Source organism: Vibrio nigripulchritudo ATCC 27043 (assembly GCF_000222685.1).
Classification (GTDB): Bacteria; Pseudomonadota; Gammaproteobacteria; order Enterobacterales; family Vibrionaceae; genus Vibrio; species Vibrio nigripulchritudo.
Genome location: NZ_AFWJ01000300.1, coordinates 1 through 96855 on the forward strand (window position 1 = coordinate 1; position 96855 = coordinate 96855).

A 96855-nucleotide genomic window follows, 5' to 3' on the forward strand; every position below is an offset into this window, starting at 1 on the left:
TAATGTCAAAGGAGATCTAACTATGGCAATATCAGTAAACACTAATGTGTCTGCTATGACGGCCCAGCGTAACCTGAACAACGCTGCGTCCGACATGAACAGATCAATGGAGCGTTTATCATCGGGATACCGTGTTAATAGCGCGAGAGATGATGCCGCTGGGCTTCAAATATCGAATCGTTTGGATTCACAAAGTCGCGGTTTAGACGTGGCGGTGCGAAATGCAAATGACGGTATTTCGATAGCTCAAACGGCGGAAGGTGCGATGAAGGAAAGTACTAACATCCTTCAACGTATGAGAGACCTTGCACTTCAATCGTCTAACGGTTCCAACAGTCGCTCAGAGCGAATTGCGATCCAGGAAGAAGTCGCAGCCCTAAACGATGAATTAAATCGTATTGCTGAAACCACTTCCTTCGGTGGCAACAAGTTGCTGAACGGCACCTATGGTACTCAGTCTTTTCAGATTGGTGCCAGTTCCGGTGAAGCGGTATTGTTGAAAATGGGTAACGTTCGTTCCGACCATGAAGGTATGGCCGGTAAAAACTACACAGCTGCCAATGCGAAAGACGGTAACTGGGTAGTACAGAGCGGGTCCAATGACTTGACCTTTGGGTTTACGGACACAGAGGGTAACGCGCAAAGCATCACTATCAACGCTCTGGCCGGCGATGATATTGAAGAAGTTGCAACTTACATTAATGGTCAGCAGGACTACCTGAAAGCTTACGTAGGCGACAATGGTGAGTTGGGCGTATTTGCTCACAACCAAAAAGTAGATGGCGATGTGACGTTCAGCGGCGGGTTAGCTGGAGAACTGAGCATGGGAACGGCAGAAGATGTTGCGGTCAATGATATTGACGTAACAACGGTTGCAGGTTCTCAACAAGCCGTGGCCGTCATTGACGGTGCACTAACAAGTGTCGACAGTAAGCGCGCAGAGCTTGGTGCATTCCAAAGCCGATTTGACCACGCTATCAGTAACTTAGATAGCATTAACGAAAACGTGAACGCATCGATGAGTCGCATCCGCGACACTGATTTTGCGAAAGAGACCACTCAATTGACGAAGTCTCAAATCCTGGAACAGGCTAGTACGTCTATCCTGGCTCAGGCAAAACAGTCACCATCCGCGGCACTGAGTTTGTTGGGTTAAATCTGGTATACTTCTGTGTAAGAGCAATGCATTGGGGTAACCTGATGTACGCTATCAAGGTGGAGGTGAGATCGTTATGGACATATCATCCTACACATCGATTTCCCAGCCTTCTTATGGTAGTGGCACGAAGATTGCTTCTACAGCTGAAGATGCATCCAGTGCTAATGCGCAAAAACGAGCGGAAATAAAAGAGGTAGATCCAAGAGACGTCATCCAGAACGAATCTGCGCAGTCTTTTTCGGAAGAGCGTACTAAGATTAACGCAGCCGAGCTGGAGAAACGGATTGATGAAGTAAATGATTTCATTTCTTCACTCAATAAAGGATTATCTTTTAAATTCGATGACGAGTCTGGGAGACGTGTTGTCACTGTATTCGATGCGGATACAGGCGATATCATCAAACAGATTCCAAGCGAAGAGATGCTTGAAATTTTAAGGCGCCTAGCCTCCAATTCCTCCGGATTAATCGTGGAAAAGGTGTGATAGGTTTGAAGGTGAGAGAATGAGTGTAAACCCAATGGGTGGCATGTCTGGTATGGACATCAACTCTATGGTGAGCAAAGTGGTCGATGCCGAGCGTGTGCCTAAACAGCAACGTATCGATACTGAGCGATCCAAAGTTGAGACCAATATTAGCGCCTATGGGCGGCTCAGAGAATCACTGGATTCCATGAAGGCACTGATGGCTCAGTTTCGTCAGGATAAGGCTTTCGCCGTTCGTTCGGTAGAGTCCTCCGACGAAGAAGTAGTTTCAGCTACAGCCACAACGGACGCAATCGCAGGCAAATATGCTGTCGATGTGGTGCAGCTTGCTCAGAACCATAAGCTAGGTTCTAACATTGTGGATGAGAAAACCCGCTTTGGAACTGGTGAGCTGCAGATCCGTTTAGGAAACAGGGAATTTACTGTTGAAGTAAAACAAAATGCCAAGCTCATTGATGTCGTAAAAAGCATCAATGCAGCTACCGGCAATCCCGGTGTACGCGCTGCCATCATCAACGATGTTGATGGTCAGCGCCTTATTTTAGCCTCCGAGAAAACGGGCAAAGATAATCAAATCTACGTATCGGCCAATTCGTCCGATCCTATTAATCCTTTAGAATCCCTTGAATACAAAACGCTTGAAGACCGGATGACCGATCTGGAACAAGCGCAGGCGGCACTTCTAAAGCTCCAAAGTACCCCTATTTTAACTGCAGACGGGCAAGATGTTGCCGCTCTGGAGAGAAAATACTCACCACAGGAAATTGAAGAAGCCCTAGAAGGTAAACCAAAGAATCCTGATGGTGCATTACCTGTTTATGTCGTCAACCTGCCGGGCATTGAAGAACCGGTCATTATTGATGGTGTAGAACAAGCGCCGCCCAAGCCGGAAGATACCATTCCCGGCTTCTCAGAAGCGGCTTCAGGTACCCTTCTTAGCTCCTATGACCCAGGAACTGACGGGCTTGACGATAAAGCCCGTGAAAAAGCGCCAGATATCCCAGGCTGGTCACCTACCGCATCTGGTACTCTGACCGATTCTTACGTCACGGTGAAAGAGCGCGATGCCATGTTAATGGAAAACGCCAAAGCCCAGCGTGAACAAGAGCTTAAAGATGCCCAGGCGCGAATAGATGCTGCTCAACGAGCTTTTAATGGCTACAGCGGTATGAATGAGCTGCAAAAAGGGCAGGACTCCATGGTCGTGCTCGACGGCATTGCGCAACTGAGCAGTGATAACAACGTTATTGAAAATGCTATTGATGGTGTAGATCTGACCCTTAAAGGCGTATCAGATTCTAAGAAACAAACCGAAATTGGCATCGATTATGACCGCGAGCGAGTTCGAAACGATATTCTTCAATTCGTTGATTCTTATAATCAATTTTATGGCTTAACTAAAGAATTAGCGGGTGCAGACCCTTCATCTGGTGTCTCTGGACCACTGTCAGGTGACAGTATCGTTCGAAGTGCAGAATCACGCTTAAAATCCGTGTTCACTACCGCCATCAAGGGTGCACCCGAAGATCTAAAAACGTTGACGGAGTTCGGTATTACCACGACTCGTCAGGGTACTTTAGAAGTGAATTACGATATGCTTGATCGCCAACTCAATAAGAACTTCACTAAATTAGGTGAATTTTTTGGTGGCAACGACGGCTTTGCCAAAAAAGTAGAAGATGCCATTCACTCAATGACGGGTGTAACGGGCTCAATACGGTCACGTGAAAAGAGTTTATACGAGCAAAATTATCGACTTAACGATCAGCAAGTTCAGCTGGACCGCCGTATGGACTCTCTTGAAAAACGTACACATGATAAGTTTTCTGCTATGCAGGAAGCCACTAGTAAGATGCAAGCACAACTTTCTGGCATGATGAATGCATTCGGTTAATGTATGTCCAATTACTTGACAGACTTGAGTGAGCTAGATCGACGACTATTATCTTTTTTAGAAAAAGATGAAATTAATGCTGAAGAAATTGCTGAAGCCGTCGATAAAAGAGAACTGTTGTTGCAAAGTGTTTTGCACGAGTTTGAAAAATCGCCTGACCTCGTTGATAAAGAAGAGTGGCAACGAGCAGTGGAGAGGACACAGAAAATTGTGTTACTGATGCAGGCGAATACAAATAAGATTGCTGAACACTTGAAAAAAGTCCGACACGGAAGCAAGTCTGTTCAGCTTTATAAGAAGTTTTTATAAGAGAGGATTACCATGCGAGGTTCTTTACAGGCTTACAAAAAGGTTTCAGTAGACAGTCAGTTGTCTGCGGCCTCTCCGCACAAGATCATCCAGATGTTGATGGCCGGTGCGATAGAGCGACTGATCCAAGGTAAGGCTGCAATGCAGCAGGGAAATATCGCCATTAAAGGCGAACGTTTGGGTAAGGCGCTAGATATCATCATCGCACTTCGTTCTTGTTTATCCATGGACGACGGTGGCGACATCGCAAAGAATCTGGATCAGCTATACGAATTCATGATTTCTCAAATCACGATGGCAAACCAAAGTAACGAACCCAAGCCGATTGATGATGTGATTGATATCATCCGTGAGATTAAATCAGCATGGGATCAGATACCCGCTGAGTTTCATAATCTGACTTCCGCAGAAATCGGTCAGTAAGCATATACTTAGGATGTTTTAGAACAAAACTCACATCCGCAAAGTGCTTGGTTGCCTTATTTTTTTTATCGCATAGAATAGAGTCATTATTAGAGCCTACTCTTTTAATGGCTTTATTTGTTTTTGCTGCTTTCTTAGCCCGATAAAAATTGCACACTTAATTCGCAAATGAAACAAAGTTGCAGGGTCTAGGTATGTACGATAATGATTAAATTCTAAAGGCAAACTCTTATTTCTATGCAAGGCTTGGCACAATTGTTGGTTATTGAAGATGACCAGCAGGTTAAACACAATTTAAGCATTATTCTTGAATTCATCGGTGAGCACTGCAAAGTTGTCAGCTCAGATGAATTAGACAGCGTTGATTGGAACGCAACTTGGGCCGGATGTATATTAGGCTCTGTAAGCCAAAAGTCTCAGGTCGCGCCTCTTACCAAGCTACTTCAACAATCGAATCAAATCCCACTTCTTTCATTGAGCACGAACCAAATCTCCGTAGAGGAATTTCCTCATTATGTTGGTGAGTTGGAACAGCCGCTCAATTACCCTCAACTCAGCGATGCACTTCGACACTGCCAGGAATTTCTTGGTCGCAAAGGCGGACCACTGCCTTCCGCGAGTCGTAAGAACACATTATTCCGCAGTCTGGTGGGGCAGAGCCAAGGAATACGTGATGTTCGCCACCTAATTGAACAGGTATCTGCGACTGAGGCGAATGTCCTTATTCTGGGTGAGTCCGGGACAGGTAAAGAGGTGGTTGCTCGAAACATTCATTACCATTCTCCAAGACGCAACGGTCCGTTTGTACCGATTAACTGTGGTGCAATTCCTCCAGAGTTGCTTGAGAGTGAGCTTTTTGGTCATGAAAAAGGTGCCTTTACAGGCGCCATCACAGCCCGTAAAGGTCGTTTCGAATTGTCAGAAGGTGGAACGCTTTTCCTCGATGAGATTGGTGACATGCCAATGTCGATGCAGGTGAAGCTGTTACGTGTACTTCAGGAGCGCTGCTTTGAGCGAGTGGGTGGCAACAGCACCATCAAGGCAGACGTTCGCGTTGTTGCCGCTACCCACCGAAATCTGGAGCAGATGATCGAGGAAGAGAAGTTTCGCGAAGATCTATTCTATCGACTGAACGTATTCCCAATCGACATGCCAGCTCTTAAAGAGCGTAAAGAAGATATTCCTCTGCTTTTAAAAGAGCTGCTGACACGAATGGAAGCGGAAGGTGGCATGCCAATCTGCTTTACGCCACGTGCCATCAACTCACTGATGGAGCATGACTGGCCGGGTAACGTGCGTGAGCTAGCGAATCTGGTTGAACGTATGGTCATTCTTTTCCCGAACAGTCTGGTTGACGTCAACCACTTACCGACCAAGTATCGTTACAGCGATATTCCTGAATTCCAGCCAGAAAATGTCTCTTCAAGCAAATCGATTGAAGAACAGGAACGCGACGTGCTTTCCGACATTTTCTCTGAAGATTTCAATTTTGGAGATGGATCTCTGGAGATGGAAGAAAATGCTAACAGCCCACAGGAGCTTCCTCCAGAAGGCGTGAACCTGAAAGAGTTGTTAGCAGACGTTGAGGTGAACATGATCAGCCAGGCGCTTGAAGCGCAAGGCGGGGTTGTAGCTCGCGCTGCTGATATGCTTGGTATGCGACGTACTACGCTCGTTGAGAAAATGAGAAAGTACAACCTCAACCGATAAGCGTCTTAGTCAATCAATTGACACAGTCTTATGTGGTTAACTTTTTGATTTTAAATGAATAATAGCCTGGCATGCATAATGCATAACAGGCTATTGTTGTTTTTAGTCGGAATCCTGTCATGACACCATCAGAATTACAAGAAAGTGCCCCAACGCTAGGAAGCCTGGAAGATCAGGTTGCGCGTTATAAGCAGGTATTGGATGTAATGCCCGCTGGCGTTATCTTGCTTGATACGCAAGGTAATGTTTGCGAAGCCAATCCTGAAGCGCAAAAGCTGTTGGAAGTGCCTCTTGTTGGTCAGAAATGGTTCGAAGTGATTCAGGCGGCGTTTGCACCTCGTGAAGATGATGGTCATGAAATCTCTCTTAGAAACGGTCGCAAAGTGCGTCTTGCCATCTCAGCATCACAGACTGGTCAATTAATTCTGATCACCGACTTAACCGAAACCCGATTGCTACAAGCACGTGTCAGTGACTTGCAGCGTCTGTCTTCACTTGGTCGTATGGTTGCCTCTCTTGCCCATCAGGTCAGAACGCCACTATCAAGCGCGATGTTGTACGCTTCAAACTTGGGTGCGCCTAACCTACCTGCCCCAACTCGTGAGCGATTCCAGACGAAACTCGTCGACAGGTTGCACGATCTGGAAAAGCAGGTGAACGACATGCTGCTATTCGCTAAAGGTGGTGATAACAAAGTCGTGAAGCCATTTACGCCTGAAGATTTGCGTAACGAATTCCAGCCGATGGTTGAAACCGCGATCAAAACCAACGCTATCGACTACCATCTGGAAATGGAAAACCCAGACGCGACTTTGATGGGGAATGCCAACGCCGTTGCATCGGCACTGAGTAATCTGGTGATTAACGCCATTCAAATCTCAGGTAAGGGCTCACAAATTGATGTGTATTTCCGCGTCGTTAACAACGAATTGAAAATCTCGGTTCAGGACAGCGGTCCCGGTGTTCCGGCTGAATTACAACAAAAGATTATGGAACCTTTCTTCACGACTCGTTCACAAGGAACGGGTCTTGGTCTTGCGGTAGTACAAATGGTCTGTCGTGCCCATGAAGGAAGGTTAGAACTGATTTCAGAGCCGGGAGACGGTGCTTGTTTCACTGTCTGTCTGCCCCTTGCAACAACAAACTCTGGAGAAGAATAATGGCTCAAAGCAAAGTACTGATTGTAGAAGATGATGAAGGTCTACGCGAAGCCCTAGTGGATACGCTTGCTTTAGCAGGTTACGAGTGGGTAGAAGCCGATTGCGCTGAGCAGGCGTTGATCATACTGAAATCGGAAGAAGTCGATATCGTCATCTCCGATGTACAGATGGCAGGCATGGGCGGATTGGCACTGCTTCGTAATATCAAACAGCATTGGCCAAATCTTCCTGTTCTTCTTATGACGGCTTACGCCAATATTGAAGACGCGGTTGCCGCTATGAAAGAAGGTGCTATTGATTACATGGCTAAGCCTTTCGCACCAGAAGTTCTGTTGAACATGGTAAGCCGCTATGCACCGGTCAAAAGCGATGACGAAGGTGACGCGGTTGTCGCGGATGAAAAAAGCCTCAAGCTGCTGGCACTAGCCGACAAAGTAGCCAAAACCGACGCCAATGTCATGGTGTTGGGTCCAAGTGGTTCTGGTAAAGAAGTGATGTCTCGTTACATCCACAATGCCTCTCAACGTAGCGACGGTCCTTTTGTCGCCATCAACTGTGCAGCCATTCCAGACAACATGCTCGAAGCAACCCTATTCGGTTATGAAAAAGGGGCATTTACCGGCGCAGTACAGGCGTGCCCGGGTAAATTTGAACAGGCACAGGGAGGTACTATCCTGCTAGATGAAATCAGTGAGATGGATCTGAACCTTCAAGCCAAGTTGCTTCGTGTGCTGCAGGAGCGTGAAGTAGAACGTCTCGGTAGCCGTAAAAGCATCAAGTTAGATGTTCGCGTTCTGGCAACCAGTAACCGTGATCTCAAACAATACGTTGCTGAAGGTAACTTCCGTGAAGACCTATACTACCGATTGAATGTGTTCCCAATCGCATGGCCACCTCTGCACCAGCGTCAGGGCGACATTGAGCCTCTTGCCAAACATTTGGCGGAGCGTCATTGCAAGAAGCTGGGTATGCCTGTTCCCGGTGTATCCCCTTCAGCACTGAGCAAGCTTGTTTCTTACCCTTGGCCAGGTAACGTTCGTGAGCTGGATAACGTGATTCAGCGTGCGCTTATCTTAAGTGAACAAGGCGATATTGATGCCGAGCACATTTTGCTGGAAGGCGTGGACTGGGAAGACGCAAATAGTCTTCAGGCGGTAGTTGAAACTGGTGAAGTTGCCACTCCAACTGTTAAGCCAATTGCTGAACCTGATAACATGATCACGAAATCCATGGGAGCGACTGCGGATGGTCTAGGTTCTGAGCTGCGAGAGCAAGAATACGCTATTATTTTGGATACTTTGGCAGAATGTAATGGGCGACGAAAAGAGATGGCTGAAAAGTTAGGCATCAGTCCCCGTACATTGCGATACAAGCTTGCCAAAATGCGCGATGCAGGTATTGAAATCCCTAACTGATAAACGTCATACTTGCGTTTTCGACTAGTGGCATACTAATTGCAGCGTCAAGGATAAGACAGAAGTATTAAGTCAGAATATTGACGACAGAGGTGAACAATGAAAATCAGTGGAATGAATCAGGAAATGCAAGCAATGATGCTTGAAGCAGCAAACTCCACTCAACCTGCCACAGGTTCGCAGGTGTCCGCTGATTTTGGCGCTCTGTTAGATAACGCCATCAATAACGTCAATGCGCTGCAAAAGCAGTCAGGCAATTTAGCCACCCGTTTTGACCAAGGCGATCCAAACGTTTCTCTATCTGATGTAATGATTGCAAGAAACAAATCAAGTGTGGCATTCGACGCGACCATTCAAGTAAGAAATAAACTGGTAGAAGCTTATAAAGAGCTGATGAACATGCCGGTATAAAGCAGGTAGTGACAAGTGGCTGAAGATAAATCGACAGATCTCGCAGTATCCGATGGTGGCGCAGTTGCCGTAGGAAGTGACCTGGATAACGAGAGTCAAAACCTAGACTTAGATGAGCAAAGCTCCTCGAAGTTCGATATGTCAATGGGTGATCTTGACCTGTTGCGTCAGGTGGTTTTGGTTGTCGCGATTTCGATATGTGTAGCATTGATTGTAATGGTGTTCTTTTGGGTACGAGAGCCGGAGCTTCGCCCATTAGGTTCTTATGAAACCGAAGAGCTGATTCCAGTTCTTGATTATCTCGATCAACAGAAAATTGACTATAAGCTAGATGGCAACACCATTCGTGTGCCTGTCAGTGAATACAGCAACATCAAACTGAATATGACCCGCGCTGGACTGAATCAACCCGATCCAGCAGGTGACGACATTCTTCTTCAGGACATGGGCTTCGGCGTTTCTCAGCGTCTGGAGCAGGAGCGCCTGAAATTAAGCCGTGAAAGACAGCTAGGCAAAGCCATTGAGCAAATGCGTCAGGTGCGTAAAGCTCAGGTATTGTTGGCACTACCAAAACAAAGCGTGTTTGTTCGCCATAATCAGGAAGCTTCTGCCACCGTATTTTTGACGCTGGCAACAGGCAACTCGCTCAAACAAGAAGAAGTCGATTCGATTGTCGACATGGTATCGAGCGCCGTACCGGGCATGAAACCTACCCGTGTAACCGTTACTGACCAGCACGGAAGGTTACTCAGCTCTGGCTCACAAGACCCTATGGCGACGGCGCGTCGTAAAGAACATGAGTTAGAGAGAAAACAAGAGCAGGCGTTGCGTGAAAAAATTGACTCAGTTCTTATCCCGATTTTAGGTATCGGCAATTACACCTCTCAGGTCGACATTGAACTGGATTTCAGCGCGGTTGAGCAGACTCGTAAACGTTTTGACCCGAATACTCCAGCCACTCGAAGTGAATACACACTAGAAGACTACAACAACGGTAATGTGGTCGCAGGTGTACCGGGTGCGTTGTCTAACCAGCCTCCTGCCGATGCGTCTATTCCACAAGATGTGAAGCAGATGAAAGATGGTTCCCTGATGGGACAAGGCTCAGTACACAAAGAAGCGACACGTAACTTTGAGCTGGATACCACCATTAGCCATGAACGTCGTCAGACTGGTGTGATTAATCGTCAGACTGTTTCCGTTGCCATTCGCCATAAGCCTATTGTTAACGCTGAAACAGGTGATGTGACCTATCAACCTCTTGCTCAGGCAGAAATTGATGCTATCAGGAGTGTCTTGGTGGGTGCGGTTGGTTTCAATGAAGTGCGTGGTGACTTGCTGAACGTTCTCAGTGTTAAATTTGCAGAGCCTGAAGCCGAAGTTGCCTTGGATGTGCCAATCTGGGAGCACCCGAACTTCAACGACTGGATTCGCTGGCTGGCAAGTGCTCTGGTTATCATCGCAATCATTCTGATTCTGGTTCGTCCGGCGATGAAGAAACTTATCAACCCTCATTCGGAAGAAGACGAGGACTCAGAATTTGGTGCCGATGGACTTCCACTATCGGCGGATGGCGATACCAGTTTGATTGGTAGCGACATTGATGCAGGCGACTCGTTTGAGTTTGGATCCGGTATTGATTTACCTAACCTGCATAAAGACGAAGATGTGTTAAAAGCGGTGCGTGCACTGGTAGCAAACGAACCAGAACTGGCAGCACAAGTAGTGAAGAATTGGGTGGCAGATGGCTAACGACGTTGCAACAACAGAAGACGGTGGCGAGAAAGGTTCAGAGATCGATATTGGCTCGATTCCCGGTGAGGAAAGAGCAGCAATATTGCTACTGAGCTTAAGTGAATCTGATGCTGCTGGCATTATCCGACATCTGGAACCTAAGCAGGTACAGCGTGTTGGTAGTGCAATGGCGCGAGCGGCAGATCTGAACTCAGACAAAGTCAGTGTTGTTCACAGAGCATTTCTCGAAGACATTCAGAAATACACTAACATTGGTATGGGCAGCGAAGACTTTATGCGTAATGCCCTTGTAGCCGCTCTGGGTGAAGACAAAGCCAACAACCTGGTGGATCAGATTCTATTGGGTACCGGTTCGAAAGGTCTGGACTCACTGAAATGGATGGATCCTCGTCAGGTTGCAAGCATCATCATCAACGAGCACCCACAGATTCAAACCATTGTATTGTCTTACTTAGAAGCAGATCAGTCGGCTGAAATTCTGACTCAGTTTGCCGAACGTGACCGATTGGATTTGGTGATGCGTATTGCCAACCTTGAGGAAGTTCAGCCTTCTGCATTGGCAGAGTTGAACGAAATCATGGAGAAACAGTTCGCAGGTCAGGCTGGTGCCCAAGCTGCGAAGATTGGTGGTACTAAGGCTGCCGCTGAAATCATGAACTTCATGGATAACAGCATGGAAGGCATCCTGATGGATCAAATCCGCGAACAGGACGAAGACATGGCAACTCAGATTCAGGATCTGATGTTCGTGTTCGAAAACCTGATGGAAGTGGACGACTCTGGTATCCAGAAATTGCTGCGCGATATCCCTCAAGATGTGCTTCAACGTGCACTAAAAGGCGCCGACGATGGTTTGCGCGAGAAAGTATTCAAGAACATGTCGAAACGTGCCGCAGAGATGATGCGCGACGATATGGAAGCCATGGCTCCAGTCAAAGTTTCCGATGTGGAAGCAGCTCAGAAAGAAATTCTGGCGATTGCCCGCCGACTTGCCGACAACGGCGAGATCATGTTGGGTGGTGGCGCAGACGAATTCCTATAACCTCAAGCGCTCCTATAGTGAGCGCTGCTTGATCATTTCAAATAGGTAGTGTGATGTCATTAGAACGTAAACGCGGATTTTTAAGACCCGAAGAAGATGACATGATCCAGGATGCTGAAACCTGGGGGCTGCCGGACTACACCGAGGATGCCGCCGCCAATGCTAAAGAAACGGCGCTGAATTATGACCCGTCCTGGATGCCTAACTTCGAAACCCCAGAAGCCGAAGAACCCGTTGAACTTACCGAAGAACAGATCGAAGCAATCAAACAATCCGCCTATCAGGAAGGTTTAGCCCAAGGGCAAGAAGCTGGCTATCAAGAAGGGTTCGAAAAAGGAAAAGAAGAAGGGTTTACTGCTGGTCACCAGGAAGGGACGGAACTGGGTAAGCAGGAAGGTGTTGAAGCCGGTCAATCCTATATTCAAGAGCAAGTGAACCACTTTATGACACTTGCCAGTCAATTCGCCCAGCCTCTGGAACTGATGAACGCTCAGGTAGAAAAACAGCTGGTGGACATGGTTCTCACTATGGTGAAAGAGGTCGTTCACGTTGAAGTGCAGACTAACCCACAGGTGATTTTAGATACTGTGCGCCAGAGCGTTGAAGCTCTGCCGATCGCGGGTCACGCCATTACGATTAAACTGAACCCTGAAGATTTGACCATTGTGCAGGCGTCATACGGTGAAGAGGAACTTCAGAATCGTAGCTGGACGCTTTCTAGCGAGCCGTCTCTTAACCGAGGTGATGTTCATATCGAAGCGGGTGAATCCAGCGTAAGCTTCAAAATGGAAGAGCGAATTCGTTCTGTTATCCAGTCATTTTGTGGCGTCAATCGTCATCAGGAGCAACTCTGATGCTGGCGCTTGAAGAAAGACTTTCCAACTACAAAATACAGGGTTTAACAACCAAAGCCATTGCCTCTGGCAAGTTGGTGAGAGTAGTTGGCTTAACGCTTGAAGCGACTGGGTGTAAAGCGCCAATAGGTAGCCTCTGCAAAGTCGAAACACTCAGTGGTGAAATGGAAGCCGAAGTGGTCGGGTTTTCTGGCGACAATCTTTATCTTATGCCCAGTGAGCAGATTACGGGTGTACTGCCGGGCGCAAAAGTAACGCCAATCACCAGTGACAGCGGTCTTCCAGTCGGTATGGAACTGCTCGGCCGAGTCATCGACGGAGTGGGTAATCCGCTTGATGGGCTTGGCGACATCTATACAGAAAAGAAAGCATCATTTACTGGTCAGCCTATTAACCCGTTAGCGAGAAAACCGATTTCTGAGCCTCTGGATGTGGGGCTAAAAGCCGTTAACGGACTGCTAACGGTAGGTAAAGGTCAGCGTATCGGGCTTTTTGCCGGTTCAGGTGTAGGTAAATCGGTCACTCTAGGCATGATGACCCGAGGAACCACGGCGCAGGTTGTCGTGGTTGGACTTATCGGTGAGCGTGGACGAGAAGTTAAAGAATTCATTGAAGAGATATTGGGTAAAGAAGGTCGGCAACGTTCGGTAGTGGTCGCAGCACCTGCGGACTCTTCCCCTTTGATGCGTTTAAAGGGCTGCCAGACTGCCTTGACCATCGCAGAATATTTCCGCGATCAAGGGCTGGATGTACTCCTTCTGATGGATTCGTTGACGCGCTTTGCTCAGGCACAGCGTGAGATTGCATTATCGGTCGGTGAGCCACCAGCAACCAAAGGTTATCCACCTTCGGTATTTGCCAAGTTACCAGCGTTGGTTGAGCGTGCAGGTAACGGCGATGAAAATCAGGGTTCGATTACCGCATTCTTTACCGTATTGACCGAAGGGGACGATCTTCAAGATCCGATCGCAGATGCTTCGCGAGCCATTTTGGATGGTCACATCGTACTTTCCCGTGAGCTTGCGGACGCAGGTCATTATCCCGCAATAGATGTGGAAAAATCGGTCAGTCGTGTCATGCCTCAAATCACTACTGATGAACATATGATGATGGCAAAAGCCGTTCGTCAGGTGCTGTCTGTGTGCCGTAAGAATCAGGATTTGGTGTCCATCGGGGCTTATAAACCGGGAACCGATCCGGCAATCGATACCGCATTTACACTCAAACCTAAACTGGATGAATATTCCCAGCAAGGTATGGGTGAAGCAGTACCATACGATATGTGTGTGAACATGCTGCGTAACATATTGCAACCGTCATAGTCAGAGGAATTTAGGTGGAAAACGCGCTGGAATTTTTGCTCGATCAAGCGAAAGAAAAAGAGTCACAGGCAGTGCTGGCTCTGAACAAAGCGCGTGCAGAGCTCGATGACTATTACAAGCAGGTAGAACAGATTGAAAAGTACCGTCTGGACTACTGCAATCAGTTAGTTGAGAGAGGAAAAGGTGGGCTGACGGCTAGCCAATATGGTCACCTTAACCGCTTTTTAACTCAGCTAGATGAAACCTTAGCGAAACAAAAAGCCGCAGAAGAGCACTTTGTTACTCAAGTAACCAATTGCGAAGAGCATTGGCTGGATCAGCGCAAGAATCGTCGTTCTTACGAATGGATGATTGAGAAAAAAGCCAACGACAAACGTATCCAGCAAGAAAAAATCGAGCAAAGACAAATGGATGAATTTTCTACTTTGCAGTTCGCTCGTAACAAACGTTCGTTTTAGTCCGATATATATTCAAATTGGCTCACTTCTTGCAAACTTTCTGAAATATAGAGACTGAATTGAATCGCGTGAAGTCGTCTGTTAATCGTTATGCGATTGGTCACAAGGGTGTGATCAATGCTTTGAGAGTGTGTTTATGAGCCAAAATCCTCTGTCAGTGAACGAATCAGGAAGCAAGTCCTTCTTATTCGGAAAGTCTACTCAATCTGCTGATTCCAAAGAAGAAAGTGAATCAGGTGGTTTTCTGAGTGCGCTAAAGTCTGTGTTTTCGTCTGAATCGGAATCAACCAAGAGCGTTAAAAAAGCAACGGCGGAAGAGGTTGAAGAAGGCAGTAAGTCAGCCAGTGTAAAAGGTGAAGGCGAAGCTGAGGCTGAAGCAGGCGACACGGCAAAAGTTGTCGCTGGAACGGCAGGAGCAACAGAAGGAGAAGAATCTGTTGACCAACTGCTGTCGGCTGAGGAAGAGGCTGTAAGCGAAAGCACCGGCACAAAAAACGCGAAGAAACAGAACGTTGACCAGGCAATGACAGAGGGAAATCAACTGCTTGGAAGACTGGATGAAGCCAATAAAACACTCCAGACAAAATCCGCTGAGGTTAAACCAAATCAAGGTCCATCACTAGATAACGAAGGCAATCCATTGCCACAGGCTGCAGCAGGCGCCGTCGTTGCGAGCCAATTATCGAAAGGCGAAGTTAGTGAGCAGGCTATTTCTGAAGCCAAAGCTAAGTATTTACAATCATCTACTAATGAAATGACGCCTGCTCAGGGGGTATCTGCTGGGGCGACTTCGGCTCTGATTACAGAATCCGATATTCCTAGCGATGGAGAAGCCGTTGCGTCCGATGATTCTGGTAATCAGGCTGCATTACTTGCCGGAGGTGCAATCGCAGCTTCTCAGTCTGTTAATGCAAGCCAAACCCAAGTACCTTCAGAGATTGATACCAGTAAGATGAATGCCCAAGAATTGGCGGAAGTTGAAGCTGCCTTGGCATCGGCAGGTGTCGTAGGTACGGGCGCTGCGATGATGGCTGCTCAAGACAGCAGCTCTGACATCAAACATGCGACTCATGCACCCAAAGACGCTCAAATTGACTGGTCTCAGGGAAATTTACAGAACACAACCGTTGATCAGGAAACCCAGTTAGCCACAACGTTTAAAGATGGTCAGGCAATGCCTTTGAAAGGCACGGAAGCTGCCGCAGTCGGAGCGGGCGTGTCCGCTACGCAAGCCGTTAATGGGACAGGATTTGAAGGTCAACCGCTGACAGCAGCAGAACAGGCAGATGTGCAGTTCGCTGAGCCTATGTGGGCTACCTCATCCTCCGAAATGGGTAAAGCAGAGCTTCAGGCAGTGAAAGGAACGTCTGAAGCGGCGACTAGCGCTAAAATGGCGTCCAGTGCGGCTCTAACTGCACACCTGACAAACCCTACAACCGCTCCATTACCTGCCGATAAAATGACAGCTGCCGCCGCAACTCAGGTAATGCCTCAGGAATTAACAGCAGCCGCAATGAATCAGCAGGTTGCTGCCCAAGCCATGACTGCCGGAGCGGCAACACAGGCAAGTAACGCTGCCGCTGCGTCTGCTGCCAGCAGTGCAGCGATATTCGGAGCTACAAAACTGGCAAAAGGGAATGAGCAACCGGGTGGTGAGAAATCAGATTTTTCCCAGCAGCTGGCTGGTGTCGCTGCAACACAAGGTCTAACCGGAGCCCAGGCTAAGGCAGATGCTCAGGCTGCAGCATCCGTGCAGCAATCACCACTTCAGTTATCGCGTGATGGCAGTGCTGCCGGTGATCAACTGGCAGAGCGTGTGCAGATGATGATGTCCAAAAACCTGAAAAACGTGGACATTCGATTAGATCCGCCTGAATTAGGTCGAATGCAAATTCGCATGACCATGAACAACGACATTGCTTCTGTGCAATTTACCGTCGCTAACCAACAAACCCGAGATATTGTTGAACAAGCAATGCCCAGATTGAGAGAAATGTTGTCTCAACAAGGTTTACAGCTTGCAGATACGTCCGTTCAGCAGCAAAATGCAGGACAACAGCAACAAAGTCAGTATGTTGCGGGACAAGGTTCCGGTAAGGGGAAAGGCGACGGCAGCTTAAGTGGCGAATCGGGCTCAGAGGGTGACGAATCGCTCGAAGTTAACGTTGATGTGAAACCAAACCGTGATGGAATCAGTTTTTACGCTTAACATTATAACTTAACCACTTAATTAAACTGAGACGTTTATGGCTGAAGAAAATCAAGAAGCAGAAGCACCCAAAGGTAAAAGTAAACTCCTGATCATTATCATCGCGGTTGTGGTGTTATTAGCCGGCGGTGGTGGTGCAGCGTTCTTCCTGATGGGTTCTTCTCCAGAAGAGGAATCAGCGGTTGTTGAAGAAGAGGCGGTTATCACCAATGAGCCTGCTTCATACGTTAACATCCCTCAACCCTTTGTTTTCAACGTAGCGGGAGACAAAAGGGACAGGCTGGTTCAGATAAAAGTTCAAATCATGGTTCGCGGTGGTGACAATGAGGGAATGGCGAAACACCATACTCCTCTGATTGAAAGCACCTTGCTGGCCACGTTTGGTGTTGCCACGTCTGAGCAGCTGCGTACGCCAACTGGACGAGTCCAGTTACGTGAACAGGCCACCGATGACATCAAAGCGGCTTTAACTCAGTTGGTAGGTCAGCCAGTGATTGAAAAAGTGCTGTTTACCGACTTCGTAATGCAATAGGTACCTTGTGACAGACTTATTAAGCCAAGATGAGATAGACGCGTTACTGCATGGCGTAGACGATGTAGATGACGGGGATGATGATGATTTAGACGCTGGTGGGGCGGGAGCCGAAAATACCAGCGACTATGACTTCTCATCTCAGGACAGGATTGTTCGTGGTCGAATGCCGACCCTGGAGCTTATTAACGAGCGCTTTGCCCGGCATTTGCGAATCAGTCTGTTCAATATGCTGCGAAAAACCGCAGAGGTGTCTATCAACGGCGTACAGATGGTGAAATTTGGCGAATACCAAAACACCCTGTACGTACCAACCAGTTTAAACATGGTGCGCTTCAGACCCTTAAAAGGTACGGCGCTGATTACCATGGAAGCTCGGCTGGTTTTCATTTTGGTGGAAAACTTTTTCGGGGGAGACGGTCGATTCCACGCCCGAATTGAGGGTCGTGAATTTACCCCAACCGAACGCCGAATTATCCAGTTGTTGCTTAAAATCGTGTTTGCCGACTATCAAGAAGCGTGGTCGCCTGTGATGGGTGTGGAATTCGAGTATCTGGATTCTGAAGTAAACCCAAGCATGGCAAACATCGTAAGCCCGACGGAAGTGATCGTGGTGAGCAGCTTCCATATTGAAGTTGATGGCGGCGGCGGTGACTTCCACGTGGTGATGCCATATTCCATGGTCGAACCCATTCGTGAACTCCTTGATGCCGGTGTTCAGTCCGACAAGATGGAAACCGACGTTCGTTGGAGTTCGGCACTGAAAGAAGAAATCATGGATGTACCAGTCAACTTCCGGGTGAATTTACTAGAGAAGGACATTTCGCTACGAGATCTGATGGAGCTGAGACCCGGTGACGTCATACCTATCGAAATGCCAGAAAATGCCACCATGTTCGTTGAAGAACTGCCAACCTACCGAGTTAAAATGGGACGCTCTGGCGACAAACTGGCGGTGCAGGTCTCTGAAAAAATCAAACGACCTGATGTGGTTAAATCCGATTTGGTATTCCTTGGTAACGACATGGAATCTGAACTTGATAGCGATGACGAAATTGAATTACTGTCGCAAGAAACAAATGAATAGGTGATTGAGTATGGATCCAAATGAAGACCAGAAACTGGCAGACGAATGGGCAGCCGCGTTAGGTGAAGACCCGTTAGCCGCTGGCGGTGGTGACGATATTGAGGCGGCTCCTCTTGAAGAACTGTCTGATGAACCATCACCTATTTCCGAAGATGAGCGTCGTAAACTCGACACCATCATGGACATCCCCGTTACCATTTCAATGGAGGTCGGGCGTTCCCAAATCAGCATTCGTAACTTGTTGCAACTCAACCAGGGTTCAGTTGTGGAACTGGATCGGGTTGCAGGTGAATCGTTAGATGTACTGGTAAATGGTACTTTGATCGCACACGGCGAAGTGGTCGTGGTGAACGATAAGTTCGGTATTCGATTGACCGACGTAATCAGCCAGACAGAACGAATTAAGAAACTAAGGTAACCATGAAAAAGTCTGTTGGCTGGCTAGTTATGCCTTTTCCTGCGTTTGCTTCCAGTGCCAGTCAGCTGGATATGGCAGCCACATTCGGCTCTCTGCTGTTTGTTATAGCCATCATCTTTATCTTAGCCTGGGCACTCAAACGAATGCGTTTACCCAGTATGATGGGGCAGGACGGGCTTAAGGTGGTTCGTCAGTTACCTGTTGGCACCAAAGAGCGTCTTGTGATTGTTCAGGCAGGGGAAGAGCAATTCCTTGTTGGAATCACTCAGCATTCGATTAACCTGGTGTCCAAGCTCGAAAAACCGATAGAGGATGCCGAGCCAGTACCTGCGCAATTTGCCCAGCAACTGAGTCAGTTATTGAAAAAAGATGAAAAGAAATAATTTTGTCGCTGCCCTATTGGCAGCGTTTCTGTTTTTATGTCAATCAAGCAGTCTTTGGGCGCAGGAAGAATTTGCGACGACTGTCCCTGCTAATTCAGTAGGGGCGGAAAGTATCGCGGTTTCCGAAAGTCAAAGCGGCACGTCGTCATCCAGCGCTTTCATTGCTGGCGGCGCACCGGGAAGTGGTATTCCTGCCATCACAGTTACGACTAATCCTGACGGGTCGGAAGACTATTCCATCAACCTGCAGATTCTGGCGTTAATGACCCTACTGGGCTTTTTGCCCGCGATGGTTATTTTGATGACGTCTTTTACGCGAATCGTCGTGGTTATGTCGATATTACGTCAGGCGTTAGGTCTTCAGCAAACTCCATCGAATCAGGTCATTATTGGTATCGCCATTTTCCTGACCTTTTTCATCATGTCGCCTGTTATCGATAGAGTGAATCAAGAAGCTATTCAGCCATACATTAATGAGCAAGTGACGGCGCGTGATGCCTTCACGCTGGCTCAGGCACCGATGAAAGACTTCATGTTGCAGCAAACTCGGGTGAATGATCTGGAAACCTTTGTAAACATTGCAGGTGCACAGGTAGACAGACCGGAAGATGTTCCGATGAGTATTCTGATTCCAGCATTCATTACTTCAGAGCTGAAAACCGCCTTCCAGATTGGTTTTATGCTCTTTTTGCCGTTTTTGGTCATTGACCTGGTTGTGGCATCGGTTCTGATGGCAATGGGTATGATGATGCTGTCACCTATGATTGTTTCGTTGCCATTTAAACTGATGTTATTCGTGCTGGTGGATGGTTGGAACCTGATATTGTCCACACTCGCGGGCAGTTTCGCGATATAGGGGAGAAGAACCATGACTCCTGAAATGTTCGTTGACCTGTTCAGAGAATCACTTTGGATTGTCTTGGTCATGGTGTGCGCCGCGATTATCCCCAGCCTGATAGTTGGTTTGATTGTAGCGATTTTCCAGGCGGCGACATCGATCAACGAACAAACCCTAAGTTTCCTGCCAAGACTGGTCGTGACATTGCTGGCGCTGATGTTGTTTGGGCATTGGATGACGCGCATGTTGATGGAGTTCTTCTTCGATCTGATTGAGCGTATGCCAATGATCCTACACTGAGGTCGCTATGGAATTTTCCGCCGACATCATTCTCGACTGGATGGGAAACTATTTCTGGCCTTATAGCCGAATTTCAGCCATGCTGATGGTTATGACGGTGACGGGCGCACGGTTTGTTTCTACCCGAATTCGTTTGTACCTTGGGTTAGCCATCACTTTTGCGGTTATGCCTGCTATTCCTGCCGTGCCAGAAGAGCTGGAACTCATGTCTTTTCAAGGTTTCCTGACTACTTTTGAACAATTGGTAATTGGGGTAGCCATGGGTATGGTTACCCAGTTTATGCTTCAGACTTTCGTTGTTCTGGGTCAGATTTTGGGTATGCAGGCCAGCTTGGGTTTTGCATCCATGGTTGACCCAGCCAATGGTCAGAACACGCCCTTGCTGGGTCAGCTATTCATGTTTCTGGCGACCATGTTTTTCTTGTCGACAGACGGACATTTACAGATGATCCAATTGGTTGTGATGAGCTTTACGACATTACCGATTGGTGAAGGAGCGCTCAACACGGTGGATTACCGTGAGTTAGCCTTGTGGTTTGGTGCCATGTTTAAGATGGCATTGAGCATGTCGCTGTCGGGCATTATTGCCTTGTTAACGATTAATTTGTCGTTTGGTGTCATGACCAGAGCGGCGCCTCAGCTGAATATTTTTTCCTTGGGTTTTGCCTTTGCTTTGTTGGTGGGGCTGCTGATTTGCTGGTACATCATCGCTGGCATTTATACCCACTATGACCTTTACTGGATTGAAGGCAGAGACCAGATATGTCGGCTTGTTCGAATCAATTGTTAGGAGGCTGATTTGGCAGAATCAGACGGCCAGGAACGGACAGAAGACGCCACGCCCAGGCGGCTAAAACAGGCAAGAGAGAAGGGACAGGTCGCCCGCTCAAAGGAACTCGCTTCCGTGTCTGTTTTAGTTGTAGGGTCGGTGGCGTTAATGTGGTTTGGTGAATCCCTTGCAAGAGGGTTATTCACGATTATGTCGCGTCTGTTTACCTTAAGCCGAGAGGAAATTTACGACTTCGGAAAACTGCTGGAAATCATTTCCGGCGCTTTCGTGTATCTGCTCCTTCCACTTCTTCTGATTCTGATCACCTTGTTTGTCGCTGCACTTGCAGGAGCTGCCGGTGTTGGAGGAATCAGCTTTTCCGTCGAAGCGGCAATGCCTAAAGCGTCAAAGATGAACCCGCTGAGTGGTCTTAAGCGTATGGTAGGCATGCAGAGCTGGGTCGAGCTGATTAAGTCGATACTCAAAGTGATACTGGTTGCGGGAGTTGCGTTTTACTTAATTCAGGCATCTCGTACCGACCTGTTCCAGCTCAGCTTAGATTTGTACCCAGCCAATATCTTTCACGCACTCGATATTCTTCTTAACTTTATTTTGCTGATCAGTTGCTCGCTGCTGGTGGTTGTTGCTATCGATATCCCTTTTCAGATCTGGCAGCACGCCAATCAGCTGAAGATGACCAAACAAGAAGTGAAAGACGAATTCAAAGAGACCGAAGGTAAACCAGAAGTAAAAGGTCGCATCCGGATGCTTCAAAGAGAAATGGCCCAGCGTCGCATGATGGCAGATGTTCCACAGGCGGATGTGATCATTACCAACCCGGAGCATTTCTCTGTCGCACTGCGTTATAACCAGAAGACCGACAAGGCTCCGGTAGTGGTTGCCAAAGGTACCGATCATATCGCACTTAAGATTCGTGAAATCGCACGAGAGCACGATATTTACGTAGTACCTGCTCCGCCTCTTGCGCGAGCTTTGTATCACTCTACTGAGCTGGAACAGCAAATTCCTGACGGTCTATTTACGGCAGTCGCGCAGGTTCTGGCGTATGTTTTCCAGCTTAAGCAGTTCCGTAAGCGAGGGGGAGAACGACCCACACTTCAAGAGAAGAATATGCCTATTCCGCCTGACCTAAGATATTGATTTTCTGTAGACAAATTTTTGACTATTCAGATGGACTGGAATTTGCATAATAGCCTTCACTTTGCGTTTTTGTATTTAAATCTTCTACTTAACTTCTATGAAATTGAACCTGCCGTTTGCAGAGAAGCTGCCTAAACTGCCAAATCGCGCCATGCCAGCGATAGGGGCTCCAGTACTCGTCCTTGCTACCCTTGCAATGGTCGTGCTACCCATGCCTCCATTTTTGCTCGACTTGATGTTCACCTTTAACATCGCGTTGGCTATGGTTGTGCTTCTGGTTACCGTTTACACACGTCGCCCACTGGATTTCGCGGCTTTTCCAACTGTGCTGCTAATCGCAACTTTGATGAGACTTGCATTGAACGTAGCGTCCACACGTGTGGTTCTTCTCTACGGTCATGAAGGTTCGGGTGCGGCTGGTAACGTTATCGAAGCGTTCGGTAATGTGGTTATCGGAGGCAACTACGCCGTGGGTTTGGTTGTCTTCCTCATCTTGATGATCATTAACTTTATGGTTGTCACCAAAGGTGCAGGGCGTATTTCGGAAGTCAGTGCTCGATTTACTCTTGATGCCTTACCCGGTAAGCAAATGGCGATTGATGCCGACCTGAACGCAGGGCTTATCGATCAGGAACAGGCACGGACAAGACGTTCCGAGGTGACCAAAGAAGCAGATTTCTACGGTTCAATGGACGGTGCTTCTAAATTCGTAAAAGGGGATGCCATCGCAGGTATTTTGATCCTCTTCATCAACATTGTGGGTGGTCTGTCGATTGGTATGATCCAATACGACGTAGCATTTGGCGATGCGGTTCAAATCTACACACTGCTGACCATTGGTGATGGTCTGGTTGCTCAAATCCCGTCACTTTTGCTTTCTATCGGCGCTGCCATCATGGTAACTCGCCAAAATACCGACGAAGACATGGGACAGCAGATGGTGTTCCAGATGTTCGACAATCCCAAAGCTCTGATGATTACCGCGGGTATTCTTGGGGTTATGGGTATAGTGCCGGGAATGCCTCATTTCGCATTTCTACTGCTGGCGGCTATCGCAGGTGGTGGAGCTTACTACATTCGTAAGAAGCAGAAAGAAGAAGCCGAGAAACCGAAAACACCGGCTAAAACAGAATCTGAGCCCGTTTCTCAGAAAGAACTTTCGTGGGATGACGTACAGCCTGTTGATGTGATTGGTCTGGAAGTTGGCTATCGACTCATTCCACTGGTGGACAGAGACCAAGGCGGGGAGTTATTAGAACGCGTGAAAGGTGTGCGTAAGAAGCTTTCCCAAGACTTTGGCTTCCTGATTCCTGCGGTGCACATACGAGATAATCTGGAACTGCCACCCAACAGCTACCGAATCACTTTGATGGGGGTTGCGGTCGGTGAAGCTGAGATTCGCGCAGATCAGGAACTGGCCATTAACCCGGGTCAGGTCTATGGTGTGGTAGAAGGGGAAGCCACGATAGACCCCGCCTTTGGTCTGGAAGCGGTATGGGTGAAAGATGATCAGAAAGAAACGGCCCAAGCGCTGGGTTATACCGTAGTGGATTCTTCCACCGTTCTGGCTACTCATCTAAGTCAGTTGCTGACGAATAACGCGTCTCAGTTGATTGGTCATGAAGAAGTTCAGAACCTGCTGGAAATGCTTGGACGAAATGCACCGAAACTGGTCGAGAATTTTGTGCCGGATCAGCTTCAGCTTGGTGTTGTTGTAAAAGTGCTGCAAAACCTACTAAACGAAGCCATTCCAATCAGAGATATTCGAACAATTGTTCAGACTTTGTCCGAGTATTCATCAAAGAGTCAAGAACCCGACATCCTTACAGCGGCAGTTCGCATTTCACTGAAACGCTTAATTGTACAGGAAATCAATGGTATAGAGCCTGAGTTACCTGTCATTACTTTGATTCCTGAACTGGAACAAATATTGCATCAGACTATGCAGGCGTCAGGTGGAGAGTCTGCTGGAATTGAGCCAGGGTTAGCAGAAAGATTGCAATCCTCACTCAGCCAGGCCACACATGACCAAGAACTCAAGGGTGAGCCTGCTGTACTGCTGACTTCGGGTGTATTAAGAACCACACTAGCGAAATTCGTTAAGAACACTATCCCGAATTTAAGAGTGCTCTCTTATCAGGAAATACCTGATGAAAAGCAAATCCGAATTGTTCAGGCTGTCGGTAATTAACCGCTGACGGGAATCAACCAAAGTTAGACTTGGAAAGCGATTTTGAAAATTAAACGATTTTTTGCCAAAGATATGCGTGGCGCATTGTTACAAGTGAAAGAAGAGCTTGGTTCCGATGCGGTCATCATGTCTAACAAGCGAGTCACAGGCGGTGTCGAGATTGTGGCGGCTGTCGATGGTGACGGCGCGGCAAAAAATGGATCGAGAGATTCAGGCCTAGCTCGCCAAACCGATGAATACTCACAAATGTCGCCTAAGCGTGAACTGAAAGAAGATCGAGTTAGTCTTGGCGGGAACGGTACAGGCGCAAGCGGGTCGATGACACGCCGTTTTGCCAATATGCTCAAGCAGTACAGTCAGGAAGCGGAACCAGAAAAGAATACTGAAGCCGATTCCCTTGAGGCACTTCTAAAGCGTCAGTCTGCCGGAAACGATCAAGACCCATACGATCGTCGACGCCCAGCGTCAGGAAGCAGCCGTTCTCTGGCTGAAGAATCCGGTCTTTCTCGTCTTCTGAAAGACGATCAGTCACAGGACCGCCGAGCACCTAAGCTTGACCCAACCCGATACGATAAGGGCGAGCGCGATAACCGAGACAAAGCTAATACTGAAGAATTAGAAAGTATGCGCGAAGAGATGACGTCAATCCGTCGTCTTCTGGAACATCAGGTATCCGGCTTGATGTGGCAGGAAGTGGAAAGAAGAGAGCCACTTCGTGCAATGCTCATTAAACGTCTTGAAAGAATGGGGGTTTCTCAGGAGCTGGCTGATCAGATGGCTTGTTACATCCCTGAAGACACACCTCCTGTTCATGCGTGGAAAGCACTGCTTGGGCTTATTTCCGACCAAATCACCATTCCAAGAGAAGACATTCTTAAACGTGGCGGTGTCGTTGCTCTACTCGGACCAACCGGGGTGGGTAAAACGACTACGGTCGCAAAACTGGCAGCGCGCGCTGCAATGGAGTACGGCGCCGACAACGTCGCACTCGTCACCACCGACACATATCGTATCGGTGCTCACGAACAATTATCGATTTATGGTCGAATTATGGGTTGTCCGGTAAGAGTTGCTAAAGATTCTGAGCAACTTGCCGAAGTCATATATCAGCTTAGAAATCGAAGACTTATCTTAATTGATACAGCAGGAATGGGGCAGCGTGATGTCCGGCTTTCCGAGCAGTTAGACACGCTCATGCAAGAAAGCGGTGAAGTCATCAACAGCTACCTCGTACTGCCGACCACAGCACAGCGACAGGTGCTTCAGGAAACGATCGATCATTTTAAACGGATTCCTCTATCTGGTTGCATTTTAACCAAGCTAGACGAGTCTCTGAGCTTAGGAGAGGTTATCAGCGTGGTTATTCAAAACGCCATCCCTGTGGCTTATATCGCCAACGGACAAAGGGTGCCAGAGGATATTGTGATAGCCCAACCTAAGTACATGCTTGCAAAAGCAAACGAGTTGCTAGAGAAGTCAGCGGAAGATGAACCTCACTATTGGAATAGTGAATCGGAAGGACTTTAGGCGGCGGAATATTATGAATAAAGATATGATACAAGATCAAGCAAGCGGCCTCCGTCGCTTAACGCAACCAACTCTTACTAAAGTAATTTCTGTTACTGGCGGTAAAGGCGGCGTTGGTAAAACAAATGTCACACTTGGTTTAGCGCTTTCCATGGCACGTCAAGGCAAAAAAGTTGTAGTGTTAGACGCCGATCTCGGCTTGGCTAACGTTGACGTAATGCTGGGTATTAGACCAAAAAGAAACCTGGGACATGTGTTAGCTGGTGAATGTGAGCTAAAAGACGCTATGGTCGAAGGACCACATGGCGTTAAAATTATTCCAGCAACTTCTGGTACTCAGAGCATGACAGAGTTGTCACCAGCCCAACATGCTGGTTTAATTCGTGCTTTCGGGTCTCTTGAAGAAGATATAGACGTACTTCTGATAGATACCGCTGCGGGTATTTCGGATATGGTCGTAAGTTTTTCACGAGCAGCTCAAGATGTTTTAGTTGTTGTGTGTGATGAACCTACGTCAATCACGGATGCATATGCTTTAATTAAATTATTAAGTCGCGAACATCAGGTGCAGCGCTTTAAAATTGTTGCCAATATGGTAAGAAGTTACCGTGAAGGGCGAGAATTGTTTGCAAAGTTGACCTTGGTCACAGAGAGATTTCTGAATGTTAGTCTAGAGCTCGTCGCATGTATCCCGCTTGATGATAAAGTACGTCAATCGGTGAAGAAGCAGAAAATTGTTGTAGACGCTTTTCCGCGATCTCCAGCCGCTCTGGCCATCAGTTCGTTAGCAAACAAAGCATTAACCTGGCCAATTCCTAAAACTCCGAGTGGACATTTAGAGTTTTTTGTTGAACGCTTACTTAATAACAGAGAAGTAGCAGGAGAGCCTTTTGGTGACTAAGCCGCTGACATACGATCAATTTGGCAATCCAGGAAATCAATCCGCTTTTCTGGAGCGCTATTCCGATCTTGTAAAGCGAATTGCCCATCATTTAATCGGTCGGTTGCCTCCAAGTGTCTTGGTGGACGACCTGATTCAAGCCGGAATGATCGGGTTAATTGAAGCTCAACAAAACTACGATGGCAGTAAGGGCGCAAGCTTTGAAACGTACGCTGGTATTCGGATTCGCGGAGCCATGTTGGATGAAATGCGACGCGGAGATTGGGTACCCAGATCGGTACATAAGAATAATCGAACCATCAGTCAGGCGATAAATGAGCTAGAATCACAATTGAACCGTGATCCAACTGATGCAGAAGTAGCCAAACACTTAAATATGTCGTTAGAACAGTACCATAATGCGCTAACTGATATAAACTGTTCTCGGCTGGTGGGTATTGAAGACCTGGGAGTGTCGGAAGATGCAATTTCTCCTCACGAAGTGTCTGAAGATAACCTACCATTCAAAGGGGTAGCAGACGAATCTTTTCGCCATGCCCTTGTTGAAGCTATTAAAACGCTTCCTGAACGGGAAGCCTTAGTTCTCTCGCTTTATTACGATGAAGAGCTAAATTTAAAAGAAATTGGGGAAGTATTGGATGTCAGCGAATCTCGCGTTAGCCAAATACATAGCCAATCTATGCAACGTTTACGAGCTAAACTTAGCGCGTGGACACTTAACGAGTAATAACACTGACTTCGACCTCAGTGGAGGCAATTTTGAATAAAAACATGAAGATCCTCATTGTTGACGACTTTTCAACAATGCGCCGTATTGTTAAAAACCTACTTCGTGACTTGGGTTTCAACAACACTCAGGAAGCTGATGATGGTCTTACCGCTCTACCAATGCTGAAAAAAGGTGAGTTCGACTTTGTCGTAACTGACTGGAACATGCCGGGTATGCAGGGGATTGACCTTCTGAAGAATATCCGTGCAGACGACGAGCTCAAACACCTTCCTGTTTTGATGATTACTGCTGAAGCGAAGCGTGAGCAAATCATCGAAGCGGCACAGGCAGGGGTGAATGGTTACATTGTTAAACCTTTCACAGCAGCAACGCTGAAAGAAAAACTAGATAAGATCTTCGAGCGTTTGTAAGCCACGATTACGCTTATAACAAACATACTTACAGAGGCGTTGAAAGGGCAAAAGTAGAATGATTTCTTTAGAGCAAGCGAAAGAGTTGGTGAGCTTGTTGGAAAACGACAAGCAACAAGAAGCTAATGATCTCGTACAATTCATTTCCAAGTCTATCGACAACCCAGTGATCCATGAAATTGGCACACTCACTCGTGAATTGCATGACTCTTTGACGCAATTCAAAGTCGATCAACGGATGAATGAAATCGCTACGGATGAAATCCCCGACGCGAGGGATCGTCTAGAGTATGTGATAGAAAAAACGGAAACCGCCGCAAACAAAACCATGGACGCGGTAGAACGTTCTCTTCCAATGGCTGACAACTTGCATGAACACTTAATGCAGGTTCGCCCTCAGTGGAACCGTCTAATGAATGGTCGTATTGAGCTGGACGAGTTTAAATCTCTTTGCCATCGAATCGATGAGCTGATGACCCAGGTTGAAGGGGACAGTTCTGAGTTGAGAAGCCAGTTAACGGAAATTCTCATGGCTCAGGACTTTCAGGACCTCACTGGTCAAATCATCAGACGTGTCATTACCTTAGTTCGTGAGGTAGAAGACCGACTTGTCGAGATTTTGACGGCCTTTGGTGTTGAGCAACAAACAGACAAGCAGGAAGAGAACAAAGCGAAGAAAGGTGCCGAAGCAGAAGGCCCTATTATCAACGCTCATGAGCGTGAGGACGCTGTCTCTTCACAAGACGATGTTGATGACTTGCTGTCGAGTCTTGGCTTCTAGGGGTAAGATATGAGTTACGAATTAGACGAAGATATTCTACAGGACTTTTTGGTCGAGGCTGGTGAGATCCTGGAACTGCTTTCGGAGCAGTTAATAGAACTGGAAAACAATCCAGACGATAAAGACCTGTTGAATGCAATTTTCCGAGGTTTCCACACCGTAAAAGGGGGTGCTGGATTCTTAGCCCTGACAGAACTCGTTGATGTTTGTCACGGCGCGGAGAACATCTTCGACATTCTGCGTAATGGTCAGCGTTCAGTAACAGCTGAGCTGATGGATACAATTCTGCAAGCTTTGGATGCCGTAAACGTCATGTTTGAAGCGGTGCAGGAAAGATCACCACTGACACCTGCCGACCCTGCTTTGATTGAAGACCTCCACCGCCTCTGTAAACCCGAGAGCGAAGATGAAGTCGCCGCTGAAGCTGTTGCAGAAGCCCCTGCACCAGTCGTTGAGCCGGAACCTGTCCCAGAACCTGTCGCTCCTGCACCTGCTCCGGAAGCATCTGGCGGTGACAACGGATCGATTGACGAAATCACCCAGGATGAATTCGAAGCCCTGCTCGATGAATTACACGGTAAAGGCACGCCTCCGACAACTGGTGGAACGGCTCCTGCACCAGCATCTGACCCAGCACCAAGTGCAGGCGCTGCGGCTGGTGGCGACGATATAACCGACGACGAATTTGAAAAACTGCTGGATGAACTGCATGGTTCAGGCGGCAGTCCAAGTAATGCTTCTGCTCCGGCAGCAGCCCCTGCGGCACCAGCGCCTACACCAGCAGCTTCTGCTGGCGGTGATGGCGATTTGATGACCGATGATGAGTTTGAAAATCTTCTGGATCAATTGCACGGTTCAGGAAAAGGTCCTTCACCTGAAGAGCTTGAAGCAGCGACTAAGCCTGTAGAGCCAACTCCAGCTCCGGCACCAGCTGCTGCAGCGAAACCTGCACCTAAGCCAGAACCAAAACCGGCACCGAAGCCTGCTGAAAAACCAGCAGCGCCAGCAAAACCTGCTGCGAAAGCGCAAGCTCCAGCTGCTGCAAAAGATGCGAAGAAACCACAAGCTGATGCTACCGTTCGTGTTGATACATCGACGCTGGATGACATCATGAACATGGTGGGTGAGCTCGTACTGGTTCGTAACCGTTTAGTGAGTCTGGGTCTGAATAGCAACGACGAAGAAATGTCGAAAGCGGTTGCCAACCTCGACGTGGTGACTGCCGACCTTCAAGGCGCGGTAATGAAGACTCGAATGCAGCCAATCAAGAAAGTGTTTGGTCGATTCCCTCGAGTTGTACGTGATATCGCACGTAGCCTGAAGAAAGACATTGTGCTTGAAATGCGCGGTGAAGAAACCGATTTGGATAAGAACTTAGTAGAAGCTCTGGCGGATCCATTGATTCACTTGGTTCGTAACTCGGTTGACCACGGTATTGAAATGCCGGATGTCCGTGTTGAGAACGGAAAACCACGTACGGGTAAAGTGATTCTTTCTGCATCTCAGGAAGGTGATCATATCGAACTGAGCATCGTTGATGACGGTGGTGGTATGAATGCCGACAAGCTAAGAAGCATCGCTGTTGAGCGTGGTCTTATGGACGCTGACGCCGCAGGGCGCTTGTCTCCAAAAGAATGCTACAACCTGATCTTCATGCCTGGTTTCTCAACTAAGACTGAAATCTCTGACATCTCTGGTCGTGGTGTAGGTATGGACGTTGTGAAAACGGCGATCAATACCCTGAATGGTTCGATAGATATCGATTCTGAAATGGGTAAAGGTACTAAGATCACCATCAAAGTGCCTCTGACTCTGGCTATCCTTCCTACTCTGATGGTGGGTGTATCTGGTCAGCCATTTGCATTGCCTCTGGCGAGCGTAAATGAGATTTTCCACTTAGATCTGAGCAAAACCAACACAGTAGATGGTCAACTTACGATCATAGTTCGAGAAAAATCCATTCCTTTGTTCTACCTTCAGCATTGGTTAGTACCAGACAGCGCTAACGGTCAGAAGAAGTCTAACCACGGTCATGTAGTGATTGTTCAGCTGGGTAGTCAGCGTGTTGGCTTCGTGGTTGACTCATTGATTGGTCAAGAAGAAGTGGTTATCAAACCACTCGACGAATTACTACAAGGTACTCCAGGTATGGCTGGTGCAACGATTACCAGTGACGGTCATATCGCATTGATTCTAGATGTACCGAACTTATTGAAGAAATATGCCACTCGCTCGCATATTTAATTGAAGGGATAATATGGCGGTAAGAGTATTAGTAGTTGATGATTCAAGTTTTTTTCGCCGACGCGTTAGTGAAATTATCAACTCAGATCCGCGCCTTGAAGTAGTGGATATGGCTGTCAACGGCAAAGAAGCCGTTGATAAAGCCATCAAATTGAAACCTGATGTCATTACTATGGACATCGAGATGCCTGTCATGGATGGCATTACCGCTGTCCGTGAAATAATGAAGGCGCAACCGACGCCTATCTTGATGTTTTCTTCGCTTACACATGACGGTGCTAAAGCAACGCTAGATGCACTGGATGCCGGGGCTTTGGATTTCTTACCTAAGAAATTTGAAGATATTGCACGTAACCGCGATGAAGCTGTAAACCTGCTTCAGCAACGTGTTCAGGAAATCTCCAGGAAACGTGCATTTCTGCGTCGCCCAATTGGCGGTGCAGCGACCACAGCTCCTACGAGCACGACACGCTCAACAGCCAGACCAGCAACGACTTCGTTACAGCGACCAGCACCTGCTGCTCCCGCTCCAGAACGTGGTCGTCCTGTTGCCGCTAAGTTTCGTGCGACAGGTAAGAAATATCAATTGACTGCGATTGGCACCTCCACCGGAGGACCCGTTGCACTTCAAAAGATTCTTACCAAGCTACCTGTCAACTACCCACATCCAATTGTGCTTATACAGCACATGCCTGCCACCTTTACAGCAGCTTTCGCTGCTCGCTTAAACTCACTGTGTAAGATTCAGGTGAAAGAAGCAGAAGATGGCGATGTGTTGAAACCGGGTTGTGCTTACCTCGCACCTGGTGGTAAGCAAATGATGATTGATGGTCGTCCTGGTTCCGCCAAGCTGAGAATCATCGATGGCGGTGATCGCATGAATTACAAACCTTGTGTTGATGTGACATTCGGATCGGCTGCCAAGATTTATCAAGACAAAGTGCTCTCCATGGTTTTAACCGGTATGGGTGCAGACGGGCGTGAAGGCTCTCGTATGTTGAAAGCCGCCGGAGCGACTATTTGGGCACAAGACGAAGAAAGTTGTGTGGTATATGGAATGCCACAGGCAGTGGCAAAAGCTGGCTTATCAACCGAGGATTTGCCTCTGGACAGGATTGCGGAGCGCATGCTGGTTGAAGTTGGACTATCGTAAGGAGCCAATGTGGTAGTTTGGAGCGTTGCTAACCAAAAAGGTGGTGTAGGGAAGACCACGACAACGGTCACTCTGGCAGGACTTTTGAGCAAGCAGGGACATCGTGTCCTGCTTGTGGATACTGATCCTCATGGGTCGCTAACGACTTACCTGGGGTACGACTCGGATGAGGTTCCATCCAGTCTATTTGACCTATTCCAGCTTAGACAAGTCGAGAAAGACAATGTGCAAGCCCTGATATTGGGCACCGATATTGAAAACATTGATATTGTACCTGCACACATGTCTCTGGCTACGCTGGATCGTGTCATGGGTAATCGCAGCGGCATGGGGCTGATTCTGAAAAAAGCGTTGATTTCCGTTGAAGATGAGTACGATTACGTGCTTATTGATTGCCCGCCTATTCTTGGGGTAATGATGGTAAATGCGCTGGCTGCCAGCGATCGCATTTTGATACCGGTTCAGACCGAGTTCCTCGCTATGAAAGGTTTGGAGCGCATGGTTCGAACGCTGGCTATCATGCAGAAATCTCGACCAGACCCGTTCAAGACGACTATCGTTCCAACCATGTACGATAAGCGCACCAATGCGTCATTGCAGACTCTGACTCAGTTGAAGAAAGGTTATCCGAATCAGGTCTGGCCTTCCGCTATCCCAATTGATACAAAATTTCGCGATGCGAGCTTAAAACACTTACCTGCCTCACATTTTGCGTCTGGCAGTCGTGGCGTTTTTGCCTATAAGCAGCTATTACTTTATCTCGAGAGGTTAGCTTTCGATGATTAAAGATTCAGTGCTTTCGAGTGAACAGGCTTTGGATGAATATTTTACCTCGCTTCTTGATGAAGAGGGGTTAATGTCGTCCGTAGAAGCTGAGGCTCGCGAAGCGCAAAACGCCGCCGTTGCAGAAAAAACACCCGTTTCGGAAGAAATGGTGGCAGAAGTTCCTACCGAGATTTCTACTGATAGTGTTCCGAGTGAACAAGCCGATAGCGCAATAGACTCTTCTGATGCAGAAACAGAAGAACTAGCAGTTGATACTGCAAGCGCTGAGGACCTGTCAGACCAGGGCCAGGAAACTCAAGAACAAGAATTAGATGAAGCTCAGCCAGAGCAGGAAGAAGAACCGAATCTGGCTGACTACGGGTTAGAACTTCAGCCAGAAGTACAACCTGAGCCTATTCCGTCCTATACTGAAACTGTATACAACGAATTTGAAGCACCTGATTTAGAGGATGTTCAAAGGCTGCTTAGCCAGCTTGAGTCAACCAACATTGCTGATGAACCAGAAATTGAAGAGCTTATCGTTCAGAACACAGCGGAAATTGCCACGCTAAGCCCTGAAGAGGATGTTGTTGAAGAAGTTGCTGTTGAAGAGCCAGCAGTCGAGGTGGTTTCTGACGAGATTCAAAGCTGGGATGTCACAGAACCTGTTGTGGAAGATATTCCAGAGGTTCAGGAAGTTCAGACCCAGGAAGAAGTGGTTCAGGAGGAAGTATCTGAACCTGAGGTTGAAGTACAGGAACCTGAATCCACCGTTGATACTGAAGTGGACGCAGCACCAGAAACTCAAAGTGGCGGTGATGCAGAAGATACTTGGCACACTGTTGCAAGAAATGAAGCGTTTCAGGCACTTTATTTTGACGTAAATGGTGTGACATTTGCGGTTCCTTTGGATGAGTTAGGTGGTATTCATCGTAAGAACGAAGAGCTTAACCACCTAATTGGAAGACCAGATTGGTACCTGGGGCTGCAAACGAACCGGAGTGACCAGCTAGACGTTGTGGACACGGCTCGTTGGGTGATGTCTGAGAAATTGACAGATAACTCTCATCGAGAAAATTACGAATACATCGTCATGTTGGGTGAAAGCCATTGGGGGTTAGCCGCGAACAAACTGTTGGGGACAGAGTGGCTGGACCCAGAAAAAGTTCGCTGGCGTGAAAGCGCAGGCAAAAGACCTTGGCTCGCTGGCATGGTTAAAGAAAAAATGTGTGCTTTAATTCATGTAGAAGAATTAGTTTCCATGCTCAATGCTGGGCTGGACGTCAAAGCATTAGACAGTTAGTAGTAGAATTGTCGGTAGCGACACAAATGAGGATAAAACATGTCTCAAGCTAATGAAGTAGAAGTAAGAAAAGACCAAGTTAACGACGAGGTACTGCAGTGGGTAACGTTTCAGCTAGAAGATGAGACTTACGGTATTAACGTAATGCAGGTACGCGAAGTTCTTCGCTACACCGAAATTGCTCCAGTACCTGGTGCACCAGATTACGTACTGGGTATCATCAATCTTCGCGGTAACGTTGTCACGGTTATCGATACTCGCTCACGTTTTGGTCTGATGCAGGGTGAGATTACCGACAACACTCGTATTATCGTTATCGAATCTGAGCGTCAGGTTATCGGTATCCTGGTGGATAGCGTAGCCGAAGTGGTTTACCTGCGTTCTTCTGAAATCGACACCACTCCAAGCGTTGGTACAGATGAAAGTGCCAAGTTCATCCAGGGTGTAAGCAACCGTGATGGTAAGCTTCTAATCTTGGTTGACCTGAACAAACTTCTTTCTGACGAAGAGTGGGAAGAAATGGCTCACCTATAATGGCTGACGAGTTGTATTCTGTTTTGCCATTGGTAGCGGGCGGCTCCGTTTTAGTCGCTTCGTTGCTAGTGATCGTTTTTCTTCGAGTAAGAAAGAGCAGCCGCCAGAAAGCGGATCAGCATAGACAGCAAGTTCGTGGTTTGGAAAAAGAACTACAAAAAACGAACAAACAATTGCTGGAAGTGCGCTCTGTAATGGTGGGACTCGGTCAGAAAGTCGCTGAGCAGCAAGATCTGATTCAGCATATCAGCGAGAGAATTACTGAATTAGAGCATACAGATAACGACGGCAGGCTTTATACTCGCGCCAGTAAAATGGTGCAGTTAGGGGCAGGCATAAACGAACTCATAGAAGAGTGTGAATTGCCAAAAGCCGAAGCCGAGTTAATGATGTCACTGCAAAACAAAATAGCAGGCAAGGAAAAAGTGCCTCCATTAAGTGGTCGTGCTGCACCTCGCCGAAGACAAGATCAAAGACGTCCTCAAAAAAACGTAAAATGATCCAAAAGATACTTCTACATAACGAAAGGGAGCCCGGCGGCTCCTTTTTTGTTTTTCGGCGCTCGTCATCGTCCAAGAGTTCGGGTATCCGCAAATTAAAACAAGTTATTTGATCAAGTGAACAGATTTAATGTTTTGTGATGATTCATTAACAGATTTTTACTCAGTTTCGTGAAACTCAGAACAGTGTTCCCCTTTAGAGTGGTGGGCATTGTGCTAAGATATACCCTCAATAAAATCAAGACTTTTACCATGTTAGACGTATCCAACCTTACTGCTGTTCGTGATGAAAGAGTGTTGTTCGAGTCTCTTTCCTTTCAAGTAAACCCTGGAGATCTACTCCAAATTGAAGGTCGAAATGGAACTGGAAAAACCACGTTATTGAGAATTGTCGCAGGGCTTGGAGACTCAGAGAGTGGCGAAATTCAGTGGAAGGGAGAGAGCATTTTCTCTTCAAGGGAAGAATACCATTCAGACCTGCTGTTTCTCGGACACCAGACAGGCGTAAAAAAAGAGCTGAGTGCATACGAAAATCTTGCTTACTACATGCAAGTTCATCAAGGAAAGAGTGACGAAGACGCACTATGGAAAGCACTTGCTCAGGTTGGTCTAGCAGGAAGAGAGGACATTCCTGCTGGCAAGCTTTCTGCTGGTCAGCAGCGTCGGGTTGCACTGGCTCGTTTATGGTTAAGTGAGCACCCACTCTGGATTCTTGATGAGCCTTTAACTGCGATAGATAAACAAGGCGTCAAAGTATTGGAATCTCTATTCGCAGGGCATGCTGAGAAAGGTGGAATGGTTTTGCTGACCACGCACCAAGACATGTTTACCGACAACTCTCTACTAAGAAAAATCAAGTTGGGTGATTAATATGATAAGCGCCATGGTAGCCATCGTCCGTCGGGAATTATTAATCGCATTTCGCCGACAGGCCGATATCTTAAACCCGCTCTGGTTCTTTATTATTGTGGTTACACTCTTTCCGTTGAGTATTGGTCCTGAGCCCAATTTGCTTGCCAGAATTTCGTCAGGAATCGTTTGGGTAGCCGCTTTACTTTCCGCACTGCTTTCTCTTGAAAGGCTGTTTCGTGACGACTTCCAGGATGGCGCACTTGAGCAAATGATGCTGATGCCCATCCCTTTACCTTTAGCAGTTATGGCGAAAGTGATTGCTCACTGGCTGCTTACTGGCGTCCCTCTGATTCTTATTAGCCCGCTTTTGGCTATTTTGCTGTCTTTAGACTTTAATACTTGGAGTGCCGTTGTTTTAACGTTACTCATCGGCACACCTACGTTGAGCTTTGTCGGGGCAATTGGCGTTGCACTAACTGTCGGGTTGCAAAAAGGAGGGGTACTTCTGAGCCTCCTTGTGTTACCGCTATATATACCGATCTTAATCTTTGCAACATCAGCAATTGACGCAGCGGGCTTAGGCGTTGCGTATAACGGACAACTGGCAATTCTTGGTGCAATGCTTGCGGGAGCGGCAACATTAACACCATTTGCGATAAGTGCATCACTGCGCATAAGTGTCAATTGATATTGAACAAGTTTTTTTAGTTAACATTCCGTTAAAGTGATAGGAATGTGCTACAGGTTTAAAGATGACAGTCTCTAAACCTCGCAATTTCAAAATTAATATTACAACTTCCGTGGACCGCTAGAGTCTTAAATAAGGAAGCCCTAGAAGTAAGAGTGAGACCTTAACCATGTGGAAATGGCTACATCCCTATGCCAAGCCCGAGAATGCCTATAGGCTGAGCGACAAGCTCTTGCCATGGTTTTCTATTCTTGCGGCTGTGTTTCTCGTCACCGGTACCATTTGGGGGCTGGCTTACGCGCCTTCCGACTATCAACAGGGTGACAGTTTTCGAATCATCTACATCCATGTTCCTTCGGCTATCTGGTCGATGGGGGTTTACATGTCGATGGCGATTGCCGCCTTTATAGGTTTGGTTTGGCAACTCAAGTTGTCAGATATGGCAGCCGCTGCAATGGCACCAATTGGTGCGGTATACACCTTTATTGCCCTTGTAACAGGCGCAGTATGGGGTAAACCAATGTGGGGCACGTGGTGGGTTTGGGATGCTCGTTTAACTTCTGAATTGATCCTGTTGTTCCTATATCTTGGCGTGATCGCGTTGTATCACGCGTTTGACGATCAGAAAACCGGGGCTAAAGCAGCAGGGATACTGGCAATAGTCGGCGTAATCAACCTTCCTATCATTCACTTCTCCGTTGAATGGTGGAATACCCTTCACCAAGGGGCAACCATTACCAAATTTGCCAAGCCTTCTATCTCTAACGACATGCTTTGGCCGCTACTGCTGAATATTCTGGGTTTCGCTTTCTTTTTTGGAGCACTGACTCTGATCCGATTCAAGAATGAAATCATAAGCAAAGAGAGCCACCGTCCTTGGGTTCAAGCGTTGGCATCATCTCCACTTGGCGTTAAGAGGTAGCCCATGCATTTCGATTCTTTCAGTGATTTTCTTGCTATGGGCGGCTACGCCTCATATGTATGGGGTGCTTTTGGCATCACTTTTCTCTCCATGCTGATCCTGCTTTTTGCCAGCATTAAACGCAGTAAAGATTTACTGGGTGAAGTAAACGCGAAAATTGACCGTCAGGCTCGTATTGACGCAGCTAAAAACATGGAGAACACATTATGAACCCAAGACGTAAAAAAAGACTCGGGCTGATTCTCGCACTGTTTTTTGGCTTGAGCGCAACCATAGGTCTAATGCTTTATGCACTGAATCAGAATATGGACCTGTTTTATACCCCCACAGAGCTAGTCCATGGTAAGCCTGACGGAACCAAACCAGAAGTGGGTCAGCGTCTGCGTATCGGCGGAATGGTTGTGGAAGGTTCTGTAGTTCGTAATTCCAAATCCCTGCAAGTACAGTTCGACCTTGCCGATGTTGGTCCTAAGGTAACGATTTTGTATGACGGCATATTGCCGGATCTCTTCCGCGAAGGTCAGGGTATTGTGGCGCAAGGCGTATTGAGAGATGCAACGACCATTGAGGCGTTTGAAGTACTTGCCAAGCACGATGAAGAATACATGCCGCCAGAAATAGCAGAGGCGATGGAAAAAGTGCATGAGCCTCTGACCTATACTGATGAGCAGAAAGCGGAGAGCACACAATGATTGCAGAACTCGGGCACTTTGCCCTGATTGTGTCGCTCGGCTTTGCGGTATTGTTGAGTATCCTGCCATTAGTTGGTGCTTCTAAAAACAACATCACATTGATGAATACGGCGAGACCGCTATCGTGGGGGATGTTCCTCCTGTTAATGGCGTCGTTTCTGGTGCTGCTGTGGGCGTTCTACACAAACGACTTCACTCTGACTTATGTGGCGACAAACTCGAACAGCCAGTTACCTTGGTATTATCGTTTAACAGCGGTTTGGGGTGCTCACGAGGGGTCTTTACTACTTTGGGTACTGATTCAGGCAGCCTGGACAGTCGCTGTGGCCACGTTTAGCCGAGGTATGCCCCAAGAGTCCGTTGCCCGTGTTTTAGCGGTTATGGGAATGATTACAGTAGGTTTCCTGCTGTTTATTATCGTCACTTCCAATCCTTTCTTGCGCACTCTGCCATTTTTCCCGGTAGACGGTCGAGATTTGAACCCGTTACTTCAGGATCCGGGACTGATTATTCATCCTCCTATGTTGTACATGGGTTACGTCGGGTTCTCTGTCGCGTTTTCTTTTGCTATCGCCTCTCTGATGACCGGGCGTTTAGATACCGCGTGGGCACGCTGGTCCAGACCATGGACTACCGCCGCCTGGCTGTTTCTGACTCTGGGTATTGCTCTCGGTTCATGGTGGGCGTATTACGAACTAGGCTGGGGAGGCTGGTGGTTCTGGGACCCAGTTGAAAATGCGTCCTTTATGCCATGGCTAGCGGGCACGGCGTTGATGCATTCACTTGCAGTAACGGAGAAACGCGGCACCTTTAAAGCTTGGACAGTGCTACTGGCAATATCCGCTTTCTCATTGAGTTTGCTTGGAACATTCCTTGTGCGCTCAGGAATTTTAGTGTCGGTTCATGCATTTGCTTCCGATCCGTCTCGCGGCATGTTCATTCTCGGCTTCCTGGTGTTTATCATCGGTGGTTCACTGCTTCTGTTTGCTCTAAAAGGTTCCACAGTTCGGGTTCGAGGTAACTTTGAACTCTTCTCCCGTGAAAACGCCTTGCTTGCGAACAACATCATTTTGGTGGCGGCACTGGTTGTGGTGTTAGTGGGTACATTACTTCCACTGGTTCACAAGCAACTTGGATTAGGCTCTGTGTCTATCGGTGCGCCTTTCTTCAACATGTTGTTTACTTGGTTAATGGTGCCTTTCGCCTTCCTGCTTGGTATCGGTCCTTTGATTCGCTGGAAGCGCGATGACCTCACTAGCTTAGTTAAACCCATGATTGTTTCTGGTGTTCTGTCTGTTGTATTGGGAGCGGGTTTTGTTTTCCTACTGGCGGACAAATTCGAAGGTTTAGCGTTTCTTGGCTGGGTGATGGCAATCTGGATTATCGCTATGCATGGTTTCGAGCTCCATCAACGCGCGACACATCGTCAGGAATTTAAAGTGGGTGTTACCAAGCTTCAAAGAAGCCACTGGGCGATGATGCTGGGTCACATTGGTATGGCTATCACGGTGATTGGTATCGCGATGGTGCAGAACTACAGCATTGAACGCGATGTGAGACTGGCACCGGGTGAGAACTTCCAGATTCAGGGTTACAACTTCTACTTCCAGGGGCTACGTGACAAAGATGGTCCAAACTACGACGGCTACATTGCCGATTTCGAAATCACCAAAGACGGCAAGTTTGTAAACGTGCTTCACGCTGAAAAACGCTTCTACCGCACAGCTAAATCTATGATGACGGAAGCGGCGATAGATCGTGGCGTAACTCGTGACCTGTATATTGCCATGGGTGAACGACTCGATGACGGCGAGGCGTGGGCAGTGAGAATTTACTACAAACCGTTTGTTCGCTGGATTTGGTTGGGCAGTCTGTTTATGGCAATTGGCGGTGTGGTTGCCATTAGCGATAAGCGATACCGTTTCAGAAAATCTTCTAAATCTGCAGCTGCATTGAAAGAAAAGGAGGCATAAATGAACCGAAATATTTTATTTGCCCCGTTAGCTTTCTTTCTAATTTTGGTGGCAGTTTTTGCAACTCAATTAAGTCGCAATGCAGGCGGAGACGACCCACAAAGCTGGAATCTGTGCTCATTGGTCAGCCAGTCCCTAACTTCAAACTCGAAGATCTGGCGGAACCCGGCAAGCTTTATGAGCAGGATATCTTTGTTGGTGAACCTTTGCTTATCAATGTTTGGGCGACTTGGTGCCCGACCTGCTATGCGGAGCACAAATACCTGAATGAGCTGGCTTCTAAGGATGTCAAAATCATTGGTCTGAACTACAAAGACAACCGAGACAAAGCGGTGCAGTGGCTGAATGAACTCGGGAATCCGTACCTGATTAGCCTGTTTGATGGAAACGGAATGCTCGGATTAGATCTGGGTGTGTATGGTGCGCCGGAAACCTTTATCGTCGATGCTAAGGGTGTCATTCAGTACCGTCATGTCGGGGATGTGAACGAGAAAAACTGGGCAGAAACGTTAGAGCCGATTTATCAGAGACTGATAGAGGAGGCGGCAAAATGATCAGCAAACTGCGTGGATTTTTACTCGGCTTGGCAATCTTAGCTGTGCCCGCGCTCGCTAGTATTGAGATTTATGAGTTTGACACGGTTGAGCAGGAGCAACTGTTCAAAGAGCTCGGTCACACCCTGCGCTGCCCGAAATGTCAGAACAACTCTATTGGCGATTCCAATGCCGTTCTTGCTCAGGATTTACGCCAAAAAGTGTATGAAATGCTGAAAGAGGGTAAGTCTGAACAGGAAATCATAGACTACATGATCGCACGTTACGGTAATTTCGTGACTTACAACCCTCCAATTACTGCAGCGACTTCCATTCTTTGGCTCGGTCCTGTTGCAGTACTGGTGATCGGCTTTGGTTTGATTGTCGTGCGTAGCCGGGGCAAACAGAAAGTCGTTGAAAAAGTGACTGACGAAGAATGGGATGCAGATAAAGAAGCGCAATTACAGGCGCTACTTAAAGAAGACGATAACAATGGGGACGCGAAAAAATGACATTTTTTTGGATAGCTACAGCAGCAATCATCGCTATCTCCAGTGTATTAATTGCATTTCCTTTAATTCAGAAGCGTGCCGTTAATGATGATGCTCGCCGTGATGAACTCAATAAAGCGTTTTACCGAGATCGCCTGAATGAACTTGAAGAAGAAGCCAAAGAAGGGTTGGTTGAAAACCAGCAAGACCTTATTGCTGACCTGAAACAAACTTTGCTGGATGATGTGCCAAAAGCCAAAAAAGACGAAGCGACAACCAAGATTTCGACAGCAATGGTTGCGATCCCGTCGGTTCTGTTTGTGGCGGCACTGTCATATGGCATGTACTTCCAATTCGGTGGTTCACAGAAAGTTGTGGATTGGCATCAGGCAGAAGGTAACCTTCCAGCGCTGACGAAAAAGTTGATGTCTCCACAAGGTCAGGCACTGACTGATGACGAAATGAAAGATCTGACTCTGGCGCTGCGTACACGTCTTCATCATCAGCCAGAAGATTCAACGGGCTGGATGTTACTCGGGCGAATTGCCCTAGCAAACCGTGATGTTACCACCGCTATTGGTTCAATGAAGAAAGCGTATCGACTAGAGCCAAAAGACACGGATATTCAGCTTGGCTATGCGCAGGCATTAATGCTGTCTTCAGATGAGGTGGATCAAAATCAGGCGAGGTCGCTGCTCCATAGATTGGTTCAGCAGGATATGGTTGATCTTCGCGTATTCTCGCTTCTGGCTTTTGATGCGTTTGAGCGTGCTGATTATGCTGCTGCAATCCGCTATTGGGGAGCGATGCAGAAAATGATTGGACCGTCTGATAACCGCTATGAAATGCTGGAAAGAAGTATTCAAAGCGCGAAGAAGAAAATGGGTGCTACAGGAGCTGCCCCAGGGCAATCTGTTCAGGTGAATGTTTCCTTAGGTGAAGGCATAAACCCTGATCCAAATTCTGTATTGATCGTATCTGTACACAGAGCGGACGGCAGCCCGATGCCCGTGGCAGCGGCGCGTTATCCGCTCGGCACATTCCCTCGCACGGTTGTACTCGATGATGGCAACAGCATGCTCCAAGATATCAAGCTTTCTTCTTTGGATGAGCTGGTGGTGAAAGCAAGGCTTGATACTGATGGCAATGTTGCAACGCGTGAAGGTGATTGGCACGGTGAAAGCGATGTTGCTAATTTAGGGGATAGTGTTGCGTTAATCATAGATAAACGTTATTAATGTATTGTCTTACGTTAGGTCGACAGAACCTATGGATCGCTATCAATTCATATTGCTGATTATTATGAAATCATTAGAATAAAGCGAGTTGATAGGAAGACCGGCTACCAGCCGGTCTTTGTTTTTTTGGTAAAGGACTATGTTGTTAAATAGAATTGGTTCCTGGCTCTTGCTCGCGATGTTGGCTTTTGCCGTTGGCTGTTCCTCTGTGCCGGAAGGGGAAAATGCCGAAGCTGACGTATCTCATCCAAACGACCCGTTTGAAAGCTTTAACCGAGCGATGTTTGATATCAACTACGATTATCTTGATCCTTACATTGTTCGCCCAATTTCGGTGGCTTATGTTGAAACAGTGCCAACGCCGATACGTGGTGGTATAGCCAACTTTCTCGCTAACCTTGATGAACCAGCAAGTATGATCAACAACCTGCTGATGGGAGAGGGTGAACTGGCTCTGACTCATTTCAACCGTTTCTGGATTAACTCCACGGTTGGTCTGTTGGGCTTTATTGATGTGGCGACCGCTGCGGGGATCACCAAATACGACGAGCGGGCATTTGGTGACATGCTTGGTTATCATGGGGTAGGCAATGGTCCGTATTTTATGGTGCCAGGTTATGGTCCCATCACGTTGCGAAAAACGACCGATACCGTCGATGGCATGTACGTACCCCTATCTCTCCTGAATTTCTGGGCAGGGCTTGGAAAGTGGGCACTTGAAGGTATGGAAAAACGCTATCTGCTGATACCTCAGGAAGGAACACTTGAATCTTCACCTGATCCGTATGCGCTGTCACGAGATGTTTATCTTCAGAGAAGAGACTTTAAAGCGGGCATAACTGAAACCTTCGAAGAAGATGAAGAAGACTTCTTAGACGAATATCTTGATGAAGAATTCGAGTAGTTTGCAGAAAGCAAATTTCAATTAAAGAGAGCCTAACGAAATTTCGTTAGGCTTTTTTGTTTCTCAAACGTCTTACATTGAGCGACGGGATCAACAAGCCCTCGATTTATCTCTCTATACTTAGGGTCGACCTAAGTAAAACTAAAAATAGAATAGGAAGCACATGTCAGACGCCAGCAATGTAGAAACGGATAAGACCGCAATCCCAGATAATCAGGCGGTCGAGAACCAGGCACGCGAAAGTGGCTGGCACACCATTAGAAAGATTTCCCCATACCTTTGGCCAGAAGACAAGCCATGGGTAAAACAACGTGTAGTGATTGCTATGGTTGCTTTGGGCATCTCTAAGCTTGTCGCTGTGTTTGCTCCTTTTCTGTACAAAGCGGTTGTCGACCTCTTGGCGGGAGAAAGCAATGAACAAGAGTGGTTATTTGCGCTTGGTGCGATTGGGCTAGTTGTCGCTTACGGTATGAACCAAGTCTTCAAGGTTGGATTCGAGGAATTGCGAAATGTCGTATTTGCCAAAGTGGGTCAGCGTGCTCTTCGCTCGGTGGCTTTAGAAACCATTTCCCATATACACAAACTTTCATTGCGATATCACGTAACCAGAAAGACGGGCGCGCTGAGCCGAGTAATGGAAAGAGGAGTGAAAGGCATCGACTTTCTGCTCCGGTTTATCTTGTTCAGTATTGGTCCTTTGCTTCTGGAATTGATACTCATCTCAATTATTTTGTTGTTTGCTTTTGATTTCTGGTACTTACTGGTGGTCAGTGTAACGGTGACGACTTACATCGTATTCACCGCAAAAGTGACCGAATGGCGCGTGCGTATCCGAAAAGAGATGAATGAAAAAGACAAAGACGCCAACCAGAAAGCCATCGATAGCTTGCTGAATTTTGAAACGGTTAAGTATTTTGGCGCAGAAAAACGCGAGACGAAACGTTATGACGACTCTATGGAAGGGTTTGAAGCCGCTTCTCTGAAAACCGTCAACTCACTCGCCTTATTGAATTTAGGGCAAGCTCTGCTGATAAATGGTGGAATGGTTCTGGCACTGCTGCTGGCAGTGAGAGATGTGAGTAGCGGTGCATTGACGGTGGGTGGGTTTGTCATGGTCAATGCCTACATGATGCAAGTGATGATGCCACTGAATTTTCTCGGCTATGTGTATCGGGAGATCCGTCAGTCACTGATTGATATGGGCGAGATGTTTGACTTACTCAGACAAGTTCCTGATGTAAAAGACAAAGAAAACGCGCCGGACCTAAATGTTAAACAAGGAGAGGTAGTGTTTGATCAAATTGACTTTCACTACGACCCGCAAAGGCAAATCCTGAATAACATCTCACTTAATATTGAAGCGGGGCAGACGGTTGCGATTGTTGGCTCATCTGGTTCTGGTAAATCTACTTTAGGTCGGTTGCTGTTTCGTTTTTATGACGTAACCAGCGGAGCGATACGGATCGACGGTCAAGACTTGCGTGATGTTACTCAGGATAGCTTACACAACGCGATTGGCGTGGTGCCTCAGGATACAGTGCTTTTTAATGACTCTATCTACTACAACATCGCCTATGGTCGACCAAATGCTACTTACGAAGAAGTTGTACAAGCCGCTAAAGCTGCGAAGATACACACTTTTGTAGAACAGTTACCCGATGGATACCAGACTCAGGTTGGTGAAAGAGGTTTGAAACTATCTGGAGGAGAAAAGCAACGTGTTGGAATCGCGCGAACATTGCTAAAGAACCCGCCTATTTTGTTGCTTGATGAAGCGACATCTGCTCTGGACACAGAAACGGAGCGCGAGATTCAGGAAAGCCTCAAACAAATGGGAGAAGGAAGAACGGTATTGACCATCGCCCACAGGCTTTCAACGATTGTAGATTCAGACGTGATCGTGGTGTTTTCTGAAGGCCAGATTATCGAGCGCGGTTCTCACGAAGCCTTACTCGAAAAAGGCGGTCAATATGCTCAAATGTGGCTGAGCCAGTTAAGAGAATAAAACAAAAAGACCGGCGAGTGCCGGTCTTTCAATTTAAGAACAGTTGTTAACTTCTTAGAAGCTGTAGCTGTACTGAACACCCGCTAGGATTGCGTTTGCGTGTGTTGTAGCCGTCATAGCAACCGTTGTTGGCGCAGAAGGGCTGTATTCTGTTACAGCAACGTCCTGACCCATCAGGTAAGTAAAGCCTACGTCAACAGTGTGCTTTTCAGCAAAGCTGTAGCTTGCACCCGCTGACAACCAGTGACGGTTAGAATCAGGCACAGAGATGGATGTGAGCTCGTCCTGAGCAGCCGTGTCGTACATGTAACCAGCACGTAGTGTCCAAGCTTCGTTCAGGAAGTATGTACCGCCAAGTGAGAAATGGTAGCCATCTTTCCAGTTGTAATCTTTAGAGAACGTACCCTTGCTTGTTTCAATCTTGTCGAACGCTTTCCAGCCAATCCACTGAACACTATAGTGAACCGCGAAATCAGTGTTATTCAGCTCGTGGTAACCAGAGAATTCAAGCATGCTAGGAAGTGGTAGCAGCAAATCTTCGTTAGAGATGTCTACAACAGTTTTAAGCTTGATAGTGCCGCTTGCCTTGATTTCAGGGCTGTAATGGTAAGCCAGACCGAAACGGTTTTGATCGTCAAGCTCATATACAGCACCAACATTAAATCCGTAGCCAGTACCTGATACATCCAAATCAAGCGCATTACCTGTTGTGTCACGCTTCATTAGACCTGAACCTTGAACAATGTCCAGACCTGCACCCAGGCTTAACTGCTCGTTTACGCGGTAAGAAGCTGCCAGAGCGTAGTTCACGCTCTTGATTTCAGTATTACCACCAAAACCAGCTAATGCAGGGTTTAGCTTTTTGCCAAACGAGTCATCAAAGTTGTTTTTAGTACCGAAGTTCGAGTAGATACCACCACCTAGAGCGATTTTGTCGCTTAGACGGTGAATGTAGTAGATGTTTGGTACAGGAGTTGAAGATGTGTTCTTCGCTGAATCTTGTGTTGCCACAAGACCGCCAGCTTTAACGTCAGTGACTTTGATTTCAGTGTTAATGACGTTTATGCCGCCAGAAAACTGAGATGACTCAAATAGAGACATTGCCGCCGCGTTACGCGCCATTACTGAAGCGTTATCTGCGATTACTGCATCACCAGCAAAAGCACGGCCAAGACCAGTCGCAGATTGAGCATTAAGCTGGAAACCAGCCGCGATAGCTTGTTGAGAGGCGAGAGCAATAGTGGTAGCGATAACCGTTTTTTTAAACAGACGCGAGTTTTTCATAGGATTTACCTTATTATTTTTCTTCCAAGTCAGTTACTTGGAACTGTACATACCTACCTTTTATAGGGGTAGGTAACCCTGCTTTTAGTTGAGCTTTTACTCAATGGCGGAGATATTAATTCTGAGAACCATTAAATGAAATCCGACCATTGTTTAAAGCGTAGATAACATTCAGGAAATGAGGAAAAAAGCACAGTAAATTGTTGTGAAGTGTGTCAATTACCAGTGGTAAAGATGGTAAGAATAATTGGTGGGATACAGAAGATAAAAAAATGCCCCATCGAAGTGATGAGGCATTGTTATAGTGCTTAGCTAGCAGGATGAATTATAGGTTTCAGCGTTTCTGCGATTTTCTCTACATCTTCATCCATGCTACCTACGATTACCATACTGGCATCCATTAAAGGCATCACGATGCCTGACATGCCGTCTTTCACAAATTTCTCAGACTTAGGTGCCGGAATATTGGTAACAAAAAGTGTCACCCGACCATGTTCACCTTCAAACACCATATGCATGGCGTTAGATTTGCCAAACCCACAGTGGTTTAAGTAATAAACGTGATAAGGGAAGTTTTGCGAGAAGTGGTACGCAAATGGCTTCATTTTCACGTTAATCTGAGTTGAAGACACGTTTTCATCGATAGGATTAATAAATGGCTTTTCAGCCGTCACGTGTGCCAAAGCAGTATTTGCTAACGTCGCGTATGCTGGTGTAACAACCAATCCGCCCCAGTTTACTTGTCCTACTAACAGTCCAAAAGCAAAGGCTACAGATGCTGCCATCGCAAGCGCTTTTTTCGCGAATTTTGGCTGCTCGGTTTCGGCACTTTGGTTAAATAAAATACGATCTGCCAAGCCATCTGGTACATCTACCTTCATCGCTTTTTCTATCTGTGCATCCAGGCTTAAAATGTCATCGACAAATTTACCGTTGGCACTGTTTTCAGAAATCGCCATTTCGATTTCGTCGTCCCTGTCTTTTGGATCTGACATAATGCGACGGCGAAATTCTAAATCATCCATTATGCACCCCCATATCCGATTGAGAATCTTCAAGCATCTCTTTGAGCTGGTTTCTGGCTCTGAACAATCGAGTCATTACTGTGTTTTTATTTAATTCCAGTATCTGCCCGATCTCTTCGCCACTAAACCCTCCAACAACTTGGAGAAACAGCGGTTCGCGATACTCGATCTCTAATTTCATAATCTGATTTTGAAGCCACTGTTGTTGGTGATGCGGGTCATCACTGACTTTTGCATCATTCCCGTGGTCATCAATATCCACCAATTCTAACTGTTTTCTCTCGAAACGACGTGCATTTTCACGGCGCAGAATCGTAATGAGCCAAGATTTCGCTGCTTTCTCATCCTGAAGACTATCAATTGCTCTCCAGGCTCTTAAACAGGTTTCCTGAACCAAATCTTCTGCGACATGGCTGTCCTTACACAACCAGTACGCATAGCGATACAGGTCGGTATGATAAGCGCGCACGAGCGCTTCGTATCTTTTTTGCTTGTCCATATCAGAATTGACCGGACGCTTCTCTTTTTTCTTTCCAAAAAAATCGATTATCGACACCTGAGCCTCCGTTTGCTCTGGTTGTGTCTATGGAAGGTCAACACTTCTTAATTCTAACCTGCTGAAAGCAAGCGAACTTTTTGTTAAGAAGATTTTGGAGTGTCTATAAGACATTGTTCAAAAAAGTTGCGAATGGCTTCTGTGAACAAAAATCCTCTTGGCAGCATTGCATAAACTACAAATAAATTGATCTAATTCAAAATCCACATATGGAATCTGGTTATAGTACATCTTGTCATCTCGTTAGCCAGTATGGCTGACACGTTGAGCAAGATGACACTTCCTTTTGAAGGCTGACTTTACTTTCTCCTAATCAGGAAACTGATTTTTTGATTTTGGCGATACGCTATATATCTATTCCTGCCACACTATATGTGTGGTTTTTTTTTGGTTACAGTTCCAGATTCACAGTTTTAATGTAACTTAATCTGCCTATTTATCACAGTTATCCCCCGTCTTTTCTACCTTTCATATAGTATTTCTTTAACCGATGTCTCTACATTTTAGCTCTAGATCACGCTATAAAAGAAAAAGCGATTCAAACATGCGTTTTAATCTGATAACATTTTTGTTACATAACAGGTCTGACCTCTTTAAGGAGAAACAATGGGCATTCAGGATTTAAGGACGCGTTCCGGTGAAAGGATAGCGGTTGTCGCAGGGCTCAGAACGCCATTTGCAAGGCAGAGTACCGAGTTTTCTCAAGTCCCTGCCGTGGACTTAGGAAAGATGGTTGTGAGCGAAATGCTGACTCGTGCGGACATTGATCCAGCCCTGATTGATCAAGTTGTATTTGGGCAAGTAGTTCAGATGCCTGAAGCTCCTAACATCGCACGTGAAATTGTTCTGGGTACAGGAATGAACATCCATACTGACGCTTACAGTGTTACCCGAGCGTGTGCAACCAGCTTTCAGGCAGCCGTGAACGTGACGGAAAGTATTATGGCGGGCGCAATAGATATCGGTGTTGCCGGGGGAGCCGATTCCTCTTCTGTGCTACCAATTGGCGTTTCAAAAAAACTAGCTGCGTCACTCCTTGCATTGAGCAAAGCAAAAAAGGCGGGTCAGAAACTTTCAATTTTACGCAAGCTGTCATTTAAAGATCTTATGCCAGTTCCTCCTGCTGTTGCTGAATACTCAACCGGATTATCAATGGGGCAAACCGCCGAACAAATGGCGAAAACCCATGGCATTACCCGACAGGCTCAGGACGAGTTGGCTCATCGCTCTCATACTCTGGCTGCTCAGGCTTGGAAGGAAGGGAAGATTCGTGATGAAGTGATGACGGCGTTCCCAGAACCTTATAAAAAATGGCTCGATACCGATAACAACATCCGTCAGGATTCTACCATTGAGGGCTATGCCAAGCTCCGTCCAGCGTTTGATCGCCAGTACGGCAGTGTAACGGCAGCAAATGCGACTCCATTAACCGACGGTGCTGCTTCTTTATTAATTATGCGCGAAGGGCGTGCAAAAGAGCTCGGTTTAGAAATCATGGGCTTTATTCGCTCTTATGCGTTTTCTGCTATTGATGTCAAAGAAGACATGCTAATGGGTCCTTCACACGCGACTCCTATTGCGCTGGACCGCGCTGGGATAAACTTATCTGATCTCACTCTTATCGATATGCATGAAGCCTTCGCTGCACAAACTCTGGCAAACGTGAAGATGTTTGCCAGCGACAAATTCGCAAAAGAGGTGTTGGGAAGAGATAAAGCGATTGGCGAGATTGATATGGACAAATTCAATGTGCTGGGTGGTTCAATTGCTTATGGTCACCCATTTGCCGCGACAGGTGCGCGCATGATTACTCAAACACTGCGAGAACTGAAACGACGCGGTGGTGGGCTGGCATTGAATACGGCATGTGCGGCTGGTGGGCTAGGCGCTGCGATGATTTTGGAGGTGGAGTAATGGCGGGTCAAAGTGCATTTACGCTAACAATTGATGAACAGAATCTGGCGTGGCTAGCGATTGATGTTCCGGGTGAGAAAATGAACACCCTTCAAGCTGAGTTTGCCGACGAAATGCAGGCGATTTTGCTTGAACTTGAAGCGAAAAAGAACGAGCTGAAAGGATTAGTTATCCACTCCTTAAAGCCCGACAACTTTGTTGCTGGTGCGGATGTGCGAATGCTGGATGCGTGTACAACCGCAGAAGAGGCTGAAGGGCTGGCAAAACAGGGGCAACAAATGTTTGCTCGGCTTGAAGCTTTGCCTTTTGCCACAGTGGCTGCCATTCACGGTCCATGTCTCGGTGGCGGCTTGGAGCTTGCCCTAGCGTGTGACTACCGAGTGTGTACCGATTCCGATAAAACGCGTCTTGGTCTGCCTGAAGTTCAGCTAGGCCTGTTACCTGGCTCAGGTGGTACACAGCGTCTGCCAAGGCTAATTGGTCTGCTGAATTCGTTGGATCTCATTCTTACGGGTAAACAGCTCAGAGCAAAGAAAGCCAAAAAGCTGGGCGTGGTTGATGCAAGTGTGCCGCATTCCATTTTACTTGATGTCGCGAAACAGTTTGCGGGCAAGAAAAAAGCGAAATTCAAAGCAGACACCAAAGAAAAGCTGATTTCTGGCAACAGGCTCGGTCGTAAGCTGGTGTTTGATCAGGCAGTCAAAAAGACTTTGGCAAAGACGCGCGGAAACTACCCGGCAGCCGAAGCCATTCTTGCGGTGATCGGTGAAGGTCTGGAAAAGGGGCTGGAAGCGGGGCTTGCCATCGAAGCGAAGAAATTCGGTCAGTTGTGTATGACGTCTGAATCGAAGGCATTGCGCTCTATCTTTTTCGCCACAACAGAAATGAAGAAAGAAAACGGCAGTGACGCCCAGCCAAGAAAGATCAACCAGGTTGGTGTGCTTGGCGGCGGCTTGATGGGGGCAGGCATCAGCCATGTCTCCGTTTCCAAAGCGAAAGTGCCGGTTCGAGTGAAAGATGTGTCTAACGACGGCGTGATGAACGCGCTGAATTACAACTTTAAGTTGTTTTCTAAGCAGAAAAAGCGCCGCATCCTTTCCAAAGCGGGTTTGCAATTCAATATGTCCCAATTAACCGGAGGGACGGATTACACGGGTTATCGCGGAACCGACATGGTGATCGAGGCTGTGTTTGAAGATTTAGGTCTGAAACAGACGATGGTGAAAGACATTGAGGAGAACAGTAAAGCGTCGACTATTTTTGCGACCAATACGTCTTCATTGCCGATACACCAAATTGCGGCTGAATGTGAGCGTCCGGAAAATGTTGTGGGTCTTCATTACTTCAGCCCGGCAGAGAAAATGCCACTGGTGGAGGTGATTCCTCACGAAGGGACATCCGATGAAGTGATTTCAACGGCGGTAGACTTTGCTCGTAAGCAAGGTAAAACCCCGATTGTGGTTGCCGATAAAGCGGGCTTCTACGTGAACAGGATTCTTGCACCCTACATGAATGAAGCCGCGCATCTGCTGTTAAGTGGTGAGCCTATCGAAGTTCTGGATGAGGCACTGCTCAATTTCGGATTCCCGGTAGGACCAATCACCTTGCTGGATGAAGTGGGCGTCGATGTTGGGGCTAAAATCATTCCAATTCTGGTGGAAGAACTCGGGGCGCGTTTCAAAGCACCGGATGTGTTCGATACCTTGCTCAATGATGGGCGCAAAGGTCGTAAGAGTGGCAAGGGTTTCTACACCTACAAAGGTAAGAAAAAGGACGTCGATAAGAGCGTATACAAACTACTTAAGCTGACGCCAGAATCCAAATTACCAGAAAAAGACGTTGCACTTCGCTGTGTGTTACCGATGTTAAATGAAGCCGTACGATGTCTGGATGAAGGAATCATTCGTAGTGCGCGTGATGGCGATATCGGTGCTATTTTCGGTATTGGGTTCCCTCCATTCTTAGGTGGACCGTTCCGTTACATGGACCAGATTGGGCTGAAAGAGCTGGTGAACATCATGAATGAGTTCGCCCAGAAGTATGGGGATCGCTTCGCTCCGTGCGATGGTCTGCTTACCCGTGCGGGCAACGATGAAACCTTTCATTCTGCATCTTAGAAATAAGAAAAGCGTCAAGTTCATAAGCCGGTCGAAAACCGGCTTATTTTTTATTTGGCACGGGTGGCATTTTGATTACTTAGGTCGCGTGACAAAAGTATGACAATTTGGATCACAGCTCCCCAATTTAGAACTAAGTGTAAAGGCGTGAATATTCCCTTCTGCGCATAGGGAGTAGACTTTATTTCTGAAAGATAGATATCAGGAGTGGCTATGCTAGGTAACACAATAAAATCCGACATTTATGTCGGCAGTGTAGTAGAAACGCTTGTCAATGAAATGGCTATTGACCCGCAATCACTCACTACTACTAAATTTGCGCAGTATCTGGATGATTATGGGGTGGACAAAAACCCTTCTTTGGTTACGCACTTCGGTAACGGCGTGGTGAAAGAAGGCTTATTATCCATCAGTTCTCAAAACGTTTGGGTAAATGGGGAAAATAAATCTGTCACCGACGTTTCTGTATGGAAATGGAACACAGAAGGGCTCAAGGAAGCGTTGGTTACCACAAATACGGATGTGATTAACGTAAAAAACTTCGTCGATGTGAATATTCGTTCTATGTCGGACAACGGAGCCACGGTCAACGTTTACGGAGCCAAGCGAGGTGACATCACCACAGGAAACGGAAACGATGAAGTTAACGTTCATGTACTTTCGAACGGTGGGGCATGGAGTAATGAATTCAACATTGATACTGGCGATGGCAATGACACTATCCGTTTCTTTGAGATAGCTGGTGGGGATTATACCGAGTTCAATATCTCTGCCGGGAAAGGAAACGACATTGTTAACGTGATGGACTTGTCTGCACCGGATTGTACAAGCCACAGAGAAGTTCACGGCGGTGAAGGGGTCGATGCATTGTATCTGAGCGGAGACAATGCCGTTCAGTTTACCGGCTTTGAAGTGGTCATCGGAGATGGTGCATCTAACCTTCATATTACGAAAGACTTACTTGATAACAACCTTCAGGGGACATGGGCAGACAATGACGACGGCGGCGCCAATGTTATGGTCTTTACCGATGTGAACTTGACGATTGATGTCGGGCTGGCGGAATATGCTGGATACTTCTCTACGTATACGGCTGAAGATCTGTCATCAGCGATGACTCAGCGACTGAATGATTTTGGTGTCGACTACACCGCAGACTACACCATCGCGGAGTTCTACACTGAGACTGGCGACTATCTGATCGTGACCGATACCAGCGCCGACAACTTGATTAATTCAGTGATCGATTTGGTGTGAACGTAGCAGCACTTTAAATTCGTACTTAACTTGATTTCAATTGTTCAAAGTAAGATGAAGTTCTTGGGTTACCTCCCCGAGAACTTCATTTTTACCTAACTTATTTAAAAGGATAGATTGTCCACTTTAGGTATGGGCGTGCCTTCAATGAGCTTCCTGTAAGCTTCAATGTAAGGAAAGTAGGCGTTATGGATTTCGGCTCTCGGTTTGTAGACCTTTCTAGACGTGCAAATATCTGAAATGGCTTTTTCAAAATTCTCGAATAACCCGACAGATACTCCTGCGGTTATCGCTGTACCCAACGCAGTCGCTTCTTTGTTATCCATCTCAACATATGGAAGGTTTAGGATGTCGGCCTTCATTTGATTCCAAAGCGAATTGTTTGCCATCCCACTTACCCCCCTTACTTCCTTAACTTGCTCTCCAAGGTCGTCTGAAAGTTGGGTGAAAGTGAGGGATAAGTCATAAGCTAAAGCTTCTAAAAAGGAACGATATAGGTGAGCCCTTTTGTGTCCCCAATTCAATCCAACGAATGCTCCGGCGTTTACACTTGCGTCTGGTGGACAAGCGCGACCACCAAAATGAGGGTTACAGAGTAAACCATCAGACCCTGGCGCGATGGATTTTGCTTCCTGTGAGAGAGTTTCGTAGTGGCTAATATGGTTGGTATAGTCACCAAACATGAGATCAGCAAGCCACTTTTGAGTCAGCCCTCCTCCATTAATGAACACAGAAGGGTGGCAAATGTTTGGCACAGGAGAGCCAAAAATCTCGCCAACTTTTCCTATGTGGTCATAAGAGGCATGAGAAGTAGACATGGAAAGAATTGGATAAGTGCCAGCTATATCCACTGCAACATTCTGTGAAAAGCCTCCAGCTCCAACAATACTGGCTGGAGTGTCACCAAGGCCTGCGATAACGGGAGTTCCGATAGGTATTGAGGTTTGAGTAGATAGTTTACCTGTTGTGTAAGCCACAATATCCGTGGATTCTGCAATATGGGGTAGAAGCTCCAGATCTATGTTGAGCTTGGAAGCGATACCATGATCCCACTGCTGGCTCTTTTTATTCGAAAGACCAGTCATCCAAAGCAGAGACTTGTCAATAACCCAGTCTTCCGGTGGAAGCTCTGAAAGATGACCCACTATATAGCTAGTAATAGGTACGACTTTAACCGTTTTTTCAAAGCTTTCTGGCGACAGGTCTTCCATCCATTTCACTTTTGGAGCCAGAGTCGGGTACCAGGTTCCGGTCACATTTCGGATCTCAGCACCGTAATCACGCACCATGTTTTCATAGTGTGGGAGAAAACGCGTATCTAAAGATGTGGTGTAGGGGAAAGTGGGAGAACCATGTTTATCAACACCTAGTACTCCGCCCATCATGCCAGATACACCTATTACACCAACATCGTTTGCTGAAAAAGAGTCTGACGAAAATAGGTGATTTATCGACGATAACATCGAATCATACATCGCGTTTATGTCGTACGTCGCTTTACCGTTCGTGTCTGTATCTGGTGTATATGTCTGCTTATGTTCTCCCAGTAGCTTTCCTGAACTGCTGAAGACAGACAAAAGCATTCCACTAGAGCCTAGATCAATGGTCAATATTAGTTGTTTAGTCATAACTGCCACCTAATTTTAATTTTGAGTGATTCACTTATTGGCATTGAAGCTCTGAAGAACTAAATACACGATTATTTGCGACTTCTTCCTGATACTTAATGATTTCCGAATTTAGTCGGTCTCTAGACCAGTTAAGTTCATGGGCAACGAGCTTTCCAATCACGTTTAGCTGAGACAGACCCGCATCCTTTAACTGAAAAAAGATATTAGTACGCCGTATCAAAACATCGGTCAGATGAACGACATGCTCGTGACGGGTTATATAACGAATTTCTGCTGGAGTAAGAGGAAAACCAGGACCGAAAGCTTCCAACTTATCGTCTAAAGAGGAAGTGAGCATAAGTACCTTTGACGCGTTACTGCCAAAGTTACGCTGTATTCTCTCTATATCGTGTTCAGACAAAACGCTGTTATGAATAGGATTGTGCTTGGAGAAGTATTCTCCACCAGAAATAGGAGTGATGTGACTTAAGCTCTTTGTTTTGTCGAGCTTTTCTGTTGCCTCAACAAAATCAATGGTTTCCTCTGCCATTAGGCGGCAGGTACTCAACTTTCCGCCAGCCAGAGTGTACAGCCCAGATGAACTTTGAGTGATCAGATGGCGCCTTGATACTTTACTGGCGTCAGATATTGAATCCGATCTTATCAGGGGTCTTAAGCCCGACCATGCTGAAATGATGTCCTGCTTCGTTAGTTTAGCGTCTGGAAACATTTCATTGGTAGCATTCAGTACATGCAATATATCAGCATCTGTTATAGATGGGTTATCAATGTCACCGTCGTAATAGGAATCAGTAGCGCCAGCAAATACGTACCCATCTTCATCCCTTGGCAATACCCAGTTCATGCGGCCATTATCACTGGCAACATGCATGAATACACCATGGTTAACGTTCAATCTCTCACTGCTAAATGCAAGGTGGACACCCTTTGAAGGTTTCATCAAAGGTTTAGCATTAGGATCATCAATTAACCGGATAGAGTCGACGCCAGGACCGCAGGCGTTGATTACGTATGAAGCTGATATTTCAAAGTTTTGATTTAATATCTGATTCGTTGCTTTAACTCCACAAACTTTGCCATTGTTATAAAGTAAATCCGTTACCTGCGTATAGTTCATGGCGACGGCTCCATGAGACACAGCGCTTTTAAGGGTATCGATCGTCAATCTGGCGTCATTGGTTGCCAAGTCATGGAACAACCCTGCCCCTTTAAGTCCATTTGAGTTGAGCAGAGGCTCTTTATCTTTCAGTTTCTTCTTACTAAATATTCTACTTTTTCTGTTTTGAGGGTTACCTGATACAAAATCGTAAAAAGTCAGCGCGATCTTGAGCTGCCAGGGGCGATATTTGCCCTGTGAGTTTGATATGAACAGAATAGGCTGAGTTTTAGCTAGATGAGGAGCTATGTATAACTGTGTTTCTCGTTCTCTGCAGGATTCACGAACGACCTTTAGGTCAAGGGTTTCCAGGTATCTCACGCCTCCGTGTATGAGTTTACCTGAACGGCTACTCGTTCCTGAAGAGAAGTCATTCTTCTCCAGTACGGCGACTGAGTACCCTCTCAGTGCAGCCTCGCGAGCAAGAGAAACACCTGAAATGCCTCCACCAATTATCAAAAAATCATAGGCTTGGGATGAACCATTGCTATTCGAATCCATTTTCCCTCCTTGGAAAATGACAGTTTAATATAATGATGTGTAGTTTTTTATAGCATTGTGGTGTTTTTGTGTAAAGTTCCGTGTTGTGTTTTGTGTTCTTTAGATATAAAAAAACCGAATCAATCGTGATTCGGTTTGTCAATGTCGCATTATCGATTAAATCACTTCAATGCCATTCTCTTCAGCCCATTGTCGATACTCTAGTGGGAAGTCGTCATCAACAATGAAGGCATCAAATACCGCTAAATCCGATACTTTACTAAAGTTAATTCTTCCCAACTTAGAAGAGTCGCAGACCAGGTATTTTTTTCTTGCCTGGCGAAGCATCATTTGATTTGAAGGGACCTCGGCATGTGCCGGATGAGTCCAGCCAGCATTGAGGTCGATGGCTGATGCGCCAAAAAAACCTCTATCTAAATTGATGGAGGCTAACGCTTGCTCGGTAACGGTACCCGACAGCGCATGAGAGGTATTTCTATAGTGTCCACCGGGGACAAATAAATCAACAATAGGCAGGCGGACGGCTTTTTCTGCAATGTTTAGAGCCAGTGTTGTAACAGATAAATGCTGAACATCATCAGATAAGTAGTCAAGAATCATAGGGACAGTACTACCTGCATTAAGACCTATGCTTTCATTCGATTTTATGAGTGAAGCTGCTTTCCGAGCGATAGTCTGTTTTGTCGTTAAATGAATATTTTCTTTTTCTTCTAGCGCGACTTCGCTCTCATAAGGAGGAGGAGTAATCTGTCCGCTATTAAGCTTGGCTCCTCCATACACCACAGTGACTAACCCTTGTTTCTCAAAGGCTGTAAAATCGCGACGAATCGTTGCGATGTTAACCCCAAATTGCTTAGCCAGCTGAGCGTTCTTTGCTACTCCATTTTTTCGAATTATTTGCAAAATTCTACTTTGACGTTCTTCAGGTAGCATGGTTTCTTCTGAAGCGTCTCCTTTACTCATAAATGTTCCTTTGAGTTGGTGAGCTGTAAGCTGTGAAATATCATAACATCGTGTTGTTCTCAAGCTTCACACTTTGCTTATGTGCTCGTACGCTATATTTATTTCTTTTTTTACTTTTGTGCAGTGTTGTTGTTGACATTCTGTTACATAAAGCGACATAGTGCTCTATGTTTATTGTAGTAAAAAACATAGGGAAGATTTATGGAAGGGAAAACTATACGTCTCAACAGAATGTTTGAGAACAATAAAGCCGTTTTCGCGGCACTTGTTAATAGCATGTATTTGGGACCTCAGGCAGGTATCACCTCAGATGCGGAGTTCAGAAACATTCTGTCGGAGTTATCCGAGAATGGATTAACTGGCGCGATGCTGTCGCCAGGGTATATCAAGCAGTACTCCGATCTTTTGGGGCATAGACACTCACCTGCCGTGATTATGTCTGTGGGATGGACGGATAAGTGGCGTAACCCAGATTTACTGGGTCATGACGGCTTCAAAGGGCAGCATGACTTTATAGCAAATGCCGAACAAGCCGCCGCTTATGGGGCAGATGCAGTACATGACTATGTATTTCTTGGTTCCAATAATCCAGCAGACGATGTCGCTGAAATGAAGCGTTTAGGTTTGTTGGTTAGAGAGGCGGAGCGTCTTGGGCTTCCTGTATTGTGTGAGCCTTTGGCTAGAGGTACAAATGTTGCTGATGGTGACCAAAATAAGCCTGAGCTTGTCGCACTGGCAGCCAGAATGGCAGCCGAAGCCGGAGCCGACATTGTAAAAGTCGAATATACGGGAGATCCGGAGAGTTTTCAGACAGTAGTGGAATCTACACCTGTTCCTACTGTCATGATGGGAGGGGCGACTCGAAGCAGCTTTCTAGATTTCCTTATCAGCTTAGAAAGTGCAATGATAGCAGGATGCTCAGGAGTTGCTGTCGGGAGAAACCTCTATCTCCACGAACGTCCGGCGGATGCAATTCGGGCTATTACAGATGTAATCTGTGCGGGCAAAGCAGCGACAGACGCAGCGAAGCAATACAATTTGTAGGGTACTTTGCTTCCTCAGCTAAGAGGGTTTTGGCGTCTTTAGACGCCTTTTTTGATCCTACAAAAAAATCCACCTCTAAGTACGGGTGGATTCAAAGTATTGTATGGCTTAGGGAGCTTATCCTAGGAGCATTCGACAAAACAGAACATTATTGGGATCGAGCTTTTCTTTAATTTTCTTATGGATAAGCCCAACATCCGTTTTCATGTAATGGGCAGAACGCTCGGAACCGACACCGTGATGATGAGCTAAAGTACCGTTAAAACTCTGCACAATATTTGCCATCTTATCTTGGCAAAAACGCCAGGTATTCATGGCTTCTAAATCGTCATTCTCTTCGATAAAGAAGAGCGCATACATACATGCTCCTGTTTGATAAGCGTGGGAAAAGTGGGTGTAAAACTTTTCCACTTTGTTGTTGAATGCTTCTTCCAAAGCTAATGCACAATCCGCGGCATGATTCCAGGGTAATGTAACTTCTACTGTATCGAACATCTTGCCGTTAAGAACATTACGATCTCGCATCATGGTTTCGCACTGGTATCGATTTATAAACCAGCCGTCTGAAACATCATCGGATAGTATTGTTCCCTTGATATTCTTTACTTTTTTTCTTGCTTCGATGGTTAATGCTGAGAGAGACTCCTCTGGTGCGATGACAGAAAAGGTCAATAATGCGAAGTCTTCTTTAGGCACACGTTTAGATATCGACTCTGCAATATGACTTGTTTCAGCGATATTGTATGCGCGAAGCAAGCCAATGGGGAAACCACCCTGAACCAGTTGACGTTGCGCTTCAATCGCCTGCTCGTATTCGTCAAAAGCGACGGATGTGAAAGAGGTCGGCAGTTTTCTGTGAACTTCTAAAGTGACAGATGTAACAACAGCTAAGCTGCCTTCAGAACCGATCAACAATTTAATGAGGTCAAGACCTCCAGGTGTTCTGGCGCTTGGGGTAGCAGTAACTACCTCGCCACTTGCCAGAACCGCTTCCAGACCGATAACAGCATGTTCAATGCCCCCATAGTAGGTTGAAGAAGATCCTGTTGCGCGAGTATTAATCCAACCACCAACTGTAGAAATAAAAAGAGACTGCGGGTACTGACCAAGTTCAAACCCCCACTGCTCCATGGTTTTGAGAAGGTCACCGCCATAAACACCTGCCCCAACGGTAATTTGATTAGTCAAACGCTCTATTGGTTGGATAGCGTTAAAATTTTCCATTGATATGTAAACTTTTGGTCCGCCTTCAAAACTGCCTACGACGTTTGAATGCCCGCCTAAAATCGAAACCTGAACTTTAAGTTGGTTCGCGAGTTTAAGGATAACAGACACGTCTTCTGAGTCCCTTGGTTTCAAAATCAAAGTGTCTGAGTTCTGTTGATTTTGTTTGAAATACCTTGGCCAATGCTCTTCGGGGTCTAAATCTTCGTTGCTTAGAATGTCATAATCGATTTTCCCGGTCTGACTCGTTTCTAACGCGCTCAGGACCTCTTCAAATGCCTTCTCCATACTATTTTGCTCCACTTCATTTATGTCCATATATGTGGGTCGTATACCCTCACGTCCAACTCCATACAGAGTTCTTGTTTTGATTTTTAGCATTATGTAGTTTTGTGTTCAAGTTTTTTTGGTTTAAACGATCTGTAATCGCAATTATGATGGTGAGGATATAGAGGGTTGTGATGTTTATATTCTTTTCGTGTTAACTAATTTGGTTTATTTGTCTTAATTTTTATGTTTAAGCCTTTTAATATATCTAGAATCAGTATTTTTTTGGGTTTGTGTTTCTTTTTTCTTTTCTTGTGTTATTTGAACTTGTAAAACGACATTATGCTATTTATTGTGTTAATGAGATGTTGCATTGTGTTGTTTGATGTTTTTTTACAACATTTGTATGCAGTCAAATCAAGGAAGAAGTTGTTCAAGGAGAAGAGAAATGAGTTTTACAAGTAAAAAAGAAAACCTTTTCAAACGAGGAGTAAGGAAGATCACTGCATCTGTCCTTACAGCATGTGTCGCTTTCTCGGCGTTAGCATCAGAGAAAGAGGTGAGTGGTTTTGTCGGAGATCCCGAAGAAACTTACTACATGAATGTTTTTGTCTCGGGTGTTGAATACTGGTTTCCTGTATATGAAATGATGAAGCAAGCAGGGAAAAAATTGGGTGTTAACACGGTTTATACCGGCACACCAGAATACGACGTAAACAAACAGCTTGCCTCATTCGAACAAATTCTTGCCCGTAAACCTGCGGGAATCCTGCTCGCACCGATCAATCCAGACCCATTCGTCGAACCTATTAAGAGAGCGAGAGAAATGGGTATCCCGGTTGTTACTTTTGGAGCAGATTCCCCAAATAGTGAACGTACAGCGTATGTTACTTCAGACAATTCACGTGAAGGGATCTATGCCGCTGATGCCATTGCTGAGGATATGGGAGGAAAAGGCGAATACGCCATTCTAGAAAACCCTGGGCAGGACAACCATGACAAACGCGTAGCTGCGTTTATTGGTCGAATGGAAGAAAAATGGCCGGAAATGAAGTTGGTCGCACGGGCTGCAAGTAACCAGGATCCAACTAAGGCATACAACGCCTTGTTAACCATGTCACAAGCGCATCCAAATCTTGGGGCGGTATTTATGCCAGAGGCAAATTCAGCAATGGGTGCGGCACAAGCGGCAAAAGAACTTGGTCGGGGCATTCGGGTCTTCAACTGCGACATCAACGCCAAAGTGCTGGACATGATCAAAAACGATGAAATTTTCGGTGCGCTAAACCCCAATCAGGGTGTGCAAGGGTTTATGGGAATGACTTTGCTTTTCTTAGCAAAACATTCTGAGCTGATTGACCCAATGAATGACCACGTGGCGAAAGGTATCAACCCTATGCAAGTTCCTTATGTTGATAATGGCTTTTCTATTGTGACCAAAGAGAACGCGGAGCACTTCTACTGGGATACCTATATGAAGCGAAGAGAGTCCAAAGGGGTAAGAGACTAACTTTGCTTTAGATATGGAAGATGGGGTGGATAAGGAATATCTGCCCCACATCCCAATCTTTTGTTCACGAGACAGTGAAGCTTAAGAGCGTTCGATTTGCGGTAGGAGATTTGTTGTGGATGGAAATGAAGTCCTGGAATTAAAGAATATCACCAAGAGCTTTGGACCAACCGTGGCTTTATCTAATGTTAACTTTTCGTTGGCTAAAGGAGAGGTGCACGCGTTGTGTGGAGAAAATGGTGCAGGAAAGTCTACCTTGATGAAGATAATCAATGGTATTTATCAACCGGATAATGGATCAATCTTGGTTAAGAACAAAAGTGTACATATCGACAGCCCACGTAAAGCTAAAGCGTTAGGCGTGAATTTCGTGCATCAGGAAATCGCTCTATGTCTTGATGTTACTGTTGCCGAAAATGTGTTTATGTGCGGCGCAGAAAAAGGTGAAAAGTGGCGAATAAATTATTCAGAAATAAATGAGAAAACCTTAGATATTCTTTCTCAATTGATGCCTATTAAGCCAGACATAAAAGTTGGAAAGTTAGGGATATCTACTCAGCAAATAATCGAAATAGCTAAAGCATTAACAGAAGAATGTGATGTGTTAATTCTTGATGAGCCGACAGCTGCACTTACAGAAAAGGAATCAGAATCACTCTCTAATATTATAAGAGATTTAAAAAATCGCGGAGTGAGTATTATTTATATAAGCCATAGAATGGCTGAAGTTTTTGATTTCTGCGATCGGGTCACGGTATTGAGAGATGGTGAGTATATTTGTACAAAGGAAATTAAAAATACAACTCCAGAAGATATCGTTAACAATATGGTGGGTAGAAAAATTGATGATTTGTATCCAGCAAAAAGTGCGAACATAAAGTTGAATGAAACACCTATAGTTTCAGTAAAAGACCTTTGTGACAAAGATCGCTTTGAAAATGTTGGCTTTCAACTTCATCAAGGCGAAATATTAGGGATTGCAGGGCTGATCGGTTCTGGACGAAGTGAACTCATACAAACAATTTGTGGCTTGAAGCCTAAGACATCTGGAAAAATCCAAATCGACGGAAAAGAGGTAACGTTTAATAATTACGACGACAGCTTAAAAAGCAAAGTGGTTTATTTGTCTGAAGATCGTAAACAGGAAGGTGTTTATCTCGATATGTCGATTAGGGAAAACATCTCTGTTCTTGGTCTCAATAGCTTAAGAAAAAGCTTTGGAAGAATTGATAAGAAAAAAGAAATTCAGCAGGCAAAGTCATTATCAAAAGTACTTACTGTTAAGCATAGAGATATTGAACAATTGGTTAGAGAACTTAGCGGTGGTAACCAACAAAAAATTGCGATAGCCAGAATGTTGGCAATAGATCCTAAAGTCATCATTATGGACGAACCAACTCGAGGAATAGACGTTGGTGCAAAACATGAAATTCATGCATTACTTCGAAGGCTTGCAAACCAAGGTGTGGGAGTGATTATTATTTCGTCGGAACTTCCAGAGATAATTGGAGTAAGTGACCGGGTGATTGTGATGCATGAAAATAGTATTTCTGGTGAATTGAATAATAACGAAATAACAGAAGAGAATATTATTCGACTAGCCTCTGGATTGAATATTGAAAGTGAGAAAAAAGCTGGGTGATGTATATAAACATCACGGCTCTGATTGCATGGAATAAAGCAAGGTAACTATATGAAAACGGAATTTATAAATAACTCGGATATGACCGATGAAGTTGAGCGAAAAGGGTTACTTACGCTGATCTCAAGGTTTGCTGGAGCACGAGAAGCGACACTGGTTTCAATTATCGTTGTCCTCTTTGTTGTAATGAGTTTTGCATCTCCCTATTTCCTTACTTGGGCAAACATGCGAGCCATGCTTCTTTCATTCTCGACTGAAGGCTTGGTTGTGGTGGGTATGACGATTCTGCTTATTGTCGGTGGATTCGATCTCTCCGTTGGCGCGGTAATGTGTCTGTCTATGGTCATTGCAGGAAAACTGTTTCTTTTAGGTATGGATCCATGGGTAGCCAGCCTAGTCGCAATAGCAGCTTGCGCGGGTATAGGAAGCATTATGGGGGTATGTGTAACCAAAGTCGGGTTAAGTCACTTTATGACAACACTCGCCTTTTTAGGGATAGCAAGAGGCTTGTGTTTTGTTATTACAGAAGGGTCTCCGTTATCACTGTATAGCTTGCCTCCAGAGTTCAAATTCATTGGTCAGGGGGATGTTTTTGGTTTGCCTTTCTCGGTGATCATTTTCATCGCAGTCATATTTCTGTCTGATTATATGCTTAGGAACCTATTGATCTTCAGAAGGGTTTATTACACCGGAAGCAATGAAAAAGCCGCTTTATATTCTGGTATCCGAACCGATCGAATCAAGTTCTGGACAACCGTATTGTGTTCGTCAATGGCTGGGTTAGCGGGCATTATTTTCATGTCTAAATTTGGAGGGGCAACACCTACGTTTGGTATTGGACTTGAGTTAAACGTCATTGCTGCGGCTGTTATTGGTGGAGCAAGTTTGAATGGTGGAGCAGGGACCATTCTGGGTGCCATTTTGGGAATTGCACTTCTTTCCATCGTGTCTTCTTCTCTTATTTTGCTCAACGTCCCCGTTTATTGGCAGGAGTTGATTCGAGGGTTGATTCTGTTATCCGCGATTGCAATTGATCATGTTATCCAATCCAAAAAATAAGGAGTAGGTGATGCAATACAGAAAAATTGGTAAATCCGACATCGCTGCTTCAACGGTCGTTCTTGGTACCTGGGGGATTGGTGGCGGTTCCATATGGGGAAAAGAGGCTGATGAAAAGCAATTGATAGGTACCATTCACGCCGCGTTGTCTTCAGGAATAAACTTTATCGATACCGCGCCCGGATACGGGTTTGGTGAGTCAGAAAGGATAATTGGAAAAGCCATCAAGAATCGCCGCGATGAAGTTGTTATCGCAACAAAATGTGGTCTGGTTTGGGAATGGGAGGGGACAGAGCATTTCTCTACCGATGGAAAGACGCTTAGAAGGAATTTGTCGCCAGTCAGTATCCGCCGTGAAGTGGAAGAAAGCCTAAAGCGTCTGAAAACCGATTATCTGGACCTTTACCAAGTTCACTGGCCGTCCATTTTGCCCTATAAAACCCCCATTGAAGATACGCTGGGTTGTTTAGTTGAACTAAAGCGGGAAGGCAAGATAAGAGCAATTGGAGTGAGTAATCTTTCAGAGGAAGAAACATTGCACTACTGCATAGACGATCACATTGATACTAACCAGATTCGATACAGCATGCTTTGGGAAAAAGATGCAAGAACCAAGATTAACCAGAATCAGCGTTTGGGCATGTCCACTATGGCTTATCAAGCCTTGGAGCAAGGGCTCCTCTCGGGAAAAGTGACGTCGGATACCCAGTTTGGTGCCAATGACATTCGGAATGTGGATGCTTGGAACCCTTGGTTTGTAAAAGATAAACGTGCTCAGGTGTTACAAAGAATGGAAGCATGGAAACCGTTGCTAGATAAGTACGACTGCACCATGGCTCAACTTGTTATTGCGGCAACCACTCAGATTCAGGGAATCGACTTTGTATTGTGTGGTGCGCGAACGGTGAAACATGCGCAGCAGAACGCGAAGGCAGGAGCTTTAGACATCGATAGAGAAGATGCGAGTTACATGTTGTCACAGTTGCAAATACCAAGTTGAAGTTTCTAAGGGGCAGTTGAAATCAGGCAAACATAAGAAAATAGCGAAAAAGCTATTGCTTGAGCGAGTGTCCCCGAAAGCTTTAGCTAGTGAATTGTAAGACGTCTCGGCTGGGAAGACGCAGTACATCGATTGGAAATGCTTGGCTGGAGTGTTCAATCAGATGTGTGTGTATTTTAGTTTCAGACACAAGGAAGCAGTCATGAAAACTCAGGGACATTTAAAGTGCTTACGCATAAAGACAAAACACTTTCACAAATGTGCTATCACAGCTTTGTTATCTGTTTTTACCTTAAATACCGTTCAGGCCAATGGACCAGGTTTAGGTAATCCAAATTTTTCTTCAAATGATATCTATACGCATGTATCGCCTTTAATCGATGATACTACGGGGTTTATTCCTCCTGACTATCCCGGTCGTGCTCATTATGGTCTTAACATGCTCACGATGGTTAACGGCTATGCTGTCGGTGTATTCGCACCAGATCATGGTCAAGACCCTGGTGGCTGGATTGCTATTGATGTCTCAGATCCAAGGAATCCGGTAAAGGTTAACCAGGTGTATGAACCGGATAGTTCCAATATTCACCGTACAGGGGATGCCCTTCGAACGAAAGATTTTACTGAGGCGCATTCTCTAGGGTTATCGGAAGGTAATTTGATCGTGACTCACAACTCCCGCAGTATCGAGATCTGGGATTGGTCAGACGTCAACAACCCTGTGCGTCGTTCAAAGTTATCCTTCCCCGGTATTATCTTAGGTGGTTACTCCAACATACCCTGGAATGTATTCTGGCAAGCGCCTTATCTTTATGTCGCCCGGGGAACTTCTGGTCTCTCCATTGTTGATACCACTGATGTTGACAACCCAGCTTTAGTCAAAACAATTCCACGTTCTGAATTAGGTGGCTTTGTGGTCGGCTCTGTATTGGCATTAGGTAATGAACTGCATCTGGCGAGCCGTGAAGACAGAGGCGGCTTTTCAATTCTTAATATTGACGATCCAATTAACCCCGAACTAACGAAGGTTGTAAACAATCTTCCCTATAACTTCTACATCAGTTGTTGGGATGGGAAATACGCGAATTTTGGACCTCGTTCATCTGCCAACAATTTAGTGACTTACGATACGACGACAACGCCAATGTCTTTGGTGAACGAGCATGAAGGTGAGTACGTTAACCTGTATTGTAATGGGCAGGACAATAAGTTGTTTCTTGGAAATCAGGAAGACGTTGCTATCCTGGATGTTTCAGACAAGCAAAACTATGTCGATTTAGGAAAGGGCAGCTTAAATGCCAGCGGAAGTGATACGGACCATGGTCAGGTTTTTCCTTTTGGTAACATGGTCTGGGTTGGGAATGATCACGGCAGCGGAAGTGGATTTTTAGCTCATACCGAGGGAAGAGACTTAACACCACCTCAAATAGTCCGGACATTGCCGCAACACGACGATATTAACGTTTCTCCGACTGCCCGTATCGGACTGGCTCTTTCTGACAGTGTACTGATGGGCTCCGTAACTAATCAAACATTTAAAGTGATTCCAGCAGGCTCACAAAACCCTATCGATGGTACCTACAGTGTCAACTTGGGTTTTGTTCATTTCTCTCCTAGCTCCCCCCTTGCAGACGACCAAATCTACCAAGTGATCGTGGATGGTGTAGAAGATTTCACAGGTAATCCAATGCCTGAGGTTCGCTACAGTTTCTCGACAGGTAACGTGGCATCGCATGATGTTAATGTTTCCATCCCCAATACTGTCGAAGTGGGTCAGTACGTGAACGCCGTTGCTAATGCCAGTCCTATTTTTGGTGGTGCTCTGGAGTATTCTTGGGATTTTGGTGATGGAACGCCACCCACCCCTTTTAGTTCCTCAAACTCAATATCTTATCTGTATGAAAAGGTCGGGCACTGGTCGCCTATTGTGACTGTGCGCGAGAATGGTTTTACATCTACTGAGAGCAATAGCGTAACGGTTCACTACCCAACAACGACAAACTCACCCAGTAATTCATCCACCATTGTGGGCTCAAATGGGCGTGTTTTCGTGGTAAATCCTGATAACGATACAGTGTCATCTTTATCAGCCGTTGCTCCCTTTCAAAAACTCTGGGAACGAGCGGTAACAAAAGGACCAAAATCAATCGCAGCGGGGTCTGATGGTAATGTCTGGGTGGTGAGCGAAGATAGCGACTCGATTCATATCTTGTCGGCTTCCAACGGAGCGGTCATAGACATCATTCGATTGTCTCGTGGCGCACGCCCTAACGGAGTAGCGTTTACACCGGATGGAACGAGCGCATTGGTATCCCTCTATGGTTTAGGGGAACTCATTAAAATAGACCCCAACACTCGGAATATTACAGGCCGAGTGGATATTGGACATTCGGCTCGCGGAATCGCAATAACTTCTGACTCGGATAAGGCTTTGGTCACCCGATTTATCTCTTTGCAAGATAAAGCTGAAGTTGCAGAAGTTGATGTAAACAGTATGACTGTGATTAGACAAATCGCATTAAACAAAGATACCACAACCATCGATGGTCCAGATCGTAGTCGTGGTATCGCAAATTACCTCAATAGCGTAACAATATCTCCAGATGGCAAATATGCCTGGCTCCCTTCTAATAAAGCGAATGTAGACAGAGGCACCTTTAAGGAATCCGATTCTAATAAAGGATTAACGTTTGAAACCACAGTTCGGGCGATTGTCTCTCAAATCGACATGGCGTCACTTAGTGAGGTGCCGGAAAAGCAACTCGATATTGATAATAACGCCCAGCCTAAAGCGGCGGTCTTCAGCCCTCTGGGTGATTACTCTTATGTCGCGATGGAAGGCAGAAGCAACATAGAAGTTTTAGATGCCTACACTGGTGATGTGGTATCTCAACTTGGTGGGCATGGTCTAGCACCAAATGGTCTGGTGAGAATAGGTGATTACCTTTTTGTCCATAATTTCTTATCTCGTTCTGTTTCTGTATGGGATGTAAAAGCGTTAGAGACCGTTCAGGGAGACGCACAGCACATTGCGCAAATTGATGTGGTATCGACGGAGAAACTTTCGGCAAGAGTCCTGACAGGAAAACGCTTATTCCATGATGCTTCTAATCCTCGCATGAATAAGGACGGTTATCTGTCCTGTGCAAGCTGTCATGCGGATGGCGGGTCGGATGGTCGAAACTGGGATTTCACTGACCGAGGGGAAGGCGTTCGTAATACTATTCCGCTGACAGGGCGAGCTGGGATGAATCACGGCAATGTTCACTGGACGGCAAACTTCGATGAAATTCAGGACTTTGAAAACGATATTCGCTTTGCATTTGAAGGAAGAGGATTCATTCCTGACGCGTTATTTGAAGATGTTAAGAACCCTCTGGGGCAAGCGAAAACGGGTATCAGTACCGAATTAGATAATCTGGCCATTTATGTTTCAAGTTTGTCCACATTTAACAAGAGCCCTTATCGAAACGCAGATGGCTCTCTCACTGCTAGTGCCACAACTGGTCAATCTCTCTTCACTAGCAAAGGCTGTGACAGTTGCCACTCTGGGAGCAATTTTACGGATAACAAACGTCATGATGTGGGCACCATTGACGCTTCTTCTGGGACAGGCATTGGTGTTTCATTAGCCGGTATTGGGTTTGATACTCCAACTCTACTTGGGTTAGTTGATTCTGCACCTTATTTCCATAACGGAAAAGCCCCGAGCTTAGACGACGTACTACAAACTCCTGGCGTGCATTACGTCGGTAATCAAACAGAGCGAGGTCATCTGACTTCTTATCTGTTGCAGCTTGAATATGAAGGTTTGGTCGTTGCCCCCTCGACTGATCAAGATTTTGAATACGCAAGTGATTTACCAATTAAGTCTTCTACTAATGGTTGGGGTCCCGTTGAAATTGATCAGAGCGTAGGAGGGCAGGCAAGCAATGATGGAGGAAGGTTAAGCATTGGAGGTGTCACGTTTGAAAAAGGGTTTGGCGCTCACTCTAACTCGGAAATCGTCTTAGACATCTCTGGCAAACCTTATGACCAGTTCAGCAGCTTTATTGGAATTGATAGTGGCGCGGGCTCGGCAGGGTCGGTGATATTTGAAGTTTGGGTGGACGGCGTACTCAAATATAGGAGTAACGTTTTAAGAGGCAATGACCCCATCGAGTTTGTTGTGATTCCTCTTTCGCTCAATGCCGAGGAAATAAAACTTATCGCTACGGATGCTGGTGATGGCATTGGGCATGATCATGCTAACTGGGCGGATGTGAAACTGCGTTTGAGTTCTCCTACTTACGTTTATGCCTCTGACCTAAATGAGCAAAGTGCCACAAATGGGTGGGGACCACTTGAGAAAGACATGAGCGTTGGATGGACTGAGCTTGGAGATGGTGATGTTCTGTCTGTTGGTGGAACTCGATACGCTAGGGGACTAGGAGCTCACGCGAACTCATCGATTGTCTACGATATTTCGGAATACAATTTTGATGAATTCAAAGCAGTCATTGGCATTGATGATAACGCTGGAAACAGAGGCAGTGTGGTGTTCAAAGTGCTAGTAGATGGCGTTTTGAGTTATGAAAGCAATGTGGTCAGAGGCGATGACGACGCCATTCAAATAAGCGTACCTCTTGATGGCTCTGCTAATGAGGTTCGCCTTGAAGCAACAGATGCAGGTGATGGCAATGGATATGACCATGCTAACTGGGCTGATGCCAAGTTTCGGGTTCGAGAAGTTAGGTACGTTTTCGCCAGTGATCTCCAGGAAAGTGAATCAACAAACGGCTGGGGACCAGTAGAAAAAGACATGAATGTTGGCCAGCAAGCGCTGGGTGATGGTCAACCTATGTACATTGACGGAGAGTACTTTGCTAAAGGATTGGGAGCACACGCAAACTCCCGGATAGTTTACGATCTAACCAGCCAGCCTTTTAGTGCATTTTCGGCAACAATAGGTGTTGATGATGGCACAGGTAATGCTGGAAGTGTTGTGTTTAAGGTACTTGTGGATGGCAGTGTAAAATTTGACAGCGGTCTTATGAGAGGCAGTGATCAAAGCCGAGAGATACTTATTCCGCTTGGCGAGCTGGATTCAAACATAGAATTGATAGTGGAAGATGGTGGTGATGGGAATGGCTACGATTGGGCCGACTGGGGTAATGCCAGGTTCCGTCTGAGTGACCGGACTTACAGCTACGCAAGTGACCTAACCGAAGTTTCTTCTACAAATGGCTGGGGACCCATAGAAAAGGACATGAATGTTGGTCAACAAGCACAAGGCGATGGTCAGCCTATCTCCGTTGGTGGAAAGCAATATGCCAAGGGGCTTGGATTGCATGCTGAGTCTGAAGTGTTTTACAACCTTACCGGCGCAAATTTTGACATGTTCAGTGCGGTTGTTGGCGTGGATGACGGGACCGGTTCGAAAGGTTCTGTGATTTTCCAAGTATTTGTTGACGGAGAAATGCGCTATCAAAGTGCCCTTCTAACCGGGGGAAATGCTCCCGAGCAAGTGAGTATTCCAATTACTTCAGAAGACAGTGTTATCCGATTGGTTTCCGGTTCAGGGGGGGACGGTATCGGTCACGACTGGGCAGATTGGGCGGACGCAAAGTTTCGCCATGCAGAGTGAAAACAGGAATACTCGCCTGATTTACACACTTGGTAGGTAGATTTTCGTAATCAGGCGATTTTGGGGTCGCAAGTCGGCGACCCCCTTTTTACTACTCGAAATGAGTGGTTTAGCCTAAATCAACATCTCTGGGTCTCAGCTGAAATTCCTCCACCGACCCGATTTCTAACCCTACATCCAGACACGGATCGTCCTGATGCTCGCTACCTTTGCTGTGCATGATCAAACGATTTGCTGTGCGGGGTTTCAAGACGCTGACAACAAAGCGAATCATTTCAGAGCGAGTGAGACTTTTCAGCTCTTCCAACACTTTATCTCTCTGATTGAATTCGTGGTCTTTATTACCAATAGCAACCCAAAGGCGTTGAGCCCTGCTTCTCAAGTTGTTATCCGGCGTCGCAATCTGGTTCCAAAGCCCCTTTTTACTGCTCTGCCACTGGTACTCATTCAGTTCCAGCAACACCATATAAAACGCATTCAGAAACTCATCAATCGCAGACAACAAATCAATAGGGGCTGCATTAGGGGACTGTACGTACAAAACCAGCCCTGGGTGGCGGTTTAAAGGCAAGTTGCCAGTTCCGACCATATAACCAAGCTGCTGTTTGGTGCGGATTTCGTGGAAGAAAGTCGCAGACATCAAATGATTAGCGAGCGAGTAGAGCGCGATACTTCTCGGGTTGATGTCAGGGGACTGGTAGTAAATAACAATGGCGGAATCCGCCTGATTGCAATGTACTTCACGCTGGAAAGTGCCATTTTCACCAAGCATCACCAGCGGTCGTAAAGACTCTTCATAACGCTGGTTTTTAACGCGCAGTGCATTCTTGATGGTCTCTGCCAGTCCTACCGCCTGAGATTTATTCCAGTTGCCATACACAAACAGCTCGACGTGCAATTCATTCAGAATGTTGTCGACGAACTCTGGCAGCTCATCGACTTCTATCGATTCTAACGCTTCAATCAGCTCAGGATAGGGTGGATTGTTTGGTTGAAGAATGCCTGTCATGGCATTAAAGAGCTGCGATACCGGGCGATCTTTCGCGGCATTTTTCCAGTTTCTTAGCATCTGCTGTTTGATGATATCAAAGCGTGCAGGCTGAAAATCTCGATTGGCAAAGCGCGTCAGTATGACGTTAAGTAACTGCGGTTGCTTCTGGCTGAATCCGCTCAGAGTCAGCGTTACACCACCTTGATGGGCGTACATGTTGTAACCCATGCCTGCAATTTCTGCCTGATAGGTTTCCTTTACCAGAGAGTCGAGGAACATCTCCACACACAGACGCGTTTTGACAATTTTACGTGGTGTCGAGACGGCATGTGGGCTATCGATCGCAAGGTAAACCACCCCTTTAGGTACTCGAAAGTCTTTCTCCTGAAGATGCCACAAACGAAAACCGGGTAAATCCTGCACCAGTTCTGGTTTGGTAGCATCACCTTCCAGAGCTTGTGGTGTAAGGTCGTAGCAAATGTACGGGTTTGGTTCTGGTAACTTGTGGTCGTCACTTGGTTTGGGATCGCGCCAGCGAGCTAACTGCTCGTCGGTAAAAGGCTGCACCGAATAAGGCGTGTCGTACCACTTTGCGGTTTTATTGGTTTCTACCCCTTTGGCGATCAGGGTTAGCCTGAGATTCTCAACCGTAAAGTATTGATTGACTTCCTTAAGTAGCTCGGGGTTAAAGCTGTCCATCTTGTAGTCGCCATACACCACATCTTCTTCTGGATAATGGTGAAGGTTCATGACCAGATGGCTAACCAAATCCAAAGGTCTTGCGGCTTCCTGGAACTGGAACGCTGACTCCAGCACAGCTTGTTTCTCTTTATAGCGCCATTCTTCGAAACCAGAATCCACGATCAGGTTGAGGTACGAAAATGTGGCTTCAACGATTTCGTCGGTGTGATTTAGCCCTTCGGGTGTCAGAGTGCAGCTTACGGTGAATTCCCGAAAGTTGCTGCCGCTCATGCCACCGCCGGCCGCTAAGCCATTTACCCAGCCTAAATTCTTCAAGTGAAGCATCAGGCTGCCTTCGCCTTCATAGCCAAGCAAATGTGCAAAGTAGGAGAGGGGTTTGGACGAGTAGTACTGGTCCATAGAAGGCAGGGTAAATGCCATCACCAGTTTGCGTGAATCTTTCTCGGGTTCAACCTGAACAAAGCACGATGGCAAAGACGGGTTCACCAACGGAATGGAAACGGATTTCCCTTTCAGACTACGATTTTTAATTGGGCTAAATAAATCCGTAATCCAGCCTTCGAGTTCATCAAGTGGCTGTGGACCCATGATTGAAAGGGTCATCAAATCGGCAGAATAATGGGACTCATAAAACTCAATAATTTCGTCGCGAATTGAGCTGTCTTCCCTGTCTGCAAGGGTTTCCAGATTCCCGACAGAAAACTTAGAAAATGGATGAGCAGGGTTGACCACTTCCTTATGAACTTGGAAAAGACGGCGCATGTCATCTTTTAACTTGAGACGATATTCAGATTCGACCGCCTGACGCTCTTTGTCTAACGCTTCTGAATTGAAAAGAGGAGCGATAAAAAACTGACTGAAGCGTTTTAAACTGCGCTCAAACGCATTGGACGAGACATCGAAGAAGTAACAGGTGTGCTCAGTTCCTGTCCAGGCGTTATTGTTTCCGCCATGCTGGCTAATAAAAGCTTGAAATTCCCCCGTCTTCGGGTATTTTTCTGTGCCCAAAAACAGCATGTGCTCCAGATAGTGCGCCAGCCCTTCACGATCGGAAGGGTCATCAAAATGCCCGACATTTACCGCCAGTGCGGCTGCGGATTTTTGAGCATTTTCATCACGGACCAGTAAAACTCTTAAGCCGTTGTTTAAGTTGAGATAACGATATTGGTTGCTGTCGTTGGGGCTCAGGTACACAAGTGTGTCTCCACTATAGCTATTGAGTTAATTATGACTGCCTTAATGCGTGCTGCAAACCAAAAGCTGTCATTTTTTAATAGTTTGTTAACGGAGTCAGAGTCTTTGCCCCTTGACTTGATATAATTAAAGGGCGACATAGAAAACAATTGCCCCGTCATTTGAAACAAAAACAAGAAAACCGAGCAAGTGGTCCGGTATACATAACGGGTATAACCTAATGAAAATATTTATTATGCGTCATGGGGAGGCAGAAACGTTTGCCGACAGTGACGCAGAGAGAGCCCTGACTTCCCGCGGAGTCAATCAGTCTGTTCTTGTAGCGAAAGCATGCGCAGAGCAGGGTGAGTCGGAAATGAGTAAAGTATTGGTCAGCCCTTATTTGCGTGCTCAGCAAACTTGGAATGCCATTCAGCAGTATTTTAAGACTAGCGATCAGGAAACCTGCAAAGATATCACGCCATATGGCAAGTCAGACGATGTGTTTGAATATGTATGTGCTTTAGCAGAAACTCAGGCGTTAGATTCCGTATTGCTGGTTTCGCATTTGCCTTTGGTTGGTTACTTAACCGCAGAGTTTGTGCCTGATATGGCACCGCCTATGTTCCCAACCTCAGGATTGGTGTGTATTGATTTTAACTTGGAGAAGAGGCAGGGCGAGTTGCTCTGGCATATTCACCCTTAATATACCCATTAGAGTATTGCGAATACTACTTCTCTGGAATACTTAGAAGCACCAATAAAGCACCATCACCGCCAAACTCAAGAGGAGCTTGGTGGTAAGCCATAACATCTGGGTGTTGAGCCAGCCAGACGGGCACTTTTTGTTTCAGAATATGTTTGCCGATGCCGTGCATCACGCAGGCACAATGCACATTTTCCTTGATGCAGTGAGAAATCATTGCCCCCAGCTCACGTTTCGCTTCCTGCTGAGTCATCCCATGCATGTCCAGATATACGTCGGGTACATAGACACCTCGACGCAGTCTTTTTACTTCAAATTTGGAAACGTCTGAGCGGGCATATCGGGTAGGACCATCCTCATCCAGATGAGGCACGAACTCGTCAGAGAAGAAAAACTCGTTATCTGACGCTTCGCGCTTTATTTTCACGGCTTCTTTTTGTTTCGCGTTTCTGTTTGGCTGTTGGACTATGGTATCCTGTCGCAACTTTTTTACGCCCTTTACTGCGTCCTGAAACAAGGCAAAGTCGTCGTCCTTGTCGATATCGTTTTTGCTCATGGGATTCTTAGATAATTCTTAATATGCAGTATTGTAGCGCTTTTCGGAGGCAAATTTGGATAAGATTTTTGTAGATGAGGCGGTTTCTGAACTTCATTCGCTTCAAGATATGATTCGCTGGACAGTCAGCCGTTTTAACGCAGCCGGGCTTTTTTACGGCCATGGTACAGACAATGCGTGGGACGAAGCAGTGCAGCTAATACTACCAACGCTTTACTTACCGATTGATGTGCCTTCTCATGTACTGAATTCTCGTTTAACCAGCAGTGAACGTTTACGTATTGTTGAACGTGTGGTTAAGCGTATTAACGACAGAACTCCTACGGCTTACCTGACCAATAAAGCCTGGTTTGTGGGTCTGGAATTTTATGTGGATGAGCGTGTGCTTGTGCCACGTTCACCAATCGGTGAACTGATTGAAGCTCAGTTCCAGCCATGGCTGGTGGAAGAGCCAACCCGTATTATGGATTTGTGTACTGGCAGCGGTTGTATCGCCATCGCTTGTGCGCATGCGTTCCCTGACGCTGAAGTCGATGCCGTTGATATTTCTTCTGACGCGTTGGAAGTGGCTGAGCAAAACATTCAGGATCACGGTATGGAGCAGCAGGTTTTCCCTATTCGCTCCGATTTATTCCGCGATCTGCCGAAAGACAAATACAATCTTATCGTCTCGAACCCACCTTATGTCGATGAAGAGGACATGAACAGCCTGCCGGAAGAGTTTACTCATGAACCGGAGCTGGGGCTTGCCGCTGGAACAGATGGTCTTAAGCTGGTTCGCCGTATTCTGGCGAATGCACCTGATTACCTGACAGACGATGGCATTTTGATCTGTGAAGTGGGTAACTCCATGGTGCATATGATGGAACAATATCCTCATATTCCGTTTACGTGGGTTGAGTTCGAAAATGGTGGTCATGGTGTCTTCATGCTGACCCGAGAGCAAATGCTCGAACACGCTGAAGAGTTTGCAATCTATAAAGACTGATTGTCTTTCCTCATCTCAAAACGCCAGTCTTCGACTGGCGTTTTTCTTATTTTTTCCTGCAAGGGGTTTACAACGCCTGTCTATAAAGCGACTATGAAAACACGAAAAATGACAGGTTGAACTGAAAGACGGAGACGAAACCTTAAAAAAGGATGAAAAGTCTTTCAAAACAGAGGAAGTAAATGGCAGGAAACAGCATAGGACAACATTTTCGTGTAACGACATTCGGTGAAAGTCATGGCTTGGCACTGGGTTGTGTCATTGATGGTTGCCCCCCGGGTCTGGAGCTAAGTGAAGCCGACCTGCAAGGGGATCTGGATCGTCGTCGTCCGGGTACTTCTCGCTATACCACACAACGCCGCGAACCCGATGAAGTGAAAATCCTTTCTGGTGTCTTCGAAGGGGTAACAACGGGCACGTCTATTGGTCTTCTGATTGAAAACACAGACCAGCGCTCTAAAGATTACTCTGAAATTAAAGAAAAATTCCGTCCCGGTCACGCCGACTACACCTATCACCAAAAATACGGTGTACGTGATTATCGTGGCGGCGGTCGTTCTTCCGCACGTGAAACGGCGATGCGTGTAGCTGCTGGTGCCGTGGCAAAGAAATACCTTAAGCAGGAATTCGGTGTCGAAATTCGTGCGTATCTGTCCCAAATGGGCGATGTAAAAATCGACAAAGTGGACTGGAACGAAATCGAAAATAACCCGTTCTTCTGCCCTGATGTCGACAAGATTGATGACTTTGACCAGCTTATCCGCGATCTTAAGAAAGAAGGGGATTCGGTTGGTGCCAAGCTTCAGGTCGTCGCAACCAGTGTTCCTGTTGGTCTTGGTGAACCTATTTTCGACCGTCTTGATGCTGATATTGCTCACGCTTTGATGAGCATTAATGCCGTCAAAGGTGTTGAGATTGGTGATGGGTTTGATGTTGTGAGCCAGAAAGGCAGCCAGCATCGTGATGAACTGACTCCACAGGGCTTTAAGAGCAATCATGCGGGTGGCATCTTGGGTGGAATCTCAACAGGTCAGGACATCGTCGCGAACATTGCACTTAAACCAACATCCAGTATTACTGTTCCGGGTGAGACCATCACCAAAGCGGGCGAGTCCACGGAGCTGATTACCAAGGGGCGTCACGATCCTTGTGTGGGTATCCGAGCGGTGCCAATTGCCGAAGCGATGTTGGCTATTGTCCTTCTGGATCATCTGCTTCGTCATCGTGGTCAGAATCACGGTGTGACGACGGAAACCCCGAAAATCTAATGAGTTAGAATCCTGTTAAAGCGCTCTGATGAGCGCTTTTTTATTGCCTGAACAATTAGGGTCAACAGACCCTAGTTACGGTATTGGTACTATTGAAAATGGGGTGGTAGCAGGTTAGCTAGCTCTTCCCAGATCACCTTGGCAGCTTTAGAGCGTGTCGCTCGGCCCAAACACACCAATTGGACAGGTTGAGTACAGGTGACACTAAATGGCTCTAGGATTTGAATCAATTCACCCGTTTCCAATTCCTTTCTAATCAGCTGAGGATCAACCATGGTGATCCCTAAACCCGATTTCACCATTTCCATCAGTGCTCTGGCATCATCACAAATCAAGGTTTCACGAACCTGAACCGCCAGTGTGTTCCCCTCTGGGTTCTGAAAATGCCAGTAGCTGTGATTGCTGCTTTTGCTCTTGAATACCAGACACTGGTGCGCCTCCAGATCTTCAGGGGTTAAAGGTGTTCCATGAGCACGCACATAGTCCGGGCTGGCGACGCAAACCAAACTCTTATCACCAATTTTTCTAGCCAGCATAGGAGAGTCGGGCAAGTTGCCAACTCGAATCGCAATGTCTACCAGTTCTTCCATAAGGTCGACATAGCTGTCGGTAAAACTCAGTTCCAGTACAATTTTGGTGTAACGGGTTTTCAACTCCTGAACGTGTGGAAGCAAATACTGATGACCGATTAAGGTAGAGCAGCTGATTTTTACCTTCCCCGAAGGTTCTGATTGCTGTGCGGAAACAAACGTCTCTATCCCGTTAAGCAGCGTAGGCAACCCTTCAGAAATACAAAGTAGCTGCTGTCCACTTTCTGTAATCACCAGCTTGCGCGTGGTTCGCTGGAAAAGTCTTTGCCCAACGAGCGATTCTAGCTGGCTGATTTTCTTGCTTACTGAAGACCTTGGCACGTTCAAAGCGTTTGCGGCGGCCTGAAAGCTACCTTGCGATGCCACTAATCGAAATACAGGAATATAAGGTAATAGCTTGTGAGTATTCATAAGTATTGGTGCAATTATGGAAACAAAATGTTGATTAATTGGTGTCTATTTGTTCCTTAAACGATGCGCTAGTCTGAGCACATAATCAACATCAAGGAGAGAAAAACATGAATTCAGGAAAAATTCTTATCACTGGCGCAACTGCGGGTATTGGTCTGGCAACTGCTCAATCTTTGAGTCAACAAGGTTATGAACTGGTGATTACAGGAAGAAACCCAGACAAGCTTGCCAGTGTTGCGAATTCGTTAGACAGCAGTAAGGTGACGCCAATTTTGTGTGACAGTGAAAATGTTGAGGATGTTCAGTCTTTAGGTGAAGCGCTGGTCGGCAAAGGCATAACTCTTGATGGTCTTGTACTGAATGCAGGTGTGTACTTCCCGAATGAGCTGGAAAGTACGACTTTGGAAGCCTTTGACCATACGATGAATATTAACTTCCGAGGTCCGTTTTTTACTTTGCAGTCCTTGTTACCCGTTATGAATCCGTCGTCGAGTATCGTTATGGTGTCCAGCCTTGTGGTCAAGAAAGCCTTCCCGACGTCTTCTCTTTACGCAGCCAGTAAAGCCGCGCTTGAAGGTTTAGTCGGAGGACTGAATCTGGATTTAGCAGAGAAAGGCATTCGAATTAATAGTGTCAGACCAGGAGTGACAGCCACCGAGATTCAGGGCAAAGCAGGTGCTGATGAGGAAGCCATAAATGGACTGAAACAGATGATGGCGTCTACACCTCTGGGCAGAATACTAGAAACGTCAGACATTGTACCTGCGATTGAATACCTTCTTTCCCCAGCATCGGTTGGGATGAGAGGGGTAACGATGGACGTTGACGCAGGGCACGCAATTTAGAAGCGAAAAGAGCGACTGGCGGCATCAACCGCCAGTCGTTTGAATTAATGCAGTGAGCCTTCTGTTTCGAGTTGGAAAGAAGGCAGTTTCCATTTGAACCTGACTGCCGCCATTCGCAATAAATAGCCAGCAACAAGGGTGACAACGGTGCTGGTGACCTCATTGATACCGAAATGCAGAAGTGTCAGATAAAGCACCGAAGCGGACAAGGCAACCGAGGCGTAAAGCTCTTCGTGAAGCACCAGAGGCGATTGCCTACAAATCAGGTCACGCAACAAGCCACCAAACACGCCCGTAACCACCGCAGACACCACACAGATGATTGGGTGCAATCCCATATTCAGCGCTACTTTAGTGCCGATAATACTGAATACAATCAACCCAAGTGCATCCAAGCGGATAAACAGCCCTTTTAATTTAATAACCCACTTTGCAATGCCAGTCGTTACGACACCCGCAACGCAGGTGATGACCAGAAATTCCGGATTCTTCACCCAGGTTAAAGGGTAATGCCCAAGAAGAATATCGCGCACAGTTCCGCCGCCTATTGCAGCTGCACTGGCAACAAACATAACACCAAACCAATCCATGTTTTTTCGACCCGCGCTGAGTGCGCCAGTCATCGCTTCCGCTGTGATACCTAAAACATAAAGCGTGCTTAACAGCATGGTTCCAGATCCAGCTAATCAGAGATGTAAAAAATGAGCGGCAATTCTAGTGTTAAATCGATTCTCTGGCGAGAAAAAAATCGTATGGAGTATGGTTTTTAAAGTAAGTTGTTCACGCGCTGAATAACAAAGCCAGCAGCGAGACGTAAATTGGGTTTACAAACCGGAAAATCCAAGGAAAATACACGTCAGAATTCACGCCACTAAAGATTTATGTCGCACCAATACTCCGATCTTATCGATATTTTTAATCGTACCTTTTCCGGTCCATTCAATACTAAGCTTGAGTTGGGCGGGGATGAGCCTATTTACCTTCCGGCAGATAAAGAAAAAAACTACCACCGCATTGTGTTTGCCCGTGGGTATTATGCGTCTGCCATGCACGAGATCGCGCACTGGATGGTGGCAGGACCAGAACGTCGTTTACTTGAAGATTTTGGTTACTGGTATGAGCCGGATGGCCGCACAGAAGAAGTTCAGGCTGCGTTTGAAAAGGTAGAGGTTCGACCGCAAGCCTATGAGTGGATTCTGTCCCAAAGTGCGGGCTTTCCTTTTACGGTGAGTTGTGACAATCTACACGGCGATTTTGAGCCCGACCGATTGGGCTTTATGGCGAAAGTGCATCAGGAAGTGCTCAGCATTCTTGAAACGGGGCTTTCCCCCAGAATGAAAAGCTTATCCGACGCCTTGCGTCAATTTTACCAAACTGCTCCGCTCAACCCTGAGCAGTTCCAAGTGAAGTAACCAAAGTAAGAGACCACAATGATCCTAGAATACGAAGAAAAAATGCTAGAGCTGATTGATTCAAAGGTGGAGACGGCGTCTGACGACGAACTTTTCGCTGGTGGTTACTTAAGAGGTCATATTTCTTTGTCGGCAGCCGATTGTGAAGCGGCGGGCGAAACAGAAATTGAGCAGTTAACAAAACGCATTGAAGAAAGCTTAGAAAATGCGAGATCAGAACTAACCCCATCAGATCGCATTTTGGTGAGTGACCTATGGGCTCAGCTTCACGAAAGTGTGCTGAACTAATTAATCGCCACTGTTTTTCTTTTCAAATACGCACTGAGTTTTATTGATTTTAAAGCCCAGCTTCAGATAAAACGAGTGCGTATCTTCCCTTTCAGAATGACATCTGACTCGCCACTTTCCTTTGTGTACCTCAGTCGCATGTTCAACCAGCGCTCTTCCAACACCATGTCCTCTAACATCAGGATGAACGACCATTCCTCCTATTTCGATAAAGCTTTCAGATGCCAGTCTCTGGGCGTAAAAGCAATGTAACCAACCCACTAGCTTACCGTTTAGTTGAGCGACATAAACCCTGTCATGATTCGAATTCAGTAAGGCTTTTAGCCTTTGTTCTGCGACAGATACGCCTTCATCCTGATAGCCGAGATATTGGGAAAGCGCATGAATGTTTGCCGAATCTGACAATTTTGCGAGCCGGATGATCATTATTGGTGTCCTTAAATCAACATACTCTAATCGAAGCCTCTGAGTGGCAGGGTGTCGGATTGAAGCCAGTTTTCTTTGGCGTAACTGGCGTCGCCATCGGTGACATGCAAAGTATAGGCTTGTCTGGATTTGGATGAGCGATTTGGTGCACTGTAATGGGGAAGCAAACCCTGAAATATAACCAAGCTGCCTGCTTTCACTTCTACAGGTTCTCCACTGGTTTCATTTGGCCAGGGGGTTTCATCTAAAGGCACCATAGTAGTGGTATCACCGTCTCGATTGAACCTCTCTCTCAACGGTCCATTATGACCTTTGGGTTCTACCCACAGACAACCGTTGTCCAGGTTAGCATCTTCGATCGCAAGCCAGTAAGTGACGACGCTTTGAGGAGTGGTGTAGAAAAACGTCGCGTCCTGATGCCAGTTTACAACCCCGCCAATTTTGGGCTGCTTAAAGATGTACATCGACTGGCGTATTTGTGGTGTTAACATACCTATGTCGTAGGCAATGTCTCCAAGGGCTGGCAGATGACTGAAGGCTCTAAACACAGGGTCAAGTTCGTGTAACGCATGCCCGATTTTATTGATGCAGAGCGATTTCTCATCGACAAGATTGCCATGACGATCAAAGGCTTCTTCCTCAAAAAAACAGCGGATCTTTTCTGCGGAATCGAGAAAATAGAGATCACCCGAACGTGAGTTATTGTTAGTGGTGAAGATGGAGGTATCGGAGGTGGGTTTCCATTCATCGACAATTTTAGCCGCCTGAGCTTTCAGTTCCGCAAGAGTTTCAGGAGAAATCACTTGGTCGAGAACCAAAAATCCTTCTTCATGATATTGCGCAATTTGCTCTTGGCTTAACATCCACTTTCCTTCCCAGAAACTGCCTGAATTTTGTTCAATATAGTGACTAGGTACTTAATTGTAAAAGGTAAGTGGCGACGATTGTGATTTTGAGAAGAAAATAAAAGGTGCCCTTACTCGTTGAATTCAGGACACCCAAAAAAATTATCGCTCGGTAATGGCTTTGCCTTTACGCAGTCTTCTGACCCACATTCTCGATGGGTGCAGGTCATTTAATGTTTCGACTGGGAATGGCATGGGGTCACCACAGATTTGAGATGCCAGTAATTCAGCAAGAAGTGGTGCAGAACTCAGACCGCGAGAGCCTAAGCCAATCATGCAATACAAATCCTGATATATCGGGGTTTCCGTTACCTTATTCTCATCTTGCTTTTGCAGATCCGCGTACTCTTTCAAAATGGTTTTGTAATCTCCCACGGCACCGACAAACGGCAGATGATCTCGGGTGACACAGCGAATCCCCTGCCGTGACTGATTACCAGACGTATCGGCTTCTTTTGACCATGCCTGATTTGGCACGCAGCGCCTGAGTTTTTCAGCATTGTCTATCTGAGCTGATTCATCAAACAACTTATCGATGTTAGCCCTGTCGTAACTTGCGCCTATACAGTGCTCCATGTTCGCAGGGTTATGAGGGGTCATGTAACCGTCGTAGCAGAGCACAGTTTTGAGCTGTTTAAGTGAATCTGTAGTCGGGATATGGCTGACTTGCCCTTTAACTGCCGATGCCGGAATGGTGTCTGCCTGAACAAACTGATTGAACAGATAACCGTTCGCTACAACCACTACCTGATGTTCGAATTTCTGGCTTTGTGAATGAAGTGTCCATCCTGACTCAGTCTTTTCTAATTTGTCTATTTCAGTCTGAAAGTGACAGCTAAGCCGATTTTGGTTCTCGAGGTTCTCGATGATTCCACGGGTCAATTGCTGAGGGCATAACCAGCCCCCTAATGGGTAATGGACACTCTCCATATCGAAAGTCATGCCCGTTTTTTCGCTAGTCTCTCTCGCATCCAGTTTGTGGATCAAATCGCTCGAAAAGTGACCGAGTAACATTTTGTCGAGTTTAGCGGCTGCTTTCTCATTCCAAGCTAGTTGAGTGACGCCACACCAGTCATGATCGAAATCGACAGTTTCACTCATTTGTTCAGCAAACTGACGGGCGAAGAGAAACGCAGGAGCAAACACACGCGACATTCCGGTGTGAGTACCATTAAGGAGCGGATACACTGCCCCTTGTCGGTTCCCTGATGCTTCTTCGGCGGGAATGGCATCTTTGCAATAAAGTGTTGTTTTGATGCCACGACGGGCGAGGGTTTGCGCCAGAGTGGCGCTGGCGATCCCACCGCCTATGATAGCAATGTCAGATACATTCGGCGTATTCTGGCGAGCCAGCCAAGGTAGAAGGTTAGTGATGGGTGTTTTTTCTTCCAAGGAACCAGCAATCATCTCGCGTTTGGTGCCAAAACCTTTCACCTTCTTCATAGAGAAGCCGGCTTCAATAAGACCCCTACGCACAAAACCCGCAGCAGTAAAAGTGGCACAACTGCAATCTTGTCTGGCGAGTTTTGCCATGCCATCAAACAAGTTCTGATTCCACATCTCCGGGTTTTTACTGGGTGCAAATCCGTCCAGGAACCAGGCATCGACTAAACCTTCTTTTGGCGTTGGCACGCTAGGCATACAGTCTTTGATGTCACCAAACCATAGATCCAAGGTTATCGCTCCGTCCGCCAGAACGATGCGATGGCAGTCTGGCACCGCAATCGGGTAGTGCGCTTGTAGCTGGCTCGCATAGTCCGCCAGTTCTGGCCAGGGTTCGTGCGCTTTTTTAAGGTCATCACGAGTGACAGGGAATTTCTCGAAGCTAATAAAGTGCAGCTCTTTTAATGCAGAATCTGGGTTTTCTTTTCTAAAAGTATCAAACCACTGCCAGAGCGCGAGAAAGTTTAGCCCGGTTCCGAACCCGGTCTCTGCAACCACAAAACGTCGGTGTTCAAAGTTATGCCAGCGTTGAGGAAGCTGGTTTTGAGTAAGGAAAACGTATCGAGTTTCTTCCAGACCATTGACGTTAGAGAAGTAGACGTCATCGAATTGATCAGACACAGGTGTTCCGGCTTCATTCCAGCCGAGGACTGCATTCTTAATGGATGTCATAGTGGTAAGATCTTGGGTAAATGTGCGAGACTATCGCGGATTGTACGTATTTCTGGGAAAGCTGACCACTTTTGCGTGGCAACTTAGTTATTATTCTACGGATTTTTGAATTATAGGAATGTCTCATGAAACGAGCCGTAATCACTGGTATGGGTATTGTCTCCAGTATCGGTAACAACGTCGAAGAAGTATTAGCGTCATTGAAAGCGGGTAAATCAGGCATCAACGCATCTGAGCAGTTCAAGGAAAAAGGTCTGCGTTCACAGGTGTGGGGTGATCTGAAAATCAACCCTGCTGAGCACATCGACCGCAAAAAAATGCGCTTTATGGGTGATGCTGCAGCTTACGCATACCTTTCGATGGAGCAGGCTATTGCAGATGCAGGTTTGACTGAAGAGCAGGTTTCTAACGACCGCACAGGTATTGTTGCGGGTTCTGGTGGTGCATCGTCGCTAAACCAAGCAGTAGCGGTGGATACACTACGTGAAAAAGGCGTTAAGCGTATTGGCCCTTACATGGTACCTCGTACTATGTCTTCAACTGTTTCAGCGTGTCTTGCAACACCGTTCAAGATTCGCGGCGTGAACTACTCAATGAGTTCTGCATGTGCAACTTCTGCACACTGTATTGGTCACGCGCTTGAGCTGATTCAACTGGGTAAACAAGACATCGTATTCGCAGGTGGTGGTGAAGAGCTGGACTGGACTCTGACCATGATGTTTGATGCGATGGGTGCACTTTCAACTAAGTACAACGATACGCCAGAAAAAGCGTCTCGTACTTACGATGCTGACCGTGATGGTTTCATCATCTCTGGTGGCGGCGGTATGGTTGTTATCGAAGAGCTTGAGCATGCACTGGCGCGTGGCGCAACTATCTACGGTGAAATCGTAGGTTACGGCGCAACTTCAGATGGCTACGACATGGTCGCGCCTTCTGGTGAAGGTGCAGTACGTTGTATGAAGATGGCAATGCAAGATGTTGACGGCGTTGATTACATCAACACACACGGTACTTCTACACCTGTTGGTGATGTGAAAGAGCTAGGTGCGATTCAGGAAGTGTTTGGTGGCAACAGCCCGGCTATTTCTGCAACGAAAGCAATGACTGGTCACGCACTGGGCGCTGCGGGTGTACACGAAGCTATCTACACTACGCTAATGCTTCACCACAACTTTGTTGCACCAAGCATCAACGTTGAGAACCTGGACGAAGCAGCTGAAGGTCTGGACATCGTGACTGAAGCGCGTGATCAAGAGCTGAATACGGTTATGTCGAACAGCTTTGGTTTCGGCGGCACAAACGCAACCTTGGTAATGAAGAAGTACCAAGGCTAAGAGTTTCCAGAGCTGGTTGGCATTGCTAACCGAACAGACGCGGAAAGTTCCCCAAGGAGAGCGGGGTTCAGTCCTTTTGTTCTGGAGTTTACCGGTCTCAATTGAGACCGGTTTTTTTATTCTGGTTCCCTGACCAGCATGTAGCCTTTTCCCCTCGACGTAACGATGTACTGCGGCATTTTTGGATTGTCGTCTATCTTTTTGCGCAATCTGCCTATCAGCATATCTACAGAGCGACTAGACATAGGATGCCGCTTCTTCCCTAGCGCTAATGAAAGCTCTTCACGAGATGAAAACTTCCCTTGGTTTCCGATTAGGTGCAAAAGCAAAGTATGCTCGCCATCCGTCAGGGTTCTATTGAAATGTCTGGATCGCAACTCTCTTGTTTCTAAGTGGAGAGAGTACTTGCCAAAACTCACATGGTTGCTTGAATTTACGCTGGAACGATACTGTTTCTGTATTACATTAACCACTCTCAGTAGCAGTTCTTCCGGTGAATAGGGAGGAAAAAGAAAGTCGTCTGCTCCGGAATTCATAATTGACGCGCCATTGCTCTTATCTCTAAAAATAATAACAGAGCTAATTCCGATCTCTCGAATAAACTGGTTAATCCTATTTAAATCTGTTCTCGACGTTAATGCTCTGTCTATTAAAATAGCACTTAAGTTAAGATTTTTTATTAATGAAATATTTCTGAATATTTCTGCGTTGAAATCTTCAAGAGACGTAAAATACATGCTGACCTTAATGTTCTCTATATAATGTGATGTCGATTCCTTGCCAAAATTTCTGTCGGTGATGTATGCCACGTTATATTGTATGGTCTCGAAATCCGATTTCATAAAGCCTTCCCCCAAAAATGCTGTGAATTAGTTGTAAATATTCTTAGGCATCTCGCACATATTACGGAAGAGAATTCAGTTTTCTTGAGTAACCGAATGTAACATCAAATATTTAGAACAATAAACAGAGCTATATCTAAAAATAATATGCCTTCTTATATATCTCCCTCTCATTGTAAATAGCTGAAAGTAACACATTGTAAATTCTATAGGTAACATATTGTAAATATAAAAAGCATTTCTTTTACATAGGTATATATTTCATTGGCAATTTGAAATTAAACCTCGAATTCATTTTCGAAATTTATTTTTAGCCAATTGAGAGTACGAATATGAAACAAAAAGGAATATTTTATTTAATATATGCAGTGATGATCTCCATGGTCATCACTGCATGTGGAGGCGGTGGAGGTGATGATGGAACAAGCCAATCCGTCAGTGATACCTCTAGAAAAGGCAGCTTACAACTTGTGCTGAAAGATGAAACGAATGCCAGCCAGTTTGAAACTGTTTCAGTTGAATCTGCTCAACGGACGTCTCGGGCTTTTGGCTTTGAAAGTCAATCATCTGGGGTTAACTCATTCTCATCTCAATCTGCAGTGGAAAGTAGCTCATTATCCCCTGGCTCAGTAACAACAAATGAACCAGCTCTCGATCTAAATCTGGACACATTCAGAATTAAAGGAGAGGGACCTGCTGGCGAATCATTTAATACCGTCGTCAGGGGTCGTGGGGCACGTCAAATTGAAGGGCTGGTCGCGGGGAACTGGACCATCACAGTTATTGCACAAGATGTTAACGGCTTAGAATTTGCGCGTGGTAGCCAAGCTGTGACAGTACGACCTTCGGAAGTAACTCCTTCATTTATCGAGGTAGTTATGGCTCAAGGTAAAGGTAGTTTTGACTTTGCGATTGAGTGGCCAAAAAACATTGCATTGACACCTAAAGTTACAGCAGAGCTGCGCTCAACGAGCGGTAACGTGGTTTCTGTACTGGATACAAATGTAACTTCGAAAGATGCAAATAACTGGGTGGCAAGTGCTTCATTAAGTAATCAGGTAGATTCAGGTTATTATGCGTTGGTGTTTACTATTCACGACGGTAACTCCACCAATGCTAAAGCGCATTTAGCGACAGGTTTTGCTGAGACGGTTCGTATTATTAAAGGACAGTCAACTTCGGTAAAACAAACGTTGAAAGGAGTGAAAGGTGTTGGTGAAATTGATCTGAATATTGAGCTTAAGGTAAACAACTCACTTCCTATTGAAATTACGAATGCTGATGTATTACCAAGTTCGTTTGCGTTTGATACAGCGACGAGTTACACCGTTGAAGCCGATGTTCCTAGTTCAGATTCTAGCCACGGCAACATTGTAAAAACTTGGTATCTAAACGGTCAGTTGGTAGGGATAGGACCAACATTTACGATCGACCCTGCCAATACCCCTCTGGTGAACAACTACTTTGGTCATTACCTCAAAGGCCACTATCGCTTAGATGTGATAGGTGTTACGCCGACGGGTGAGAGAAGTGGATCGGCGAGATATGAATTTTCAGTAACGGGTGATCAAATTTCCATTGGTCAAAAAGGATCAATTGTTGGTCAAGTCTTCCTGAACCTTGCTAGTTCTAAACCACATTCAAGCTCTGTCAGCAACCTTGAAGTGAACCTTAAAAATGACACGGGTGTGGTTATTCAAGGTGCAGTTGGACTCTTGGACTCCAACGGAAAATTTGGCGGTCAAGACATTCCGGCTGGCGATTATGCGTTAGAGATAAAATTGGGAGAATCTTATCTTCCTTACCATGCGCCAGTTACGATTGAGCCTGGGGTTTTAACAGATCTGGATATTATTCAGCTATTACCAGGGTCTACCTCTTCTGTATCAGCTACAGCGGCGTCAAGTATCCCACTCGGGAATGGTGCATCTATCTCGTTTCCTGCGAACGCCTTTACGGGTGTGACGAGCGGTAATGTTACGGTTTCTCATCGTTCAGTTAATCCTTCAGACTCTGCTTTCCTAGAAGCTTTCCCTGGCGGCTTTACTGGAATTGAAACAGATGCTAATGGTGTCCCAACAGGTGAAGCTGAAATAATTTCATTTGGTGTTATCGGCGCAGATATAAGAGACGCTTCTGGAAACGAGGTTACATTAGCATCACCAGCAACAATCAAAATTAAAGTAGCAAACCCTGCAACGGCACCTACATCACTGCCATTGTGGCACTTAAATGAATCCACTGGTAAATGGACGCAAAAAGGTGTCGCAAACCTTGATGGTGACCATTATGTAGGCACAGTTGAGCATTTCAGCTGGTGGAACTTTGATTACTCATGTGGTCCGGAGGGTGCATTACGTTGTCCCTATATAAGTGTAAGCTTTGACGTAGTTGACGTACACGGAAACCCTGTTCCATATGCAAAGGTTAAAGTGTCAGGATCGGGTACTTTTGCATCTCAGAAAACAGTGACCGCAAATAGTTTAGGTAAAGCATATGCAAGCCTAATGTTCTCACCACAAGCGATTGAGGATAAATGGGAATCAATTTCATACTCCATTTCTGCACAACAAAGTCGACCGAATGCGAATGGAACACTTCTGAGCAGTAAACCGACTTCAATGGAGTTTTACCTAGATCATGCTTCAGGTCGAAGTAAGCGTTACACCAAAAAAATCGTTTTAGGAGAAGATGCCCCTTACCTAACCGTAAAGTCAAAGTACCGTGATATTGAGAACCAAGATGTATGGAGAGCTATCGAGAATGATAGCGCGCCAATCAAAGTTATTCAGCCAACTGGGTCTGCGACTAGCTCTGAAACGGGTATAGAAATTAAAAACTCAGGTAAGTCTGAGCTGACTATTTCTGGTTTCAACTTCCGAACTACAGATGGAAAGAGCTTGCCTTCCGACTGGTCACTGAGTGTTAGCAACTTGCCTCCAAAACTGGATCCAGAAAATACACATATTTTCAACGTTAAGTATCAAGGTACCGATTGGGATCTAGCTCGAGCGACATTGGAGATTGTAAGTGATGACCCAACAGGGAATGCTCTTATTCCTTTAGTTGCTGTGCCTACTCCAATTCCAGGTCACAGAGCCATTGTCATTGAAAACAAAACACTTTCTACCATGTCGACATTTAGTGGTCGTGTAGGTTATAGCACAATGTTAGATCCGTATGCTCCTAGCAATCCGTACGCACCGTCTAACCCTTATGCCCCTACAAACCCATACGCACCAACAAATCCATATGCGCCTGCGGACCCTTACGCTGAGCCGAAGACGATTCAATCGTTCTATGGATATAGCTCGAACTCCTCTTCCAGTGCTCAGAAGGGTTCGAGTACTTATGGTCCTTACGAGTACCGTGCGCTATTTGCATTTGATTTAACTGCTATTCCAACAAATGCGAGAATCTTGAGTGCGAGATTGGAGAACAATCGAAATGTAGGCAATGCGGTTAATTTGTATGAAGGTACACAATCAGAATACCCGAACAACGAATCTGCAAAAGAGGACTTCGAATTTAGATGTGATGTAGGTATTGCACCTGAAAATTGCCCTCTGGGTCAGTTAGCAACTGGTAACTCGCCAGTGAAATTGAACTTCGGTGAACGTGGTATTGAAGAAATTCGCGATGCTATAAACAGCGGAGAAATCTTGAAAATTTCAGCATCTATTGCTGATGAAACTGGGTACCAGTGGTTTAGGTTCCAAGATTTAAAACTGGTTATCGAATTCGGTTATTAAATTTATCTCATTATAAGGGAGCACTATGCTCCCTTCTTTTACAATTATGTCTAGATTGATTAAACAATTTACATATCGAGATAGCGGCATTTGGCTGGTGCTTTTACCTATCACCATTGCTATCACGACATGTGTCCATTGGAATGGATACTTTTATAGTCATGACGTACCTAAATGGCTATTTATCGATGTACTATTGTCGATGTTCGTTCTTTCAAATCTAAGGAAATTGGCTTGTAAGTTATCCTACATAAGCTTTTTATTTGGCGCTACGGCGTATTGGATTGTGACCAGCTTTGTTTGGTCTAGTCATGTTTACGCTGGTATTGAGTTTCTATTTCGCTTTGTGTTATTTGGTCTTTCCTTTTCACTACTTGTAACGATTTACAACAGAGAACAGCGCAAAAATTTACTGCTAAGCTCTTCGGTGCTTTCTGCCACTCTTTTCTCTATTACTTTTTTTATCGAACGTTGGATGAATATTCCTGTGAATAATGGTGCGTTCACACCAATTGGATTTACTAACAATGCAGGACATATTTTCAACATCTGGATTCCGGCTCTATGCTATATCGCATGGTGTAACAGATTTAGGTTTGTATGGTTACTGGGAGTTTCTTTCGTCTTATTAAGCGTGCTGCACGTTCTGAATATCTCCCATATCAGAACTACCGTTATTGCTCTGGCTTTGGGTGGGCTTGTTTTTCTACTCTTGCAGTCAAGACATTTGTTTAAGCGAGGCAACCTATCTCTTCGAATGCCGCTGGTGGTTATTGGAATTGCATTATTAGTAGGGAATTCCACTTCACAATCATCATTTGCTCTTCCTCATACACTTTCTGCTTCAGTTAGTGCTATTGAAGAGCCCTTAGATAGCTATCGCCCTAGGCTAAATATGGTTCTCAATAGTTGGGATATGCTAAAGGAAAATCCATTTGGAGTAGGGGCAAACAATTTTGAGTTCCAGCATCCAGAGTACGCAAAAGTTGGCACTCATCAGGCTTCTGAATACGTAAGTGAAAAACAAATATTAAAAACACCGCATAACTTTCTAGCCAAGGTATTTACCGAACTCGGTTGGATCGGTGGAATCTTGTTTTCGCTAATCTACCTATGGCTTATCGTTAAAGCTTTCCAATTAACGATAGCAGAACCCAAATTTTGGTGGGTATTTGTCGCGCTATTCGCCTTTTTAACCCATTCACTTTTGAGCCAAGTTTTTCTCTCTCCGATGAGCTACATATTTGCAATACTGCTGTTTGCTGTACTTATTAGAGACAAACAAGAAGCAACTACAACGGAACGGAGTAACAAGTTCGCTTTACCCTCGATGGCAATATTTGCACTCATTGTGCCCGCATTGAGCTTCATAACCACAGTTTCTCATTTTTACCACTATCAGGGGGTCTCAAGCCAAAACATAGAAAAACTGGAGAAGTCAGTTTCCATTTATCCGGGAAATGAAGCAGCATGGCTTGAGTTGTCTATGGCGTACTTTTATGGTCCTAAGGATTTGGATTCAGCGATAACTGCTTCGGAGAGTTTTCTTTCTCTCAACCCCAATCATATATACGGTCGTCATTTCTACGGTATGTTACTTGTCTACAACAAAGACTGCGCGAAAGCTGTTCAAACATTAGGTGGGTTGCTTAAGTACTACCCGAGTTACAAAAAAGCTGAACATTTATTCAACCAGGCGCAAGATTGTAGCCTGCGTCAGCAAAATGAGTTACTGAGCTCTCGATAAATTGACTGGTCTCATTGAGACCAGTCTCAAACAAGTCAATCTAATTCGTCGACACTGGCTTGGAACGCATTCTTGAAACGGTTTCGCGTTCGGCGCGTTTGCATCTTTGTGGGGGTAAGCTTTGGTCGAGAAGCTTGAGATCTTCCATGACCATTTCACCCATATTAAGAAACGCGACATCCAAAGCGCCTGCTCGGTGGGCGGATCGGACAAAGCCTTCCAGGTTGCGAACCGGATGGTCTAAGGGTAGGGGTTCTTCAGGGAACACATCACTGGCTGCGATGATGTGTTTTGACTCAACAGCGTCCATCAAATCTTCAAAGTTGACGATGTTAGCCCGGCTGAGAAGAATAAACGCGGAGCCTGCTTTCATCTTGCTGAAAGCACTCTTATTCAGAAAATGTTGGTTCTCGCTGGTTACGGAGGCAACAACAAAAATCACATCACTTGTCGATAGCAACGTATCCAGATCAGCGGGTGTGACTTCGTGTTCTTTAAGAAGAGATTCCGGTAACCATGGATCGTAGGACTGAACTTTCGCCCGAAATCCTTTAAGCAGTTGATTGAGTGCTTTGCCTAAATCACCAAAACCAATGATTCCGACGGTAGCGCCCGATAGCAGACTGGCATTTGTATTTCCGTCGCCTCCCCAAAGTTCATTACCTTCTCTGAACATCAGGTCAGCGTTGATCAGATCTCTTTTCAACGCTAAGGCGAGTGCCACTCCAAGTTCAGCCACGGGAAGTGCGAATACCTGACCCGTTGTGACGACATGAATCCCCCTTTCGAATAGCAGAGGGTAGGGCATGTTATCGATAAGGTTACTCTCGACGTTAAAAATGCAGCGTAATTTTGACGCCTTCTGAATGAATTGCTCATCCAGTGGTGGCTGACCAATGATGTAGGTGATCTCAGAAATAATGTCATCGTTGAGGTCATTCACATCCTCACTTTCCATCTCAAGAATTCTGTATTGTTCAAAGAGCTGGGCTTTTCGTTCTGGTGAGAAAATCAAATCCAGTGTTCTGGGGTAAGGTGCGCTTACGATGAGGGGCGGTTATCTAGCGTCATATCCATTTCCTTTAACCGTTAAATTGAAACTGCCCAAGCTTGTTAAAAACATTGGGTTAAGAAGCAGCTATCCCCGGAAAAATGAATCAGTGGAATCCATGCACACTCAAATCATAGAAGAAAGCCGCTTGTTGCAAAATTGTAAAAAAATGAAAATAAATCGATTTACTTTTGGGTTGTTTGGTTATAATTTAACCCAAATGATAAAAAAGTAAATCGATTTATTTTTGAGGTTCTGCGTTCAGAGTTTAAGATGGTTCGAAGAGAATAATAGATATACCAGCAAAGGATTATGCATGCCCCCATCGAAGAAAAGACCATCAATTTACGACGTTGCGAAAATGGCATCGGTATCTCCGGCCACCGTCTCTAAAGTGCTTCATGGCGTAACAACCGTCAAAAAAGCTAACGTGGAGCGCATTAACAACGCCATCGAGGTTCTAGGGTATCGACCTGATCCGATGGCATCGGACATGAGACGGGAAAAACGTCGAATTATTGGTGTTGTTGTCCCTGAACTGGCGGGAGAATTTTTTTCAAACCTTGTGGCAAACCTCGAAAGGTATGTGGAGAAACGGGGTTACACCATGGTCGCTATGTCGAGCAACGAATGTGAGTCTCGCGAGCAGCACCTGATTGAGCGGTTAGAGGACTGGCGTGTAGCGGGGATCGTGTTAGCACCAGTCACCAGCGAACAAGGCATGGGCTCTGTAATGCTGGAAAAGTCCGACATAGATGCGGTACTGATTGACCGTGTTACCGAAAACAAAACATTTGATACCGTCAGTGTTGATGACGTAAGTGCGAGTAAACAGGTGGCACAAAAGTTATGTGAAGACGGGCACAGACACATTGCCGTTGTTGGGATTAACAGAGACAGGGCGACGACAAAAAGAAGGGTAGAAGGGTTCTTGTCGGTGACTCGTAACTGGGATGAAAAAGTGACGGTCGACCTCATTCTTCCCGAAGACATTGGCGAACTAAAACAAACCCTGAGTGAATATCTGGACGATAAAAAGCCCAGCGCTATGTATTCACTGTTTGCAAAAAGCACATTGATGACTTTAACCGAGTTCCGGCGCAAACATATACATTGCCCTGATGATATCGGGCTAATCGGGTTTGATGATGCAGAGTGGATGCAGGTGACTTATCCGTCAGTGTCGGCAGTCATTCAGCCTGTAGAGCTTATTGCCAAGCGTGCAATTGGCGCGTTATTTAACAGAATTGAAGGTTTAAACACGTCAGCAACTGCGGTAATGGAGTATTGCGATGTCGTTTTTAGGGAGTCCACCAAAAAGGTGGAGCAGTAACGTTAGCAGAGGTATCAAGCCGGTTATCTGAGAATCAGATGATCAAGACTAGGAAGTCCGGAGCGATGTACACATTAATGCACGCTCCTAATCTCGAAGGAGTGAATTATGCAATTCAGTAAATTCAAAAAAATAAACCGATTTATTTTTTGTTTTTCAGCACTTTCGGTAGCCATTAGCTCACCTTTAGCGCATGCAGATGGGGAAGTTGGCGTACTAATGAAAACCCTTTCCAACCCATTCTGGGGAGCCATGGGACAAGGGGTAGAGGATGCAGCAAAATCATCCGGCACACCTTACTTCATTCAGGCTGTTGAAAGTGATCAGGCGGCGGAATCTCAACTCAACGTGTGTAATACCATGTTGCAAAGAAAACCCAGTGCTTTGATCACTGCGGCAATTAACTCCACCAACTTATTGCCGTGCCTTTCTAAAGCGCAGGAGCGCGGTATTCCGGTTGTCGATCTGGACGGTAACTTAGACCCAGACATCCTCAAGCGAGCCAAAATCGATATCGCATTCCAGATAGGTTCCGACAACATCGCTGCCGGTCAGCAAGCTGCTCAGTACCTGACAGAGCAACTGGGTTCGGGTGCGAAAGGTGCGGTACTCGTCATTGAAGGGCTGTCAGGCAACATTACTGGTCAAAAACGCGTGAATGGCTTCACCGATAAACTGAAGTCGATTGCTCCAGGGTTGAAAGTGGTTGCGAGCCTGCCGGGTGACTGGGACCGTGGTAAAGCGGCATCGATCACCAATGACATTCTGATTCGTCATCCAGACTTAGTCGGTATTTTTGCTGCAAACGACGGAATGGCGTTAGGTGCTGTGGAGTCTGTTTACGCAGCCGGTAAAGGCGGTCAAGTGACAGTTATTGGTGTAGATGGTAACTCGGATGCGGTGAAATCGATCCAGTCTGGTCGCCTGAATGCGTCGATTGCACAATTACCTTATCTGGTTGGTAAGCAGGCAGTGGAACGCGTGAAGAAAATCATGAATGGTGAATCTACAGAAAGTGTTATCCACGTCCCAACGCTTGTATTGACGAAAGAAGTCATGGAGAGCGGTAAGGAACCGCTTTTAGAATTTGTTAAATAGATAACTACCCCGTTCAGTGCACAGTGGCTCTGTGCGGGGTCACTTTCAATTGGAAAAACAAGGATGTATTTCATGCAGTCTGAGCATGCCTCTAATTTTTGGATTCGATGGCAAAAGACAACGGTAGACAGGTTTCATGTAAGACTTGAATCGTTGGTCGTTCTTTTAGGGCTCTGCGTCGTAATGACCGCGCTTTCTCCCTATTTCCTTTCTGTCGATAACTTTCTGAACATCATTCTGGCGACGGCGACCATTGGTGTGCTGGCTATTGCTGCCACCTTTGTGATCGGGTCGGGTGGGCTCGACCTGTCGCTAGGCTCCGTCATGGGGCTAAGTGGTGTGGTTGGCGCGACTTTGGCAGTCATGTTTGATAGCGCACTGATTGGCATTGCTGGTTGTTTACTCGCCGGTGCAATGGCAGGAGGTGTGAATGGTTTTCTAGTCACCAGAGCGAAAGTGCCAGCATTCATTGTAACTCTGGGAATGCTGGGGCTTGCCCGTGGTCTGGCACTTGTCATCACTGATGGTCGGGTCGTTTATGGGCTGCCAGATTTTCTGGTTTATCTTGGACAAGGCAGACCTTTTGGTATCCCAATGCCCGCTCTGCTGTTTCTTATTCTGGCGTTTTCGATGCACATCGTACTCGCGTATACCCGATTTGGTCGCCACACGCTAGCGCTGGGTGATAGTGAACAAGCAGTAAAAACTGCTGGTATCAACGTATCCAGACTGCGAATCACCCTTTATACGCTGTCTGGCATTCTGGCTGCTGTTGCCGGTCTGATTTTTATGGCAAGGGTGAACTCGGGCGACCCAACTGCCGGGTTGAGCTATGAACTTACCGCGATTACCGCCGCCATTATTGGGGGCACCAACTTGTTTGGTGGCAGAGGTTCGATTCTGGGCACTCTGATTGGGGCTCTGATCATGGGGGTGCTGCAAAACGGTCTCAACCTGCTTGCGGTGCAAAGCTACTACCAACAGATGGCCATAGGCGCAGTACTGATTTTTTGCCGTCTTCGTCGATCAGTATCAATCAAAGGAGAGTAAATAATGAGTCTTCTTAGATTACAGGGAGTGAAAAAGCACTTCGGTGCAGTGCAGGTTCTGCAT

General features: G+C 46.1%; 83 protein-coding genes. 67 read left to right on the forward strand and 16 right to left on the reverse strand.

The features are described from left to right. Positions 1 to 22 precede the first annotated feature (22 nt). From RH89_RS24320 to RH89_RS24545, 46 genes are all read left to right on the forward strand, one after another. Complete coding sequence (locus tag RH89_RS24320; protein WP_022549966.1) at positions 23 to 1156, forward strand: flagellin; 1134 nt, start codon at positions 23 to 25, stop codon at positions 1154 to 1156. Between the two features lie 76 nt (positions 1157 to 1232). After that, complete coding sequence (locus RH89_RS24325) at positions 1233 to 1643, forward strand: flagellar protein FlaG (protein WP_004407825.1); 411 nt, start codon at positions 1233 to 1235, stop codon at positions 1641 to 1643. 19 nt (positions 1644 to 1662) lie between these two features. Continuing rightward, a complete protein-coding gene (gene fliD, locus RH89_RS24330) occupies positions 1663 to 3537 on the forward strand; it encodes a flagellar filament capping protein FliD (RefSeq protein ID WP_004407828.1) in 1875 nt (624 codons plus the stop codon). A gap of 3 nt (positions 3538 to 3540) precedes the next feature. Then, on the forward strand, positions 3541 to 3846 hold the full coding sequence (locus RH89_RS24335; protein WP_004407830.1) for a flagellar rod protein FlaI: 306 nt from the start codon (positions 3541 to 3543) through the stop codon (positions 3844 to 3846). Between the two features lie 12 nt (positions 3847 to 3858). Then, a complete protein-coding gene (gene fliS, locus RH89_RS24340; RefSeq protein WP_004407832.1) occupies positions 3859 to 4269 on the forward strand; it encodes a flagellar export chaperone FliS in 411 nt (136 codons plus the stop codon). Positions 4270 to 4506: 237 nt separating this feature from the next. Further along, entirely contained in the window at positions 4507 to 5979 is a 1473-nt protein-coding gene (locus tag RH89_RS24345) for a sigma-54 dependent transcriptional regulator (RefSeq protein ID WP_004407836.1), read from the forward strand. A gap of 119 nt (positions 5980 to 6098) precedes the next feature. Further along, positions 6099 to 7139: a sensor histidine kinase gene (locus tag RH89_RS24350; protein WP_004407839.1), complete on the forward strand. Its 1041-nt coding sequence runs from the start codon at positions 6099 to 6101 to the stop codon at positions 7137 to 7139. Next, on the forward strand, positions 7139 to 8554 hold the full coding sequence (locus RH89_RS24355; protein WP_004407841.1) for a sigma-54-dependent transcriptional regulator: 1416 nt from the start codon (positions 7139 to 7141) through the stop codon (positions 8552 to 8554). Before RH89_RS24350 ends, RH89_RS24355 begins: the two co-directional genes overlap by 1 nt. Before the next feature lie 99 nt (positions 8555 to 8653). Beyond that, the gene (gene fliE, locus RH89_RS24360; protein ID WP_004407843.1) at positions 8654 to 8965 is read left to right on the forward strand and encodes a flagellar hook-basal body complex protein FliE; all 312 of its coding nucleotides are present in this window, start codon (positions 8654 to 8656) and stop codon (positions 8963 to 8965) included. Positions 8966 to 8980: 15 nt separating this feature from the next. Further along, the gene (gene fliF, locus RH89_RS24365) at positions 8981 to 10717 is read left to right on the forward strand and encodes a flagellar basal-body MS-ring/collar protein FliF (RefSeq protein ID WP_004407845.1); all 1737 of its coding nucleotides are present in this window, start codon (positions 8981 to 8983) and stop codon (positions 10715 to 10717) included. Then, positions 10710 to 11762: a flagellar motor switch protein FliG gene (gene fliG, locus RH89_RS24370; RefSeq protein ID WP_004407847.1), complete on the forward strand. Its 1053-nt coding sequence runs from the start codon at positions 10710 to 10712 to the stop codon at positions 11760 to 11762. The genes fliF and fliG overlap by 8 nt, the downstream gene beginning before the upstream one ends. A 53-nt stretch (positions 11763 to 11815) precedes the next feature. Then, positions 11816 to 12616, forward strand: coding sequence for a flagellar assembly protein FliH (gene fliH / locus RH89_RS24375; RefSeq protein ID WP_004407849.1), 801 nt, complete (start codon positions 11816 to 11818; stop codon positions 12614 to 12616). Further along, positions 12616 to 13938 carry a flagellar protein export ATPase FliI gene (fliI, locus tag RH89_RS24380; protein WP_004407850.1) on the forward strand — a complete coding sequence of 441 codons (1323 nt, stop codon included), beginning with the start codon at positions 12616 to 12618 and terminating at the stop codon, positions 13936 to 13938. Before fliH ends, fliI begins: the two co-directional genes overlap by 1 nt. A gap of 14 nt (positions 13939 to 13952) precedes the next feature. Next, on the forward strand, positions 13953 to 14396 hold the full coding sequence (fliJ, locus tag RH89_RS24385; protein ID WP_004407853.1) for a flagellar export protein FliJ: 444 nt from the start codon (positions 13953 to 13955) through the stop codon (positions 14394 to 14396). 136 nt (positions 14397 to 14532) lie between these two features. Then, positions 14533 to 16605 carry a flagellar hook-length control protein FliK gene (locus RH89_RS24390; protein ID WP_004407855.1) on the forward strand — a complete coding sequence of 691 codons (2073 nt, stop codon included), beginning with the start codon at positions 14533 to 14535 and terminating at the stop codon, positions 16603 to 16605. A gap of 37 nt (positions 16606 to 16642) precedes the next feature. Then, entirely contained in the window at positions 16643 to 17137 is a 495-nt protein-coding gene (gene fliL, locus RH89_RS24395) for a flagellar basal body-associated protein FliL (protein ID WP_004407858.1), read from the forward strand. Between the two features lie 7 nt (positions 17138 to 17144). After that, positions 17145 to 18224 (forward strand): flagellar motor switch protein FliM, encoded by a 1080-nt coding sequence (fliM, locus tag RH89_RS24400; RefSeq protein WP_004407860.1) that lies wholly within the window; start codon positions 17145 to 17147, stop codon positions 18222 to 18224. Between the two features lie 10 nt (positions 18225 to 18234). Further along, the gene (fliN, locus tag RH89_RS24405) at positions 18235 to 18642 is read left to right on the forward strand and encodes a flagellar motor switch protein FliN (protein ID WP_004407862.1); all 408 of its coding nucleotides are present in this window, start codon (positions 18235 to 18237) and stop codon (positions 18640 to 18642) included. Between the two features lie 2 nt (positions 18643 to 18644). Continuing rightward, positions 18645 to 19025: a flagellar biosynthetic protein FliO gene (gene fliO, locus RH89_RS24410; protein ID WP_004407864.1), complete on the forward strand. Its 381-nt coding sequence runs from the start codon at positions 18645 to 18647 to the stop codon at positions 19023 to 19025. Beyond that, positions 19012 to 19881 (forward strand): flagellar type III secretion system pore protein FliP, encoded by an 870-nt coding sequence (gene fliP, locus RH89_RS24415; RefSeq protein ID WP_004407865.1) that lies wholly within the window; start codon positions 19012 to 19014, stop codon positions 19879 to 19881. Before fliO ends, fliP begins: the two co-directional genes overlap by 14 nt. Before the next feature lie 12 nt (positions 19882 to 19893). Then, the gene (fliQ, locus tag RH89_RS24420; RefSeq protein WP_004407866.1) at positions 19894 to 20163 is read left to right on the forward strand and encodes a flagellar biosynthesis protein FliQ; all 270 of its coding nucleotides are present in this window, start codon (positions 19894 to 19896) and stop codon (positions 20161 to 20163) included. A gap of 7 nt (positions 20164 to 20170) precedes the next feature. Continuing rightward, positions 20171 to 20953 (forward strand): flagellar biosynthetic protein FliR, encoded by a 783-nt coding sequence (fliR, locus tag RH89_RS24425; protein WP_004407867.1) that lies wholly within the window; start codon positions 20171 to 20173, stop codon positions 20951 to 20953. A 9-nt stretch (positions 20954 to 20962) separates the two neighbouring features. After that, a complete protein-coding gene (gene flhB / locus RH89_RS24430; protein WP_004407868.1) occupies positions 20963 to 22093 on the forward strand; it encodes a flagellar biosynthesis protein FlhB in 1131 nt (376 codons plus the stop codon). Positions 22094 to 22190: 97 nt separating this feature from the next. Then, positions 22191 to 24284 (forward strand): flagellar biosynthesis protein FlhA, encoded by a 2094-nt coding sequence (gene flhA, locus RH89_RS24435; RefSeq protein ID WP_004407869.1) that lies wholly within the window; start codon positions 22191 to 22193, stop codon positions 24282 to 24284. Positions 24285 to 24326: 42 nt separating this feature from the next. Then, positions 24327 to 25811 (forward strand): flagellar biosynthesis GTPase FlhF, encoded by a 1485-nt coding sequence (gene flhF / locus RH89_RS24440; protein WP_004407870.1) that lies wholly within the window; start codon positions 24327 to 24329, stop codon positions 25809 to 25811. A gap of 13 nt (positions 25812 to 25824) precedes the next feature. Continuing rightward, on the forward strand, positions 25825 to 26712 hold the full coding sequence (locus RH89_RS24445) for a MinD/ParA family protein (RefSeq protein WP_004407871.1): 888 nt from the start codon (positions 25825 to 25827) through the stop codon (positions 26710 to 26712). Then, the gene (locus RH89_RS24450) at positions 26705 to 27439 is read left to right on the forward strand and encodes an RNA polymerase sigma factor FliA (protein ID WP_004407885.1); all 735 of its coding nucleotides are present in this window, start codon (positions 26705 to 26707) and stop codon (positions 27437 to 27439) included. The genes RH89_RS24445 and RH89_RS24450 overlap by 8 nt, the downstream gene beginning before the upstream one ends. Before the next feature lie 44 nt (positions 27440 to 27483). Continuing rightward, entirely contained in the window at positions 27484 to 27852 is a 369-nt protein-coding gene (cheY, locus tag RH89_RS24455; RefSeq protein ID WP_000697871.1) for a chemotaxis response regulator CheY, read from the forward strand. A 58-nt stretch (positions 27853 to 27910) separates the two neighbouring features. Next, positions 27911 to 28633: a protein phosphatase CheZ gene (locus RH89_RS24460; RefSeq protein ID WP_004407889.1), complete on the forward strand. Its 723-nt coding sequence runs from the start codon at positions 27911 to 27913 to the stop codon at positions 28631 to 28633. A 9-nt stretch (positions 28634 to 28642) separates the two neighbouring features. Next, positions 28643 to 30877: a chemotaxis protein CheA gene (locus tag RH89_RS24465; RefSeq protein ID WP_004407890.1), complete on the forward strand. Its 2235-nt coding sequence runs from the start codon at positions 28643 to 28645 to the stop codon at positions 30875 to 30877. A 13-nt stretch (positions 30878 to 30890) separates the two neighbouring features. After that, entirely contained in the window at positions 30891 to 32030 is a 1140-nt protein-coding gene (locus RH89_RS24470; RefSeq protein WP_004407891.1) for a protein-glutamate methylesterase/protein-glutamine glutaminase, read from the forward strand. Positions 32031 to 32039: 9 nt separating this feature from the next. Continuing rightward, the gene (locus tag RH89_RS24475; RefSeq protein WP_004407893.1) at positions 32040 to 32816 is read left to right on the forward strand and encodes a ParA family protein; all 777 of its coding nucleotides are present in this window, start codon (positions 32040 to 32042) and stop codon (positions 32814 to 32816) included. Next, entirely contained in the window at positions 32809 to 34098 is a 1290-nt protein-coding gene (locus RH89_RS24480; protein ID WP_004407895.1) for a chemotaxis protein CheW, read from the forward strand. The genes RH89_RS24475 and RH89_RS24480 overlap by 8 nt, the downstream gene beginning before the upstream one ends. Positions 34099 to 34137: 39 nt before the next feature. After that, the gene (locus RH89_RS24485; RefSeq protein WP_004407897.1) at positions 34138 to 34632 is read left to right on the forward strand and encodes a chemotaxis protein CheW; all 495 of its coding nucleotides are present in this window, start codon (positions 34138 to 34140) and stop codon (positions 34630 to 34632) included. Beyond that, positions 34632 to 35132: a DUF2802 domain-containing protein gene (locus tag RH89_RS24490; protein ID WP_004407899.1), complete on the forward strand. Its 501-nt coding sequence runs from the start codon at positions 34632 to 34634 to the stop codon at positions 35130 to 35132. Before RH89_RS24485 ends, RH89_RS24490 begins: the two co-directional genes overlap by 1 nt. 252 nt (positions 35133 to 35384) lie before the next feature. After that, positions 35385 to 36002 carry a cytochrome c biogenesis heme-transporting ATPase CcmA gene (gene ccmA, locus RH89_RS24495; protein WP_004407901.1) on the forward strand — a complete coding sequence of 206 codons (618 nt, stop codon included), beginning with the start codon at positions 35385 to 35387 and terminating at the stop codon, positions 36000 to 36002. Position 36003: 1 nt separating this feature from the next. After that, on the forward strand, positions 36004 to 36672 hold the full coding sequence (gene ccmB / locus RH89_RS24500) for a heme exporter protein CcmB (RefSeq protein WP_004407903.1): 669 nt from the start codon (positions 36004 to 36006) through the stop codon (positions 36670 to 36672). A gap of 169 nt (positions 36673 to 36841) precedes the next feature. Then, entirely contained in the window at positions 36842 to 37594 is a 753-nt protein-coding gene (locus RH89_RS24505; RefSeq protein WP_004407905.1) for a heme ABC transporter permease, read from the forward strand. Positions 37595 to 37597: 3 nt separating this feature from the next. Then, positions 37598 to 37804, forward strand: a complete 207-nt coding sequence (ccmD, locus tag RH89_RS24510; protein WP_004407907.1) for a heme exporter protein CcmD — start codon at positions 37598 to 37600, stop codon at positions 37802 to 37804. Further along, positions 37801 to 38286, forward strand: a complete 486-nt coding sequence (ccmE, locus tag RH89_RS24515) for a cytochrome c maturation protein CcmE (RefSeq protein WP_004407909.1) — start codon at positions 37801 to 37803, stop codon at positions 38284 to 38286. The genes ccmD and ccmE overlap by 4 nt, the downstream gene beginning before the upstream one ends. After that, positions 38283 to 40259, forward strand: a complete 1977-nt coding sequence (locus RH89_RS24520) for a heme lyase CcmF/NrfE family subunit (protein WP_004407911.1) — start codon at positions 38283 to 38285, stop codon at positions 40257 to 40259. Before ccmE ends, RH89_RS24520 begins: the two co-directional genes overlap by 4 nt. 68 nt (positions 40260 to 40327) lie before the next feature. Further along, the gene (locus RH89_RS24525; RefSeq protein WP_244410440.1) at positions 40328 to 40813 is read left to right on the forward strand and encodes a DsbE family thiol:disulfide interchange protein; all 486 of its coding nucleotides are present in this window, start codon (positions 40328 to 40330) and stop codon (positions 40811 to 40813) included. Next, positions 40810 to 41304: a cytochrome c-type biogenesis protein gene (locus RH89_RS24530; RefSeq protein WP_004407915.1), complete on the forward strand. Its 495-nt coding sequence runs from the start codon at positions 40810 to 40812 to the stop codon at positions 41302 to 41304. Before RH89_RS24525 ends, RH89_RS24530 begins: the two co-directional genes overlap by 4 nt. Continuing rightward, entirely contained in the window at positions 41301 to 42521 is a 1221-nt protein-coding gene (gene ccmI / locus RH89_RS24535; protein WP_004407917.1) for a c-type cytochrome biogenesis protein CcmI, read from the forward strand. The genes RH89_RS24530 and ccmI overlap by 4 nt, the downstream gene beginning before the upstream one ends. Positions 42522 to 42660: 139 nt before the next feature. After that, the gene (locus tag RH89_RS24540; protein ID WP_004407919.1) at positions 42661 to 43425 is read left to right on the forward strand and encodes an MlaA family lipoprotein; all 765 of its coding nucleotides are present in this window, start codon (positions 42661 to 42663) and stop codon (positions 43423 to 43425) included. Positions 43426 to 43588: 163 nt separating this feature from the next. Beyond that, complete coding sequence (locus RH89_RS24545; RefSeq protein WP_004407921.1) at positions 43589 to 45430, forward strand: ABCB family ABC transporter ATP-binding protein/permease; 1842 nt, start codon at positions 43589 to 43591, stop codon at positions 45428 to 45430. A 54-nt stretch (positions 45431 to 45484) separates the two neighbouring features. Here the strand turns inward: RH89_RS24545 and RH89_RS24550 are convergent, their stop codons facing one another. From RH89_RS24550 to RH89_RS24560, 3 genes are all read right to left on the reverse strand, one after another. Continuing rightward, a complete protein-coding gene (locus tag RH89_RS24550) occupies positions 45485 to 46714 on the reverse strand; it encodes an outer membrane protein transport protein (protein ID WP_004407923.1) in 1230 nt (409 codons plus the stop codon). A 308-nt stretch (positions 46715 to 47022) separates the two neighbouring features. Then, a complete protein-coding gene (locus tag RH89_RS24555) occupies positions 47023 to 47739 on the reverse strand; it encodes a DUF3379 domain-containing protein (protein ID WP_004407925.1) in 717 nt (238 codons plus the stop codon). Beyond that, positions 47732 to 48238 carry a sigma-70 family RNA polymerase sigma factor gene (locus RH89_RS24560; RefSeq protein ID WP_230690586.1) on the reverse strand — a complete coding sequence of 169 codons (507 nt, stop codon included), beginning with the start codon at positions 48236 to 48238 and terminating at the stop codon, positions 47732 to 47734. Before RH89_RS24560 ends, RH89_RS24555 begins: the two co-directional genes overlap by 8 nt. Positions 48239 to 48901: 663 nt before the next feature. Between RH89_RS24560 and fadI the strand changes: the two genes are divergently transcribed. The 3 genes from fadI (at position 48902) to RH89_RS28900 (ending at position 53583) form a co-directional block, all read left to right on the forward strand. Beyond that, on the forward strand, positions 48902 to 50209 hold the full coding sequence (gene fadI / locus RH89_RS24565; protein ID WP_004407929.1) for an acetyl-CoA C-acyltransferase FadI: 1308 nt from the start codon (positions 48902 to 48904) through the stop codon (positions 50207 to 50209). After that, positions 50209 to 52326: a fatty acid oxidation complex subunit alpha FadJ gene (gene fadJ / locus RH89_RS24570; protein ID WP_004407931.1), complete on the forward strand. Its 2118-nt coding sequence runs from the start codon at positions 50209 to 50211 to the stop codon at positions 52324 to 52326. Before fadI ends, fadJ begins: the two co-directional genes overlap by 1 nt. 213 nt (positions 52327 to 52539) lie before the next feature. Further along, positions 52540 to 53583, forward strand: coding sequence for a hypothetical protein (locus RH89_RS28900; RefSeq protein WP_004407932.1), 1044 nt, complete (start codon positions 52540 to 52542; stop codon positions 53581 to 53583). A 104-nt stretch (positions 53584 to 53687) separates the two neighbouring features. Here RH89_RS28900 and RH89_RS24580 read toward each other — a convergent pair whose 3' ends face one another. The 3 genes from RH89_RS24580 to RH89_RS24590 all read right to left on the reverse strand — a co-directional run bounded on the left by RH89_RS24580 (position 53688) and on the right by RH89_RS24590 (position 57834). Further along, positions 53688 to 55211, reverse strand: a complete 1524-nt coding sequence (locus RH89_RS24580) for a xylulokinase (RefSeq protein ID WP_004407934.1) — start codon at positions 55209 to 55211, stop codon at positions 53688 to 53690. Positions 55212 to 55245: 34 nt separating this feature from the next. Then, the gene (locus RH89_RS24585; protein WP_004407937.1) at positions 55246 to 56871 is read right to left on the reverse strand and encodes a glycerol-3-phosphate dehydrogenase/oxidase; all 1626 of its coding nucleotides are present in this window, start codon (positions 56869 to 56871) and stop codon (positions 55246 to 55248) included. Between the two features lie 156 nt (positions 56872 to 57027). After that, a complete protein-coding gene (locus RH89_RS24590) occupies positions 57028 to 57834 on the reverse strand; it encodes a DeoR/GlpR family DNA-binding transcription regulator (RefSeq protein WP_004407940.1) in 807 nt (268 codons plus the stop codon). A gap of 201 nt (positions 57835 to 58035) precedes the next feature. Between RH89_RS24590 and RH89_RS28905 the strand changes: the two genes are divergently transcribed. Next, positions 58036 to 58878 (forward strand): class I fructose-bisphosphate aldolase, encoded by an 843-nt coding sequence (locus RH89_RS28905; protein WP_004407942.1) that lies wholly within the window; start codon positions 58036 to 58038, stop codon positions 58876 to 58878. 117 nt (positions 58879 to 58995) lie between these two features. Here RH89_RS28905 and RH89_RS24600 read toward each other — a convergent pair whose 3' ends face one another. Beyond that, positions 58996 to 60390: an FAD-binding oxidoreductase gene (locus tag RH89_RS24600; protein WP_004407944.1), complete on the reverse strand. Its 1395-nt coding sequence runs from the start codon at positions 60388 to 60390 to the stop codon at positions 58996 to 58998. Positions 60391 to 60817: 427 nt separating this feature from the next. On the opposite strand from RH89_RS24600, the gene RH89_RS24605 reads away from it, so the two are divergent. The 5 genes from RH89_RS24605 to RH89_RS24625 all read left to right on the forward strand — a co-directional run bounded on the left by RH89_RS24605 (position 60818) and on the right by RH89_RS24625 (position 71206). Continuing rightward, complete coding sequence (locus RH89_RS24605; RefSeq protein WP_004407945.1) at positions 60818 to 61879, forward strand: substrate-binding domain-containing protein; 1062 nt, start codon at positions 60818 to 60820, stop codon at positions 61877 to 61879. A gap of 115 nt (positions 61880 to 61994) precedes the next feature. Next, positions 61995 to 63521 carry a sugar ABC transporter ATP-binding protein gene (locus RH89_RS24610; RefSeq protein WP_004407947.1) on the forward strand — a complete coding sequence of 509 codons (1527 nt, stop codon included), beginning with the start codon at positions 61995 to 61997 and terminating at the stop codon, positions 63519 to 63521. 51 nt (positions 63522 to 63572) lie between these two features. Continuing rightward, entirely contained in the window at positions 63573 to 64580 is a 1008-nt protein-coding gene (locus tag RH89_RS24615; RefSeq protein WP_004407949.1) for an ABC transporter permease, read from the forward strand. A gap of 10 nt (positions 64581 to 64590) precedes the next feature. After that, the gene (locus tag RH89_RS24620) at positions 64591 to 65580 is read left to right on the forward strand and encodes an aldo/keto reductase (RefSeq protein WP_004407952.1); all 990 of its coding nucleotides are present in this window, start codon (positions 64591 to 64593) and stop codon (positions 65578 to 65580) included. A 202-nt stretch (positions 65581 to 65782) separates the two neighbouring features. Then, positions 65783 to 71206: an NPCBM/NEW2 domain-containing protein gene (locus RH89_RS24625; RefSeq protein ID WP_004407955.1), complete on the forward strand. Its 5424-nt coding sequence runs from the start codon at positions 65783 to 65785 to the stop codon at positions 71204 to 71206. 109 nt (positions 71207 to 71315) lie between these two features. Here RH89_RS24625 and RH89_RS24630 read toward each other — a convergent pair whose 3' ends face one another. Then, positions 71316 to 74093, reverse strand: a complete 2778-nt coding sequence (locus RH89_RS24630) for an insulinase family protein (RefSeq protein WP_004407957.1) — start codon at positions 74091 to 74093, stop codon at positions 71316 to 71318. Positions 74094 to 74313: 220 nt separating this feature from the next. Here RH89_RS24630 and sixA point away from each other — a divergent pair, with 220 nt between their 5' ends. After that, complete coding sequence (sixA, locus tag RH89_RS24635) at positions 74314 to 74778, forward strand: phosphohistidine phosphatase SixA (RefSeq protein WP_004407959.1); 465 nt, start codon at positions 74314 to 74316, stop codon at positions 74776 to 74778. A gap of 25 nt (positions 74779 to 74803) precedes the next feature. On the opposite strand, the gene smrB is transcribed toward sixA, so the two are convergent. Beyond that, the gene (gene smrB / locus RH89_RS24640) at positions 74804 to 75334 is read right to left on the reverse strand and encodes an endonuclease SmrB (RefSeq protein ID WP_004407961.1); all 531 of its coding nucleotides are present in this window, start codon (positions 75332 to 75334) and stop codon (positions 74804 to 74806) included. Positions 75335 to 75389: 55 nt separating this feature from the next. Here smrB and prmB point away from each other — a divergent pair, with 55 nt between their 5' ends. Together prmB and aroC are read left to right on the forward strand one after the other, a co-directional pair. Then, a complete protein-coding gene (prmB, locus tag RH89_RS24645) occupies positions 75390 to 76322 on the forward strand; it encodes a 50S ribosomal protein L3 N(5)-glutamine methyltransferase (protein WP_004407964.1) in 933 nt (310 codons plus the stop codon). Between the two features lie 182 nt (positions 76323 to 76504). Beyond that, positions 76505 to 77590 carry a chorismate synthase gene (gene aroC / locus RH89_RS24650; RefSeq protein ID WP_004407965.1) on the forward strand — a complete coding sequence of 362 codons (1086 nt, stop codon included), beginning with the start codon at positions 76505 to 76507 and terminating at the stop codon, positions 77588 to 77590. Positions 77591 to 77679: 89 nt separating this feature from the next. On the opposite strand, the gene RH89_RS24655 is transcribed toward aroC, so the two are convergent. After that, positions 77680 to 78591 (reverse strand): LysR family transcriptional regulator, encoded by a 912-nt coding sequence (locus RH89_RS24655; RefSeq protein WP_004407966.1) that lies wholly within the window; start codon positions 78589 to 78591, stop codon positions 77680 to 77682. A 107-nt stretch (positions 78592 to 78698) separates the two neighbouring features. Between RH89_RS24655 and RH89_RS24660 the strand changes: the two genes are divergently transcribed. After that, positions 78699 to 79436 carry an SDR family NAD(P)-dependent oxidoreductase gene (locus RH89_RS24660; protein WP_004407967.1) on the forward strand — a complete coding sequence of 246 codons (738 nt, stop codon included), beginning with the start codon at positions 78699 to 78701 and terminating at the stop codon, positions 79434 to 79436. Between the two features lie 44 nt (positions 79437 to 79480). Here the strand turns inward: RH89_RS24660 and RH89_RS24665 are convergent, their stop codons facing one another. Continuing rightward, positions 79481 to 80104 (reverse strand): trimeric intracellular cation channel family protein, encoded by a 624-nt coding sequence (locus RH89_RS24665; RefSeq protein ID WP_004407980.1) that lies wholly within the window; start codon positions 80102 to 80104, stop codon positions 79481 to 79483. 213 nt (positions 80105 to 80317) lie between these two features. Here RH89_RS24665 and RH89_RS24670 point away from each other — a divergent pair, with 213 nt between their 5' ends. Further along, a complete protein-coding gene (locus tag RH89_RS24670) occupies positions 80318 to 80848 on the forward strand; it encodes an elongation factor P hydroxylase (RefSeq protein WP_004407981.1) in 531 nt (176 codons plus the stop codon). Between the two features lie 18 nt (positions 80849 to 80866). Then, positions 80867 to 81136: a YfcL family protein gene (locus RH89_RS24675; RefSeq protein ID WP_004407982.1), complete on the forward strand. Its 270-nt coding sequence runs from the start codon at positions 80867 to 80869 to the stop codon at positions 81134 to 81136. On the opposite strand, the gene RH89_RS24680 is transcribed toward RH89_RS24675, so the two are convergent. The 3 genes from RH89_RS24680 to mnmC all read right to left on the reverse strand — a co-directional run bounded on the left by RH89_RS24680 (position 81137) and on the right by mnmC (position 84582). Then, positions 81137 to 81562, reverse strand: a complete 426-nt coding sequence (locus RH89_RS24680) for a GNAT family N-acetyltransferase (RefSeq protein WP_004407983.1) — start codon at positions 81560 to 81562, stop codon at positions 81137 to 81139. Between the two features lie 26 nt (positions 81563 to 81588). Beyond that, complete coding sequence (locus RH89_RS24685) at positions 81589 to 82425, reverse strand: phytanoyl-CoA dioxygenase family protein (RefSeq protein ID WP_004407984.1); 837 nt, start codon at positions 82423 to 82425, stop codon at positions 81589 to 81591. Positions 82426 to 82569: 144 nt separating this feature from the next. Next, a complete protein-coding gene (mnmC, locus tag RH89_RS24690; RefSeq protein WP_004407997.1) occupies positions 82570 to 84582 on the reverse strand; it encodes a bifunctional tRNA (5-methylaminomethyl-2-thiouridine)(34)-methyltransferase MnmC2/FAD-dependent 5-carboxymethylaminomethyl-2-thiouridine(34) oxidoreductase MnmC1 in 2013 nt (670 codons plus the stop codon). Between the two features lie 125 nt (positions 84583 to 84707). On the opposite strand from mnmC, the gene fabB reads away from it, so the two are divergent. Beyond that, positions 84708 to 85919: a beta-ketoacyl-ACP synthase I gene (gene fabB, locus RH89_RS24695; protein ID WP_004407999.1), complete on the forward strand. Its 1212-nt coding sequence runs from the start codon at positions 84708 to 84710 to the stop codon at positions 85917 to 85919. Positions 85920 to 86035: 116 nt separating this feature from the next. Here the strand turns inward: fabB and RH89_RS28910 are convergent, their stop codons facing one another. Next, on the reverse strand, positions 86036 to 86761 hold the full coding sequence (locus RH89_RS28910; protein ID WP_004408001.1) for a winged helix-turn-helix domain-containing protein: 726 nt from the start codon (positions 86759 to 86761) through the stop codon (positions 86036 to 86038). A 332-nt stretch (positions 86762 to 87093) separates the two neighbouring features. Here RH89_RS28910 and RH89_RS24705 point away from each other — a divergent pair, with 332 nt between their 5' ends. Both RH89_RS24705 and RH89_RS24710 read left to right on the forward strand, forming a co-directional pair. Beyond that, positions 87094 to 90513, forward strand: coding sequence for a hypothetical protein (locus tag RH89_RS24705; RefSeq protein WP_004408003.1), 3420 nt, complete (start codon positions 87094 to 87096; stop codon positions 90511 to 90513). 25 nt (positions 90514 to 90538) lie between these two features. Beyond that, entirely contained in the window at positions 90539 to 92260 is a 1722-nt protein-coding gene (locus RH89_RS24710; protein WP_004408005.1) for an O-antigen ligase family protein, read from the forward strand. Positions 92261 to 92300: 40 nt separating this feature from the next. Here RH89_RS24710 and RH89_RS24715 read toward each other — a convergent pair whose 3' ends face one another. Beyond that, a complete protein-coding gene (locus tag RH89_RS24715) occupies positions 92301 to 93275 on the reverse strand; it encodes a hydroxyacid dehydrogenase (RefSeq protein WP_206536151.1) in 975 nt (324 codons plus the stop codon). Positions 93276 to 93627: 352 nt separating this feature from the next. Between RH89_RS24715 and RH89_RS24725 the strand changes: the two genes are divergently transcribed. The 3 genes from RH89_RS24725 to RH89_RS24735 all read left to right on the forward strand — a co-directional run bounded on the left by RH89_RS24725 (position 93628) and on the right by RH89_RS24735 (position 96792). Next, positions 93628 to 94644, forward strand: coding sequence for a LacI family DNA-binding transcriptional regulator (locus tag RH89_RS24725; RefSeq protein ID WP_004408014.1), 1017 nt, complete (start codon positions 93628 to 93630; stop codon positions 94642 to 94644). A gap of 108 nt (positions 94645 to 94752) precedes the next feature. Continuing rightward, positions 94753 to 95742: a sugar ABC transporter substrate-binding protein gene (locus RH89_RS24730; protein ID WP_004408015.1), complete on the forward strand. Its 990-nt coding sequence runs from the start codon at positions 94753 to 94755 to the stop codon at positions 95740 to 95742. 72 nt (positions 95743 to 95814) lie between these two features. Next, positions 95815 to 96792: an ABC transporter permease gene (locus RH89_RS24735; RefSeq protein ID WP_004408016.1), complete on the forward strand. Its 978-nt coding sequence runs from the start codon at positions 95815 to 95817 to the stop codon at positions 96790 to 96792. Positions 96793 to 96855: the final 63 nt, after the last annotated feature.

What these genes read in the sequence shown, in the direction of transcription:
- RH89_RS28900 (WP_004407932.1), top strand. Translation starts at nt 52,540, where the DNA reads ATGCTAGGTAACACAATAAAATCCGACATTTATGTCGGCAGTGTAGTA.
- RH89_RS24520 (WP_004407911.1), top strand. Translation starts at nt 38,283, where the DNA reads ATGATTGCAGAACTCGGGCACTTTGCCCTGATTGTGTCGCTCGGCTTT.
- fliR (WP_004407867.1), top strand. Translation starts at nt 20,171, where the DNA reads ATGGAATTTTCCGCCGACATCATTCTCGACTGGATGGGAAACTATTTC.
- RH89_RS24555 (WP_004407925.1), bottom strand. Translation starts at nt 47,739, where the DNA reads ATGGATGATTTAGAATTTCGCCGTCGCATTATGTCAGATCCAAAAGAC.
- fliI (WP_004407850.1), top strand. Translation starts at nt 12,616, where the DNA reads ATGCTGGCGCTTGAAGAAAGACTTTCCAACTACAAAATACAGGGTTTA.
- RH89_RS24625 (WP_004407955.1), top strand. Translation starts at nt 65,783, where the DNA reads ATGAAAACTCAGGGACATTTAAAGTGCTTACGCATAAAGACAAAACAC.
- sixA (WP_004407959.1), top strand. Translation starts at nt 74,314, where the DNA reads ATGAAAATATTTATTATGCGTCATGGGGAGGCAGAAACGTTTGCCGAC.
- fadI (WP_004407929.1), top strand. Translation starts at nt 48,902, where the DNA reads ATGGGCATTCAGGATTTAAGGACGCGTTCCGGTGAAAGGATAGCGGTT.
- ccmD (WP_004407907.1), top strand. Translation starts at nt 37,598, where the DNA reads ATGCATTTCGATTCTTTCAGTGATTTTCTTGCTATGGGCGGCTACGCC.
- RH89_RS24530 (WP_004407915.1), top strand. Translation starts at nt 40,810, where the DNA reads ATGATCAGCAAACTGCGTGGATTTTTACTCGGCTTGGCAATCTTAGCT.
- RH89_RS24560 (WP_230690586.1), bottom strand. Translation starts at nt 48,238, where the DNA reads ATGGACAAGCAAAAAAGATACGAAGCGCTCGTGCGCGCTTATCATACC.
- fadJ (WP_004407931.1), top strand. Translation starts at nt 50,209, where the DNA reads ATGGCGGGTCAAAGTGCATTTACGCTAACAATTGATGAACAGAATCTG.
- smrB (WP_004407961.1), bottom strand. Translation starts at nt 75,334, where the DNA reads ATGAGCAAAAACGATATCGACAAGGACGACGACTTTGCCTTGTTTCAG.
- RH89_RS24660 (WP_004407967.1), top strand. Translation starts at nt 78,699, where the DNA reads ATGAATTCAGGAAAAATTCTTATCACTGGCGCAACTGCGGGTATTGGT.
- RH89_RS24730 (WP_004408015.1), top strand. Translation starts at nt 94,753, where the DNA reads ATGCAATTCAGTAAATTCAAAAAAATAAACCGATTTATTTTTTGTTTT.
- aroC (WP_004407965.1), top strand. Translation starts at nt 76,505, where the DNA reads ATGGCAGGAAACAGCATAGGACAACATTTTCGTGTAACGACATTCGGT.
- RH89_RS28905 (WP_004407942.1), top strand. Translation starts at nt 58,036, where the DNA reads ATGGAAGGGAAAACTATACGTCTCAACAGAATGTTTGAGAACAATAAA.
- RH89_RS24545 (WP_004407921.1), top strand. Translation starts at nt 43,589, where the DNA reads ATGTCAGACGCCAGCAATGTAGAAACGGATAAGACCGCAATCCCAGAT.
- fliL (WP_004407858.1), top strand. Translation starts at nt 16,643, where the DNA reads ATGGCTGAAGAAAATCAAGAAGCAGAAGCACCCAAAGGTAAAAGTAAA.
- fliE (WP_004407843.1), top strand. Translation starts at nt 8,654, where the DNA reads ATGAAAATCAGTGGAATGAATCAGGAAATGCAAGCAATGATGCTTGAA.
- RH89_RS24590 (WP_004407940.1), bottom strand. Translation starts at nt 57,834, where the DNA reads ATGAGTAAAGGAGACGCTTCAGAAGAAACCATGCTACCTGAAGAACGT.
- RH89_RS24335 (WP_004407830.1), top strand. Translation starts at nt 3,541, where the DNA reads ATGTCCAATTACTTGACAGACTTGAGTGAGCTAGATCGACGACTATTA.
- RH89_RS24485 (WP_004407897.1), top strand. Translation starts at nt 34,138, where the DNA reads ATGTCTCAAGCTAATGAAGTAGAAGTAAGAAAAGACCAAGTTAACGAC.
- RH89_RS24540 (WP_004407919.1), top strand. Translation starts at nt 42,661, where the DNA reads ATGTTGTTAAATAGAATTGGTTCCTGGCTCTTGCTCGCGATGTTGGCT.
- RH89_RS24345 (WP_004407836.1), top strand. Translation starts at nt 4,507, where the DNA reads ATGCAAGGCTTGGCACAATTGTTGGTTATTGAAGATGACCAGCAGGTT.
- RH89_RS24710 (WP_004408005.1), top strand. Translation starts at nt 90,539, where the DNA reads ATGCTCCCTTCTTTTACAATTATGTCTAGATTGATTAAACAATTTACA.
- RH89_RS24580 (WP_004407934.1), bottom strand. Translation starts at nt 55,211, where the DNA reads ATGACTAAACAACTAATATTGACCATTGATCTAGGCTCTAGTGGAATG.
- RH89_RS24600 (WP_004407944.1), bottom strand. Translation starts at nt 60,390, where the DNA reads ATGGAGAAGGCATTTGAAGAGGTCCTGAGCGCGTTAGAAACGAGTCAG.
- ccmA (WP_004407901.1), top strand. Translation starts at nt 35,385, where the DNA reads ATGTTAGACGTATCCAACCTTACTGCTGTTCGTGATGAAAGAGTGTTG.
- fabB (WP_004407999.1), top strand. Translation starts at nt 84,708, where the DNA reads ATGAAACGAGCCGTAATCACTGGTATGGGTATTGTCTCCAGTATCGGT.
- ccmB (WP_004407903.1), top strand. Translation starts at nt 36,004, where the DNA reads ATGATAAGCGCCATGGTAGCCATCGTCCGTCGGGAATTATTAATCGCA.
- fliP (WP_004407865.1), top strand. Translation starts at nt 19,012, where the DNA reads ATGAAAAGAAATAATTTTGTCGCTGCCCTATTGGCAGCGTTTCTGTTT.
- fliG (WP_004407847.1), top strand. Translation starts at nt 10,710, where the DNA reads ATGGCTAACGACGTTGCAACAACAGAAGACGGTGGCGAGAAAGGTTCA.
- RH89_RS24465 (WP_004407890.1), top strand. Translation starts at nt 28,643, where the DNA reads ATGAGTTACGAATTAGACGAAGATATTCTACAGGACTTTTTGGTCGAG.
- RH89_RS24505 (WP_004407905.1), top strand. Translation starts at nt 36,842, where the DNA reads ATGTGGAAATGGCTACATCCCTATGCCAAGCCCGAGAATGCCTATAGG.
- fliN (WP_004407862.1), top strand. Translation starts at nt 18,235, where the DNA reads ATGGATCCAAATGAAGACCAGAAACTGGCAGACGAATGGGCAGCCGCG.
- RH89_RS24490 (WP_004407899.1), top strand. Translation starts at nt 34,632, where the DNA reads ATGGCTGACGAGTTGTATTCTGTTTTGCCATTGGTAGCGGGCGGCTCC.
- RH89_RS24670 (WP_004407981.1), top strand. Translation starts at nt 80,318, where the DNA reads ATGTCGCACCAATACTCCGATCTTATCGATATTTTTAATCGTACCTTT.
- RH89_RS24480 (WP_004407895.1), top strand. Translation starts at nt 32,809, where the DNA reads ATGATTAAAGATTCAGTGCTTTCGAGTGAACAGGCTTTGGATGAATAT.
- RH89_RS24685 (WP_004407984.1), bottom strand. Translation starts at nt 82,425, where the DNA reads ATGTTAAGCCAAGAGCAAATTGCGCAATATCATGAAGAAGGATTTTTG.
- fliH (WP_004407849.1), top strand. Translation starts at nt 11,816, where the DNA reads ATGTCATTAGAACGTAAACGCGGATTTTTAAGACCCGAAGAAGATGAC.
- RH89_RS24355 (WP_004407841.1), top strand. Translation starts at nt 7,139, where the DNA reads ATGGCTCAAAGCAAAGTACTGATTGTAGAAGATGATGAAGGTCTACGC.
- fliD (WP_004407828.1), top strand. Translation starts at nt 1,663, where the DNA reads ATGAGTGTAAACCCAATGGGTGGCATGTCTGGTATGGACATCAACTCT.
- RH89_RS24470 (WP_004407891.1), top strand. Translation starts at nt 30,891, where the DNA reads ATGGCGGTAAGAGTATTAGTAGTTGATGATTCAAGTTTTTTTCGCCGA.
- fliO (WP_004407864.1), top strand. Translation starts at nt 18,645, where the DNA reads ATGAAAAAGTCTGTTGGCTGGCTAGTTATGCCTTTTCCTGCGTTTGCT.
- RH89_RS24705 (WP_004408003.1), top strand. Translation starts at nt 87,094, where the DNA reads ATGAAACAAAAAGGAATATTTTATTTAATATATGCAGTGATGATCTCC.
- ccmE (WP_004407909.1), top strand. Translation starts at nt 37,801, where the DNA reads ATGAACCCAAGACGTAAAAAAAGACTCGGGCTGATTCTCGCACTGTTT.
- RH89_RS24605 (WP_004407945.1), top strand. Translation starts at nt 60,818, where the DNA reads ATGAGTTTTACAAGTAAAAAAGAAAACCTTTTCAAACGAGGAGTAAGG.
- RH89_RS24665 (WP_004407980.1), bottom strand. Translation starts at nt 80,104, where the DNA reads ATGCTGTTAAGCACGCTTTATGTTTTAGGTATCACAGCGGAAGCGATG.
- RH89_RS24615 (WP_004407949.1), top strand. Translation starts at nt 63,573, where the DNA reads ATGAAAACGGAATTTATAAATAACTCGGATATGACCGATGAAGTTGAG.
- RH89_RS24390 (WP_004407855.1), top strand. Translation starts at nt 14,533, where the DNA reads ATGAGCCAAAATCCTCTGTCAGTGAACGAATCAGGAAGCAAGTCCTTC.
- RH89_RS24675 (WP_004407982.1), top strand. Translation starts at nt 80,867, where the DNA reads ATGATCCTAGAATACGAAGAAAAAATGCTAGAGCTGATTGATTCAAAG.
- RH89_RS24620 (WP_004407952.1), top strand. Translation starts at nt 64,591, where the DNA reads ATGCAATACAGAAAAATTGGTAAATCCGACATCGCTGCTTCAACGGTC.
- flhA (WP_004407869.1), top strand. Translation starts at nt 22,191, where the DNA reads ATGAAATTGAACCTGCCGTTTGCAGAGAAGCTGCCTAAACTGCCAAAT.
- RH89_RS24445 (WP_004407871.1), top strand. Translation starts at nt 25,825, where the DNA reads ATGAATAAAGATATGATACAAGATCAAGCAAGCGGCCTCCGTCGCTTA.
- RH89_RS28910 (WP_004408001.1), bottom strand. Translation starts at nt 86,761, where the DNA reads ATGAAATCGGATTTCGAGACCATACAATATAACGTGGCATACATCACC.
- RH89_RS24655 (WP_004407966.1), bottom strand. Translation starts at nt 78,591, where the DNA reads ATGAATACTCACAAGCTATTACCTTATATTCCTGTATTTCGATTAGTG.
- ccmI (WP_004407917.1), top strand. Translation starts at nt 41,301, where the DNA reads ATGACATTTTTTTGGATAGCTACAGCAGCAATCATCGCTATCTCCAGT.
- RH89_RS24735 (WP_004408016.1), top strand. Translation starts at nt 95,815, where the DNA reads ATGCAGTCTGAGCATGCCTCTAATTTTTGGATTCGATGGCAAAAGACA.
- fliQ (WP_004407866.1), top strand. Translation starts at nt 19,894, where the DNA reads ATGACTCCTGAAATGTTCGTTGACCTGTTCAGAGAATCACTTTGGATT.
- RH89_RS24460 (WP_004407889.1), top strand. Translation starts at nt 27,911, where the DNA reads ATGATTTCTTTAGAGCAAGCGAAAGAGTTGGTGAGCTTGTTGGAAAAC.
- RH89_RS24350 (WP_004407839.1), top strand. Translation starts at nt 6,099, where the DNA reads ATGACACCATCAGAATTACAAGAAAGTGCCCCAACGCTAGGAAGCCTG.
- RH89_RS24320 (WP_022549966.1), top strand. Translation starts at nt 23, where the DNA reads ATGGCAATATCAGTAAACACTAATGTGTCTGCTATGACGGCCCAGCGT.
- RH89_RS24325 (WP_004407825.1), top strand. Translation starts at nt 1,233, where the DNA reads ATGGACATATCATCCTACACATCGATTTCCCAGCCTTCTTATGGTAGT.
- RH89_RS24725 (WP_004408014.1), top strand. Translation starts at nt 93,628, where the DNA reads ATGCCCCCATCGAAGAAAAGACCATCAATTTACGACGTTGCGAAAATG.
- RH89_RS24680 (WP_004407983.1), bottom strand. Translation starts at nt 81,562, where the DNA reads ATGATCATCCGGCTCGCAAAATTGTCAGATTCGGCAAACATTCATGCG.
- RH89_RS24585 (WP_004407937.1), bottom strand. Translation starts at nt 56,871, where the DNA reads ATGGATTCGAATAGCAATGGTTCATCCCAAGCCTATGATTTTTTGATA.
- cheY (WP_000697871.1), top strand. Translation starts at nt 27,484, where the DNA reads ATGAAGATCCTCATTGTTGACGACTTTTCAACAATGCGCCGTATTGTT.
- RH89_RS24550 (WP_004407923.1), bottom strand. Translation starts at nt 46,714, where the DNA reads ATGAAAAACTCGCGTCTGTTTAAAAAAACGGTTATCGCTACCACTATT.
- fliS (WP_004407832.1), top strand. Translation starts at nt 3,859, where the DNA reads ATGCGAGGTTCTTTACAGGCTTACAAAAAGGTTTCAGTAGACAGTCAG.
- mnmC (WP_004407997.1), bottom strand. Translation starts at nt 84,582, where the DNA reads ATGACATCCATTAAGAATGCAGTCCTCGGCTGGAATGAAGCCGGAACA.